Source organism: Paenibacillus sp. P13VS (assembly GCF_015143645.1).
Classification (GTDB): Bacteria; Bacillota; Bacilli; order Paenibacillales; family Paenibacillaceae; genus Paenibacillus; species Paenibacillus xylanilyticus_A.
In genome coordinates, this window is sequence record NZ_WYEV01000003.1 from 115,343 (window position 1) to 230,685 (window position 115,343).

Annotated in this window: 97 protein-coding genes and 1 riboswitch (2 of these 98 running past the window's edge); of the genes, 79 read left to right on the top strand and 18 right to left on the bottom strand. The window is 46.8% G+C overall.

Features of this window, described 5'->3' with window-relative positions:
• A protein-coding gene (locus GUA98_RS05620; protein ID WP_193722322.1) for a GerAB/ArcD/ProY family transporter crosses the window boundary here: on the top strand, positions 1 to 693 show its 3' portion. 402 nt of this gene lie to the left of the window's left edge; the window shows 693 of its 1,095 coding nt (coding positions 403-1,095); the start codon falls outside the window, past its left edge; it ends in the stop codon at positions 691 to 693.
• 131 nt (positions 694 to 824) lie between these two features.
• Here GUA98_RS05620 and GUA98_RS05625 read toward each other — a convergent pair whose 3' ends face one another.
• Positions 825 to 1,235, bottom strand: coding sequence for a collagen-like protein (locus GUA98_RS05625; protein ID WP_153978476.1), 411 nt, complete (start codon positions 1,233 to 1,235; stop codon positions 825 to 827).
• A gap of 171 nt (positions 1,236 to 1,406) precedes the next feature.
• On the opposite strand from GUA98_RS05625, the gene GUA98_RS05630 reads away from it, so the two are divergent.
• From GUA98_RS05630 to GUA98_RS05655, 6 genes are all read left to right on the top strand, one after another.
• Positions 1,407 to 1,985, top strand: coding sequence for a Crp/Fnr family transcriptional regulator (locus tag GUA98_RS05630; protein WP_193722323.1), 579 nt, complete (start codon positions 1,407 to 1,409; stop codon positions 1,983 to 1,985).
• A 78-nt stretch (positions 1,986 to 2,063) separates the two neighbouring features.
• On the top strand, positions 2,064 to 2,408 hold the full coding sequence (locus GUA98_RS05635; protein WP_193722324.1) for a darcynin family protein: 345 nt from the start codon (positions 2,064 to 2,066) through the stop codon (positions 2,406 to 2,408).
• Positions 2,409 to 2,713: 305 nt separating this feature from the next.
• A complete protein-coding gene (locus tag GUA98_RS05640; protein WP_193722325.1) occupies positions 2,714 to 3,043 on the top strand; it encodes an ArsR/SmtB family transcription factor in 330 nt (109 codons plus the stop codon).
• Positions 3,040 to 3,456 (top strand): SRPBCC family protein, encoded by a 417-nt coding sequence (locus GUA98_RS05645; protein ID WP_193722326.1) that lies wholly within the window; start codon positions 3,040 to 3,042, stop codon positions 3,454 to 3,456. The genes GUA98_RS05640 and GUA98_RS05645 overlap by 4 nt, the downstream gene beginning before the upstream one ends.
• Before the next feature lie 17 nt (positions 3,457 to 3,473).
• A complete protein-coding gene (locus GUA98_RS05650; RefSeq protein ID WP_193722327.1) occupies positions 3,474 to 4,070 on the top strand; it encodes a YdeI/OmpD-associated family protein in 597 nt (198 codons plus the stop codon).
• Between the two features lie 235 nt (positions 4,071 to 4,305).
• On the top strand, positions 4,306 to 5,178 hold the full coding sequence (locus GUA98_RS05655) for a YitT family protein (RefSeq protein WP_193722328.1): 873 nt from the start codon (positions 4,306 to 4,308) through the stop codon (positions 5,176 to 5,178).
• A 98-nt stretch (positions 5,179 to 5,276) separates the two neighbouring features.
• Here the strand turns inward: GUA98_RS05655 and GUA98_RS05660 are convergent, their stop codons facing one another.
• On the bottom strand, positions 5,277 to 6,176 hold the full coding sequence (locus tag GUA98_RS05660) for a LysR family transcriptional regulator (RefSeq protein ID WP_193722329.1): 900 nt from the start codon (positions 6,174 to 6,176) through the stop codon (positions 5,277 to 5,279).
• Positions 6,177 to 6,351: 175 nt separating this feature from the next.
• Here GUA98_RS05660 and GUA98_RS05665 point away from each other — a divergent pair, with 175 nt between their 5' ends.
• Complete coding sequence (locus GUA98_RS05665) at positions 6,352 to 7,272, top strand: DMT family transporter (protein WP_193722330.1); 921 nt, start codon at positions 6,352 to 6,354, stop codon at positions 7,270 to 7,272.
• A gap of 83 nt (positions 7,273 to 7,355) precedes the next feature.
• On the opposite strand, the gene GUA98_RS05670 is transcribed toward GUA98_RS05665, so the two are convergent.
• Positions 7,356 to 8,453 (bottom strand): glycoside hydrolase family 105 protein, encoded by a 1,098-nt coding sequence (locus tag GUA98_RS05670; RefSeq protein WP_193722331.1) that lies wholly within the window; start codon positions 8,451 to 8,453, stop codon positions 7,356 to 7,358.
• 139 nt (positions 8,454 to 8,592) lie between these two features.
• Here GUA98_RS05670 and GUA98_RS05675 point away from each other — a divergent pair, with 139 nt between their 5' ends.
• The 5 genes from GUA98_RS05675 (at position 8,593) to GUA98_RS05695 (ending at position 15,772) form a co-directional block, all read left to right on the top strand.
• Positions 8,593 to 9,429 carry an AraC family transcriptional regulator gene (locus GUA98_RS05675; protein WP_193722332.1) on the top strand — a complete coding sequence of 279 codons (837 nt, stop codon included), beginning with the start codon at positions 8,593 to 8,595 and terminating at the stop codon, positions 9,427 to 9,429.
• 87 nt (positions 9,430 to 9,516) lie between these two features.
• The gene (gene tlp, locus GUA98_RS05680) at positions 9,517 to 9,744 is read left to right on the top strand and encodes a small acid-soluble spore protein Tlp (protein WP_095358074.1); all 228 of its coding nucleotides are present in this window, start codon (positions 9,517 to 9,519) and stop codon (positions 9,742 to 9,744) included.
• A 37-nt stretch (positions 9,745 to 9,781) separates the two neighbouring features.
• Entirely contained in the window at positions 9,782 to 9,970 is a 189-nt protein-coding gene (locus GUA98_RS05685) for a hypothetical protein (RefSeq protein WP_193722333.1), read from the top strand.
• Between the two features lie 335 nt (positions 9,971 to 10,305).
• Positions 10,306 to 11,097: an NAD(P)-dependent alcohol dehydrogenase gene (locus GUA98_RS29370; protein ID WP_415753008.1), complete on the top strand. Its 792-nt coding sequence runs from the start codon at positions 10,306 to 10,308 to the stop codon at positions 11,095 to 11,097.
• Positions 11,098 to 11,320: 223 nt separating this feature from the next.
• A complete protein-coding gene (locus GUA98_RS05695) occupies positions 11,321 to 15,772 on the top strand; it encodes a glycoside hydrolase family 3 C-terminal domain-containing protein (RefSeq protein ID WP_193722334.1) in 4,452 nt (1,483 codons plus the stop codon).
• Between the two features lie 38 nt (positions 15,773 to 15,810).
• On the opposite strand, the gene GUA98_RS05700 is transcribed toward GUA98_RS05695, so the two are convergent.
• Both GUA98_RS05700 and GUA98_RS05705 read right to left on the bottom strand, forming a co-directional pair.
• Entirely contained in the window at positions 15,811 to 17,388 is a 1,578-nt protein-coding gene (locus GUA98_RS05700) for a response regulator (RefSeq protein ID WP_193722335.1), read from the bottom strand.
• A 7-nt stretch (positions 17,389 to 17,395) separates the two neighbouring features.
• The gene (locus tag GUA98_RS05705) at positions 17,396 to 19,204 is read right to left on the bottom strand and encodes a sensor histidine kinase (RefSeq protein WP_193722336.1); all 1,809 of its coding nucleotides are present in this window, start codon (positions 19,202 to 19,204) and stop codon (positions 17,396 to 17,398) included.
• A gap of 130 nt (positions 19,205 to 19,334) precedes the next feature.
• On the opposite strand from GUA98_RS05705, the gene GUA98_RS05710 reads away from it, so the two are divergent.
• From GUA98_RS05710 to GUA98_RS05725, 4 genes are all read left to right on the top strand, one after another.
• Positions 19,335 to 20,666 carry an ABC transporter substrate-binding protein gene (locus GUA98_RS05710; protein WP_193722337.1) on the top strand — a complete coding sequence of 444 codons (1,332 nt, stop codon included), beginning with the start codon at positions 19,335 to 19,337 and terminating at the stop codon, positions 20,664 to 20,666.
• 82 nt (positions 20,667 to 20,748) lie between these two features.
• A complete protein-coding gene (locus GUA98_RS05715; RefSeq protein WP_193722338.1) occupies positions 20,749 to 21,627 on the top strand; it encodes a carbohydrate ABC transporter permease in 879 nt (292 codons plus the stop codon).
• Positions 21,624 to 22,460 (top strand): carbohydrate ABC transporter permease, encoded by an 837-nt coding sequence (locus tag GUA98_RS05720; protein ID WP_193722339.1) that lies wholly within the window; start codon positions 21,624 to 21,626, stop codon positions 22,458 to 22,460. The genes GUA98_RS05715 and GUA98_RS05720 overlap by 4 nt, the downstream gene beginning before the upstream one ends.
• A 13-nt stretch (positions 22,461 to 22,473) precedes the next feature.
• A complete protein-coding gene (locus GUA98_RS05725) occupies positions 22,474 to 24,039 on the top strand; it encodes a sugar hydrolase (protein WP_193722340.1) in 1,566 nt (521 codons plus the stop codon).
• A gap of 112 nt (positions 24,040 to 24,151) precedes the next feature.
• On the opposite strand, the gene GUA98_RS05730 is transcribed toward GUA98_RS05725, so the two are convergent.
• Positions 24,152 to 25,465, bottom strand: a complete 1,314-nt coding sequence (locus GUA98_RS05730; RefSeq protein WP_193722341.1) for an erythromycin esterase family protein — start codon at positions 25,463 to 25,465, stop codon at positions 24,152 to 24,154.
• A 104-nt stretch (positions 25,466 to 25,569) separates the two neighbouring features.
• Between GUA98_RS05730 and GUA98_RS30240 the strand changes: the two genes are divergently transcribed.
• The 8 genes from GUA98_RS30240 to GUA98_RS29380 all read left to right on the top strand — a co-directional run bounded on the left by GUA98_RS30240 (position 25,570) and on the right by GUA98_RS29380 (position 36,198).
• Positions 25,570 to 25,722, top strand: a complete 153-nt coding sequence (locus GUA98_RS30240; protein ID WP_415752996.1) for a type II CAAX prenyl endopeptidase Rce1 family protein — start codon at positions 25,570 to 25,572, stop codon at positions 25,720 to 25,722.
• Positions 25,723 to 25,927: 205 nt separating this feature from the next.
• The gene (ppsA, locus tag GUA98_RS05735) at positions 25,928 to 28,552 is read left to right on the top strand and encodes a phosphoenolpyruvate synthase (protein ID WP_193722342.1); all 2,625 of its coding nucleotides are present in this window, start codon (positions 25,928 to 25,930) and stop codon (positions 28,550 to 28,552) included.
• 238 nt (positions 28,553 to 28,790) lie between these two features.
• A complete protein-coding gene (locus GUA98_RS05740; RefSeq protein ID WP_193722343.1) occupies positions 28,791 to 29,924 on the top strand; it encodes a serine hydrolase domain-containing protein in 1,134 nt (377 codons plus the stop codon).
• A gap of 368 nt (positions 29,925 to 30,292) precedes the next feature.
• Complete coding sequence (locus tag GUA98_RS05745; RefSeq protein ID WP_193722344.1) at positions 30,293 to 32,326, top strand: methyl-accepting chemotaxis protein; 2,034 nt, start codon at positions 30,293 to 30,295, stop codon at positions 32,324 to 32,326.
• A 156-nt stretch (positions 32,327 to 32,482) separates the two neighbouring features.
• Positions 32,483 to 33,976, top strand: a complete 1,494-nt coding sequence (locus GUA98_RS05750; RefSeq protein WP_193722345.1) for a spore germination protein — start codon at positions 32,483 to 32,485, stop codon at positions 33,974 to 33,976.
• Positions 33,977 to 33,979: 3 nt separating this feature from the next.
• Positions 33,980 to 35,074, top strand: a complete 1,095-nt coding sequence (locus GUA98_RS05755; protein ID WP_193722346.1) for a GerAB/ArcD/ProY family transporter — start codon at positions 33,980 to 33,982, stop codon at positions 35,072 to 35,074.
• Positions 35,071 to 35,589: a hypothetical protein gene (locus tag GUA98_RS29375; RefSeq protein ID WP_227779438.1), complete on the top strand. Its 519-nt coding sequence runs from the start codon at positions 35,071 to 35,073 to the stop codon at positions 35,587 to 35,589. Before GUA98_RS05755 ends, GUA98_RS29375 begins: the two co-directional genes overlap by 4 nt.
• A 30-nt stretch (positions 35,590 to 35,619) precedes the next feature.
• Positions 35,620 to 36,198: a Ger(x)C family spore germination C-terminal domain-containing protein gene (locus tag GUA98_RS29380; protein WP_227779439.1), complete on the top strand. Its 579-nt coding sequence runs from the start codon at positions 35,620 to 35,622 to the stop codon at positions 36,196 to 36,198.
• Between the two features lie 351 nt (positions 36,199 to 36,549).
• On the opposite strand, the gene GUA98_RS05765 is transcribed toward GUA98_RS29380, so the two are convergent.
• The 3 genes from GUA98_RS05765 to GUA98_RS05775 form a co-directional block, all read right to left on the bottom strand.
• Positions 36,550 to 38,046 (bottom strand): amidase, encoded by a 1,497-nt coding sequence (locus GUA98_RS05765; RefSeq protein ID WP_193722347.1) that lies wholly within the window; start codon positions 38,044 to 38,046, stop codon positions 36,550 to 36,552.
• 141 nt (positions 38,047 to 38,187) lie between these two features.
• Entirely contained in the window at positions 38,188 to 39,168 is a 981-nt protein-coding gene (locus GUA98_RS05770) for a DMT family transporter (RefSeq protein ID WP_193722348.1), read from the bottom strand.
• 144 nt (positions 39,169 to 39,312) lie between these two features.
• Positions 39,313 to 39,463: riboswitch (FMN riboswitch) on the bottom strand.
• Between the two features lie 82 nt (positions 39,464 to 39,545).
• Complete coding sequence (locus GUA98_RS05775; protein WP_193722349.1) at positions 39,546 to 40,049, bottom strand: DinB family protein; 504 nt, start codon at positions 40,047 to 40,049, stop codon at positions 39,546 to 39,548.
• A 161-nt stretch (positions 40,050 to 40,210) separates the two neighbouring features.
• On the opposite strand from GUA98_RS05775, the gene GUA98_RS05780 reads away from it, so the two are divergent.
• The 8 genes from GUA98_RS05780 (at position 40,211) to GUA98_RS05815 (ending at position 51,330) form a co-directional block, all read left to right on the top strand.
• Positions 40,211 to 40,783, top strand: a complete 573-nt coding sequence (locus GUA98_RS05780; protein WP_193722350.1) for a CGNR zinc finger domain-containing protein — start codon at positions 40,211 to 40,213, stop codon at positions 40,781 to 40,783.
• 174 nt (positions 40,784 to 40,957) lie between these two features.
• Entirely contained in the window at positions 40,958 to 42,331 is a 1,374-nt protein-coding gene (locus GUA98_RS05785; protein ID WP_193722351.1) for an amidohydrolase family protein, read from the top strand.
• 299 nt (positions 42,332 to 42,630) lie between these two features.
• The gene (gene licT / locus GUA98_RS05790) at positions 42,631 to 43,470 is read left to right on the top strand and encodes a BglG family transcription antiterminator LicT (protein ID WP_193722352.1); all 840 of its coding nucleotides are present in this window, start codon (positions 42,631 to 42,633) and stop codon (positions 43,468 to 43,470) included.
• Between the two features lie 147 nt (positions 43,471 to 43,617).
• Positions 43,618 to 45,483, top strand: coding sequence for a beta-glucoside-specific PTS transporter subunit IIABC (locus GUA98_RS05795; protein WP_193722353.1), 1,866 nt, complete (start codon positions 43,618 to 43,620; stop codon positions 45,481 to 45,483).
• Between the two features lie 15 nt (positions 45,484 to 45,498).
• Positions 45,499 to 46,959 carry a glycoside hydrolase family 1 protein gene (locus tag GUA98_RS05800; RefSeq protein ID WP_193722354.1) on the top strand — a complete coding sequence of 487 codons (1,461 nt, stop codon included), beginning with the start codon at positions 45,499 to 45,501 and terminating at the stop codon, positions 46,957 to 46,959.
• 550 nt (positions 46,960 to 47,509) lie between these two features.
• A complete protein-coding gene (locus GUA98_RS05805) occupies positions 47,510 to 48,961 on the top strand; it encodes an amino acid permease (RefSeq protein ID WP_193722355.1) in 1,452 nt (483 codons plus the stop codon).
• A gap of 274 nt (positions 48,962 to 49,235) precedes the next feature.
• Positions 49,236 to 50,309: a hypothetical protein gene (locus GUA98_RS05810; RefSeq protein WP_193722356.1), complete on the top strand. Its 1,074-nt coding sequence runs from the start codon at positions 49,236 to 49,238 to the stop codon at positions 50,307 to 50,309.
• A gap of 88 nt (positions 50,310 to 50,397) precedes the next feature.
• Positions 50,398 to 51,330, top strand: coding sequence for a tyrosine-type recombinase/integrase (locus GUA98_RS05815; RefSeq protein WP_153978499.1), 933 nt, complete (start codon positions 50,398 to 50,400; stop codon positions 51,328 to 51,330).
• A 266-nt stretch (positions 51,331 to 51,596) separates the two neighbouring features.
• On the opposite strand, the gene GUA98_RS05820 is transcribed toward GUA98_RS05815, so the two are convergent.
• On the bottom strand, positions 51,597 to 52,526 hold the full coding sequence (locus GUA98_RS05820; RefSeq protein WP_153978500.1) for an L-lactate dehydrogenase: 930 nt from the start codon (positions 52,524 to 52,526) through the stop codon (positions 51,597 to 51,599).
• 313 nt (positions 52,527 to 52,839) lie between these two features.
• Between GUA98_RS05820 and GUA98_RS05825 the strand changes: the two genes are divergently transcribed.
• The 15 genes from GUA98_RS05825 to GUA98_RS05890 all read left to right on the top strand — a co-directional run bounded on the left by GUA98_RS05825 (position 52,840) and on the right by GUA98_RS05890 (position 68,495).
• The gene (locus GUA98_RS05825) at positions 52,840 to 54,120 is read left to right on the top strand and encodes a WD40/YVTN/BNR-like repeat-containing protein (protein ID WP_193722357.1); all 1,281 of its coding nucleotides are present in this window, start codon (positions 52,840 to 52,842) and stop codon (positions 54,118 to 54,120) included.
• 136 nt (positions 54,121 to 54,256) lie between these two features.
• Positions 54,257 to 54,466 carry a hypothetical protein gene (locus GUA98_RS05830; protein ID WP_193722358.1) on the top strand — a complete coding sequence of 70 codons (210 nt, stop codon included), beginning with the start codon at positions 54,257 to 54,259 and terminating at the stop codon, positions 54,464 to 54,466.
• A 263-nt stretch (positions 54,467 to 54,729) separates the two neighbouring features.
• A complete protein-coding gene (locus GUA98_RS05835; protein WP_153978503.1) occupies positions 54,730 to 55,122 on the top strand; it encodes a DUF2500 domain-containing protein in 393 nt (130 codons plus the stop codon).
• Between the two features lie 181 nt (positions 55,123 to 55,303).
• Positions 55,304 to 56,053 (top strand): SDR family NAD(P)-dependent oxidoreductase, encoded by a 750-nt coding sequence (locus tag GUA98_RS05840; RefSeq protein ID WP_193722359.1) that lies wholly within the window; start codon positions 55,304 to 55,306, stop codon positions 56,051 to 56,053.
• Positions 56,054 to 56,257: 204 nt separating this feature from the next.
• Complete coding sequence (locus GUA98_RS05845) at positions 56,258 to 57,949, top strand: hypothetical protein (RefSeq protein ID WP_227779440.1); 1,692 nt, start codon at positions 56,258 to 56,260, stop codon at positions 57,947 to 57,949.
• A 159-nt stretch (positions 57,950 to 58,108) separates the two neighbouring features.
• Positions 58,109 to 58,531: a cell wall hydrolase gene (locus GUA98_RS05850; protein ID WP_153978505.1), complete on the top strand. Its 423-nt coding sequence runs from the start codon at positions 58,109 to 58,111 to the stop codon at positions 58,529 to 58,531.
• Positions 58,532 to 58,549: 18 nt separating this feature from the next.
• On the top strand, positions 58,550 to 59,074 hold the full coding sequence (gene gerQ / locus GUA98_RS05855) for a spore coat protein GerQ (RefSeq protein WP_153978506.1): 525 nt from the start codon (positions 58,550 to 58,552) through the stop codon (positions 59,072 to 59,074).
• A gap of 186 nt (positions 59,075 to 59,260) precedes the next feature.
• Complete coding sequence (locus GUA98_RS05860; RefSeq protein ID WP_193722361.1) at positions 59,261 to 60,838, top strand: sigma-70 family RNA polymerase sigma factor; 1,578 nt, start codon at positions 59,261 to 59,263, stop codon at positions 60,836 to 60,838.
• Positions 60,839 to 61,273: 435 nt separating this feature from the next.
• Positions 61,274 to 62,590: a hemolysin family protein gene (locus GUA98_RS05865; protein ID WP_153978508.1), complete on the top strand. Its 1,317-nt coding sequence runs from the start codon at positions 61,274 to 61,276 to the stop codon at positions 62,588 to 62,590.
• 338 nt (positions 62,591 to 62,928) lie between these two features.
• Positions 62,929 to 64,128: an MFS transporter gene (locus tag GUA98_RS05870; protein ID WP_193722362.1), complete on the top strand. Its 1,200-nt coding sequence runs from the start codon at positions 62,929 to 62,931 to the stop codon at positions 64,126 to 64,128.
• 315 nt (positions 64,129 to 64,443) lie between these two features.
• The gene (locus GUA98_RS05875) at positions 64,444 to 65,256 is read left to right on the top strand and encodes a Cof-type HAD-IIB family hydrolase (protein WP_193722363.1); all 813 of its coding nucleotides are present in this window, start codon (positions 64,444 to 64,446) and stop codon (positions 65,254 to 65,256) included.
• Positions 65,257 to 65,271: 15 nt separating this feature from the next.
• On the top strand, positions 65,272 to 65,910 hold the full coding sequence (locus tag GUA98_RS05880) for a sugar O-acetyltransferase (protein WP_193722364.1): 639 nt from the start codon (positions 65,272 to 65,274) through the stop codon (positions 65,908 to 65,910).
• A 178-nt stretch (positions 65,911 to 66,088) separates the two neighbouring features.
• Positions 66,089 to 66,217 (top strand): hypothetical protein, encoded by a 129-nt coding sequence (locus GUA98_RS29935; protein WP_255247820.1) that lies wholly within the window; start codon positions 66,089 to 66,091, stop codon positions 66,215 to 66,217.
• Between the two features lie 110 nt (positions 66,218 to 66,327).
• Positions 66,328 to 67,806 (top strand): Lsa family ABC-F type ribosomal protection protein, encoded by a 1,479-nt coding sequence (locus GUA98_RS05885; protein ID WP_193722365.1) that lies wholly within the window; start codon positions 66,328 to 66,330, stop codon positions 67,804 to 67,806.
• A gap of 197 nt (positions 67,807 to 68,003) precedes the next feature.
• Complete coding sequence (locus GUA98_RS05890) at positions 68,004 to 68,495, top strand: hypothetical protein (protein WP_153978513.1); 492 nt, start codon at positions 68,004 to 68,006, stop codon at positions 68,493 to 68,495.
• Position 68,496: 1 nt separating this feature from the next.
• On the opposite strand, the gene GUA98_RS05895 is transcribed toward GUA98_RS05890, so the two are convergent.
• The 4 genes from GUA98_RS05895 to GUA98_RS05910 all read right to left on the bottom strand — a co-directional run bounded on the left by GUA98_RS05895 (position 68,497) and on the right by GUA98_RS05910 (position 72,792).
• A complete protein-coding gene (locus GUA98_RS05895; protein ID WP_193722366.1) occupies positions 68,497 to 69,456 on the bottom strand; it encodes a hypothetical protein in 960 nt (319 codons plus the stop codon).
• Positions 69,434 to 70,024 carry an RNA polymerase sigma factor gene (locus GUA98_RS05900; protein WP_095287110.1) on the bottom strand — a complete coding sequence of 197 codons (591 nt, stop codon included), beginning with the start codon at positions 70,022 to 70,024 and terminating at the stop codon, positions 69,434 to 69,436. The genes GUA98_RS05895 and GUA98_RS05900 overlap by 23 nt, the downstream gene beginning before the upstream one ends.
• A 216-nt stretch (positions 70,025 to 70,240) precedes the next feature.
• A complete protein-coding gene (locus GUA98_RS05905; protein WP_095358025.1) occupies positions 70,241 to 71,473 on the bottom strand; it encodes an aminopeptidase in 1,233 nt (410 codons plus the stop codon).
• Positions 71,474 to 71,556: 83 nt separating this feature from the next.
• Positions 71,557 to 72,792 (bottom strand): aminopeptidase, encoded by a 1,236-nt coding sequence (locus tag GUA98_RS05910; protein ID WP_095358024.1) that lies wholly within the window; start codon positions 72,790 to 72,792, stop codon positions 71,557 to 71,559.
• 215 nt (positions 72,793 to 73,007) lie between these two features.
• Between GUA98_RS05910 and GUA98_RS05915 the strand changes: the two genes are divergently transcribed.
• From GUA98_RS05915 to GUA98_RS06025, 23 genes are all read left to right on the top strand, one after another.
• Entirely contained in the window at positions 73,008 to 73,280 is a 273-nt protein-coding gene (locus GUA98_RS05915; protein WP_227779441.1) for a hypothetical protein, read from the top strand.
• Between the two features lie 174 nt (positions 73,281 to 73,454).
• A complete protein-coding gene (locus tag GUA98_RS05920; RefSeq protein WP_193722368.1) occupies positions 73,455 to 74,264 on the top strand; it encodes an MBL fold metallo-hydrolase in 810 nt (269 codons plus the stop codon).
• 164 nt (positions 74,265 to 74,428) lie between these two features.
• Positions 74,429 to 75,430 carry an aldose 1-epimerase gene (locus GUA98_RS05925; protein ID WP_193722369.1) on the top strand — a complete coding sequence of 334 codons (1,002 nt, stop codon included), beginning with the start codon at positions 74,429 to 74,431 and terminating at the stop codon, positions 75,428 to 75,430.
• Positions 75,431 to 75,579: 149 nt separating this feature from the next.
• Positions 75,580 to 76,968, top strand: a complete 1,389-nt coding sequence (gene fumC, locus GUA98_RS05930; protein WP_095358020.1) for a class II fumarate hydratase — start codon at positions 75,580 to 75,582, stop codon at positions 76,966 to 76,968.
• Positions 76,969 to 77,281: 313 nt separating this feature from the next.
• Positions 77,282 to 80,020 (top strand): CHASE3 domain-containing protein, encoded by a 2,739-nt coding sequence (locus GUA98_RS05935; protein ID WP_227779443.1) that lies wholly within the window; start codon positions 77,282 to 77,284, stop codon positions 80,018 to 80,020.
• A 264-nt stretch (positions 80,021 to 80,284) separates the two neighbouring features.
• A complete protein-coding gene (locus GUA98_RS05940) occupies positions 80,285 to 81,895 on the top strand; it encodes a PucR family transcriptional regulator (protein ID WP_127540174.1) in 1,611 nt (536 codons plus the stop codon).
• Positions 81,896 to 82,198: 303 nt separating this feature from the next.
• On the top strand, positions 82,199 to 83,704 hold the full coding sequence (gene pucL / locus GUA98_RS05945; RefSeq protein WP_153978519.1) for a factor-independent urate hydroxylase: 1,506 nt from the start codon (positions 82,199 to 82,201) through the stop codon (positions 83,702 to 83,704).
• Entirely contained in the window at positions 83,704 to 84,081 is a 378-nt protein-coding gene (uraH, locus tag GUA98_RS05950) for a hydroxyisourate hydrolase (RefSeq protein WP_193722371.1), read from the top strand. The genes pucL and uraH overlap by 1 nt, the downstream gene beginning before the upstream one ends.
• Positions 84,082 to 84,122: 41 nt before the next feature.
• Positions 84,123 to 85,538 carry an allantoinase AllB gene (gene allB / locus GUA98_RS05955; RefSeq protein ID WP_153978521.1) on the top strand — a complete coding sequence of 472 codons (1,416 nt, stop codon included), beginning with the start codon at positions 84,123 to 84,125 and terminating at the stop codon, positions 85,536 to 85,538.
• A complete protein-coding gene (locus GUA98_RS05960; protein ID WP_227779444.1) occupies positions 85,525 to 86,826 on the top strand; it encodes a Zn-dependent hydrolase in 1,302 nt (433 codons plus the stop codon). The genes allB and GUA98_RS05960 overlap by 14 nt, the downstream gene beginning before the upstream one ends.
• A 6-nt stretch (positions 86,827 to 86,832) precedes the next feature.
• Positions 86,833 to 88,074, top strand: coding sequence for a pyridoxal-phosphate-dependent aminotransferase family protein (locus GUA98_RS05965; protein WP_193722372.1), 1,242 nt, complete (start codon positions 86,833 to 86,835; stop codon positions 88,072 to 88,074).
• Positions 88,068 to 89,663: a gamma-glutamyltransferase gene (gene ggt, locus GUA98_RS05970; RefSeq protein WP_193722373.1), complete on the top strand. Its 1,596-nt coding sequence runs from the start codon at positions 88,068 to 88,070 to the stop codon at positions 89,661 to 89,663. Before GUA98_RS05965 ends, ggt begins: the two co-directional genes overlap by 7 nt.
• Positions 89,664 to 89,748: 85 nt before the next feature.
• On the top strand, positions 89,749 to 91,071 hold the full coding sequence (locus tag GUA98_RS05975; protein ID WP_193722374.1) for a 5'-deoxyadenosine deaminase: 1,323 nt from the start codon (positions 89,749 to 89,751) through the stop codon (positions 91,069 to 91,071).
• A gap of 74 nt (positions 91,072 to 91,145) precedes the next feature.
• A complete protein-coding gene (locus tag GUA98_RS05980; protein ID WP_193722375.1) occupies positions 91,146 to 92,228 on the top strand; it encodes an XdhC family protein in 1,083 nt (360 codons plus the stop codon).
• Complete coding sequence (locus GUA98_RS05985; protein ID WP_193722376.1) at positions 92,194 to 92,847, top strand: NTP transferase domain-containing protein; 654 nt, start codon at positions 92,194 to 92,196, stop codon at positions 92,845 to 92,847. Before GUA98_RS05980 ends, GUA98_RS05985 begins: the two co-directional genes overlap by 35 nt.
• 366 nt (positions 92,848 to 93,213) lie before the next feature.
• Positions 93,214 to 94,119 carry an FAD binding domain-containing protein gene (locus GUA98_RS05990; protein WP_193722377.1) on the top strand — a complete coding sequence of 302 codons (906 nt, stop codon included), beginning with the start codon at positions 93,214 to 93,216 and terminating at the stop codon, positions 94,117 to 94,119.
• 40 nt (positions 94,120 to 94,159) lie between these two features.
• Complete coding sequence (locus tag GUA98_RS05995; protein WP_193722378.1) at positions 94,160 to 96,574, top strand: molybdopterin cofactor-binding domain-containing protein; 2,415 nt, start codon at positions 94,160 to 94,162, stop codon at positions 96,572 to 96,574.
• A complete protein-coding gene (locus GUA98_RS06000) occupies positions 96,571 to 97,071 on the top strand; it encodes a (2Fe-2S)-binding protein (RefSeq protein WP_193722379.1) in 501 nt (166 codons plus the stop codon). Before GUA98_RS05995 ends, GUA98_RS06000 begins: the two co-directional genes overlap by 4 nt.
• 867 nt (positions 97,072 to 97,938) lie before the next feature.
• Positions 97,939 to 99,015, top strand: a complete 1,077-nt coding sequence (gene glpX, locus GUA98_RS06005; protein WP_153978531.1) for a class II fructose-bisphosphatase — start codon at positions 97,939 to 97,941, stop codon at positions 99,013 to 99,015.
• A gap of 258 nt (positions 99,016 to 99,273) precedes the next feature.
• Positions 99,274 to 100,320 (top strand): LacI family DNA-binding transcriptional regulator, encoded by a 1,047-nt coding sequence (locus GUA98_RS06010; protein WP_153978532.1) that lies wholly within the window; start codon positions 99,274 to 99,276, stop codon positions 100,318 to 100,320.
• Positions 100,321 to 100,359: 39 nt separating this feature from the next.
• Entirely contained in the window at positions 100,360 to 101,532 is a 1,173-nt protein-coding gene (locus GUA98_RS06015) for a Gfo/Idh/MocA family protein (RefSeq protein WP_127540147.1), read from the top strand.
• A gap of 120 nt (positions 101,533 to 101,652) precedes the next feature.
• The gene (locus GUA98_RS06020) at positions 101,653 to 102,378 is read left to right on the top strand and encodes a ThuA domain-containing protein (RefSeq protein WP_153978534.1); all 726 of its coding nucleotides are present in this window, start codon (positions 101,653 to 101,655) and stop codon (positions 102,376 to 102,378) included.
• A gap of 99 nt (positions 102,379 to 102,477) precedes the next feature.
• The gene (locus GUA98_RS06025; RefSeq protein ID WP_193722380.1) at positions 102,478 to 103,584 is read left to right on the top strand and encodes a Gfo/Idh/MocA family protein; all 1,107 of its coding nucleotides are present in this window, start codon (positions 102,478 to 102,480) and stop codon (positions 103,582 to 103,584) included.
• A gap of 105 nt (positions 103,585 to 103,689) precedes the next feature.
• Here GUA98_RS06025 and GUA98_RS06030 read toward each other — a convergent pair whose 3' ends face one another.
• Positions 103,690 to 104,511 (bottom strand): SPL family radical SAM protein, encoded by an 822-nt coding sequence (locus GUA98_RS06030; protein WP_193722381.1) that lies wholly within the window; start codon positions 104,509 to 104,511, stop codon positions 103,690 to 103,692.
• Entirely contained in the window at positions 104,508 to 105,092 is a 585-nt protein-coding gene (locus GUA98_RS06035) for a bifunctional transcriptional activator/DNA repair enzyme AdaA (RefSeq protein ID WP_193722382.1), read from the bottom strand. The genes GUA98_RS06030 and GUA98_RS06035 overlap by 4 nt, the downstream gene beginning before the upstream one ends.
• A 180-nt stretch (positions 105,093 to 105,272) precedes the next feature.
• Between GUA98_RS06035 and GUA98_RS06040 the strand changes: the two genes are divergently transcribed.
• The 3 genes from GUA98_RS06040 to GUA98_RS06050 all read left to right on the top strand — a co-directional run bounded on the left by GUA98_RS06040 (position 105,273) and on the right by GUA98_RS06050 (position 108,030).
• Complete coding sequence (locus GUA98_RS06040; RefSeq protein ID WP_193722383.1) at positions 105,273 to 106,253, top strand: Gfo/Idh/MocA family protein; 981 nt, start codon at positions 105,273 to 105,275, stop codon at positions 106,251 to 106,253.
• Between the two features lie 30 nt (positions 106,254 to 106,283).
• Positions 106,284 to 107,006, top strand: a complete 723-nt coding sequence (locus GUA98_RS06045; protein WP_193722384.1) for an SAM-dependent methyltransferase — start codon at positions 106,284 to 106,286, stop codon at positions 107,004 to 107,006.
• A 130-nt stretch (positions 107,007 to 107,136) separates the two neighbouring features.
• Positions 107,137 to 108,030, top strand: coding sequence for an NAD-dependent epimerase/dehydratase family protein (locus GUA98_RS06050; RefSeq protein ID WP_153978540.1), 894 nt, complete (start codon positions 107,137 to 107,139; stop codon positions 108,028 to 108,030).
• Positions 108,031 to 108,150: 120 nt separating this feature from the next.
• Here GUA98_RS06050 and GUA98_RS06055 read toward each other — a convergent pair whose 3' ends face one another.
• Complete coding sequence (locus GUA98_RS06055; RefSeq protein WP_193722385.1) at positions 108,151 to 109,167, bottom strand: LacI family DNA-binding transcriptional regulator; 1,017 nt, start codon at positions 109,165 to 109,167, stop codon at positions 108,151 to 108,153.
• A gap of 405 nt (positions 109,168 to 109,572) precedes the next feature.
• Between GUA98_RS06055 and GUA98_RS06060 the strand changes: the two genes are divergently transcribed.
• The 4 genes from GUA98_RS06060 to GUA98_RS06075 all read left to right on the top strand — a co-directional run bounded on the left by GUA98_RS06060 (position 109,573) and on the right by GUA98_RS06075 (position 114,150).
• On the top strand, positions 109,573 to 111,363 hold the full coding sequence (locus GUA98_RS06060) for an L-fucose isomerase (protein WP_193722386.1): 1,791 nt from the start codon (positions 109,573 to 109,575) through the stop codon (positions 111,361 to 111,363).
• Positions 111,364 to 111,433: 70 nt separating this feature from the next.
• Positions 111,434 to 112,933 carry a rhamnulokinase gene (locus tag GUA98_RS06065; RefSeq protein WP_193722387.1) on the top strand — a complete coding sequence of 500 codons (1,500 nt, stop codon included), beginning with the start codon at positions 111,434 to 111,436 and terminating at the stop codon, positions 112,931 to 112,933.
• A gap of 27 nt (positions 112,934 to 112,960) precedes the next feature.
• A complete protein-coding gene (locus GUA98_RS06070; protein ID WP_193722388.1) occupies positions 112,961 to 113,623 on the top strand; it encodes a class II aldolase/adducin family protein in 663 nt (220 codons plus the stop codon).
• Positions 113,624 to 113,799: 176 nt separating this feature from the next.
• Positions 113,800 to 114,150: a hypothetical protein gene (locus GUA98_RS06075; RefSeq protein ID WP_193722389.1), complete on the top strand. Its 351-nt coding sequence runs from the start codon at positions 113,800 to 113,802 to the stop codon at positions 114,148 to 114,150.
• 91 nt (positions 114,151 to 114,241) lie between these two features.
• On the opposite strand, the gene GUA98_RS06080 is transcribed toward GUA98_RS06075, so the two are convergent.
• Complete coding sequence (locus GUA98_RS06080) at positions 114,242 to 114,868, bottom strand: FMN-dependent NADH-azoreductase (protein ID WP_110822113.1); 627 nt, start codon at positions 114,866 to 114,868, stop codon at positions 114,242 to 114,244.
• A 278-nt stretch (positions 114,869 to 115,146) separates the two neighbouring features.
• Here GUA98_RS06080 and GUA98_RS06085 point away from each other — a divergent pair, with 278 nt between their 5' ends.
• Positions 115,147 to 115,343 carry the 5' end (the start) of a sugar-binding transcriptional regulator gene (locus GUA98_RS06085; protein ID WP_193722849.1) on the top strand. It continues 742 nt past the right edge of the window, so 197 of the gene's 939 nt are visible here — the first part of the coding sequence; it begins with the start codon at positions 115,147 to 115,149; its stop codon lies beyond the right edge, outside the window.

The window sequence follows — 115,343 nt, forward strand, 5'->3', positions numbered from 1 at the left end:
GGTCCGGTTGTTATCGGGCGTTGTGCGGAGATTCTTATCTTTTTTCTTCTCGCCCTATACTTGTTGGTCAGGATTACTCTTTTTTCAGAAGCAGATATCAAAAACCTGCTGCCAATGCTGGAGAACGGCTTGAACCCTGTTATTCTTGCATCCATCAATCTCTTGGCTTTTCCGTATCTGGAGGCAGTTTTGTTTCTGTTCTTTGCACACCACTTCCCGGATCCGAAAAAGTGGAGAAAAACGGTGGTTGCAAGTGCTCTGATCAGCGGAGCCATGTACTTTTTCATGGTTATGCAGATCATAACTGTAATCAGCGCTGGTGTCGTGGCTGACTTGACGTTTCCTACCTTTTTTATTGATCGGACCATCAGTATTGGGGAGTTTCTTCAGCGGTTTGAAATTATCCTTGCCATTGTCTGGTTCGTCACGATTTTCTTTCGTCTTGCATTGCTTCTGTATGTTTCAGCACAAGGACTTGCAGAAACTTTTCGTCTTCGAAGCATGAATTCACTATTCGTTCCTTTGATACTGATTATGTTGGCTATGGCTGATTTTATCTGGCCCAACATTTCATATATCATTGAGATAAATCAGGTCTGGCCTTACTACGCCATGATCTTCGGCATTGGGTTTCCGATTGTGCTCTGGTCGATGAGTAAATTGAAGGGTTCATTAGATTCCGATCTCAAGTAGAAAGCTCTGGCATCAAGAAAATGTAATGAGAAGGATGGTTTTTATTGAAGTGACATTTTCAATCGCAATGGCCTGGATTCAATGTAAAACACCCTGATTGTGCAGATAACCACAATCAGGGTGTTTAAGTATTAGAAACAGCTGAAGGAGCTAATCCGCTGCAGGTCAATGCCGCTGTACACCCAGAAGAATCCAGTCCAGCGGAAGCCGGCTACCGAATTTCTGCCGACGAACACGGGGTACATCCAGAAGCCGGGACCTTGATTCGGCCAAATATATGTGTAGCGGAACAGACAACCGGAAATTGCTCTTGGATCTACAGCATACAATGAAGGCGACTGCTGTGGAACGAATGAAGGCGGCGGTCCGGGAGGGGGCTGCACGCCTTGCGGTGCACCGCCTCCACCTCCGGGGAACGAAGGTGGACCTGATGGTCCTCCAGGACCTCCAGGACCACCCGGTCCGAAAATTCCACCAGGACCGCCTGGTCCGCCTGGTCCACCAAACCCGCCACCAGGTCCAAAGGGAGGTAAAAATGTCATACATCATCACTCCTGTTCATTAGTCTAGGGTATTGTATGTAGGCATTTAAACAGGGGAATGGGTTGAAGCCCATGGATGCAGAAATTTTGTAGGCTGTTCGTTCTATGGATACAAAAGAATGTAAGAGTATAATACATGGGAGAGAACACCGTAAGAGAGAGGAATTCATCATGCACCAATATTATCAAACACTTCGGTTATTGGCTTCCCAAGCTTCCATATCAGCAACGGAGTGGGAATGGTTTGTGAATGCAACTACAGTTAAGCATATCCCAAGTGGAGTCACGATTGTCCAATCCGATCATGAAGTATATCATGCCTATTTCTGTACGAATGGGTTGTTTCGTCTGTATTACACATTGCCTGATGGAAGAGAATATAATGTTGCCTTTACGCTGGAAAATGACTTTGCAACTTCGTACGGAGCCATGATCAGCGGATCAACATCCATGTATACCATTCAAGCAATGGAAGATTCCACAGTGATCGAGATTCCCTATACGGCGCTCCAGGTGCTCATGGATCGAAGTCATAACTGGGAACGGTTTGTTAGAACAGCTGTAGAACGATTGTATATCCGTAAAGAAGAACGTGAGAGAGAATTATTATATCTGACTGCGCTGGAGCGCTATCATGCGTTTTTAGTCAAATATCCAGGGCTGGAGAAAAGAATTCCCCAATATCACATTGCGTCCTACCTAGGTATTTCACCTGTGTCACTAAGTCGAATATTGCATTCGTGTGATTAACCTATGTTAATGCCAACCTGGTTCAGGCGCGTTAAAATGGAATCACAACAACCATTACACATACGAGGTGACAGGATTATGCGGCAAATGATGATTGTACTATTGGAATTTTACCCTTCTTGGTTAGCACTACCACGTGAAGAACGAAGAAACTATGCGTCTTCATTACAGGAAATATTCAATAAGTATAGTTCAGAAGTTAGTGTTCGCTTTTTTGATGCGGAGGCTCTACCCGGTAAAGATTATACTGATTTTGTAGTATGCGAGACCGATGATATCAAGCAGTATCACTTTATGTGGGAGGAGATCCGTGATTCAGAGCCGTATACCAAGGGATATATGAAAATCAAGGATGTCATTATGGGTTTGGAAAATGCCTTTCAAGCCTATGAGACAGAGGCATTACGCATGCCCGCTGAATAAGACAATTTTAGGAGCTGTTCAAATCAGGTTGAGATTCTCCGGTTCATAAAAACTATTGGCTAACTGAGAAAATGTAAGAACACCTCGTACGAGGTGTTTTTTTATTTAAGATTTGCTGTTAATAGAGAAGGAAGTCTCTCCACAGCTAATTTTCAAATGTGTTGACATGACACCGTTTGGTGTCATATAATCAATTCGACACCAAATGGTGTCTGATTAAAGCAATCACATAAATATAAAGTGACATGATAAACAAATCCTCCGTATCATCCATGTTCCGATACAGCAGATTGGAGGGAAGTGGTGTGAGTGAGAACCAAAGATCACGTGATGTATTTGATGCCATTGCTGATCCAACCAGACGTCGGCTCATGCAGATGTTAACGGAAGCAGAAGAGGTACCGCTTCATGAATTAACCTCACAATTTGAAATGGGGCGGACAGCAGTATCCAAACATCTGACCATTCTTAAAGAGGCGAATCTGGTCGTTGACCGAAAAGTCGGCAGGGAAACGAGGTATAGGCTCAATGCTTCACCATTACAAGAGGTTCAAGATTGGGTGGCTTTCTACAGCAAGTTCTGGAGTATGAATATGATGCGCTTGGACCAACTATTAAAGGAGGAAGAAGAATGAGTTTAACATTGGAATTGGACTATCAGTACACGACGTCGGTCGAGAAGCTCTGGGCAGCCTTAACGGATTCAAGCAAGCTTGCCAAGTGGGTAGCCAACATTCATACCGGTCAAGGGATGGAGAATAATTTTAAACCAGTCGTTGGTCACCATTTTCATTTTCGAACGCAGGCAACGGAGTACTGGGACGGAATTATTAAGGGAGAAGTCCTGATCGTAGAAGAACCGCATCGCCTGTCCTATACCTGGGAAAGCGGAGAGAAACATACGGTTACGTGGACATTACAGGATTTGGGTAACGGTCAAGTAAACCTTCACCTGGAACAAACCGGAATTTCCAATCCTCAAGCACTGGCTGGTGCCAAGTATGGCTGGAGTAAATGGTGCGATGGGCTTGAGAAGCTTTTGGCATAATCTAAGGAGGGACCTCGATGTTAAAAGGTGAGAGAAATACAAAAATTGATCCCTATTTCAACAAGCTGAAGAATTGGAAAGAAGAATTCGAGCTGCTGCGGGAGATCGTTCTGGATTGCGGGCTGACAGAAGATTTTAAGTGGATGCATCCCTGTTATACTTTGGACGGTAAAAATATCGTTCTGATCCATGGATTTAAAGAGTATTGTGCTCTGCTGTTTCACAAAGGGGCGCTGCTAAAAGACCCTCATGGAATTCTGATCCAGCAAACGGAGAATGTACAGGCAGCACGTCAGCTTCGGTTCACCAATGCTCAGACGATTCAAGAAATGCAGCTGATTATCCAGGATTATATCGAGGAAGCCGTTCAGATTGAGAAAGCGGGTCTGCAAGTTGAACTTAAAAAGCATGACGAGTATACCCTGCCTGAGGAATTAGCCAACAAATTTGTTGAAATACCTGAGCTGAAAACAGCTTTCGAAGGACTGACTCCAGGACGCCAGAGAGCATATATCATGCATTTTTCTTCTCCCAAACAATCCAAGACCCGAGAGTCGAGAGTCGAAAAGTACATCCCGCATATCCTTGATGGGAAAGGACTTAATGACAAGTAATGAAGTGTCTGTGAGTATAAAATGCGTCACACCATAAGTCGCTGATATAGCGGCTTTTTTGTGCTTTTCTTAATCATTTCATGACTGTACTTTTAAGGTTTGTCAGGGGATACAACGGGTAACAAGAACGAAAAAAAGCAATACTAACAGTCATAATGAATGCGAAAAATTTGTCAAGCTGGTGTTTATTAATATAAACTATATTTTATGAGTTCTTATCCAAGGAGGAAATTGAATGCATCAAAGAAAGAAAACAAAATCGAATAAGGCAAGAATTTTTTCAAAAGTTTTATTGATTATCATCGGGGCTTTTATTACGGCATACGGCCTTGAAGCCATTTTGATCCCCAACAATGTCTCGGACGGTGGTGTGACGGGTCTGAGTATCGTTGGTTCACAATTGTTTGGATTGCCGCTGGGAATGCTGATCGGTATCATCAATATTCCTTTTGTGTGGCTGGGATATAAGCAAATAGGTAAAAGCTTCGCTCTCTATTCCATTATCGGTATTGCTTCACTCGCAGTAAGTACCAGTCTGATGCACCATGTACCTACAATTATTGAAGGGGACACCTTGCTGGTTACCGTTGTCGGCGGGATTATCATCGGTTTCGGTATGGGTCTGGCACTTCGCAATGGCGGGGCATTGGACGGAATAGATATGCTGGCAGTGCTGCTTTCGCGTAAAGTTCCTTTTGGTACCAGTGATCTAATCTTGTTCCTGAACATGTTTGTATTTATCGTCGTTTCATCTGTGTTTGGTCTGCAAGGGGCCATCTTGTCAGGGCTGGCTTATTTCATTGCTTCCAAAGTTATTCATATCGTTGAAGAAGGCTTGAGCGGTTCCAAAACGTTTAAAATTATTACCAATCAACCCGAAATCATGGTCGAAACCATTCGTGACCGATTAGGTCGTGGAGCAACCTATACGGATGCTTATGGCGGATACTCTAATGAACAATTTAAAGAAATCACTTGTGTAATCAACCGTATGGAAGAGAGCAAAATTAAAGAGATCATTCATGAAATTGACCCGAATGCTTTTGTAGTTGTGTATGATGTAGCAGAAGTGAAGGGCGGCAGCTTCAAAAAGAAAGATATTCACTAATACTTAAGCATGATGCAAAATCATAAACATAGAAACAACAAAAGGTCGCTACATATAGCGGCCTTTTTTTAATGCTCTTTATATTCTATTCAGTATTTTCAAACATCAATCAAAGGCTTCCGATTCGCTTCAAATGGAAACAAGGTTTGTGCAGCCTCAATAAAGGCATTTACCGCAAGGGTACGTTCATTCTCAGGACTCGCGGCAACATGAATATCCCGATAGGCTTCAGGTGAAAGGCGTTTCAGAGCAATTCCCTGCGGCAAATCCAGAAGGGACAATTCGGACATGACAGCCAATCCTTCACCGGCAAGAATCATCTGAAGTGACGTTCTGTAGTTGTAAAGAATGTATTCGACTTGTGGCGTGACTCCTGCACTTTCAAACCAATTCAGGACAGGCGGCTCATATCCGGCTTTCCAGAGAAGCATGGGCTCTTCCCGCAGATCCTCAGGATGAATGATGTCTTTCGCAGTTAAAGGATGATCCTCTCTCATGACCGCATATATGCCTTCTCGATACAGAGGGAACGAATCTGTTGTCTCTTCGGAAGGAATGAGCAGGCCGACATCAATCTGTCGATTATCCAACCAATCCTGCACCTCCGCAATCGTGCCTTCCACGATACTGAACTCCAGGTTGGGGTATTGCTGCTTCATGTAACGGATCAGCTTTGGGACAAAGTAGGACGAAGCTACCGGGAAGGCACCAATCCGGACAGAGCCAATCTCCAACCCTTTTTCACTCGAAATTTCCTGATCGATCTTCTCATAACCTTGCAGGATTTCCCGGAAAATCCGGACAATACGTTCACCGATCGGTGTAAGTGCAACGCCGCGACGACGGTCACGGATAAGAAGCGTAACGCCGAGATCGCGCTCCAGCGTTGTGACTGCTCGGCTGACTGCGGGCTGTGTCATGTTCATTTTTTCACTGGCGAGTGTAAAACTGCGGGTCTCCGATATCGTGACGATTAGCTGTAGTAGAGATTTGTTCATATCAAATTTGGTAACTCCCTCATAAGTTATATTCATTTTATTTATATTTGAGTGTATTGTATCATGTTTATAGCAAAGCAGAAAAGAGACGCAGTAACTAAACGTATCGGATTCCACTGACACATCACACTAAAGATTCGGAATCTGGAATACAAGCGGATAGGAGGAAGATGATATGAAAGTAAGAGCCTGGTTATTTTTGATCTTGGCTAATCTGTTTTGGGCAGGAAACCTCATGTTTGGAAAGGCCGTAACGTCCGATTTTCCGCCGATCTGGGCTTCTTTTCTAAGATGGGTGATTGCGGCTATTGTGTTGATTCCACTCGCGCAGCTGGTGGAGAAACCAAACTGGCTGAAAGTATGGAAGAATAACTGGGGCATTCTGCTATTCTTATCCCTGGTAGGTGTTGTGTCCTATACACTTCTCACATACACGGCATTGCAGCACACATCATCTACAAACGGCAGCTTGATTAATAGTCTAACTCCAGCCGTGATGATCGTGTTGTCCCTGGTTTTCTTGAAAGAAAAAATAACAGGATGGCAAGGTGCAGGGTTGGTATTATCGTTCTTCGGTGTCCTGACTGTGCTAACGAAAGGTCATGTACTCGGATTATTCAGTACGCATTATAACCAAGGAGACGGGATTATGCTGGTGGCCGTATTTTTATGGGCGATCTATTCGATAGTGGGCAAAAGAGGACAGCATCTCCCGCCAATTACGTTTGTTGCCTTTACAGCCTTTATCGGTGTTATATGTATGATTCCGTTGTTATTTTTCCAGCCGCTGCATATGGAGAACATCACGAGCTTCGGCATGACCGGTATTATATATCTGGGCTTATTTCCTTCCATCGGCTCATTTCTGTTCTGGAACCACGGCGTCAAGGAGCTCGGGCCGGGGAAAGCCAGTATTACAATGAATTTGATGCCCATCTTCACTGCGATTCTATCCGTTGTGGTTGGTCAGGAACTGCTGATTTCCCAAATGGTTGGCGGTATTATCGTCATTGCGGGAATGTTGTTATCAGCAAATTTGATGCGTCGGAAAGCAGCCGCCAGAGCATTTTGGAAACGTACAGGAAGGACCGCTTAATATCGTCATGGTTAACCTTCTTCAGACAAAAAGGAAAATAAAGAAGACAGAGGCTGTTGTCCCTGTCTTTTTTGCGTTTCAACCTATTTTGCTGCCAAATTCATCTCGACGCACATAAGTATGAAGGCACCTGCCCCGTGCAGATCGTTTTCACTGGTGGGCCGAGCAATGTAATGATCATAGTCTCCAATGCCTGTGCCAATACAGATATTACCGATGATAACCTTCCCGTTCTCGTCAAACTGTAGTGTGTCAATAACGCCTTGGTAACCTTTCCATGCATACTGCAAATATGTTGGGTCCAGATAGCCGAAACGAACTGCTTTGGCAATGGCATGTGCAAAGAGAGCTGTACAGGAATTCTCATGCCAGTTATCTGGATGCTCACCTTTGTCGATGACTTGATACCATAATCCGGTGGCAGGATCCTGGTAATTGGTCAGAGCAATCAGCAGATCCTGTACGATCGTTACGAGTTTATCTTTGTCCGGATGATCCTCAGGCATGTATTCGAACATTTCTAGTAGTGCTACCGGATACCAGCCAATGGCCCGGCCCCAGAATTCCGGAGCAAGACCCGTAACAGGGTCAGCCCATTTGGCTTCTTTTGTCTCGTCCCATCCGTGGTAGAGCAGGCCAGTGACAGGGTCTTTCGTATGCTTTTCCATAAGCAGTGCCTGATAGGTCATAATATCGATGTAATCACTCTCACCGAAGGTTTTGGCGAATTGCACTGCGATCGGCCCAGCCATATATAAACCGTCCAACCACATTTGGTTCGGATAATGTCCCTTATGCCAGAATCCGCCTGATGCATTTGTGGGCCAGGATTTTAGCAGGGGAACTAAGGTGTGAAGCGCATTTTTGTACCGTTCATCTCCCGTCTGCTCGTAGAGGGTGAAGAGAAGAACACCGGGCTGGATGTCGTCGAGTTCGTCAGACTTATACTTTTTGATGCTGCCATCCTCCAGAATTTGACTATCGACCCAGCCTTTCATGTAATCATAGAGCTTTTGTTCTCCGGTTTGTCGCCAACATTTCTCCATCCCGGATAAAAAGACACCCTGATGATAATGGAATCGGTCTGGCGGAAGATGTTCCGGCTCGAATGTATCCATAATTGCTTCACAGGCTTTTAACGCCCATTGAATTGGCGTCGTGGTAGATGAGGTGGTTTGCATGTATTCTTCCTCCTTGGTTGGTTGTAATCCCATTTTACCAACAGATAATGTACATGATTTGCGGAAAATGCCTATTTCTTCTTATTTCTTGCGATATAATATATACATCAAGGACGGAACGGAAGGGAGCATGACTTTGATGGGGAATCTCTATTTTGAAAATGCGGAGAGTACATTTCTGGTATCCCACCGAAAAGCATTAAGTCATCATATGCCGGTAAGCCATTTTCACAGCACATACGAAATCTATGTGTTGATGTCGGGGCAGCGGGAGTTTTTCATTCAGGACCGGACCATTACCATTGCGGAAGGCGATGTTGTTATTATTTCTCCGAACGTTCTGCATCGCACGACTAATGCGGAACGGCCAAAGCATGAGCGGCTTATTATTAATATGCATGCACAGTATTTTTCGGTGGACGGCTCCCATGAAGAAGTTCTTCAACCTCTGCTACAGCGGGATTATTTGATTTTGAAAGGTTCCCTGCGCAGTAGAGCGATGATCGATATGCACACAAGAGCCATTATGCAGGAGATGAAGGAGCGAGGAAGTGGCTTCGAATTGTATGCCCAGACCCTTGCCGTGCAGCTGCTTATCATGTGCTGTAGACATTTCAAGCCGCATGATGCGGAACCGCTTGCAGCGCCAAGTCCTATGCATGAGCGTATTTCAGAAATTGTCCGTTATATTAATGAGCATTACATGGAGGAACTGTCGCTTCATTTTCTGGCAGATCAGTTCTACATCAGTCCTTATTATTTGAGTCGATCGTTCAAAGAAGCGACAGGATTCGCTTTTGTAGAATACGTCAATAGTGTGCGAATCAAGGAGGCAAAAAAGCTGCTTGAGAGCTCAAGCCTCAAGGTCAATTTGATTGCGATGAAGGTTGGATTCGGGAGTGTAACCCATTTCGGTCGGGTATTTAGAGCGGTCACAGGACATTCGCCATTGCATTATCGAAGGAAAGGAGACTGAATTTCATGCATAAGCTTCGCTCTCTTATGGAACACTTCTGTAGTGCGAATAAACAGCACTGATTCCATTTTTGGGGAGGTGAGATGTATGAGCAAACCGGATAACCGTGAAGACAACGTGCAGCATTTGCAAAATGCGGTTCAAAACACCATCGAAAATTACCGGGAAGCGGAGGATTATCTCGAAGAATTCGGAGATGAAATTCCGGCTCGGGAAAAAGGTCAGATTGAGGAAAAAAATGAGCGCCGTAAACATAGCATTTCCGGATTCCGTGAAGAAATTCAAGATGAATCTAAGCATCAGCAAAACTCATAATGTGGAGACTATTTCGGTGTTGTAGGAGGGTTAGCAGATGACGAATCTGGATCCGCAAGAACTTCTTAAACAAAAACACGAGCTGGACGAGCATAAAAGGCAGTTCACCAATTTTGCCCGAAGCGTATCAGGGCAGGGTGAAGTAGAAGCCGGACAAGAATTCAGTCATGACCGGCAGGATGACGATCAAAACCGCATGAAATCTGTTGAGAACAAGCGTGCTTAACGGATAAAACCCGCAAATAAGCTGATCCATTATTGGATCGGCTTATTTGTTTATGCACCTTAATTTTATTCGGTTGTGACCCTCACCTGGATTTCGGTCAAGAATTGATCGGAAACGATGGTATCCCGATTATCAATTTCATAGATTTCAAAAGGATCTCCGGATATGTTCAGCCCTTCTTCGCTTGCATACGTAATAACGTGGATTAGCCAGCAATCTCTTCTGCTGCGCGTATTCCCGGTATTCTGATTCAGGAAATGACTGCTACATCATTTTAAACACTTGATCAAATGGATCGATAACGGATAGGTGCCTTTCGTCACCCGCGTTACCGGATTCTCGGTGCAGACATCGCAGGGATAGTGATCTCGGTGGGATCGGGTGCCAAACGATTCAAACCGGGTGACGAAGTGTTCGGAGATCTGTCCGGCTGCGGCTGGGGCGGATTCGCGGAGTATGTGTGCGCGAGCGAAGAGGCGCTGACTCCCAAGCCAGCGGGGATCACGCATGTGCAAGCTGCAGCCATTCCACAGGCAGCCGTTCTGGCTCTGCAAGGACTGAGAAATCAGGGGAATCTGCAAAAGGGAGAACATGTTCTGATTAATGGCGCAGGGGGCGGAGTTGGGACGTTTGCCATTCAATATGCCAAATTGCAGGGAGCAGAAGTGACCGCGGTGGATCGTGGTGAGAAACTGGATATGCTGCTTGAAATAGGTGCCGATCATGCGCTGGATTATACCAAAGAAGACTTCGCGGCAAGCGGACCAAGCTATAATCTGATTCTTGATGTCGTCGGCAACCGTTCTGCGTTCGCGCTAAAGCGGGCGTTAGTGAAGGGAGGCACCTATGTCATGATCGGGGGACTGATGCCGCACATTTTGCTGACCTTAGTAGGGAGTCCATTCGTTTCTTGGCTGGAAAAGAAGAAATTAAGCCTTCTTATCCATAAACCGAACCATGGAGACCAGATGATCTGGAAGGAGCTTGTTGAATCAGGCCAGGTTACTCCACGTATTGATCGGGAATATACTTTAAGTGAAACATCTCAGGCCATTCGTGACTTGGGAGAAGGCCGGGTAAACGGAAAAGCTGTTGTCTGTTTGAAGAAAACTAAAAATGATGATTAATGAAGGCAGTATAATATATAAAATTGATGTGAGATGATCTATGATCATTTTGGAATTAAACGTAAAGATTGCAGCCGCATACTTGCGGCTTTTTTTGTGTTGGCTTCTCCGTATGACGTTAACCTAAAAATACTGTACTTCAACACACAAACAAAATGCACTGCGAGCCCCCTTATAATCGATAACTGAAAGCGATTACAAAATATGGGGAGGGTTACAGCGCATGCCAAGGATTTTAAGACAAAAAGTGGGTAAGAGGATGCTCTCATTGGTAACGATTGCGAGTCTGATGATGGGTTCATGGGCCACTATACCGTCATCTGTATCCGCTGCGAATGAAGTTGAGTTCAAAACTCAGCAAGGAGGCGTCTTTGATGGTATGCCTTTATTTGACGGTAATCCAGAGCATTTAAACTCTTTCGTGGATACCTATTTTGATTACACCGGGCTAGAAGGACCAGCAGTATATGTTACAGGTTCTCGTAACCACTATACCCTTACGAAAGGACCGAATGCGGGCAAGGTGATTCCAGGTGCATTATCTGCTGCAGATAACGTACAGGGGGTATCGACGGATTTTCCTGCGCTCATTGGCATGGGACAGAGTTGGAATAAGGAACTTTTGTCCGATATCGGAGAAGTGATGGGCAGTGAGAAAATCAGCAAACTGAAGGTTAAACAGGGCGAGTCCAATATACATGGGGGTAACGATGCTTCTCTAAGCGTTGCGTTCACGGTTGTCAGTGACATGCGGATCAATCCGCTCAGCGGTCGCTTCGACGAAGGCTTCTCTGAGGATGCGAATATGGCGGGAGTGCTGATTGACAAGATGGCCAGCGGTCTAAGCGGAGTGGACCAACCTGCCAGTGAGGATGGATTCTGGATGAGAGCTGCCGTAGGAACCAAGCATTATTCCGTCTATAACGCGCAATGGTTCAGGCAAACCGCAAACAACAGCGCAGGAGCACGCTCATTATTCGAGTATCAAACGAAAGCAGCACTGCCGGGCTTCGAGTCGGGTGCGTTAGCCGGTACAATGACGTCCTATGGACGGACGAACGGCATTCCAAATATCCTTTCTCCACTGCAGTTATTGGCCAACATGAACGCCAAATATGGCGTATACAGCTCACCTGATTTTAATGGAGATGCGATTGTATCTAACGCAAACCAACTTGGAAACGGGTACGATGATCGGTATGCTGTGGATCGTGGTCATGCAACCATCCTTATGGCTCTTGCCAAAGCAAATGCGGGACGGCCTTCAGGTACGACTCCTGCCGATGTGACTGACCTTGTGACCCTTGTGGAACAAGGAGAGTACGGCATAACCAAGGAAGAGCTTATCGAAGCAGCCAGACCCCATGTAAACCAGCTGGTGCGTCTGGGGATTTTTAATGAAACCGATGAGCTAGGCATTCCGAAAGGTTATCCGTTCGCGAGTGAAGCCAAGGACGTACGAACGTCTCCACCTTCTGACTACAACCAGTTGGATCATCAGGAAGTAGCCCTTCGTGCGGCTCAGGAAAGTATCGTGTTACTCAAAAATGACAGTATTCTTCCATTGGAAAAAGGAAATCGTGCTGCTGTTTCCGGCGTGTATGCTGACGCCCGTTTCAAAACGACCTACTCAGTCGGCGCGACGCCTGAACTGGAAAACTCCGGTGAATCCCCGCTGCGTTCCATCATCAAAATGAATGGAAGCAGCAACGTAAACTATGCTCCGGGAGGTGAAGTCATTAGTCTGAGCTCCAAAGCCAACCAACAAACGGTTACGGCAGATGTGTACAGTCCAAACGCCGGAACGGAGGGAGCACAGCTCATCACGACTTCGGATACGCCAGCAGAGGATAGCTCTTCCCATTTGTTCCGTGTATATGATTGGGGTCAGGCGGGTTCCAGTTTGTTGTCACTTCATAATCAACGTTGGATTACTTCGCCTGCGACCAATAATGCAGCTGTAGGTAACACGGATGGCACGAGCCTGAATCTGACGAATAACGATTGGAGCCTTCCGGATATGATGGGAGACACGAGTGCCATTCCGCCAACGCTGCGAATGGAAAACAATGAGGACGGATCCATATCTATTGTTGCCAACGGCTACCGGACTGGATTCTCTGGTGACTTCACCAACTGGTACTATGCCAACGGGCGCTTCATCCAAGTAGATGGGGATGGAAAGCTCGTGACCGCATCAACCCCACTTGGAAATAAAGATAATGCTGCGAATCGCCCCGACGTGGCTAAATTTGAGAAGAGCATTGTGAAGAACGCGGGCGAAGATGCCGCAGCAAGAGCTGCTGAAGACGATTATGCGATTGTTTTCGTAGGCGCACCACCACGTCATAGTGCTGGGGAAGGCAACGATCGCTCAAGTCTGGATATGGGTGAGGCTGATTATGCACTGGTTGATAACGTATCTGCTGCTTTTGCAGCCGAAGGTAAGAAAACGATCGTCGTCGTTAAATCGAGCTTTCCTGTAAGCATGGAACGCATTCAAGACAATCCAAACGTATCTGCCATTGTATATCAGCCGTATGGCGGTCAATATGATTCATATGCACTGGCCCAGGTGCTGTATGGAGAATACGCACCAACAGGTCGCTTGTCGTCCACATGGTATGCGGGCATGGATGCATTCCCCGCGATTAATTCTTACGTTGTGCCGGAAGGAAACGCATCTGGCCTCGATACGATCGATCCTCGTTTCACAGTAGATATGACAAATGCAGATCCCATTGAATCTGGGTTGACATACATGTACACAGACGCCAAGGTGACCTACCCGTTCGGTTATGGCCTGTCTTATTCTGACTTTACCTACGATTCGCTGAACCTGCCTTCTTCGGTTACAGGGGAAGAGCCATTCACGGTTTCAGTCCGTGTTACGAATGAGGGTGAAGTCGCGACGTCCGAAGTAGTGCAGCTGTACGCCCGTAACAGCAGTTCCGCTTACGGCTCTCATGCGCCCAAAAAGAAATTAACCGCATTTGAGAAGGTCCATCTCGACCCAGGTCAAACGAAAGAGGTACAGCTGCAGGTGGATCCAAACACGCTCGCATTATGGGATGTTAATCGAAACGATTGGATCGTCGAGCATGGCAGCTATGATTTTATGATTGGAACCTCGGCTGCAGATGAGGACGTGCAAGCTTCCAAGTCCATAGGCATTACTGGAAGGTCGGTGGCGACTTTATCTCTTACCCAACCGATTAATGTATTTGATCACGCATTTGCTTCCAACGAAGTTGTCTATCACGAAGTGTCCAAAGAACGTACTGCAGCCCAGTTAAAAGCGAAATCGATCGTAGGAGGCTACTATGCCGTTCGTTCGAAGCAAGATGGATCGTGGGTTGCCTTACCGAAGGTCGATCTGACTGGTGCTCAGAAGGTGAAGGCATCGGTCGCATCCAATGCAAAAGGGGGGACGATCTCATTACATGCAGATAAGCCTGACTCTGCCCCACTTGCTGTATGGAATGTACCGGTGACAGAGCCTGTCTCATACAAGATCAGCAATGCTAACGTCTCAGTCAAGGAATTAGGATACACTGAGGTAGAAGCTGATATTTCTTCTGTCGTGACTGGTGTGCATGACTTGTACCTGGTGTTTCATGAACCAGATCTTCGAATCGACGGATTATCGTTCACTTTAAAAGATACGGGGGTTAATCCTGGAAACCCGGGCACGAATCCGGGAACGAATCCAGGTTCGCCAAGTACGCCAGGTTCGGGTAGTGTTGGTACACCTGGCGAGACACCCGCATCAGGATCCGAGAATGAAGGCGAAGTCGATTCCGGAGATAATCCCACTATTGCTGTCACCGTAGAAAAGGGAAGTGAGAAGGACCAAGAGAAGGTAAAAAGCATTCAAAAATGGGGCGTAAAGGTGATTGGAGAGCCTTGGAATGTGACAATTAAGAATAAACAAGGTATGTTCGTCATCTCAACCCTTCCAGTTGACAATAGCGCTGCTGCAGACGCCACAACAATTGCGCACATTGGAGAAGGAGGCGCACTTACTCCAGTCCCCGGCATGCTGACTCAGGACACGAATGGTAACGAGGTATGGAACGTACTGCTTCATCAAGGAGGAACCTACGCAGCTATTCAGGCATCACGCAGCTTTGTTGACGTTGAATCATCGGCTTGGTATGCCAGAGATATAGCTAAAGCAAGCAGCTTGCTTCTGATTAACGGTGTTTCTGATCGGCGCATGCAACCGCAGGGAACGACAACATCCGCCCAAACGTTAATGGTCGCTCTGAATGTGTTAGGCATCGAGCCGGAAGCATCAGCATCCAATGAAAAATGGTTTGATCCGGTATTACGAGCTGCCGTGAAGCATGACCTGATGGAAGGAGGGCAATACGAGCCTAACGCCCCAATGTCCAGGGAGAACATGGCAGTGGTACTCGTTCGGGCATTGAAATTGGCTGGAGTGAATACAGAGATGTCGGAAGCCGAGATGGATTCCTGGCTGGAAGACTTTAAGGACCAGATTGAGCTAACGCCCGTGAACCGGCCAGCCATGGCAACAGCCATCAAGCTCGGTGTCTTCCAGGGTTCACCGAATGGGCTACTGCAACCCCAGAGCACGCTGACACGCGCGCAACTTGCTGCGGTCATTGTCCGAGTCCACGATCAGGTTGCAGCATTGCTTGACCAATAAACCATTAAGCAGCACTACAAAAACAAGGAACTGGGCCATCAAACATGGCCTGGTTCCTTGTTGTTTGCGGAGAAGGATTTATGCTGTTTTCGGAATTCCTCTGGAGTCCAACCCGTCAATTTTTTGAATACCCGAAAAAAGTACTTTGGGTTATCGTAACCCAGTTGTTTGGCGATTCGATAGATTTTGTCGTCCGTAATCGCTAACAGGTGTTTGGCTCGCCCGATGCGCAGACGGTTCACGTAATCAGTAAAGTTTTCAGAGGTCTTTTCTTTGAATAGATAGCTGAGGTAACTCGGGTTCAGATAGAACAGGGAAGATACCCATTCCAGCGTCAAATCCTTGGCAAAGTGATTATCTATATACTTCTTGACGTTATCGATTACCTGATCCGATGCATAGGGGTTATCATCTTTCAGGAGAAGTGCTGCTCCTGTCAGTACCTTTCTCATGTATTGCCGGATGCATTCCATATCGAACGATACGTTTAGAACGGCCTCAAGACTTGAGGAAGCATTATTGCTGCTCCCGTTCTGGAGATAGTCATTTAACAGCCGCTTCGTTTCTGTAATAATCTCCCTGCATTGTTCCTTCAGATGAGTAAGCAAGGCGTCAGGCTGCCGGATGTAGAAGGCAAAAAAATCGGTAATGAGTTCATCAACCTTCTGTGAATTTCCGCTCTCGATGAAGAACAGCAGTTCAAACATTCGAGTCCACTTCAGAGGACTGAACGGAATGTTTCTCTCGGAATACACGTAACATTTGCCGAAATCGGTAATGGATCGTTCATCTAAGGCAAGGATGGTTTGGTGGTGAGCTTCTCTGACCCCGTCAATGCCTGTGAGCGGTGAGCTGATCCCAATGCAGATGTCTGCAGATTGCGATTTCGTCAAAATCAGGTTTGCTGTTTGAATAGCCTTTTTCTGCATCTCCAGCATTGTGCATTCCGAATCATGAATCAGGAAAAACAGCAGCTGATCCGATTGTGGATGAGGAATGTACAGACCATTTGAAAATGTAGGCAGCTGCTGTGCTGAGAGCGGTTGAGGGCTATAGACCGTCATTAGAACAAACTGCTCAGATGCAAAAATGGCAGCAAATTCAGCAGAACGGAACACAGGTGTTTTACTAGAAGCATTGGGAGCCAGTACAACATTCAGGAAGGCCTGCATGTCGGCATCGATTTTCATCTGTTCCGTTTCGACGGTTCGCATAATGACCTCACGCTCCAAGGAGCGTTCCTGTTCGATGGCATTGATGGCCTGGTGGAGCGTGCTATGAATCTCTTCTCTGCTAAAAGGCTTCAGCAGATAATTTACGACCTTGGCTGAGATAGCCTCCTGCATGTAATCAAAATCGGCATGACCGCTAATAACAATGAGCTTTATCCGCGGATATTGTTGACCTACCGTTCTGATTAGCAGTTTGCCATCGACCTCAGGCATGCGCATGTCCGTAAAGATAATATCCGGCTTGGATGAATCAATCAGAGCTAATGCATCTGCACCGTTATCCGCCTCGCCAAGCAGCTCAAGCGAATGATCGAAAGTCTCTAATTTTTTTAACAGACCCTTGCGTATCAACGGTTCGTCATCCACAACGATAAACGTGTACATCTTTTGGTCACCTCTTTTCCCAATCGGCTGGAATCTCAATCGTAATTTGTGTTCCCTTATTCATCTTGGTATCGAAGGAAAGTCCATAGCTCTCTCCGTAATACAGTGCAATTCTTGAATGTACATTTTTGATGCCGATACTTTGCTTCTGTCGCTGGCCGACAGCGACAAATTCGGGTGGTTGCAGGAGCAGTTGTCGAAGCTCTTCCGCCTGTGACTCTGACATGCCAATACCATCGTCCCGGATTTGAAATACAATTCGGTCATCCTGAAAGAAGCCTGTGATGGAGATGGAGCCTTTTCCGCGTTTGTTCTCAAGCCCGTGATAAATGGCATTTTCCACGAGGGGTTGAAGCAGCAGTTTCAGCATGCGACGGCCATGAATCTCTGGATCCACACGAAGATCGAACCTGATTTTGTCACCGTACCGGATTTGCTGTATGGCCATATAGTTTTCGACATGTTTGAGTTCCTCGCTGACCATAACCAATTCGCTATCCGTTTTGATGCTGTAGCGGAACATGTCTCCGAGCGACTTGGTCATCACCACAATGCTCTCGACTTCTTCAATCTCTGCGATACTATTGATCGACTCCAAGGTGTTATAGAGAAAATGGGAGTTAATCTGGGCTTCGAGCGCTTTCATCTGCGAATCCAGCATGAGAATTTTATTCTGGTAGCTCTCCCGTATATGGGTATCAATGTCCTTCATCATTTTGTTGAACTCGTGATACAAAATGCCAATCTCATCGACTTGCCTGGTCACTTGAGGTTTGATATTTACGAATTGGTGAGATTTGGTTTTACGCATCATTTTGGTCAATTCAATGATGGGTTTGGTAATCAGGTTCGACAAGAAAAAGGAAAGCAGGAGGAAGATGACTGCACAGCTAACGGCTACATAGAATAGCAGCTTCTGCGAAATGTTGTACTCTTCATACAGCCGATCCATGGAGATGTTGGCAATCACGTTCCAATTACGTCCTGGTACCTTCTGAATCACTGTCATGATGTTATCCTGAATTGATTTGTATTGTGAACTGCTGCCGACTTGCTGAGTTGCCGTAGCGAGAGAAGCGGAGAGAGGAGTGCCTACCTTGCTTCCGTCAGTTGAATATAGGATCTCGCCAGCATCGTTCGCCAGGTATAGATTGGACAAGCTTGGTGCCGGGTTGCGTTTTAGCCCGTCGAAGATGTTCATACTGCAATCCAGCATGAACACGCCAAGAAACTCGTTGTTGTTTGGATCATAGAGAGCTCTGGAGAAACCGATTGATTCTTTGGCGTTAATAATGTACGGTTTGACGCCGACTTCACCGATGTATAAATCGCCTTTGCGCTGGATCGTATCCAGGTACCATTCATCACGAAGAGCGATATAATCGAGGCGCAGGTCGGTGCCGCTGCTGCCATAGCTGATCCATTTGCCATCTGGTGTGAACAGGTATAACCCATTGATGTAATTGTAGCCAAGCAGGATGTTTTCGAAGATTAATTTCAATTTGCTGCGGATCATGAAGATTTCATACTGGTCGTTCGTCCCGTTTAACTTAATGAGTTCATCACTCACTGTACTGTAAGCGGTTGCATTAGAGGATTGCTGAAGTAACGTGACCGAGATTCGGTCAATATTCTGCAAGATCTCTTCCATGCTTTTGACCGAATTACCGATGGTTGTCGACGTCACGAGTGAGGTTTGCTCATTCACCAGCTTCGTGTAACTGCGATAAGAACTGACAGAAACGACGATAATCGGCACAATCGACACGAGGACGAGGACCAGAAAAAGTTTAGTTTTGATGTTGAACAGAATCATACGTGCTCCTCCCGCCATTGTCAAATCTAAAAATAGTGCACCAAACGAGCCAAAGCAAATGCACTTAAGCCCACCGTATGATGAGAATGTGCACAAAGCAAGAATAAACATGAATTGGGGGAATGACAAGATGAAAAAAAGAAAACGACTATGGTCCTTAACGTTGGTGGTTCTCATGATCTTCCTGAGCGCCTGCAGCTCTGGCGGCCAGGAAGAGGGCGGAACGGAAAATAGCAGTGGGGGAACAGATGAGTCCGGGAAGGCCATTACGTTAACGATGATGCTATCGGGAAACAAGGCCTCTGAAGGAGAGGATTTTGAGCTGGAAACCTTACCGCGCCTCGTCAAGGAAAAGTTCCCGAATATTACGCTGGAAGTGCAAAAGCTGCCTGACGACCAGTACAACACTTCTGTGCGAACCAAGCTTGCAGCCGGACAGGGTCCGGACATTTTCTGGATCTTTCCGAAGAATGCGGCTGGCGGCGTCAATGATTTTGCGAAGGCAGGATTCGCTGCAGATCTATCCGACCTGACGTTCTGGGACAATATCAGCCAGGGAGCGAAGGAAGACATGTCCTACGAGGGCAAACCGTATGGAGTGGCTGAAGGACTTGATTTTCTGGGTGTTTACTACAACAAGGAATTGTTAGAGCAGGTGGGGTATACCGAGTTTCCGAGAGATTGGTCCTCTTTCCTGGAACTGTGCCAAAAGCTGCAAGCTGCAGGCGTGACACCAATAGCAATGGGCGATAAAGACCCGTGGATGATTCAATTCGGCATGTATCCGATTGCAGCCAATGTCGTGTATCCGGATGAGATGGATTTTGATGTTAAGCTGCAAAACGGTGAGAAATCGTTGACTGATCCAAAGTGGGTTGAAACGATCTCCAAATATAAAGAACTCTATGATAAGAACTATGTGGTTAAAAACTCGCTTGGCATTGGAAGTGCCCAATCTGCACAGTTGTTCATCGATGGGAAAGCAGCCATGACCTTAACCGGAACATGGGATTACGCTTCCATGACCTCCAAGGGCGCAGCTGAATTTACACGCGGATTTGCTTCACTGCCGGGTAACGAGCCTGGACAGCCGGTGTTTGTATCCGCGGCAACGTCAGCAGGGTATGCTCTGAACGCGAAGTCGGCGAACCTGGATGCTGCCAAAGAAGTGCTGAACTACCTGTTCGACGGTGAATCAGACCTTTTCAAAGCATTTGTGGAAGCCAACAGTTCCATCAGTGTGTATAAAGATGTGCAGCTTGAGAACGAATTGTTCAAGGAAGTCAACGACAACTATCAACAAACCGGAAACTCCGTATACTTCAGCAATCAGATGTGGCCGGCGGGCGTGTCGGATGTTATGCAAGCGAAGTTTGCTGAAATTATCGCAGGCCAGAAAACAACGCCTGAGGATGTGGCAAACGCCATGGAAACCAAGTTCAGAGAGCTGTGGAAAAACTAGAATGATGCTGTCTGCCGCAAAGGGGGAGGAAAGTTAGCCTTCCTTCCCTGGCTGCAGACCTTCTTGGAAAGGATGGAGCAGGATGAGCTCTACTGTAATGAAAAAGTCCATGTACTGGTTTGCCTTACCGGCATTACTATTCTACCTGACCTTTTGGATCTTCCCGATCCTGCGGTTGTTCCAGTACAGCATAACGGACTATAACGGGTATGCCCAAGCCTACAACTATATTGGATTCGACAACTATAAGGAATTGTTCAGCAGCGATATCCTTGGCATTTCATTAAAGAATACGCTGATCTATACATTTGTCACCGTGATCGCCGGCAATATTATCGGTTTGGCACTGGCTCTGCTGTTAAACATGAAAATAAGAGGAACCGGGATCTATCGTTCCCTGGCGTATATTCCCACATTGTTTAGTGCAATTGTCGTCGGATTCTTGTGGAGCTACGTCTATATGCCGGATTACGGACTGATTTCTTCCTTTCTCAATACATTGGGCATCCAGAATGAATTGAATTTCCTGGGGGATTATTCGACTGCCCTCTATTCAATTATCTTCGTCGAAATCTGGAAGACCATCGGAACTACGATGATTATCTTTCTCGCTGGGCTCCAGACCGTTCCGACCGACCTGTTGGAAGCCGGCCGAATGGACGGCTGTGGTTCCTGGAGATTGCTGCGGCATGTCAAGATTCCATTGCTGGCAACAGCGATTACGATCAACGTAACGCTAAGTTTGATCAATGGCCTCAAAGCCTTCGATTTCCCGTTTATCATGACGAATGGCGGCCCCGGAACGGCTACCAATACGCTGATCTACACAATTTACAAAATGGCATTTACGGAACAGCTCTTCGGTAAAGCTTCGGCACTTGGTGTTATATCCTTTGCTGTAATTATCGTAATTACCGCCGTCTTCGTGCTGAAAATGAACAAACGGGAGGTGTCGGCATGACGCTTCGTAAATGGCTCAGCAAAGGGTCTGTTCAGATTGTTGTACTCGTCGTTATGGCCCTGAATCTCATTCCGTTAATTATCGCTTTTTCGACTTCGCTTCGTGATCCTAGCAATAATACGAACCCGCTGGCGTTGTTTCAGGAATTGTCTCTCGCAAGTTATAAATCAGCATTCGAGCGTATGCATTTCCCTGAAGCGCTCTGGAACAGCATTGTATTGACGGGTGTATCGGTTATTTTCGTGGTTCTGTTCGCAGCCATGGCTTCGTATCCAATGGCTCGTTTGAAGACGAAGTTAAGCAAGTTCATGTATCTATTTTTCTTGTCCGGACTCGTTGTACCTGCGCAGATGGTACTGATCCCGATCGTGCAAATGATCAATGCGCTGCATATTCCAACCAACCAATATACGCCTATCTTCATGTTTATTACGTGCAGTCTTCCGTTCTCGACTTTCCTGTATACTGGCTTCATTCGAAGTGGTGTTCCTGAAGAAGTGGAGGAAGCTGCACACATCGATGGGGCAGGACTGTTCCAACGTTTCTGGACGGTGGTGTTTCCCTTGCTTATTCCCGTGACCGTATCTGTCATTATTACGCAGGGTGTGTGGATCTGGAATGATTACTTCTTCAATATGATCTTCATCTCGGGAGCAGATGACTCCCCATTGCCACTTGCCATGCTTGGATTTCTTGGGGATCAGCAAAATCCCACGCAGTGGAACGTGTTGTTTGCCGCATGTTTTCTGTGTGCTCTACCGCTGCTGCTCGCGTTTTTGTTCCTGCAAAAATATTTCATTGGTGGCATGACCGTTGGAGCGGTCAAAGGATAGGGAGGCCAAGTGTATGAATGAACACGTGATAAAAACGACCTGGTTAGACCAAGCAAAGCAGCTTACCCCTGAACTGCATCAACAGAAAGTTTACCCGGAACGCATGGTGAATGTAGTTCAAGATGAGGGTGCTTTCCAAGGATGGAGCATCGAACCGGTGGGCTCGGCTGCCCAAGTATACGATCAGATTTTGAAAAAAGGCGATTGCATCACGCTGGATTTTGGAACTCACCATGTCGGTTATGTAACGCTATCGCTTCGGAACGTGCGGAGTAATGCTGATGCGCCACTCCGGATTCGATTGACATTCGGCGAGATGCCATGTGAAGTTGGAGAGGATTTCAGTGAATACAAAGGATGGCTTAGCCGGTCTTGGCTGCAGGATGAGATCATCAATGTGGATGTGCTGCCGGGAACGATCACGCTGGATCGCCGTTATGCATTCCGTTATCTGAAGATTGACGTCCTTGAAACGTCGATTCGTTATGACGTCCAACTTACCGATCTGTACTGTACGACAGTAACCTCTGCTGATTTGGCAGCAGTTCCCTCATTGCGAGCAGGCATCGAACCGGAAATGGCGAACATCGATCGGGTTGCTGTGCAAACGTTGCGGGACTGCATGCAAACCGTCTTCGAGGACGGTCCCAAGCGGGATCGACGTTTATGGATCGGGGACCTTCGCCTGCAGGCACTTGTGAACTATGAAACCTTCGGCTGTAATGACCTTGTCAAACGATGCCTGTATCTCTTTGCCGGATCAAGGCTTGAGGGCGGTCGAGTGGGTGCATGTTTATATGAGTATCCAGAGCCTTATGTGGACGAAACTTATCTGTACGATTACGCGCTGCTGTTCGTAGCCACTCTTTACGATTATTATGAAGCGACAAGAGATCGGGACACGCTGGAAGAATTGTGGCCGGTGGCATACGAGCAAATTCACATTGCACTCGCAAGGCTGAACGAGCAGGGGATCGTACAAGACGATGACACCTGGTATTGCTTCCTGGATTGGCATGATGAACTCAACAAGCAGGCTGGGGCGCAAGCGGTGCTCATCTATGGCATGAGAAGAGGGTTGAAGATTGCCCATGAACTGAACTTGGTAGACCAGGCGGCTTGGATTAACGTTCAAATCGAAAGAGCCGTGAATGCAGCACTCGCAACTCTATGGGACGAGGAACAGAAGTACTTCATTAGCGGAGAAGAGAGACAGGTATCTTGGGCTTCCCAGATATGGATGATCCTCGCAGAGGTCATTGATACGTCAATTGCCACAGCATTGCTCGAACGACTGGAACATCATGCGGATGCCATTGGCATGACAACCCCATATATGGTTCATCACTACGTGGATGCATTGCTCTTATGCGGAGAAAAGGAAAAGGCGATTGAGCAAATTCGAACATACTGGGGAGGTATGTTAAAGGATGGAGCGGATACCTTTTGGGAGTTATACGACCCGAACGACAAAACATATTCTCCTTACGGCAGCAACCTGGTCAACAGCTATTGTCATGCATGGAGCTGTACGCCAAGTTATTTTATAAGACGATATTTGTATAAAGATACGGAGTAGTAAGATGGTCCACATAATCAAAAAAGCAGCCTCAATTTAACCTAGTCGAGGCTGCTTTTTTAATTTCGGTTTCATTTAGCAATGTACACGCGGTGTTTTTACGCAAATACCATTACGACGAAAACAATGCTTCCGTTGCAACTGGCTTATGGATCGGAAGGGGCTGAAGGGCGGTTGACTGATCAATATGGACAAATGCATCATAACGATCCGCCATGGTGGAAGGTACATAATTGCCAAACCGTTCAAGCTTCGGATCATATACCACACCGATGGCGCGGTGACCAATGACTTTATGCAGTAACGAGGACGCTTCGGAGAGCATGACCATGCCATTACGGCCTCCTCCTGCCTGGTGCATGTAATCCTCCCAGCTTCCTGGCTGCCCGGGTGGCACGACCATCTTCTCAACAGGATCTCCCCAGGCTTTTCCCGCAAGGACTTCTCCTTTATAGGTTCCGAAACCAATGGCAAACACCTGATGTTGTTCATCCTCACGCAGCAGCTGACCAACATTCACCATGCCATCTTCCAGCATGTCTGTTGCTCGTGCATCTCCAATATGCGTATTATGCTCCCAGACAATGGCTTTGGCAGAGGCCCCATAATAGGACATGATACGCTTCAGTGATTCCACCATATGCCTGTCACGTACATTCCAGGAATCCGGGCCACCGCGAACCATCGTTCGATAATAGGCTTCGGAGCTTGAAGTTACCAGCATGTTAACCTCTGCATTCAATTCTTCTTCACTACCCGGGTGGACCATACGCTGTTGCTGCATCTGCTTTAATAGTTCGACCACTTCATTCTCACAGCTCTCGGAGAGTAATCCTGCTGCAATACCATAACTCTGATGATCCTTGTTGTATGGGTCGAAGCAGGCATAGGTGCGGCGGGCCTGTTCCAATTGAGGAGACTTGGTTTTCTCCAAATACCCAATAATGGCCTCCATCGATTCCCACAAGGAGTACATATCGATCCCATAAAATCCGACCTTAGAACGTCCACTGCTACCACTGATTTCAGCTGCATTATATTCTTTTAGCCACTCGGCAAAATCACGAATTTCTGTATTCGCCCACATCCAAGTCGGCCAGCGAGTAAAATCACCCAGTGCGTCTGCTGCCGAAGAATCGGCACCCGGTGAACCTTTTATATACCGATTCAACCGATAAGCAGCGGGCCAATCCCCTTCAACACCGATGATGTTGAATCCCTTCCTTGAAATCAGCTTTTTCGAAAGCTCAGCCCTGTATCGATAGAAGTCAGCTGTCCCATGACTTGATTCCCCCAGGAGCACAATATCTGCATCCCCGATCACATCAACCATTCGGTCCAGATTCTCCATTTCGTCCAAAGGGATAAATAAGGCACCCAGTTCTTTTAAATAAGCGTTATTCTCTGATTGAGAGTTGGAATTCATGAAGTTCTTCCTTCCTATAGGCGGTATGAGAGAATTATTTCCGAATTGTTCACTGAATAACCGAATCAATCCGCTCAGGCGGGAAGCAAAAGGAAGTAAAATGATTGAAAATCGTATTTGATGAGAAATGGGTCGCAATTCTTGCTTCCTCGGCATTGTTTGTAGCTTTTCACTTTTCCTATTTCAAAACTCCCATCATGCTGCTCAATATAGTGATTCCAAGCCTTTTATTTGGCTCATTATATGGGGCAACCTAATATACTCGGGAAAATTGAAGGAAACAGCAAACACCAAAAAAGGACCAGACATTTAGTCAGGTCCTTTTTTATTTATTTATTGCATATAAAGTAACACGATGGTATGATCAGTTCGCGAGTGTTTTCATATATTTTTATTGTAGCATGCCGGTAAAATCTTGTCAAAGGATTTTTTTCTCAATTTGATGATTAGGAGAGATGTTGAATGAGTTCTATGGTTCTCAGTTTCCAGGAGATCGATAAGACACAGCTTTCGCTTGTGGGTGGGAAGGGTTTGAATCTGGGGGAATTATCCAAGAGGGAAGGGCTTCTAGTCCCTGAGGGATTTTGTGTGACAACGTTGGGATACCAGAAGGCCATCGAACAGAACATGACATATCACTCTTTACTCAGTCGCTTAACGATGCTTCATGTAGAAGAACGAGATCAAATTGGTGAAATCAGCAGAGAGATTCGGCAGATCATTATAAATTCAGAAATTCCTTACGATGTTGTAGAGGCAGTAAGCCGCTACCTCAGCCAGTATGGAGATGAACATGCATATGCGGTGCGTTCCAGTGCAACTGCCGAGGATTTGCCACATGCTTCTTTTGCAGGTCAGCAGGATACCTATTTGAACATCATCGGCAAGGAAGCCATACTGGAGCATATTCGCAAATGTTGGGCGTCCCTTTTCACGGATCGTGCTGTAATCTACCGTATGCAGAACGGCTTCGATCATAGTCAAGTATACTTGGCTGTTATTATTCAGAAGATGATTTTCCCGCAGGCATCAGGAATTTTATTTACTGCCGATCCTATGACGTCCAGCCGAAAACTCTTATCGATCGATGCCAGCTATGGTTTGGGAGAAGCGCTGGTTTCCGGCTTGGTATCTGCTGATGGTTATAAGGTACGGGAAGAAGAAATTGTCGATAAAAGAATTGCAACCAAAAAACTCGCAATCTATGCTCGAAAAGAAGGCGGGACTGAGACGCGAACAATTCAATCTGTTCAGCAAGAAGCTCAAACACTCACGGATTATCACATTTTGGAGTTAGCACGGATAGGGAGACAGATTGAAGCTTTCTTTGGTTGTCCGCAGGATATTGAGTGGTGCTTGTCCGATGGCGCGTTCTACATTGTCCAGAGCCGACCAATTACAACGTTATTTCCGATCCCTGAAGTGAATGATCAAGAAAATCATGTGTATGTATCTGTGGCCCATCAGCAAATGATGACTGATCCCATCAAACCACTCGGACTGTCATTTTATCTCATGACAACTCCTGCGCCTATGCGTGTAGCTGGCGGGAGGTTGTTCGTGGATGTAACGCCTATGCTAGCCTCACCTGTCACCAGAGAAAACATAGTAAATGCCCTTGGGAAATCTGATCCGCTTATCAAAGACGCTTTAATGACTGTAATTGAGCGGGGAGATTTTGTGCAATCATTACCGAACGACAACCAAGTAGAGAATTCCGGTAGAGGCAATAGAGGTTTGCCCCCAGCAGGCTCTCAAACACCAATCAATGAACAGGATCCGTCCATCGTTACTGATTTGATCAAGAACAATGAAGCATCTATAGAAGAATTGAAACAAAAGATTCAAACAAAATCAGGATCTGACTTGATTGATTTTATCCAGAAAGATATCCAGGAACTTAGAAAGATATTATTTGACCCTCGAAGTTCAGCTGTAATAACAACGGGTATGAACGCTTCATTCTGGCTCAATGAGAAGATGAACGAATGGTTAGGTGAAAAAAACGCAGCAGATGCGATCTCCCAGTCTGTTCCCAACAATATCACTGCCGAAATGGGGCTCGCCTTATTAGATGTCGCAGATGTGATTCGTCCTTATCCTGAGGTCGTTCAATACTTACAACATGTACAAAAGGATCAATTCCTTGATGACCTTGTTCAATTCACTGGTGGCCAGGAAGTAAAAGAAGCCATTCATGCCTATCTTGAGCGATATGGAATGCGTTGTGCCGGAGAGATTGATCTAACCCGAACTCGCTGGATTGAAAAACCATTGACACTTGTTCCCCTGATTCTGGGTAATATCAAAAACTTTGAGCCTAATGAAGGGAGCCGGAAGTTTGAGCAAGGGCGACAGGAGGCTAAGAGAAAAGAAAAGGAGCTATTAGGGCGATTGAAGCAGCTGCCTGATGGAGAGCAAAAAGCAAAAGAAACAAAAGAAAAGATCGACATCATTCGAAATTTGAGCGGGTACAGAGAATACCCCAAATACGGCATGGTACATCGTTATTTCATTTATAAGAAGGCTTTGCTCAAGGAAGCCGAGCGACTAGTTCAGGCTGGTGTTTTGAGGAAAAAAGAAGATATATATGATCTTACCTTTGAAGAACTTCGCGAAGTGGTTAGTACCCGTAAAGTGGATGACCAGATGATCAGCAAACGAAAAGACGAATACAAGCTATATGAAAAATTGACCCCACCACGTGTGATCACGTCAGATGGAGAAATTATTACAGGTAAGTATAAAAGAGATAACCTCCCACCCGAAGCTTTAGTAGGTCTCGCTGTCTCTTCCGGTGTTATCGAAGGGCGTGCACGTGTGATTCTGAACATGGAGGAAGCTGAACTGGAAGATGGAGATATCCTCGTTACCGTTTTTACAGACCCTAGCTGGACACCACTATTTGTATCCATCAAGGGGCTAGTCACCGAAGTAGGTGGACTGATGACCCATGGAGCCGTTATTGCACGTGAGTACGGCTTGCCAGCAGTGGTTGGCGTGGAGAATGCAACGAAACGTATTAAAGACGGTCAGCGAATTCGTGTGAATGGAACAGAAGGGTATATCGAAATCTTGTCGTTGTAGTTACACCATCTAAAAGTCAACAAAAGATAGCGTGTAAGACTGCGTTAGTTGCTGCTCAAGAAATGTATTTTACTTCAAGTCGCTAGTTTAGCGGCTTTTTTTGTTTTTGCGGAACAAGTTATTTCGTATAGTAGTCAACGCTTACAAATGGTCGTATAGTAGTAATATGTGATTCGTGGCGTGACCATGGTTCACAGTGTGCAATGATAAACGATTCTACATAGAAGGACGGATAAACATGGACTTTAAACCGCTTGCTTCATTTATTGATCGCGTCACATCCTGGAGAATCCCGTGGGCAGAAGTGATGGTTATTCATCAAAATGACACCGTTTTCCACTATCGTAACGGTTACGCTAATCTGGAGGAGAAAACACCAATCACCGATGGGGCCATCTTCAATCTCTATTCCATGACCAAAATCATGACCTGCGTCGCAGCACTTCAACTTGTAGAAAGAGGGCATATGCTGCTCAGTGATCCAGTGTCCGACTATCTGCCGGAGTTTGCAGAGATGAATGTGAAGAAAGTCATGCCGAATGGTGAGGTCAGACTGGAGAAAGCCACAAGAGCCATAACGGTACGTGATTTATTTACAATGACGGCGGGCTTCTCGTATGACGTAGGTGCGCCATCCATCAAAGAGGCCGTGCAGAGCACCGATGGAAAACTGCCAACAAGAGAGTTTGCGAAAGCACTCGCGAAGGAACCGCTTCTGTTTGAGCCGGGCACGCATTGGAACTATAGCATGTGTCACGATGTGCTGGGAGCATTGATCGAGGTCGTAAGCGGCAGACGATTTGGAACATATCTGCAGGAAGAGATCACTGGTCCACTCGGCATGAACGATACAGCTTTTGATCTGAACGACGAGCAGCAGTCACGTCTGATTCCACAGTACGCATACAATGATGAACTCGAAAAAGCCATCCGCATGGACGGTAACGGGTTCCGTGTTGGTACGGAATTGGAGAGCGGAGGCGCGGGACTGCTATCTACCGTACGCGATTATGCGTTGTTCCTGAACGCACTCACGGGTCATGGTACCAGTCCTGAAGGTGTTCGGATTTTGTCGCAGGCATCCGTGGAATTAATGCGAACAGATCATCTGAATGAGATGACGCGCCCTGATTACTCTTGGGATCATATGGGCGGATATGGGTTTGGACTCGGGGTCCGTACGCATATCTCCAAGTCGGAGAGCGGTTCTCTAAGCCCACATGGCGAATTTGGCTGGAGCGGTGCTGCTGGTTGCATGGCGATTATGGATCCCGACTCCGGGCTGACTGTCATGTATGCACAGCATCTGCTTAATAGCCAAGAGCCTTACATTCAGAGACGTTTGCGCAATGTTGTATACTCCTGCCTATAATTTTGAAGACGAAGGCAGAGCATCAGCAATCAAACCAAGTTTGCTGGGAAAACTTAATTTTACAAGAACATCATCTTTAAGATATATCCTTAAAATGAAAGAAGCAGGGACACGTTTATGACGTGTCCCTGCTTCTTATTTTTTTGTCTAGTTGTATCTGTAGTAAGTATCTACATTGGAATTAAGACCACCATGAAAAGTCTGAAGCGACTATTACATGAACTGATTCAGTTTCATTTAAGATACCTGTTTTATAGTTGATTTGTGCTCAAGAAGAGCTTGGTCAAGTTCACGGAGTCAATCGTTTTAACTTGCTTAATAGAGCAAATACATCATACAGCGTACATCGTACATAAGGAGAAATGCACATGAAATTCGGAAAATTGAGATCTGTCAGAACAAGGCTTGCAGCTTCACTGCTCGCTATGCTATTGCTTCCTAGCCTGGTCATCGGCGGATTTTCATACTTCTCGGCCAAGAATCAGGTGGATACACAGCTTGCCAATATGGCGGATACAGACATTTCATTAGTAAGCAGCATGGTTGATCAATACATACAAAGTAAAATAGCAGATGTGGGACAGATATTCGAGTCCATTTCATCCGTGGGAAATCCGGATATGCTGTTAAATGCCTATACCAAAAACCATCCGGAAGCAGAAGCTGCGGTGTATGTTACGGATGATGGTCAATTTTCTTATAGTTCAAGTACCCAGAACGAACCAAGCAATTACAATCCACAGGATCAAGAGTTTTATGCCAAAGCAGTCGCTACCCCTGAAGAAGTCGTATTGTCCGAGCCTTATATCTCAGAACAGTCGGGCAGAACTATTGTAGACGTGGCTCAAGCGTCAAGTGACGGAAAATTCATCGTTGCCATTGCACTGGACTTAAGCACACTTCAGGAAACTGTTGGGGATATTCAAATTGGGGATAATGGTTTTGTCGTAATTTTTAGTGCAAATGGTTCCATGATTGTGTCACCGTCTTGGGGATTGGAGGGTTCCGGCACGGTAGGAGAAGCACCAGAATCGGGGGATACGCCGCAGGACGTTTCCTCGAATCTCGAACAGGGAGTTCCTCAAGAGGGCGAAGGGTCCCCAGCATCCATGTTGGACGAAGACTCCGGGCAGATCGAACAGACATCACCGGAAGGAGAAACGCGCCAACTAGTGTACATCACCAACACGTTGACAGGATGGAAGATTGCTGGCGATCGCTCTCCGATCGAGGTTGTACAAGCAGCTGAACCCATCTGGAACAATACACTTTTGGTCATCCTTGTCTTTGTTCTGCTTGGCTTTGGACTTACTGTAGTCATTGTACGTTCCATTACCAAGCCATTACAAACGTTGAATGAGTATTCCATTGAAGTAGGCCAAGGGGACTTGAGCCGTAATACATCGATTGCTTCGCGAGATGAATTTGGTGATTTGGGAGAAGCCTATAATCAAATGGTGGGATCCCTGAATGGGATTGTATCTGAAGTTGCAGATTCCTCCAGTCAGCTTGCCGCGGCTTCTGAGCAGTTATCTGCGAATGCTGAACAAGGTGCAACGTCAACAGAGCATATCACACAAATCATTGAACAGATGGCAGAAGGTGCTGATCGCCAGGTGCTGCTTGTTGAACAAAGCATGCGAACCATTCAGGATGTTGCCGGAAGCATGGGTCATATTGCAGACAACGCCTCTACTACAGCTGTAGCCACAGCTCACGTAGCCCAAAAATCGAAAGAAGGCGGGGAGGTTATTCAAGGAGCTGTGTCGCAAATGAGCACTATTCATCAGTCCGTCAACCACGTGTCCGAGGGTATCAATCATCTGGTTCTGATTTCGCAGGAGATTGGACAGATCATTAAGGTAATCTCAGATATCTCCAGGCAAACTAATTTGCTTGCATTAAATGCTTCCATTGAAGCAGCCCGAGCTGGCGAGCACGGTAGAGGATTTGCGGTCGTAGCCAGAGAAGTGGGTACGCTGGCTGAGCAAGCAGCTCAATCTGCCGAACAGGTAAACGGACTGATTGGAGCTATTCATGAAGGAATCAAGCAGGCTGAAGGTTCCATGGGTGCAGCCATGGGTGAGGTTTCAACAGGAAGGATCATCATGGATCATGCGGGACGTCTGTTCGAAGAAATTAACCTCTCCGTGGACACTGTTAATGGCAAAGCAGGCGAAGTGTCTACGATGGCGGAACATATGGTGAAGGAGACTTCCAATGTTGTGGCTGCAATTGAGGACATCTCTCATCTGTCCCACGAAACAGCAGCAGGAGCCCAAACTGTATCCGCAGCAACCGAGGAGCAGTTGGCCTCCATGCAAGAAATCAGTTCATCTTCCACTTACCTGGCGCGTATGGCGGCAAGACTTCAGGAGTTGACGGAGAAATTCAAAGTCTAATATGAAAAATAATTTTAATACTATTACAAGTCGCTATTTTTAGCGGCTTTTTTTGTTTCAAGTTTGGAGTCTGTCTTTCCAATGCACAATGCATATACACGTGAATAATCGTCATAATAAGGAAAAGCTGCTTGAAGAAGGGAGTGGAGTGGGAAAATGAACGAACCATCTGGCACAATCTCGAAAGTTGATAGCATCACGCCAAGTTTGAACGAGTCTACCGCCAGAATTCAAGAAATCTTTACGAATACTCCCGACTTAATCATTCGGAAGCTATACATAAAACAAACCGGTGAACAAGCTGCCATCATATACATGGACGAAATGACTGACAAAACGATATTGAATCATGATGTACTTGCTCCGCTTCAGCTAGAGTCCGGTAACCCGTCGGAAGACTTCATCACAACAGTAGGGTATGTAAAGCCTTATTCCAAGTGGGAGGACCTCAAACGTTCCATCATGATCGGCTATAGTGTGCTTTTTATTGAAGGGCGAAGTGAAGCCTACGTATTGGATACCAAAGGTATTCCTCAGCGTGCAATTGAAGAACCTCAGCAGGAGCCATCATTAAAAGGGGCACATCAGGGGTTTATAGAAAACGGTTCTCAAAATATAGCCATGATTCGGCGTTATGTCGCGGACAAAGAACTAAAGTTGAAACGGTATATCGTTGGGACACGAGGACAGACTGCCGTATCCCTGCTTTATCTGGAGGATGTGGTTGATCCTGAGGTCGTACAAGTTCTTGAAGAACGCATTCAATCCATTGATGTAGACGCCATTATTAACACGGGCGAATTAGTTGAGTTTATTGAAGACCAACCGCTTGCCTTGCTTCCCCAGATCATCACAACAGAAAGACCGGATACTGCTGCTTCACAAATATTGCAAGGTCGGTGTGTTGTTGTTGTTGATGGTTCGCCGAGTGTAGTGGTAGCTCCTGTTACGTTTATGTCCTTTTTTCAAACGGTTGATGATTACAGTTCCAGATGGTCCATCTCATCATTTATTAGAACATTACGAATTTTTGCTTTTTTTGTCGCCATCTTTCTGCCGGGTTTTTTCATATCCGTTATTTCATTTCATTATGAAATTATACCCATGAAGCTGTTGTTAACGCTTGGTGAATCAAGGGGCCAGGTTCCATTTCCTCCTTTCGTGGAAGCGATCATCATGGAACTCACGCTTGAGATGCTCAGGGAAGCAGGGGTTCGACTTCCGTCCCCGATAGGTCAGACGGTTGGTATTGTAGGCGGTATTGTTATTGGTCAGGCAGTTGTGCAGGCGGGTTTGATCAGCAATATTATGGTTATTGTTGTCGCGTTTACGGCGATATCTTCCTTTATTATTCCGAATCAGGATATGGTGGCTGCAGTACGATTAATGCGTTTTATGATAATGATCCTCGCCACCTGGTTTGGATTCGTTGGGCTGGTTGTTGGCATGATGAGTATTGTCGGAAGATTAATAACATTAAACTCACTAAACGCTTCTTATAGTACACCTATTGCTCCGTTCAGACCCATGGATTGGAAGGATACGTTACTCCGAGTGCCGTTATGGATGATGAACACGCGCCCGATCAGCACGCGATCTAGTCAGACAAGACGACAAGGTAAAAGTAGGGGATGGAAGGAGAAAAATTAGTACATGAAGATATATCGCCCGATAACGACGATTCAATTCATCCTCATGATTTCGACTTTCCAGATCAGTGTTGCCTTTTTGGCTCTACCAAGAGAACTTGCAAGGCATGCTGGAACAGATGGTTGGATGACGATCTTTCTAGGATGGGGGCTGGCTATGTTAGCCTCCATGGCCATGGTGAAATTAATGAAACATAATCCGGACAGTACAATACTTGAATTAGTTCAGCGTTATATGGGCCGGTGGGGAGCCAAACTGGTTACTTTTCTATTTATGGTCTATTTTTTGCTGCTCGCCTATGATGGTTACGCGGTTGCTACGCTGGTCATTAAACTCTGGTTGCTCCCGACGACGTTAATTTATATTCTGGCCTTGCTGCTTCTGATTCCTACCTATCAGATTGCGCAGCATGGATTTCAGGTGATCGGGCGGTACACCGAAATTGTTTCGATGCTCTCCATGTGGATTCCCCTGGTTTATGTATCAACGCTGGATCGTGCTCACTGGCTTTATTTGCTTCCACTATTTAAAGAGGGCTGGCTACCTGTACTTTCTTCCATAAAAGTCATGATCTATCCCTTGCTGGGCATTGGACTGGTTTTGTTTCTGTACCCTCATCTAGTGAAAAAGGAAAAGGCTATGACTGCTATGGTAATCTCCAATTCCCTTACTTGCCTGGCATATTTGGGGATCACCATTATTTGCTTTGTTTATTTTAGTCCTGATGAGATCGGAGAATACAATGATCCGGTGATCAGTATTTTGAAGTCGATTGAATTTCAATTTATCGAACGGGTCGAAGTGCTGTTTATTGCATTTTATTTGTTTATCTTCTCATGTATTTGGATCCCCTCCATGCACATTGTTTCCAGATGCTCTGCCTCGTTGCTGGGAAAAGGTAAAGACAATATCCACCTTGCTGCATGGTGTATTCTTATGGAGATCAGCTTTTTTGTCTATCGGCCCAGTTTTATGGTAGCAACACAAATCAATAATTCACTCAATCTCATCGGATTTGTAATGGAATTCGTATTGCCTGCAGCCATTCTTTTGTATGTCGTTATCTTCAACAAATGGAAGGGAGGGAAACGAACATGAAATGGATAAAAAAAACCGGTATTTCTATTGTAGTTTGCATAGGGTTGTGTACAATCACAGGATGCGGAAGTGGCAAAACTAATTTGGAAGATGCTACCATACCATTGGCATTGGGCTTGGATGTCGAAGACCAAAAGCTCCATTATTATGTCTCCGCTCCTGTATTCAGCAAAGACATTCAAAAGAAAAGCCGCGAAGCGCAAGGGATAGCTGAGGGATTAAGATCGTCCAGGAATCAGCAGGGTGCTCAATTTCCAGGTTCGGTAGGAGGACGGAATTTTCAGGTCATTGTTGTAGGGAAAGAATTACTTAAATATAAAGATTGGTTTAAAGTATTGGATGTGACCTTTCGTGATCCACGAAATACGATTACCGACAGAATTATCGCAGTTGATGGTCGAGTTTCGGATATTTTTAACTTTCAATCGAAGGATCAGCCGCCAATACTCATGTTTTTAAAATCGATTGTCGAATCAGGAAGCAAAATTTCGACTACGGTCTCAACAACTGCGTAAGAGCTGCATCGACAATTGTATGACCGGGCGATGACCCCTGCCATCTCGGAAATCAAGATTGAGAATAACAAGATCATGCTTAAAGGAACGACTCTCCTTTCTCAGCAAGCCCTGTACCGAACTTCACTTACCTATCAGGAAACTTCCCTTCTTCAAATTTTGAAAAAGGAGGCGGGACCCGGAATCAGTCTCACTTTTCCTGTGGATAAACTACAGCAAACGGTTCCGTATAACATAGATAAAGTAAGTTTTACGCTAGGAGGCACCTCAGTAAAGATTAAATCTTCTCATGAGAACGGGAAATTCCGATACAAGGTCAAAGTAAAATCAATTATTGCCATCACGGAAAAGTTTCTTGAATTTGAACTTCAGGATAATTTCGGTGACATGGAGAAAAAGTTGAGCGAGGGAATGAAAGTAGCGATTGAGAAGCTCATCCAAAAATTCCAGCAGCATAAAATAGACCCTGTCGGTTTCGGATTCTATGCACGGGCTTTTCAGTACCCGTTGTACAAGGAAGTGCAGGACCAGTGGGGAAAAGAGCTATCCCGTGCCCTGTTTGATGTCGAAGTTGATCTTCGAATCGCTGCCATCGGAGCAGTAGAGTAATCTAACAGATCAAGACGTTTCCTATGTTTATGAAATACCGCAATATTTGTTCGTTCTTCTGGTGGTTAGGTGATTGGGATGGAGATGAAAGCCGACTTACAGAAGAACAACGAAACGCAATCGATCATGCTGTTAAGCTCATTGAACGAGAGTTACCTTTTGACGGATGTGACATTAAAATTTTAAGGACTCTCCTTGATTTAAACATAATAAATATTATGTAAACTAATTGTGTGCGAAAATGGATAATCGCAAAGTTATTGTTACCAAAAATCGAACACATAACTAACTCCGTGACACTTGGTATACTCAATTGATCACGAAGTTAGTTCGTTGTCCTTTTTCTTTAACTTAGACAGGGAAAAGTGGGTTTCCCTTCATTCCAATCCACAGTCCGGATGCTTCCAGCTGGCCAGCCAGATGGAGCAGCCAGTCTTCACGACCTTTGGTTGCCATAACTTGAACGCCCATCGGCAAGCTATCAGCTGTAAGGTGCAGCGGAACACTCATCGCAGGCTGGCCTGTCAGGTTGGCGAGTTGGGTGAAGGGAGTGTAGGTGAGACTTGGTTCAAACATTTCATAGATCAATTGCTGCTGATGCACCTTGTCCAATTCGGTAATCTGCATCAGATGCTGAATTTGCTCCTCATGAGGAGTTAGCTCTCCAACCTTTGGTGCAGGAAAGGCATTAACGGGTGTGATATAGAAGTCGTATCGCTCGAATAGTGTAGACATCTGCGCTGCAGCCACGTCCCATTCGGCAAGACTGTGAACGAATTCCGCTGCAGATACCTTTTTGCCTGCCTCAGCCAGCACCCAGGATTCAATCTCCATATCGCTCGAAGTTAAAGATCGGCCCATCGCATGCTCCATGGAAGCGATCATCGCCGCCATTTCACCGCTGTTCATCATATAATAGTTCTCCATCAACCGAACACCATTGACCGGACTCAATTTTTCCTCCACGTGATGACCTTGTTCCTCCAGCCACCGAACCAGCTTGTACACTGCTTCCTTCGCATCCTCGCTAACAGGGGTGCCTACCGGTGAATCCGTGGTATAAGCGATCTTCAGTTTGCGTTGGTGCGGATAGTTCATATCGGCCAAGTAACTGCCCGGAAAGAGCGGGGCATGAAACGCGGCTTCAGGTTGAATGACCTGCAGGGTATCCAGTAAGGCTGCACTGTCTCGCACAGTCCGGGATAGCGCGAAGTCGATGGATGCACCTTGCCATTGACGGCCTACACCTGGTCCAACAGGAGTCCGTCCCCGAGTAGGTTTTAGTCCGAATAGTCCGCTGAAGGAGGCTGGAATCCGGATCGAACCCCCGCCATCACTGGCTCCGGCCATGGGTACAATACCCGAAGCAACAGCTGCAGCTGCACCGCCGCTTGAACCCCCTGGTGAATGATTCGTATTCCATGGATTGCGACTCGGACCATGAAGACGTGGCTCAGTAATATTTTTGAGTCCAAATTCCGGTGTGTTCGTATGTCCGATAATAACGAAGCCTGCATCCCGGAGTCTGGATACAAAGTTAGAATTGCGCAAAGCTCGATGATCCTTGAGAAGGCGGGAACCGGAAGTCAGAATTTCCCCCTCCAGCGATTGCGAGATGTCTTTCAGGAGCAATGGAACGCCTGCAAAAGGCTGCTCACCAGGACGAACATAGCCGGCTTCCTCGCGTGCGCGTGTTTCATATGTACGAATGACCGCATTAAGCTGCGGATTAACTTCTTCTAGGCGAGCATAAGCCGCTTCCAGCAATTCAACGGGGGAAACTTCCCGTGAGCGAACCAGTTCAGCCAGACCTATGGCATCATAGGACGTATATGAAAATGAAGACATGACGATCGTTCCTCTCCCAAAATATGAAATAGTATTTATATCTGTCCATATGTCATCGTACCACTGGAATTATAAAAAGACAAAAGGCACTGCCAATCCAGAAGGATGTGCAGTGCCTTTAAGATATAGATAAGATCTTTATTACTCTGTCCGAAGCTTAGGCGCTGCGTCTGCAGCTGTGCCAGATCGTTCCTGCTGTTTGGATATAGCGAACAAAGCAATCCAGATGAGAATGAATCCAAGCAGCTGCTCCCATGTGATGAGCGTCCGGAATGCAATCCAGTTCACAAGCACACCCGCCATGGGGAAGCTCAGCTCAGCCAGTGTGGCCACGGAAGCTTTGGTGGACGAGAGACCTTTATAGTATAACAATAGACTCAGTAAACCTGGCAATAGCGCCTGCCCCAGAATGTTGAGCGCAACCGCTGCCTGTTCTCCTGCACCTGAAGGCAAGGTCCACGCTGCACCCTCGTTCCAGGTCATGAAGATCAGCAAGGGCAGAGCTACGACGAAGCGGAGGGAGGTGACCGTCTCATAACGGGTTTGCCCCAGCATCAGTCGGCCCATCACCGTAGAACCGCCCCATAAGGCAGCAGCGCCAAGTGACAACAGGCTGCCCGCATGAATCCAGTTGTTCCAGTTTCCAAGCGGAAGTGTAAACCCAAATGTAAGCAGATAAGTTCCGATAAGAGCAACAACGAATAACCAGCCGAAGCGGCGCGGCAGTGTTTCCTTCAATAAGAACTTCGCTAAAACAATCGCGAAGATGGGCTGCATTTTTTGCAGCAACAATACGGTATTCGGATCATTGTGTGTCAGTGCGAGCGTGAATAAAACCGTTGCCAGTGCAGAGCCGCCCCATGAGATAAAGATAACGGCGATCCAGTGGCGGGCTCGCAGCTGTTTCAGGTCGGCGCGGAATTTCCATAAGACGGGTATAGCGACTAAGCTCACGATAATATGCTCCACCAGTACAATTTGAGTAGAGGTCATGGTTTGCAGCAAAATGATGCGGAACAATGGATCTACGCCCCATAGGGCTGCACCGAGAACAACGAGCCAAAATCCGGTATTGCTTCGTTCCTTGCGATAAACGGTTGATGCATGCTGTGTCTTTTCCATATTCAGGACTCCTTCGTCAGAACACGGAATCTTCAGTTGGCAAAATCGACAAAAGCCCCCGTTTTGGCATACACCAAATAAACGGGGGCTCATCCATGAACATATCGTCAGGAAAGAAACCTTCCCATAGGCGGTATGTCATGTGTTGATCTTCTCTCATCCGGACTGTACCGTCGGCCTTGGAGTCACACCAAGTCAGTCGCTGTTGTCCTAAGCAGTCAACAGCGAGTCGCGGGCTGGTTCCGATTGGAACATCACCGCCGGTTGGGAATTGCACCCTACCCCGAAGATCCTATTCAATTTATAGGTTATAGTACAAGTTGTAACATTAATAAGTTCATCTTATTCCTGTAAGCGCTAGCAGTTCAAGCATTTTTTTAGAAAATGATGTTCCAGCTTCCTTGCTGCCTGCGCAGAAGCACAATCTGACCCGCGTGATAAGCGTCGTGAAGAACCCAGCGGGCAAGCGTTTGAGCCCAGTTTTGTTCGGAATCCAAATAGGCTTCTTCAAGTCTGGAATCCTGTAACGTAACCAGGTTATTGTGCAACTGTTCTGCCAGCTCAGTGGTTCGCTCCACAAGTTGGCTCCAGCCAACGTGGTCCAAGGGGTCACCGGGACTGCCAAACGTAGCTTCATTCGATTCGGCAGCGGGTACAGATGGCGACTGACCTTGAAGACGCTTTAAGATCCGCTCGTTGTAATAATACATATGATTGACCAGCTGCCATATGCTCAGTCCTCCTGAAGGAGGGATCCAAGCTGCTTGCTCTGCGGTCAGCCCTTCAAGCGCCTTTGACAATGGGACGATCCAGTTACATTGATCCCAGGTATCTTCTTTTTGAATAACCAATACATCTAATGCAGTTGTAACAGACGTCATCTTTAAAGTTCATTCCTCTCTAGTGGAACTCATCTCATGACTTGCTTCTTCATGCTTGTAACTAGCTAATATGGTTTGAAATGGTTACAATTAATATAACACAATTCAAAAGAAAGTAACCACCTTTTTCGAATTAGATAGTTACAACAGCGGAGGTATAGATGGATAGATTATGGACAGATTTTGTGAATAGCGATTATCATGACTGGCGCGGCGGGGATCGATCTGAAGACAGACTGGGAAAAGCAGGCTGGCAGCAGGATTTCTTGAATCGTTGGCAATTAAAAGCACAAGTGCCGGCCTCGACTGAAGAGGAATCCACCATAAGAAGCTTTAGAGATGAGTTACAGTCTCTGGCTATCCGTTTGTCAGTGGGAACGCCCCTAACGGAGAAGGATCAAGCATGGTTAAATGACTTTATGCGGAGTGGTGAGGTGATCAGACGACTAATCTCACAGGAGCAAGGACTGGATGTTATGCTGGTTCCCGTCCATGCACATTGGTCTCAGGTGATTGCGGAGGTCGCTGCTGACTTTGCCATGACACTGGTGGGGGGCGAAGGAAAGAGAATTCGATGCTGTGACAACCCGGACTGCCGCTGGGTTTTCTATGACGATACTCGCAGTAGGACACAGAAGTATTGTGATGATAAAATGTGTGGCAATCTAATGAAGGTGAGACGTTTTCGAGCGAAACGCAAGCTGGAATCGAGTGGAAAAAAGAATGAAATTTAACAATGGTAGAACAGTTATCACCATAGATAATAGTTTGGTGTTCAGAATTGATAAATATTAACAAACGGTATATAATGGTTATATACTAGCGAAAATATAGTAACGAATCATATGTAAGGACAAGCAATGCGGATCAGATCATTTTACAAACCATTACGATTGGAGAGGTGTCTCATGGGGACAGGTTATCTATTGAAAAACGGTTGTGTATTATCGATGGATGCTCGTATTGGACAGTTTAACAGGGCAGATGTACTTATTCAGGATTCTTTAATTGCAGCCGTTCAACCGAATATCGAGGTGTCCGATGCAGATGTTGTGGTGATCGACGCATCAGACATGATTGTCATGCCTGGGTTGGTGGATACACACCGGCATATGTGGGAATCTCTTGTGAAAACAGCTGGAACGAACTGGTCGCTGCCCGTGTATTTGCAAAATCTGTACTATGGTGCCATGGGAAGCAAGCTTCGACCACAGGACAGCTACATTGGCAATCTTCTGGGTTCTTTGGAAGCGCTTAACGCGGGGGTGACGACGGTACTTGATTGGAGCATGCCATATTCACCTGATCATACCGATGGACTTATTCGTGGGCTGCAGGATGCAGGGATCCGGGCTGTCTTTGCTCACGGTGTTCCAGGGGAAACCGCCTATTGGAATCGGGAAAGTATCCTTTCATACCTGGAGAATATCAGAGGGGTGAAGGAGCGTTATTTCTCCTCTGGTGACCAATTGGTCACGTATGGACTAGCGATTCGCGGCCCAGAGTTTAGCCACTGGGATACAACGGTGCAGGACATTCAGCTCGCAGAAGAACTGGACGCAATTTGTTCAATGCATGTCGGGTTTGGCAGCTGGGGATCTGTAGACCGTTCCATTAGCCGAATGTACGAGGCAGGGCTGCTTACCCCGCGAATTAATGTCGTTCACGGCAATACGATGGGCATGGATGAATTCAAAATGCTGGCAGACACGGGAGCCTCTTTGTCAGTTACGCCTGAAGTAGAGATGATGATGGGACATGGCTATCCGGCTACAGGATATTTTCTGGAACATGGTGGCACGCCAACGCTTGGAGTGGACGTGGTGACTTCGACAGGCGGAGATATGTTTTCACAGATGAAATTTGCGCTGCAAGCTGAGCGTTCCAGAACGAACGAGTTATTGCTGGCACAGGGTGAAATGCCGGGAGAGCTGAGTTTACAAGCGAGTCAGGTGCTGCGATTTGCAACTTCGGCCGGTGCACAGGCTTTAGGGCTCGAGCGAAAAACAGGCTCAGTCACACCGGGAAAAGAAGCGGATTTAATTATGATTCGTACAACCGATCTGAATTTGTTCCCCGTTCACGATCCAATCGGTGCTGTTGTGCAATTCGCCAATCCATCCAATGTGGACACGGTCTTTGTTGCAGGAAAACTTGTGAAGCAAAATGGTAAGCTGCTGCATGTGAACCTGGACGACATTCGAAGCAAAGCGATGGAAAGTAAGGAATATTTATTAACCCAGTATCGGATGTCTGATGCGGATCGGATTGTATTTTCCTAAAGGATTGGGCAGAAGTACAGTAAAAGAGCCGTTACTTAAGCACGGCTCTTTTTTGTTGAATCCATTTCGTCGTATTCACAAAACCAATCGGTGTTAAAGCAAGGGTTGTTGACAAATATAACGCTTTCCACTAAGATAGCCATATAAGTTAATAATGAATTTAATCAGGATTGTTACTGATCAGCAGGCAAGACCGATTGATGATGCAAACATGCAGAATGGTTCTTCATGTATGCATAATTAATGGTCTTTTTTTGTTGTCAAATTTTGTTAACGTTTCATGTTAAAAGGAGATTCTTATGAAGATCACACGAATTATTAACAATAATGTCGTCTGTGCAGTGAATGAAAGACGCCAGGAGATGATGCTATTAGGCAGTGGCATTGGTTTTCAGAAGAAAAAGGGAGACGATGTGGACACAGTCAAGATTGAAAAAGAATTTTTTCTGAAATCCAAAAACGTATCAGGCAAACTATATGCCCTGCTGGCACAAATCCCGATGGAATATATTCGTGTGTCCGACAGTATTATTCAATACGCCAAGCAGTCCTTAGACAAGGAGCTTAATGAAAATATATATCTGACATTAACGGATCATATTAATTTTGCTGTGGCGCGTTATAATCAGGGAATGAACTTTAATAATGCTTTGTTATCCGAAATTAAAGCGTTTTACTCCAATGAATTTCGTGTAGCCATGAAAGCTCGGGATATGATTAATGAAGAATTTAATATCTCGCTGCCTGAAGATGAGGCTGGATTCATTGCGCTTCATATTGTTAATGCTGAACTGGGTTCCGATATGGAAGAAACCATGAAGATAACGCAGTTTATTCATAAAGTCTTGAATATTATTCGATATCAGTTTAATATTCATTTCAATGAAAGCTCGCTCCATTATTCCAGACTTGTTACTCATTTGAAGTTTTTCGCGTATCGCTTGTTTAATAATACCGTTGTAAAAAGTGGCGATAGTGATTTTCTCCATATTATTAAAGAAAAATACGTGCAAGAATATCAATGCAGTCTCCGTATTGCGCAGCTGATTCGAGTTGACTACGGAAAAGAACTGACGGAAGATGAATTGGTGTATTTAACGGTTCATATCAAAAGGGTTATTGATGAAGAGAAGGATTGATTCATCAGCCCACTATAATGACTATACTAGGATTGTTACTGGTGAGGCAGGCAAGACCTAGAGTTCCATCGTGTATAGAGCTTATCTATATTCGATAGAATTCTAGGTCTTTTTTTATACCAAAAATTGATTAAGGGGGAGCAGTACATGAAACATGAAAGCACAGCCGCCGAGATTTTAAAGCTGGTCGGTGGAGAGAAAAATGTAGACAGTGTAACGCACTGTGCTACCAGGTTGCGATTTAATCTGAAGGACGAGAAGGTCGCGAATGATGAAGCTTTAAAAAATGTACAAGGTGTTGTGGGTGTTGCCAGCAGCGGTGGGCAGTATCAGGTCATTATTGGTAACGAGGTAAACAATGTGTATAAAGCGTTGACCCAGCTGGGGAACTTCGGAAGCAAAAATGATGCTCCATCAGTGAAAAAAGGAAAACTGACTACGCTTCTGGACACCATCTCCGGCATCTTTACGCCCATCCTGCCAGCCATGATTGGTTGCGCCATGATCAAAGCCGTTCTTCTTATTTTAAAAACGTTTGATCTCGTTGATCTGGATGGACAGTTTAATACCATCATGACCTTTATCGGTGATGCAGCTTATTACTTCTTGCCGATGCTGCTTGCCTGGAGTGCGGCAGTTAAGCTTAAGGCTAACGTAGGATTTGCGTTAACGATCGCAGGTGTGCTGCTGCATCCCACCTTTGCAGCGTTGATGACTGCAGGTGAGCCAATCACGTTCTTGGGGCTGCCAGTCACTTCTGCGACGTACACTTCGTCGGTCATACCCATTATTCTAGCGGTTTGGATTTTGTCCTATGTCGAACGTTTTGCCGAAAAGTATTCTCCTTCGGTCATTAAATCCATTCTTAAACCATTGATCGTGATTCTGGTTATGGCGCCACTAACGCTAATCGTGCTCGGTCCGATCGGTGCAATCGCGGGTAACTATCTTGCGTCAGCTGTTTCATTTGTTAATACACATGCAGGATGGTTAGTTTCTGGTATTATCGGCGGAGCCTTCCCTTTCCTGATTATGACAGGTATGCATTATAGCTTGGGACCTGTGGTGCTCACTGCGTATGCACAGACGAAGACCGATAGTATCGTTGGCCCAGGTATGCTTGTACACAATATTTCTCAAGGTGCAGCTGCCCTCGCAGTAGCTTTGAGAACGAAAAATAAAGCGTTCAAACAGGTAGCATATTCTACCAGCATAACTTCATTACTCGGAATTACCGAGCCCGCCTTGTTTGGTGTAAATCTACGCTTGAAAAAGCCATTGATCGCTGTAATCGTTGGTGGCGCTGTAGCCGGTATATATGTTGGATTGTTCGGTGTAGCTCGTTCGGCTCTCGGAATTGCAGGTATAGCTACGCTGCCGGCATTTATCACGGATCATCCATGGAATCTGGTTCATGCGGCCATTGGTTGTGTGATTGCATTTGTAGTTACATTCTTAATGACTCTTATCTTGGGATTTGAAGATGTACCTGAGGATGGAAAGACTCAAGAAACACAAGAAAAATCTCCTACAACTAATCGTGTGACTATTGCTGACGTTTCGGAACGTGTTCTTACTGCACCACTAACAGGGAAAGTTTTAGAGTTATCAACGATAAAAGATGAAGCATTTGCATCAGGGGCGATGGGAAAAGGTGTTGCCATTGAGCCTACGGTTGGAAAACTTGTGGCACCTGCTGATGGCGTCGTATCTGCAGTTTTTCCTACTTCTCATGCGATCGGAATTAGTACCAATAATGGTGCTGAACTTCTGATTCATATCGGTATGAATACCGTGAAGCTGAAAGGGGAGCATTTCAAGGTTTATGTTCAAGAAGGTGATGAAGTAAAAGCTGGAGATTTACTCATTGAATTTGATACAAATGCAATTGCATCTAAAGGATACGATCTGACTACACCGATTATTGTTACGAATTCAGATGATTTCGTAGATGTGATCAGCACGGACAAAGCATCCATTACGATTGGTGAGAAACTCATCAAGATTATTTAAGGAGGAATTGGTTTCATGAATAATAAAAATGGTTTCCCGAACTCATTTATGTGGGGCGGTGCAACAGCGGCGAATCAATATGAAGGTGCCTGGAATCTTGATGGTAAAAAGGCGAGTACCGCCGATATGATGACCGGAGGAACCCATACGGTTCCGCGTCGCATTACCATAACGACTGAAGAGGGAGTTCATTATCCTTCTCATGAAGCAGTAGATTTTTACCATCATTACAAGGAAGATATCCGTTTGTTCGCAGAGATGGGGTTCCGCTGCTACAGAATGTCCATTGCATGGTCCAGAATCTTCCCTAACGGAGACGATGCGACCCCAAATGAAGCTGGTCTCCAATTTTACGACAATGTGTTTAATGAACTGAAAAAGTATAATATTGAACCGATCGTTACGATTTCCCATTATGAAGCTCCATTTGCTTTAACTAAGAAATTCAACGCTTGGGCTTCCAGGGAAATGATCGATTGTTACGTGAAGTATTGCGACGCCATCTTTAATCGTTACCAAGATGTGGTGAAGTATTGGATCACATTCAACGAGATCAATAGTCTTATTGTTCCGGCAGGTGCCTACTTGGCAGGAGGACTTCTGGTTGATAAAGATGGCGGTGTATTTAACAATACATCAGTAGACAGCACGCAGATGAGATTTCAAGCACTGCACCATCAATTTGTAGCCAGTGCCAGAGCTGTAAAGCTTGCGCACGATATCAATCCAGACTTCAAACTAGGCTGCATGATCAATTACAGTCATGGCTACGGAAGTACATGCAGACCGGAAGATATGTTACAAGCGCTAAGAATGGATCAAATCAACAATATGATGAGCAGCGATGTGCAAGTTAGAGGGGAATACCCTGACTTTGCGAAGCGATATTTTGAAGAGAAAAACATTCATATACAAATGGCCGAAGGCGATGAGGAAATTCTGAAACAAGGCTGTGTGGATTTCTACAGCTTCAGCTACTACAAATCTCATGTAGTAGGTACACGACCAGAGGGGGATGAAACCCAAGGTAACGTTTTTGGTGGATACAAAAATCCATATCTGAAAGCCACAGACTGGGGCTGGCAGATCGATCCGGTTGGACTCCGGTACGTGCTGAACCATGTATACGATCGGTATCGCATCCCGATGATGGTTGTAGAGAATGGCCTGGGTGCAGTTGATGTCGTTGAAGAGGATGGCACCATTAACGATACGTACCGAATTGAGTTTTTACGGGCTCACATTGAACAAATGAGAGAAGCAGTCCGTGACGGCGTTAACCTGATCGGTTACACAGCCTGGGGCTGCATTGATATTGTTAGTGCTTCCACGGGTGAAATGGCCAAGCGCTATGGCTTCATACACGTGGACAAGAATAACGAAGGTAAAGGCACGTTGAAGAGAAGCAAAAAGAACAGCTTCTACTGGTATAAAAAGGTGATTGAAACCAATGGACAGGATTTGAGCTGGGAGTAAAGCTCGTATACATCTTTGGCCGAAATCATTGGTCGAGAGACACCTGTATGACACATAAATATATTGCATTGAAAGGAGCCGCTAAATGTAGCGGCTTTTTTCTATATCTAAACAATAGGAAGTCGACTATCGACGAGAGTAGGGGTGGAGACGTAGCCTTCAGACGAATTTTGGCGCGAAGTGACAGCGGAAAAAGACGAAAAAGTTCTTTATTTACGTAAATGCTTATAACAACGATTTAAGGTGGTTTATGCCTTTATAAAAGCACTCAAAAAAATGCGCATAATATAAATTATACGCAGTTTTGTTTTATATCGATTTTCATTTGGCGACCTATCCAACAGTTCATGATATTATTCGCCTCAAAAGCACAAAATAGTACTGTGATTAAAAATAAATTTAGCATAGCAACGCGACAACGTGTAGAATACAATAGATTTTTGTAGGTGATCGGTAATATAGAACAAACGACTTTTTTATAGAACAGATCGAGATGAAGCAGCTAGGAAGATATACTTCAATCTACGTTTGTAATGAGAGGAACATGTCTATGTCAGAGAATCAGAAACGATCTTCGCTGCTTCGGAAAAAGCCACTCACCTTCGGAGAAGAAAATAGTGCGTTAAAAAGGGCACTAGGTCCTTTGGACTTAACAACGCTTGGAGTAGGAGCAATTATCGGTACAGGGATTTTTGTATTAACAGGAGTTGCGGCGGCAAATTATGCTGGTCCTGGATTAGTGCTCTCCTTTTTGCTTGCAGGCATCATCTGTGCATTCGCTGCACTATGCTATTCCGAATTTGCATCGAGCGTACCTGCTTCAGGGAGCGCATACACGTATAGTTACACTGCCTTTGGTGAAGTCATTGCCTGGATTCTTGGCTGGGATCTGATTCTGGAGTATGGATTCGCCAGCGCGGCCGTGGCCAGCGGATGGTCCGGTTATTTTCAGTCGCTGCTGTCAGGCTTCGGATTACAGCTGCCGCATGCACTCAGCAGTGCATACAATCCTGAAAAGGGGACCTATTTCGATGTTACCGCAGCAGCCATCACGTTACTGATCACCTTCCTGCTTACCCGCGGCGTCAAGGAGGCTGCCCGTGCCAATGGCATAATGGTGGCGATCAAAATTATTGTCGTGCTGATTTTTATCGGAGTGGGTGTGTTTTATGTACAGCCTTCCAATTGGCAGCCGTTCCTGCCGTTTGGCATCTCAGGAGTAACCGCTGGTGCGGCGACGGTCTTTTTTGCTTATATTGGATTTGATGCGGTTTCCACGGCAGCGGAGGAAGTCAAACGACCTCAGCGCGACTTGCCGATCGGCATTATTGCTTCCTTGGCAATCTGCACTGTGCTGTATATCGTTGTATCCTTGATTTTGACAGGCATCGTGCCTTTCCATATGCTGAATGTTAGTGATCCGGTTGCTTTTGCGTTTGAATTCGTGAATTTGCATGGGCTGTCCTGGATTGTGGCTCTTGGTGCAATCACCGGGATAACAACCGTTCTGCTCGTTATGATGTATGGGCAGACCCGCCTATTGTATTCCATGTCACGTGACGGATTGCTCTCCCCGGTATTCTCCAAAATCAGTGGTAAAAGTCAAACACCGGCGACGGGTACATGGGTGGCAGGTATCATCATTGCGCTATTCTCGGGGTTCATCTCACTCGGTCATCTGGCTGAGCTTACCAACATCGGTACATTGTTTGCATTCGCAGTCGTCAGTCTGGGCATTATCGTTCTGCGAAAAAACAACCCTGATCTCAAACGCGGCTTCAAGGTGCCTTTTGTTCCATGGATTCCGATACTGAGTGCGATTGGTTGTGTATATCTGATGACCCGTCTAGCTGCTCTGACATGGATTACGTTTTTCGCTTGGCTGGTTATCGGTCTGATCATTTATTTCATGTACGGACGTCACTACAGTCACCTGAATCCTCTGCGGAGAGGATCCATAGCTGTTGATCAACAGCCGGTGAAGTCAAAGGGAAATAGATAATCAAATATATTGGCTATGTATCACTAGATTTTTCTACTGCACACTTACTATCTCACTACCCCATACTGCCTAGCATACACTAGAGCAATATGGGGTTTTCTGTTCTAAAGCGAAGGGGGAAAGAAAAAGAAAGTTGGCTTTAGACCTATATTCGGGTATCTATTAAAGTACATGTCCATACTTCACCATACCCAGCTCAGGGTTGCGGCCAGTTCAAATATGACATATATTGAGGGATGTGACATGCCATCAGACATAGGAGAGGGGATGTATCATGAACACATCAATACATAGGAATCAGCTTCATCTGAATCCGAATTTCGGGTTTGCACTAGCAGACTCTGTCGTACTTGCAGAGGCAAAAGTGAATATCTCACATCCTGAGGGGGAAAATGCCTCGAAGCTGGAAATGGACCCGGATCGCAAGCTGAAGGATGGACGCAAGGTATCCGTTATTGCACAGCAGCTTGATGCGCCGATTCACCGGGATGACGCTGCGATCATATATGGTCAGGAACTGGGTTTCGTTCAATATCGGGTTTCTTTGAAACCTGAAAGCACGATTTTCTTAGACTCCATAGAAGGGATTGAGCAGCCTATACCGTGGGGATGGACCGATTTTGCAGAGGGTGATTACGAGCTTCGGATTTCATTGCACCTGAAAACGCCCCGGATTGCCGAAGGTCCTCTGGAACCTGAACAAGAGGCTATGGTAAAATACGCTCAGGTCATTACGGTATTATTGAATTTGTTTCCAGCAGAAGCAATTCCGCATTCAACTGCCGTTTCATCTACATGGAGCAGAGATCATCATGTATTTGACGGGTATGGCAGTGGTGGATTTATATTGGCGGATTTGCCGCGCATGTCAGAACGAGTGGAAGAGCTGATTGATTCCGGTGATCATAACTTGATTGAACAATTCGGTGAGGGCGATCTCTCGGACACTTTATTGGAAGAAGGACTCATGGCTATGGCGTGGGGCGTATCTCCGTGGTGTTACTCAATCTACTCCGCACCGGGCAAGCAAGCGGCTTCCATTCTTGCAGTGGACAAGCTTGGTGAGGAGCCTGAGTTCAGAGGTGTTTACCGGATTGCACCAGCTGTACAGCAGTTAAGCATCGTACCTGCGCATGAACTGGCCAACTGGCCGGCATGTACCACGAAGGATTGGCCCGTGATCGATGTATCAGGGGAAGGGGAGACTTTGCATATGGACCTGTATGTACAGATCTGCGAATCGGTTAACGGTTTGTATGAAAATCCACTGCCATCCTTTGTGCTATCGCGCAGCGAAGGTTGTCCGAAGGAGATCAGACCACTCATTGATGTCGTCATTGTTGATTAAATGAAACAAAGTTTATTTCAGGAACATAAAGTGAGTGAAATGGCTCACCTTACGTATACACTAGAATGAATCGTGGTGACGAATACCGATGATAAGCGAGGAAATTCAGGAGCAATACGCTGATGAGCTTGAAGCTTTTCACATATGGATGAAAGACGCCGGTTACACGGGACACACTGTAAAATCATACACGGGTGACGTCGCCGAATTTCTCTCTTCTATTCAAGGAAAGTCACTGGAGCAGGTGAAGAAGCTGCATGTCCTGTCATTTCTGTCACGTGCCCGCGAACGGGGAGTTAGTGATGCGACAAGAAATCGCAAACATGCAGCGGTAAATTGCTTCTTCAAGTCGCTGATTGAATTGGAAGTGTTAACGAATAATCCCGCGTCAGGAATCAAAAAATCCAAAACCGAGAAAAATCGGGCGCCCGTCTTTCTGGATGAAAGCGGCCTGGAACGATTCCTGCAATCGGTAGAAGGGAAATATCGTACACGCAATCTTGCGATCTTTCTGTTAATGGGTTATATGGGATTGCGGGTTGGTGAAGTCCATGCGCTCAACTGTAAAGACTATAATGCGGAGCGGCGCACGTTGGATGTCTTCGGTAAAGGCCGTAAATGGCGTACACTCCCTGTTCCGGAGATGGTTGCGGAGCTGTTAACCTTGGCTGTAGAAGAGCGTTTGTCTCCATGGCGGGCGAAGGAAGAAGCTTTGTTTGTTTCGCAAAAAGGGAAGCGGCTATCCATTCGCAGTATTCAGCTCATATCAACGGAAACCTTCGAACGTTTTCAACAGGAGTCTCCGACACATCAGCGTCTGCACTATTCCAGTCATAAGCTGCGGCACTCATTCGCAACCATGATGCTGCGGCGTGGCGCCGATCTGCGTACGGTTCAGGAATTGCTCGGTCACGCATCGATTCAAACCACAACCGTTTATACACACGTCACCAGCCGGGAGAAGGAAGAGGCAATGGCTCTGCTCGACGTCAAACTTCCGGAGTTTGCAAGTGAAAAGTAATATGTAACAATCCAGACCTGTCCATGAGGGCAGGTTTTTTCATTTTGAGCAGTGTAACATCAACGAAATTCGATGAATCGCAGTATTTGTTCGAGGAGACATAAAGTGAAATACATCAACATAATTAACGGAATTAATATTATGTAAACCAAATTGATAATGAGTTATATTATATGTTCTTCAATTAGAGATTCATACGAAAGAACCATCCGAATCCGCAAGAAATGCGATCCAGATGGTCCTTTGGTTATATTAAAATAATGACATTATTCCAATCCTTCAATCTGTTCCTTTAATTTATTTGCAGAAGCCTGGAATGCGACCTTCTCTGCCTCATTCAGTGGAAGCGGCAATATTTCACGTACTCCGTTACGATCCACCACGCATGGAACTCCGAGATAAACATCGGAAACCCCATTGTAGTCCTCCAGCAGTGTAGATACGTTCAGGACCGATCCTTCGTTGCCCAAAATGGCTGCTACAATACGATCCAAAGCAAGTGCGATTGCATAGGAAGTGGCTCCTTTGGCATTAATAATCTCATATGCCGCATTTTTGGTGCGATCAAAGATATCCTGCTGCGTTTCCTCGTCGAGTTCCAGATCTGTTCCGGCTACGTTGGCCAGACTCCATACAGGTACTTCAGAATCACCATGTTCCCCAATGATGTGTGCATGAATGCTGCGGGGATCAATGCCTTTGTTTTTACCAATCAGGTAGCGGAAGCGAGCGCTGTCGAGTAAGGTACCGGAGCCAATTACCCGTGAAGCAGGCCAGCCGCTCTGTTTCCAGGATGTATAAGATAAAATGTCTACAGGATTGGTGGCTATGAGCAAAATGCCATGAGAGTTCACTTCGGTAATACGTTCAATGATATCTTTAAATATGCTGGCATTTTTCTTGAGCAGATCAATGCGGGTTTCACCCGGCTTCTGGGAGGCCCCGGCTGTAATGATAATGATGTCTGCGTCTTTGCAGTCCGAGTAGTCACCCGCCCATACTTTGACACCTCCGGTAAATGGAAGCCCGTGGTTCATATCCAGCATTTCGCCTGTGGCCTTATCATGATTCACATCCACAAATACCAACTCGGATGAACGCTGCCTTAACATCAGCGTATATCCCGTTGTTGTTCCCACCGCGCCCATGCCAATAATGACTACGCGACTTGGTTTAAGCATTGCACTGTTTACCATGTTCTTAACCTCTCCTTTTTTGGGTAGACTTCCATTCATATTAAGGTATAAATGTTTGAAAAGAAAGCGATGTCTATAAAATATTTCACTTTCGTTGTCTGTTTAAGGAAGATTGAGTCGAAAGTACGGCATGGGCATCCAACGATGGAACGAGGACTTGATACGGGTTCGCTCCTGATCCCTATTACCCAAGATGAGCCTTTTCGACATGGTTTGTGGTAGAATGGGAGAAGTGGATTCTAATGAATCGTAAAATGTATACCGATCGGACAGGCATGCGCGCCTGCTGTTGGATGAGAGAGGTGAACTCCACTTGCGTTTGCAATGGACCAAAATCGCGCAGACAGCATTGCTGTCTATAGGAATAGCTGCCCTACTGGCTGCCTGCACCGACACAGGTCAGACCCCGGTGGCAGAACCGCCCCAAGAGCAGGATGAGATCGGAAATACCGGACAGACATTAACGGTTGTTCCTCCTGATAACAGTACACAAACGACTACAGATACGGCGGAATACCAGATCCAGACACGTCTGACCGACTTCCAGCTGCTAAATGACAACGGAGGGTTAGCGTGGGGTGTTACGAGAAACGCACTGCGTTTATATTACACTCAGGATCAGGGCGTAACCTGGACGAATATTTCTCCTTCGGAGAATGTGCAATTTCCGGCCAACCCGCAGTATGGGCAAAGCATTTATTTTGTGGATCGTACCCATGGATGGATCGTTCGTGAAGGGTTGGGCGGAACCGATACGATGGTCTTGCGCACCAATAATGGGGGAGTAAGCTGGAGCTTGTCTTCCTTGTCCAAGACGGACAAGGTTACTGCCATATCCTTTGTATCCCCGGAGAAAGGCTGGATTCTGACTACGATGGATACCTCCATTGGGAAGCAGGATAAAAAGCTGTATGTTACCGAGGATGGAGGCATCACCTGGAAGGAGATGTCTTCCAGTGATGAGGACGATCAGCCCGCTTCGGCCGAGATTCCAACACGTGGATATACAACAGGCCTGACTTTTTCAGATCCGAAACACGGCTTCTTGACAGCCCTTGAATTTGGAACCCCGAAGCTGTATATCACGACAGATGGCGGAGAGAATTGGAAGACTGGACCGACATTTTTTGACCGGAATGACTTTAATGGGTGTGGCAATTTCAACATTGGTTCACCTCAGTTTTTTGGTCGGGAAGCGAAGGGGGCTTGGATGCCTTTAACCTGTTCCAGCGGAGATTATACCAAGTTCAACGGATACTTCACAGATGACGGAGGTAAGAGCTGGACGTTATCGACTTTCGGCCTGAACAAGCAGAAGGGAATCAATCGTAACCTGACTCCCGCTTTCCTGAATGCTTCAGAAGGTTGGGTAGTTCAGTCGGGCACGACATACCAAACGAAGGATTCGGGTAAAAGCTGGAAGGCACTTCCGGGCAGTAAAGTCCTGGACAGTATTCTGGAGGATTATCCGGAGATTGTGAAGCTGCAGATGGTTTCCTCGAAGCTCGGCTGGATATTGGTAGAGAATACGGATACCAAGAGATCCTTGCTCCTGCAGACTGTGGATGGTGGTTTGCAGTGGAAAGTACTGTAGGTGTGCTGAAAATAGGCATTGTTTAGAAGAGAAACCGCCGGGTTTCTTTTCTTTTTACATATATTGTGAAATAAATCACAATAACTTCATTTAAATGATGTTATATTGAATTCAAGAAGAGATGGGAGTGATGAAGATGAGAACCAATGAACAAACTCAATTCACGCAGGCGGATGAATTAACGAGATACATGCTTCACTTATGTTACAATTGCGATGATGCCAACCGCTGTACAACCGAAGAAGAAGTGAAGGTCTGCATGGCACAATACGCTCAGCCAGAAGAACCCGAACAAGCGGAGGGAGCAGAAGCAACCCGTGATTTCATGAATCTGATGTATGCATAACAAGCAATGCAAGATAGAGCATGGTAACAGATAGAGAATGCTGGTGTACTTAATGAATAGCCCCTAATCAGGGGCCTTTTTATTTGAGACTAATCAAGAATCTCAAGGTGCAACATGAAGGAGGCATTCATGCAGAACATTTTCTGTCCGTTTCTTACAATTTGAGCCCCTGATAACAAGTTCCATATTACTCGCGCATATACATGTACAGGAGACGGGTCAAGACTCTGGCTGTCCTAGGTGTACGAACGGAGGGGAGAGACATGGGCATTGAATCATCCTGGATGTTTGATTTTTTCGGAACCGTCTTTCCAGTCGTATTTGTTCTGATTATAGGTATTGTTCTTCTGTCTGTAGGGAAAGAAGTATGGAGATGGGGGCGCAACAACACACAGCCTCTGCTTACCGTGCCTTCACGAATAACGGGCAGAAGGATGCAGATCAGTCAGTCGCAAGCTGAACCAGGCAGTTCAGCCCGTACGCTATATTACATTACCTTTGAAGTAGAGAGCGGAGACCGGCTCGAGTTCAAGGTGAACGGAGAAGAGTACGGATTGTGTTCCGAAGGAGATGAAGGCCGTCTTTCCTTCAAGGGAACACGGTATATAGGCTTCGAGCGCTACAACCGCCTGTATTCAGAACGTGTACGCGGATAATCCGGCTGGCTTGCGCCATAGTGGCGTAAGCTTTTTTTAATGTTAATTTTCTTGGACAAGCGTTTCTTAAAGGTGGTATCGTGTTTTTATATAAGGAGAGGGTCTTAATAACAATAAGGTTTCTTGATTCGACATATTCGTATGTGATGACAGAAGCGTCTTAATAGAGGAGGAGTACATGATGTCATTTACAGATCAAGTTGTCGTTGTCACGGGAGCAGCTCAGGGGATCGGACGCAGCGTTGCCGAAGCTTACGCAGTTGCTGGTGCCAAGGTTGTACTTGCCGATTATCAGGAGGCGGAAGGCGCCGCAGCTGCTGCTTCGATTCGCAATGAAGGCGGTGAAGCCATCTTCGTTCAGTGCGATGTTCGCAAGGAGCAGGATATCACGAATTTGATCAACACAACCATCGAAGAATTCAAACAGATCAACATCCTGGTGAACAATGCCGGTGTAGCCAGATGGGAGTCTCCCTACGAGCTGACCTTGGAGGAATGGGACGATGTGCTTAATACGAATGTAAGAAGCTGCTTTCTTGCGAGCCGTGAAGCGGCCAAACATATGAAACAAAATGAACATGGAGGCGCTATCGTCAATATGGCATCGACACGTGCGTTTATGTCTGAACCGGAGACAGAGGCCTATGCAGCGTCCAAAGGAGCCATTGTGGCCCTGACACATGCGATGGCGGTCTCACTTGGCAAGGACGGTATTCGGGTCAATTGTATCAGTCCGGGATGGATTGAGACAGGAAATGTGGACGAATTGAAGCCGGAAGATCACGAACAGCATCCTGCAGGACGAGTAGGCGTGCCTTCGGATATCTCCCGCGCATGTTTATATTTGTCGGATCCAAGCAATACCTTTGTCACTGGGACCAACCTGATGATTGATGGGGGCATGACTCGAAAAATGATATATGAGGACTAGAACCGGGATTCCCTCGGTCTGTTGTACACATTGAATGCTCCAGCATCCGTAAGCCCAAGTTAAGCACTTGGGCTTATTTGAAATTCAATAATCGGTTGCTATAATGAATGTGATTTTACAACAGAACAGGAATGGAGGGAGTATATGTTCGGGAATTCATCCCGGAAGATCATTGGCCTATTACTGCTGATTGGAGGGATTATAATGACAGGAATGGCTTCGCCTGTGGAGGCAGACACGGGCGACATACGGGCAGCCTGGGTATGGCAGGCCAAGTCTGTCCAAGATGATGGAGGAGATGAGCTGCTGGCTAACGCAGCTAAACATAAGATTAACAGACTCTATGTGAACGTGGATATGAATTTATCTGATGAAGTATATCGCACGTTTATATCCAAAGCCAGTGATGCTGGTATTGCTGTTGAAGCACTGGGAGGGGACCCGTCCTGGGCCGTTCGTGACCGTGAGGCGCCAATGCTCCGTTTGGCTGCATGGGTTTCTGACTATAATCAGGGAGCAGCTGCAGAAGAACGATTTGATGCCATCCATCTGGATATCAAACCCTATGTTCTGCCTGCATGGAAAGACGATTCAGAGCCTTTGGTTCAGTCATGGGTAGCCAATATGAAATTGTTGCTTGAACAGGTTGAGGCAAATGGTGCCATTGACATTAATGTGGATCTGCCATTTTGGCTGGATTCGTATACGATCGCTGGTACAAAAACAACAGACGATACAGATAACCTGCCGTTATCACGCTGGTTCATGGAACAGTTCAATCATGTCACTTTACTGGCTTACCGCGATAACGCACAAGGGAATAACGGCATTATTCAACTCATTGAACAGGAGATGAATTGGGCCGATGCCAGCGGTGCGTCAGTCACTGTTGGCGTAAATACGAAGCCGATGCCTGGGGAAGAGTTTACAACTTTTGCCGGAATGGGAGCAGCACAGCTGGAGAGTGTCTTGGCAGAGGTTGCAGAATCCCTACGTAATCACGCTTCATATGCCGGTTCTGCCGTACATGATATCGTATACTGGGGACAGCTTGAACCTGAAGAACAGCCTGTGCCGGAGAAGCCCACCTTACAGCCTGAGATTCGTGGAACTTACATCTGGGAGGCATCGCAGGTAACGGATGATGGCGGTCAGCATATTCTTGAGTTCGCCGCAGCACAGCATATTAACTTTCTGTATGTTCGGCTTGATCTGGACCAGCCCTACTCAAGTTACCGCAGTTTTGTTAAACGAGCCCAGGCACAAGGGATCGAAATTCACGCCATGGGCGGCCATCCCATTTGGGGCAGATCCGAGAACAGACCACGGATTGAGCGACTGATCAATTATGTGAAAAATTATAATGCAGAAGTTGAACCCGAAGAACGATTCAAAGGCATTCACCTGGATATCGAGCCCTACACACTGCCGGAATGGAATTCCGATCGGGATGCACTTTTGACAGAATGGGCTGCCAATATCGCCTTTTTCCAGGAAGAAACGAAGAAGGACAGCAATTTGGAGACCAGTGCCGATCTGGCTGTATGGCTGGATAGCTCTCCTTTGCCAGGACAGGACATGTCTGTTAGTGAATTTATGATCCGCACATTGGATCATGTCTCTCTCATGGCTTTCCGTAACTCGGCTGAAGGGTCCAATGGCATTGCGGCAGTAGTCAGGCAGGAGATGGAAATCGCCGACCGTTTGGGCAAACCGCTGCTGATTTCGGTAGAGATGAAAGAGAATCACGAAGGCGCCCATATCTCATTCTACGAAAAAGGTGCTGCCGAGATGGAACAGCAGCTTGCGAAGCTGCCTGAACTATTGAAGGATTATGAGGCCTACCAAGGTAACATGGTACATGCTTACGATTACTGGATTAATGCCAAGCCTTAATTAGGCTGGTTATATAGGAAATGTTTGATCTCGGGACTTCACATGAGGTGAGGTTCCGGGATTTTTTTGTGGAAAAAAGTTGGATTGGTGTCACCGAATAGGCTCCTGCACAATACGATGTACGGTGATGAAGAGCTGAAGCAAGGGAGGAAACAGAATATGGCTGTTATTAAAGCCAACTCAGAAGACGTCAAGCTGCTGGCAAGACTGATGAGGGCAGAGGCTGAAGGTGACGGCGAACAGGGCATGCTGCTCGTAGGTAATGTGGGTGTGAACCGGGTGCTTGTAGACTGTTTGGATTTTGGGGACATTCGTGATATTAACCGCATGGTATTCCAGAATCCCGGTGGGTTCGAATCAACCCAAAAAGGCTATTTCTATCAGCGGGCAAGACAATCCGAGATTCGCTTGGCACAACGTGTAATTAATGGGGAACGCATCTGGCCGGCCAGCAATGCCCTGTGGTTTTTCAGACCTGTGGGGGACTGTCCTCCAACCTGGTATAACCAGCAAAATACGGGCCGTTTCAAAGCGCACTGTTTCTTCAGTCCGACTGGTGAAGATTGTCCGGAAGTTTATTAAATTTTAGGAGGAATTACAATGATTAATCAACCTTATCAACCAACAACACAGGCACTGGGTCAACAAGCCAACTCGCAAGTTCAAGGAACATCCTATAAAATCGGTAATGGCGCGCCTTCGATGTCCCCAACACCAGGCATGGTTTCTCCAAGTATGGTTTCACCAAGCATGGTATCTCCAAGCTCCACAAGCGTACCACCGCTTGTATCCAGCGGCAGTCCAATGACGCCAACAGGTGGAGTTGTAACGACAACTGCGCCGCAGTTTGAACAATCATACATCGAAAATATTCTGCGCCTGAACCTCGGCAAATTTGGTACATTCTACATGACATATGAAGGTAACAAAGAATGGAATGCTCGCATTTTCCAAGGAATTATTGAAGCTGCGGGCCGTGATCACATCATTATCAGCGATCCTAAGACAGGAAGACGTATTATGCTGTTAATGGTTAACTTCGATTATGCTACGTTTGATGAGCCATTGTTGTACCAATATCCGGGCGTTGTCGGAAACTATCCTCAAGCTCCAAGCAGATTCTAATTCGTTGTTAAACGGGGGTTTCTATAGAAAGACGGTTTAACCAGGCTGTCCCGCAACTGGAATCAAATCCACAAGTGGGACAGTTTTTTTCGTTATAATGGGACAATATAGTAACCTTTACTCGCAATCATGGCACTTATACATATATAGGCTGAGCAAGACGCTCACAGAGAGGAGTTTACATCATTGAACGAGTGGATTGAGAGAGCCATCCGTGGCGAGTCTGAGGCTTATGAGCAGTTAATGAAACAGTTCCGCGGAATGGCGCTTGCTGTAGCTTATAACAAGCTGGAGGATGCTTTCTGGGCTGAAGATATGGTACAGGAGGCGTTCACAGAAGCATTTGCTAATCTGTCGAAGCTGGAGACGGCCGAAGCCTTCCCAGGATGGTTTAAAGTCATTGTTGAACGACAGTGCTACCGTTGGTTAAGACGCAAGCAGCACAGCACTTCCCCTGAACAGGAGTTAGAGTACAGCATCAATTCGAGCGAAGAGGGAGATAACCCTGAACAGCTTGTTTTGCAAAAGGAACGGTATCGGATTCTTCGCAATTCCATATCCAGTCTGCCGCTATCCATGCAGCATGTAGTGGACATGTTCTACTTTCAGGGATATTCGCTTAAGGAAATTTCCGATTTCCTTAGTGTATCTGTTCCGGCCTTGAAGAAAAGGCTGTTCGATGCCAGGGCGAAGCTGAGGCGTACATTACCTGTGGCGGACGTAATAACCGTATTTAATGAACTTTATGAAGGGGGCAAAGGTATGCTGCATATTACCAATGGAGATCATGCTGCAGATCGTTTGCGGCAAAGCGGGATCGAAGGAGAGGTTATGGTCTGGCGGGAACTTTACACCTCTGGTCCTGTCGTCCAAGATATGTGGAACGAGGTGGAGAGGAGCAAGCGTGCTGCCTATCTGGAACAGCAATTAGGGATTCCCCAGAAGGAATATCTGCAAATTGCGGAGCTGGAGCGAAAGCTGCATGCGTTTCATCAGTATAAGGAGATTGTACTCTGGTTTGAATATGATCTCTATGATCAGGCGATGTTATCTTATTTGCTGTACATTTTTAATGGTCAATCGCTTGGGGATACCAAGCTGAATCTGTTATGTATTGATGCTTATCCGGAAATAGAGAACTTTCGGGGACTGGGCCAGCTTACACCCGGACAGATCGGACGTTTGTCTGGTACGTGGCATGTCATGGGGACGGAGGAGCTTCATGCAGGAAGTCAGTTCTGGCAAGCGTACACCTCTTCCGATATTCAGGATCACATGGATTATTTAAAACAAAACAGTACGGTTCTCCCATTTGCGCATGCTGCATTTGAGGCTCACTTGACCCGCCTGCCTTCACAGTCCAATGGTCTGGGTGCAATTGAACAAGCGACCCTGGAAGCTGTGAGTCAAGGTGTGGATCAGCCATATCCACTATTTAAGCATGTGAGTGAGCGGCTGCATGTGTTGGGAATGGGAGACTTGGAATATTGGGCACATCTGAGAAGAATGACCAAGGAGGCCCATGCTCTACTACAGATTAGCGGAGCGGAGAAGTTCCCTGATTTCACCCAGCACGATGAACATTTCCGTAATGCAGTCTTGTCTATGACTGAGCTCGGTATCCAGGTACTGGCTGAAGAAGCAGACTATGCAGAATTAAGAAAAGACGAAATGTGGATTGGCGGTTTGTGGAACGCACAAGGTGAAGAACCACAGTGGCGCTGGGATACGGCATCCCGTTTCCCTGTCAAAATAAGCACATAACATTACATCCTTAACACCCATTACCATCAAAGAGTATTCCCCGAATGTGGATATCAACGGGAATACTCTTTTTTGGGTTTTACATTTTAGTTGAATTCGATTTAGACACCATACCTGGTACAAGATTTAAACAATAAACCCGTTTGGCATTTTCTCAATATACTTAGTTAGCAAATGTAAATAAGACGGCGTATTCGCTACCTTTGTAAAGTAATTTGCTGGTTAGCATCATTTCGTTGTCATAGGACACGGATTGACTGTGTAGTTTAGAGTTATATAATAAAAGAAGCATATCCTTTTATTCGACACAATCAAGAAGGAGGTGGAAGCATTGGGAAGTTGAACCTGCATATGAGCGGCAGAATGGCTAATATCCTACATTTTCGAAGGAGGTGGACCTATTTGCCGAAGAATGACGGCGAATAGGATGACAATTTGAGTGACCCCTTACCGAGTATATTAAATTTATTTTTAATTGCTTTGCTTGTTTTGATGAACGGTTTTTTTGTCTCGGCAGAATTCGCGATGGTAAAAGTTCGCGGCAGCCGAATTGAGGCTTTGGTGGAAGCAGGCAACAAAAGAGCCATCTATGCTTCCAATATTGTACGTAACCTGGATGCCTATCTGTCTGCGTGCCAATTGGGCATAACGCTGGCTTCACTTGGACTCGGCTGGCTCGGAGAGCCTGCCATTGCACACTTGCTTGAGCCCATGTTTACCGCGTTTGGACTCGGCCCGGTATATGTACACGGAATTTCGATTGTGATTGCATTTGTTATTATTACGATTTTGCATATTGTACTCGGGGAACTTGCTCCCAAGACGATGGCAATCCGCAAATCGGAGACGGTCACGTTATGGTCTGCGGTACTGCTTACGTTCTTTTACAAATTGATGTATCCCTTTATCTGGGCTTTGAATGGTATGGCGAACAGCCTGCTGAGATTGTTTCGAATGGCACCTGCTTCGGAGCATGACTCGGCACATAGTGAAGATGAAATACGCATTCTGATGAAAGAAAGCAATAAGAGCGGTTTAATTGACAATACTGAATTGGCGCTTGTTGATAATATATTTGATTTTACGGCAACCACTGCCCGTGAAATTATGATTCCGCGGACGGAAATGATCTGTCTGAACGCCAATCAGTCCATGCTGGAAAATCTGGAAATCGCCAGTGAGAGCATGCGAACTCGCTATCCCGTCTATAACGGTGACAAGGACCATATTATCGGCTTTATTCACATTAAAGACCTGATGCGGTCCCAGCTCACAGATACCATTTCTGTAATCCGTCCCATTCTTGCCGTTCCCGAATCGACGCCAATCAGTGATCTGCTGAAGCGTATGCAGCGCAGCAAGACACAGATTGCCATTCTGATTGATGAGTACGGTGGAACTTCCGGAATGGTAACGCTCGAAGATATTATGGAAGAGATAGTAGGCGAGATTCAGGATGAGTTCGATCAGGAGCGTCCTGCCATTGAGAAAGTGGATGAGATGGAATACTCCATTGATGGCATGATGCTGATTGAAGAAGTCAGTGAGCGTTTCGAACTGGATATGGATCGGAGCGACTATGATACAATTGGTGGCTGGCTGTACTCCAGAGTGGAGACAATTCCGCCTGAAGTCGGTCAATCGGTTGAATATGGAGGATATGTATTCGTCATTCAGGAGACGGAGCATAAGCGGATTTCACGGGTAAATGTAATTAAGCTTGAAATGTTAGTTGAGGAAGAAGGGGCTTAAGTTTAGCTGTTTTACTCCAGTGTGGTTTTTTTTGAAGCAGTCTAGTGATGATATTTCATCCTAGGCTGCTTTTTTATGCTTATAAGATTTCAAAGCTTGGGCTGAGGTACATGGATAAAATACTCGGCTTGTCCGGTTTACCTATGGAACATTGCGTATAGTTTCGATTAAATGTTACTGTTTTCTGGATTTGGATAAAAGTAATAATTATATCTGATATTGCTCATAGGATGAGTATTGACAAAGGAACAACTTATCCCGCATATTTAACTTAAACACTTTATAAAGTATATTTATTAATTCAGAGGATCAACTGCATCAAGAGAGGAGTTACAAAGATGACAACCTGGTTTCTCATCGTAATCTATCTGGCTTTTATAAGCCTGGGACTTCCGGATTCCCTGCTTGGATCTGCGTGGCCGGTCATATGGCCGGAAATAGGTTCCTCCGTAGGCTCAGCAGGTCTCATTTCCATGATCATTGCCGCAGGCACCATTGTCTCCAGTCTGGCAAGTGGGAAAATGATACAGAAAATGGGCACAGGTAACATTACGTTGTTCAGCTGTTTGCTAACCGCAATTTCGTTGATTGGATTTTCCATGGCACCGTCCATGATATGGTTTATGATCTTGGCCGTTCCGCTTGGCCTGGGCGCAGGAGCCGTGGATGCAGCGTTGAATCATTACGTCGCTGCAAATTACCAAGCGCATCATATGAACTGGCTGCATTGCTTCTGGGGCGTTGGCGCTACCATGGGCCCAATCATTATGGCTGGTTATATAGCGGATCAGAACTTTTGGAGAGGCGGTTATGCTGCAGTTGGTGCCATCCAGCTTGTACTGGTTATCGTACTTCTTATCACGCTGCCGTTATGGAAAAGAGTGGCTGCACTGCGTGAGACGGCACCAACAACTGTGACAGATAACGAGACAAAATCGGAAATACGTATTCCGGGTAACGTCTTAGGATTAAGAGGTGTTAAGCCCTCATTGCTCGCTTTTCTATTATATTGCGGGGTTGAAACCACAGTCGGATTATGGGGAGCAAGCTACTTGGTTGGAACCAAAAGCATCTCAGCAGAGATGGCAGCGGGCTGGATTTCCCTTTATTACGGAGGTATTACGTTTGGCAGGTTCATTACAGGTTTTATCTCGTTAAGAGTCCATAACCGATTATTGATTCGCTATGGGCAATGGACAACGATCCTCGGAGGACTCCTTTTACTGCTTCCGCTTCCTTCATCGTTTTCGGTAGCAGGCTTTATTTTCATCGGGCTTGGTCTAGCGCCAATCTATCCTGGGCTTTTGCATGAAACGCCGGCTCGCTTCGGGAGAGAAAACTCCGTCAAGTTAATGGGATACCAGATGGCTGTCGCCTATAGCGGTACGACGCTTCTTCCTCCGCTCTTTGGATTTCTTGCAGCGAAGACCAATACAGATTCATTTCCGGTTGTCGTGCTTGTGCTGCTCGTATTGATGTTATTTAGCGCGGAAACCGTGAATCGCATACTCCTAAAACCTCAGAAAGTGGGGAGGTGAGAAGATGGCATATGTTATTTTAGCTGTGATCATCTGGGCGGCAGCCTATGCGTGTTTAGCATTGTCGAAACAGTCTATGGAAGTAAAACCGATGCGCTCCGTCGATGATTGGTTTGAGTAAAGGATTACGATCCTAAATAAGAGCGTTGACATGAAACCAGTTACATGGATTACGCTTGTTATGTAGTTTAATATGCATACCGATTGCCAAGAGAACATGAATATCGTATTTTTCTATCCTCTTTATAAGTATACATTATAAAGTAGGCGTGAAAAGTGTAATGAATTATTTTTAAACAAAGAGGGGATTGCTACATGATTAAACTTGTTGTAACTGACTTAGATGGAACGTTTCTGAACAACAAGGGATTATTCGATACTGAACTATTCAACCAAGTGCATGCAGAAATGCGGAAGCAGGGAATGACCTTTGTGGCATGCACAGGAAAACAGTGTGAACGGGTAGAGAAATTGTTTGGAGAGCATGGCAAGGGAATATGGGTCCTTGGAGATAGTGCAGCCAGAATTAAGAAAGATGGGGAAGTCGTAAAAGAATTCAGCATTCAACGAGAACTTGCTTTACAAAGCATTGAATCCATACAACGTTTTGCTCCAGACATGACCCTCATAGTATGTGCAAGCGATACAGCTTATGTACATTCTTCCATCCCTGAGGAGATGTTCAACGTGGTTAAAAGCTCTTACGAACAGGTCAAGAAGGTTGACTCTTTCCAAGAGATCGACAGCAGTTTCAACAAAATAACAGTATACGATGCAGAGGAACGGAGTAGTGACCTAAGGAAACATGTAGAAAAGACACTTGGCGGCCAAATCTATATTGTGGATTCAGAACCCAAGTGGCTTGATATTACAGCACTTCATACGCATAAAGGAGAGACGGTTAAAAAATTGCAGGAGCTGCTCGGCGTAACTTATGAAGAAACGATGTCCTTTGGGGACGGAGAAAATGATGTAGAGCTGATGGGTATTGCCAAATACAGCTTTGCGGTCAGCAATGCTTGTGAGAATACCAAAAAAGCAGCGCGTTTTATTACAAAATCCAACGAAGAAAACGGTGTTCTCCTGACTATACAAGATTGTATGGACCTTCAAAAAAACATGAATTGAATGGGAGTTGAAAACATGACTGAGGAAGAACGGATATTAGACGGGATTTTGTTCAGTCCCAGTCATCCGGAACTAAAGGCTATCAAACTTCGTTCGCACAACTTAAGCCATCAATACAGCCAGATGTTTGAGGATCAGACAGAAGAACGTGAAGCGATTCTGACACAGCTCCTTGGTCGCATAGGCGAATCCTGCTTCATTCAAGGGCCTGTATTCTTTCATTATGGTGTTCACACAGAGATCGGTCATCATTTCTTTGCCAACTACAATCTGACGGTTCAGGACGATGCCAAGGTTACCATTGGAGACCATACCAGTTTTGGACCTAATGTAACCATTGTTACGCCCATTCACCCGTTTATCGCTTCTGAACGCCGGCAAATGCTGGATCAGAACGGTGATCCGAAGTCTTTGTGTTACGCCAAACCCGTAACGATCGGAAACGATGTATGGCTATCTGCCAATGTAACGGTATGCGGAGGAGTTACCATCGGAGACCGTTGTGTTATTGGTGCCGGAAGTGTGGTGACGCAGGACATTCCAGCAGACTCCTTCGCAGCAGGTGTCCCCTGTAAAGTCATTCGCAAAATTACAGAGGCAGACAGCATGCGTTATAAACCGGAAGTTATGGCGGATTGCCGTGTTATCGAATAGAAATTCATCCTAAAGGGAGCAAGTGCTTGTCCAGACCCGGATAAGAACTGGCTCCCTTTGCTGCGCACGGGTCCTTCCCGGAGGGCCGAACCATCATCCTTGACCCATGAATCCTATCCATGTTAAGTTTTCTGTATCCGAAAGTTAAAACCATATGATTATAAAGGGGGATAGAGTTATGACTGAATTAGAGGTTGTAGATGTTTATGTGAACCTGTCACTGGATATGAACATTGGCATGGTTCACCAAATCATGAATCGGAATTCGGAGCTTTATCTATCCACGCAACGATTTACCTGGCTTTGAGTTTCTTTTTTGCTTGGATTCATCCGAGAGTGGATACAATAAGGGAATCATGTCATGATCATAACCTCATTTATTTAGCATCTGAATATAAATGAAAAGGATGATCCCTTATGTCAATGATAAACGTATCAAACCTGACCTTTGCCTATGACGGCAGTTACGATAATATTTTCGAAAATGTGAGTTTTCAATTGGACTCTGACTGGAAATTGGGCTTTACCGGAAGAAACGGGAGAGGGAAAACGACCTTCCTTAACCTTTTGCTTGGTAAATATGAATATAGTGGCACCATCTCAGCCCATGTAGATTTTGAGTACTTTCCTTTTGCTGTTGAGCATAAAGACGCGATGACGCTTGATGTGATCAGTGACGTTTATCCAGACTATCAGCATTGGGAACTGGTACGGGAGCTAAACCTTCTGAAGGTTTCCGAAGATGTGCTGTATCGACCATTTGATTCCCTATCCAATGGAGAACAAACGAAAGTCATGCTGGCTGCCTTATTCATGAAGGAAAATCAATTCTTGCTTATTGATGAGCCCACCAATCATCTCGACATGCATGCTAGAAAGCTCGTCAGCAGCTATTTAAGCAGAAAAAGTGGTTTTATTCTTGTATCACATGATAGAGCCTTCCTGGATCACAGCGTAGACCATATTCTTTCGATCAATAAAACGAACATCGAGATTCAAAAAGGCAATTTTTCCGCCTGGTGGGAGAATAAGAAGAGACAGGATCAGTATGAGCTTGCAAGCAACGAAAAGTTACAGAAAGACATTAAACGCTTATCCGACTCCGCCAAACGGACTGGTAGTTGGTCACATGAAGTCGAAAAGTCCAAAAACGGGACTAGAAACTCCGGTTCGAAAGTGGATAAGGGCTACATTGGCCATAAGGCCGCCAAAATGATGAAGCGGTCCAAAAACATCGAACAACGGCAGCAATCTGCCATTCAAGAAAAGTCCAAACTTCTCAAAAATATCGAAAGTGCAGAGCGGCTGCAGATTCATCAATTGGAGTTTCACAAAAATGAAATTGTCCAATTGGACAATGTCTCAATTGCATATGGCTCCAATATCGTTTGTAAGGATATTAATTTAACGGTTGAAAAAGGAGACCGAATCGCTCTCTACGGTAAGAATGGTTCCGGTAAATCCAGCATTCTTAAATTGATTTGCGGCGAGGATATTGCCTACACAGGTCAACTTCGCAAGGATCCTCAGGTCAAAATATCGTATGTATCACAGGATACCTCGGGTCTAGCGGGAAGCTTATCCGAGTATGCAATGACACAGGGCATTGATGAAAGTCTCTTCAAATCAATATTACGCAAGCTGGATTTCTCCAGGCTTCAGCTGGATAAGGATATTTCAACGTTTAGTGCTGGACAAAAAAAGAAAGTACTGATTGCTAAAAGCCTTAGCGAGGAAGCACATTTGCACGTTTGGGATGAACCACTTAATTTTGTTGATGTCATTTCCCGCATGCAAATTGAAGACTTGCTGCTTGAGCACTCGCCAACACTTCTTTTTGTGGAACATGACAGCGAATTTTGCTCGAATATTGCCACGAGTATCATTGAGTTATGAATAGCGTGGATGTGACTCTTTAAAGCCTATACGAAATGGAAAATATTTAGGTTTCACTCACACTGCAGAATTCACAGTAAGAAAAGACGCTGCCGATACGAAGATCGGAGCGTCTTTTTTATTTTTGAAACCTATAACCTCCTCCGTCCGTTTATACCTTACACAAAATCAAATATGACATTGGAGGAGGAATACATATGTTGAAAATGAGTCTGTCATCCATTTTGAAAATTACCCTCGTTGCGGCATTATCGGTGCCTGCCATTCTATCCATTCCTGTTGGCAGCACTGCGGCAGCTAGTCCTGACATTGTATCTGGTGCACTCACCGCACCACCACCGCCGGAGGAGCATACTGTTCACTCCCTGGCAGCTCTCAAGTATATATATCAGGCAGCAGGGAACGTTTCTCCGGGAGGAGGACTGACAGCGAACGTCACTACAACAACAACAACTTACAAGGAAATGAAATCAATTCAGGTGAATTACCGGCTGGAACGCTGGACGGGCTCAAATTGGGTGACGTATCGGTCTGGTACCAAAAGTAAAACACAAACACAATCCCTGTCGGCACAGTCGAGCTGGACGGTGATCACAGGTTATTACTACCGGGTCGTTAGCACACATACGGCGAATGACGGAACGAATTCTGAAAATACAACGGATATTTCGAATAGTGTATTATTATGATTCATTGCCTCGTGCTGCCAGGGAATTTTTGTTCCTGCAGGTCATTGGCGATGGCAATCATTTCTTCCTTCGTGACCGTTCCAAACAAGCTCATATTAACCGAACCCATCATCCACTGAAAAGTATTATATGGCGGGCCGATGGATACAAATGCATCACTACCGTCAGCTAATTTGACTACACTGGTTTCACGAAGCATAGTCCCTTGAATGACCTGCCCAGGCTTAACATGGTAATAATCAAATTGAATAATTTGTTCTTCACCATTCACGCTATCACCCGTGTAGCGAACTCTCATACGATCGGATTTATAATACTCATCTGAATCGACCGGAATTTCAGGATTCACGGTAAGTTCAAATTTTATCTCTTTAAAACGCTCGGGTATAGCTCTTGACAATAAAAAGTCACCATTGAATCCCGAGCGGGCTATTTCTTCCGTTACGACGATATCATCAAACAAAATGTCTTTCTCCACGGGTTGTTTTGGCAACTCCTCAGCCTCCTCGCCAATAGCAATTGTAGGAGCATCGTTAAGTCCCGGTTCAGGGGGGGGGAGTGTTTTGGCAGTAGAAGGATCTGCGCCAAGCTGTGCGGTGCGATCTTCAATAATGATGGATTTCATACCATTGCCCCAATCCTTGATTGACTGAACAAAAGGGGACACGGCCTGCGTTCCGGATGGCAGACTGAAAATGACGCCACCGATCGTTAGGGAGGCAGCTACCACAACAGACAATTTCAAGGTACGCATTCTTTTCTTTCTTACAGCAATCCGGGTAATTTCCTTTTGAACACGGAGCCAGGATTGATGCATCTGCTGGGAGTCAGGGGCAGGGGGAGCAGAGAGAGCCTGATCGAAAGCTTCATCAAAGGCCAGATCAAAGGCGGCATCAAAATATTCTTCTTCCTGCTCTGTATGATAGTGCTCAATATGTTTATCTGACTTGCCTTTGCTCAATGGTCCCACCCCATTCCTTATGTAATTGCTTCTTGATACTACCTCGGGCCCTGAACAAACGTTGTTTCACGATTTCTTCCGAAGTGTCCAGCAGCTCTGCCATTTCCCGATAGGACAGACCTTCTTTCCAGCGCAGCTCTATTAATACCCGGTATTCGGGTTTAAGTTGCTCCAGATAGAACTCAATAGATTCCTGCATCATTTGCGTCTCCACGGTACTCTCTACGGAAGCTGCCGTCTGATTGATCGTCTCCATATCTATAAAAACACTATCCGTATCCAGTTGGTTACGGTTATTTTTATTTTTTCTAAGATAATTAATGGCGGTATTCCGGGTGACGACCTTAAGCCAGGCTTTCAGTTTGACTTCGTTCTCGAAAGAGGGTTTGTTTTTAATAATTTTAATGAATGCTTCCTGAATGATGTCTTCTGCTGCAGCACGTTCCTTGATGATATAAACGATGAGTCCATGAACCATATTATAGTATTCGTAATACACTTCTTCCTGAAGTGAAGGGCTCAAATTATGGAAATCTGAGGCCAAGAGTAATTGGAGCCGATTGGCCATGATGTTCTCCTTTCTGGTGAACAGTCCACAAACATTGGTATCATTTCATTTTACAACATTATATGGAAACGATACAATGGGAGGTTGCTAGGACAACCTTAGAAGGTTCACGCCGAAAACCCTAAGAGGCTGCCCGACAAACCATTCATTCAGGTTTGTCAGGCAGCCTTAAGATATTGATACAGATACAGCGTGATTATTCATTGGAAAAGAAGCTTAAAATGCCCAATCTCCATTCAGGAAGACCGCTTCACGTTCTCCGCTTGCAGTAATGCCATAAATGTTGGTTTCCGGAGATCCCATCATGAAGTCTACATGCGTGATGCTGGAATTCATGCCACGAGAAGCAAGTTCTTCGGAGGACATGGTTTTTCCGCCTTCCATATTGAAGGCATAGGAACTGCCGATCGCGAGGTGACATGAGGCGTTCTCATCATACAGCGTCGTGTAATATAGAATGCCGCTCTCGGAAATCGGAGAATGGAAGGGTACAAGTGCAACCTCGCCAAGATAGTGAGATCCTTCATCCATGTTGATTAATCGTTCCAGCGTATCTTGACCTTCTTCCGCATGAAAATCAACGATTCGTCCATTCTCAAAGGTGAGAGAGAAGCGATCGATAATACTTCCGCCATAACTCAGCGGTTTGGTGCTGGACACTGTACCGTTGACGCCATGTTTGCTGGGAGCAGTAAATACTTCCTCTGTCGGAATATTAGCTACGAAGCGAGTCCCTTGTTCGTTTACACTGCCCGCTTGTGCCCAGATATGACCTTCAGGTAGTTCAACCGTCAGATCCGTTCCAGGGGAGACAAAATGAAGTGCTTTATACTTTTTGCTGTTTAGGGCAACTGCTTTATGTTCCAATCGATCAATATGCTGTTCCCAAGCTTCTACTGGATGATCCAAATCTGCTCTGACAGCGGCAAAAATGGCTTCCCAAAGCTGCTTCATCTGCTCAGCGGCAGGCAGGTCGGGGAACACTTTTGCTGCCCAGTCCGGAGAAGGGCAGGCAACACCTGTCCAGCTCATCTTGTCAGCCTGCTGATACTGTCGGTATTTGGCCATGGCTTGTCCATATGTACGCTGATGGGTCGAAATTCGTTCAGGATCAATCCCTTTGAGCAGATCTGGACTTGAAGAGAGTACGGTCAGAAAGGCAGCATTGTTCGCTGCAAGCTCTTCAAGTTCCGCAGCATGCCACTTGGGCGGCTCCTGAAATGATTCCAGCGGAGCCATCTCGAATCTTAGGCGATTGACGGTTTCATCTCCATATTTTACGATGACTTGTTTGGCCCCGGCTTCGTAGGCTTTACGAACGAGCAGGCGTACAAATTCAGCGGTATCGATCATGGCGCTGATGACCAGAATTTGACCGGGTTGTACGTTGGCCCCCACCTTGACTGCCAGCTCGGCATAACGATCCAATTTTTGTTCAAAACTTAACATGGTAGTGACCTCCGTATCTATAATTTTACCTGCTTACGCAGGAAAAGAGAGGAGTACTCTCCTCTCTTCATGTAGCGTAAAAATTAGAATGCCCAGTTACCTTGCAGGAAGATCGGTTCTTCTTTTCCTTCGGAAGTAACACCGTGAATGTTCATGTCAGCTGACCCAACCATGAAATCCACATGGGTAAGGCTGGAGTTCAGACCATTATCGATGAGTTCTTGCTTCGACATCGTTTTGCCGCCTTCCAGACAGAATGCATAGGCATTACCGATGGCCAAGTGGTTGGATGCATTTTCATCGAACAGGGTGTTATAGAACAGAATGTTCGTATCGGAAATCGGTGATTTATGGGGAACAAGAGCGACCTCACCCAGATAGTGTGCACCTTCATCCATTTCGATGAGGTTTTGCAGGGCATCATGTCCTTGCTCGGCAGTAAAATCAACAATACGTCCATTCTCGAATGTCAGAGAGAAACCATCAATCAGATTGCCACCATAGCTGAGTGGCTTGGTGCTGCGTACGGTGCCATTGACACCCGTTTTCAGCGGAGCCGTAAATACTTCCTCTGTTGGCATGTTGGCGATGAAGACATGACCCTGTTCATTCACACTGCCACCGGACACCCAGATGTGTCCTTCTGGAAGCTCAATGGTCAGATCTGTTCCAGGGGCAGTATAGTGAAGTTTCTTATATTTTTTCGTATTGAGCAGATCGGCACGGGAATCGAGGTTTTGCAAATGTGTTTTCCATTCGGAAACAGCATCCTGCTCGCCGATACGAACAGTTTTGAAAATAACATCCCATAGTCTATCCACTTGCTGCTCCGCTGGCAGATCCGGGAATACTTTGGCAGCCCATTCCGGGGAAGGTACCGCAACGATAGACCAGCTGAATTTATCAGCCATCTGATAGGCACGATATTTCTCCAGTGCTTTTCCGCGCACTTTTTGACTGGTGACGATACGTTCTTGAGCCACACCATTTAAGAGATCAGGGTTTTCCGCGATGACGTGCAGGATGGCAGCTCCTTCTTCTACGAGTTCTGTCATTTCACCCGCAAACCATTTTGGTTCGATAGAGAATGCCTCATCCGGTGCGAGATCATAATGAAGACGTGTTACGGTTTCATCACTCCAGTTTACTTTGACCAGCTTGGCACCTGTTTCATAGGCAGCCTTCACGATCTTGCGTACAAAATGTGCGGCAGTGATTGGTGCATTTACAACGAGTGTTTGTCCAGGATGGACATTTACTCCCACTTTGACAGCTAGTTCCGCGTACTGCTGTAAATGAAGTTCAAAATTATTATTCATGCTATATTCTCCTCCTGTAATATAAGGTTTCCGTAGCTCGTTCACTGGAACATGAAGCCCTCAAATCATGTATGTAAGGATACCCCCGAGGACCTTCAATTGAATAAGGTATACGTTGCTACGATATATATTGTACAATTAACCAATAATAATTACCAAACTAGGTTTACCATAATTGTTGTAGACCTGTTACTGATGAGAGATTAAAGGAGTGTATGTTGGTGAATATTGAAATTATTCGTGCTGAGATGCGTCGGGAAGACGAGAAATCCTATATTGGAACAACCGTTTTTCGTGCAGAAGGGGAAAAGTCCATTTATGAGGTAACGTTCATGAGCAAGAACGGCAAAGATTGGGATTATAGCCTCCATTTCACGGAGCAATCCGGTGATGAAGAAGAACTTCTGCGCATGGACGAGCTGCTCGAAAACGACGACGATGTATACGACAAGCTGCTCGACGCGGCTTTGGATGCTTATCCTGCATAATCAGAACATAGGAAGTTGTTCTATTATGTGAATGAACAGACTATACTAGACGGTGTGTGCCCAAACGGGTATGCATCGTCTATTTTATTAGATGAGGGGAATAGATATCCCAAAAAGGGGCAGTCTATGGATGGCAAACAGAGGGACAATCGCCTGAATGGGAGGTAACCGTGGATGACATCTGACAATCTGATCACAGCAGGAATGACGGGGCTTGAAGAAGTCGCGCATGATATCCTCAGTCTGCGTACATTATTTGTTAATGTAGTATTCATCGGTGAACCGGGAAGCAGGAACTGGATTCTAGTGGATACCGGGATGGCGGGATTTACGGATCATATTGTGCGGATCGCAGCAGAACGGTTTCAGGGACCACCGTCCGCCATCATATTGACACATGGTCATTTCGACCATGTAGGTACTGTAATAGAGCTTGAACAGTTCTGGGGTGTTCCCGTCTATGCCCATTCACTAGAATTACCTTATTTAACGGGCCTTAAGGATTATCCACCAGCCGATCCTTCCGTAGGTGGGGGACTGATGGCAAGACTGTCATTTGCCTATCCGAACGAAGCAATTAACCTGGATGATCGTATCTTCAGCCTGCCGGAGGATCATTCGGTACCTGGTTTGCCTGGATGGCGTTGGATCCATACTCCAGGACATACACCTGGTCATGTGTCGCTCTTTCGCGAGGAGGGCCGTTTCCTGATTGCGGGGGACGCCATTATTTCGGTTAAACAGGAATCGCTATGGAGTGTACTGCTGCAGGATGAACAGATGCATGGTCCACCTGCATATTTTACGACGGACTGGGACGAGGCTCATCGATCCGTTCATGTAATCAGGAAGTTGGAGCCACGTGTCGTGGTCACGGGGCATGGACATTCGCTGACAGGTGATTTCTTGCATGATTCGCTTGAGCACCTTGATCTGGATTTTGAACAGGATGCTGTGCCGGAGCACGGCAAATATGTCGATTAAACGATATGAAATGATCAGTTGGAGGACAGCCGCGGACAGTGCAGCTGTCTTTTTTGTCGCCTGATGATGAAAATGTTCTATATCACAGATTGGTATTTTGTGCCCAGTCATGATATATTCGAGCCGTATAATATAACCCTAGTATGCAGGAGGTACATATAACAATGACACAGAATTCAGCGTATGAGGAGCAATTTGGCGGAATTCCGGCGGTGTGGCTTCGATTCAATCAATTTGAGGCGGCCGTAATTCCAAGCGTGGGTGCAAATCTGGTTGCGTTTCGTGATACAGAGCGCGGTCATCGCTATCTTCGTGAACCTGATTTGAATGATATGGAAGCATTCAAGGCTGCACCAGCCGTGTACGGCATTCCCGTTCTGTCTCCACCGAATCGCTATGAAGATGGCCGCTTTCCTTGGAATGGCGAAATCTATCAATTACCTGTAAATGAACCTGCTACGGGCAACCATTTGCACGGATTTTTACACGAGGCAGATTGGAAGGTAGAAGGATATGGAACGACTGAACTGGAGAGTTATATCCTGCTGAGCCAAGAGATAAAAGAAGGACACCTTTTCCATCAATATTTGCCGTTCACGTTCACGGTAACGCTTCGTTACTCTCTTGACAGCACAGGCCTCCAGCAGCAGCTGAAGGTTCGTAATAACGGCAAAGAGCGCATGCCGAATTTGTTTGCGTTCCATACAGCCATTAATGTTGCCTTTGTACCTGACAGTGATGTGTCGGACTATACCGCCAAAATCACCATCGGTCAGCGCCGTGAGCTGAATGAACGTTCTTTGCCTACCGGCCAATTTCAACCGCTTTCACCGAATGAGGAGAAGTTAAAGGCAGAAGGGGTTAGTCCATTCTTCGAATCCATGGATAATCACTATACAGCTGAACCACAGAATGGTCGAAATTATATGGAGCTCACGAACAATCGTACAGGGGACAAATTTGTTTATGATGTTGGAGCATCGTACAAACACTGGATGATCTGGAACAACAACACGGAAGGTGGCTTCTTCTGTCCTGAACCTCAGATGAACCTGGTTAATGCACCGAATGTGCAAGGCCTACCAGCCGAAGAGATCGGATTAGTCGGACTTGAGCCTGGAGAGATCTTCGAGCAAGCCAGTCGTTTGTATCCGATCTATTCATAATTTCATGAGACGATAAACGATTGCGTGTTTTGACGCACGCTTACAATTTTGTCGAAAAGGTGAAAATCTGAACGACAATCATGTATAATATGACGAGATGATTAAATTTTCTAGAAACAGAATTCATCTTTTTGGAGGAGGAAAATCAAGTGGAATACCGCATTGAAAGAGATACGCTCGGAGAGATGAAGGTACCAGCGGACAGACTATGGGGGGCGCAGACACAGCGCAGTAAGGAAAACTTCCCGATTGGTCGTGAGCATATGCCGATGGAAGTTATTCGTGCACTTGCCATTTTGAAAAAGAGTGCTGCAGCGAGCAACCACAAGCTCGGCAAGCTGTCTGCCGCCAAATCGGATGCGATTGCCTATGCAGCGGACGAGATCATTGCCGGTCGGATTGACGATCATTTCCCGCTTGTCGTATGGCAGACAGGAAGCGGCACGCAGTCCAATATGAATGTGAACGAAGTCATCGCCAATCTGGGTAACCAGCTTCTTGAACAGAAGGGCAAGGAAGAGCGTTTGCATCCGAATGACGATGTGAACATGTCCCAGAGCTCCAACGATACGTTCCCGACAGCTCTACATGTTGCAGGTGTACTAGCTGTTGAAGACCAGCTCTTGCCAGCCATTGCTGTACTCAAATCTACCTTTGCAGACAAATCCGAAGCTTTCAAGGATATTATCAAGATCGGACGTACCCACCTGCAGGATGCTACTCCTATCACACTCGGACAGGAGATCAGCGGCTGGGAAGCGATGCTGGACAAGAGTGAGCGCATGATTCGTGATAGTGTTCAATATATGAAAGAACTGGCCATTGGTGGTACCGCCGTAGGTACAGGCATCAATGCTCATCCTGACTTTGGCGATTATACCGCCAAGGAGATCGGCAAACATACAGGTAAGGATTTTGTATCGGCACCAAACAAATTCCACGCACTTACAAGTCATGATGAAGTCGTTTACGCCCACGGCGCTGTTAAAGCGCTTGCAGCTGATCTGATGAAAATTGCCAATGACGTGCGCTGGCTTGCAAGTGGTCCGCGCAGTGGACTCGGAGAGATCCGCATTCCGGAGAATGAACCGGGCAGCTCCATCATGCCGGGCAAAGTGAATCCAACCCAGAGCGAAGCACTGACAATGGTTGTAACGCAAGTAATGGGGAACGATGCTGCGATCGGATTCGCGGCAAGTCAGGGTAACTTTGAGTTGAATGTATTCAAACCGGTCATTATTTATAACTTCCTGCAATCCGTACAACTGCTTGCGGACTCAATCATTGCTTTTAACGATAAATGCGCAGTGGGTATTGAACCTAATCTGGGTCAAATCGAACATAATCTGAACAACTCGCTTATGTTGGTGACTGCTCTTAATCCGCATATTGGATACGAGAATGCAGCCAAGATTGCGAAGCTGGCACACAAAGAAGGATTATCTCTGAAGGAGGCTGCTCTGCAGACCGGGTTGCTTACCGAAGAGCAGTTCGATCAGTATGTGGATCCTGCGAAAATGATTGCTCCAAAAGCTTAAGTTTTTTTATAGTAAAAAAAAACGTGAGGAAGAAACGACCCGCATAAAGCTGGTCGTTTTTTCTTGTTAGGAATACATCTAAACCTTCTTGACTATGTCTGAATTTGTCAGACTTTACAACCTCAGAATATTTAGACAGAACCAAATGATAAAATGCGTTTAACCCCATAATGACAAGCTTGAGTTATGTCAATGTCGAAATATGACTTGATTGGATATAATGCTTGTCAGACTTCCTGTATCCATATAAACTACATAAGCAGATCAAAATTGTTGTGCGGTGAATTGATTGATTCCATTGGAGGTTTCCGCGTTGTCGAAGAAGAGAAGGTTTACGATACGCTCCAAAATTTTGTTGGGCTATCTCGTGGTTGTATTGTTATTTGGAGCTGCCTTGCTGGTTCTATCAGCTCAGATTAATGAATTGCAAAAAGAGAACGATTTTATAAGCCATCATGACCTTGAAGTACACAACCTGACCAATGCCATTGAGAAGGATGTACTTGATATGGAGACCGGACAGCGAGGATTCATGCTAACAGGAAAAGACAGCTACCTGGAGCCCTACAATCAAGCACTCTCGGAGTGGAATTCGAATTATGACCAGTTATACGGACTGATCAGTGATAACCCATCCCAGCAACAGAGATTGCAAACGATCAAAACGCATATTCTACGCTGGATTGAGGTTGCAGCAGAACCTTCCATTGCATTGAAAAATCAGGGTGATCAGGAGCAAGTAGTTACGTTTTTCCAATCCGATCCGGGTAAAAACGAAATCGATTTGCTCCGTTCACAACTTACAGGCTTTCGTAATACAGAAATTGCTTTGACGGAAGCACGCGTAACCAGTCTTGCCGAACGCAGTTCCACCCTGCTTACGATTATGTATACCCTATGGGCTGCTATTGCAGCATTTTCAATCGGAGCAGCGATCATGGTCTCTGGTAATATTGTCAAAACGCTGCGTGACGTTAGACAAACGATTCGAGATATATCCCAGGGCGGCAACTTGGCAGAACGGATTCATGTGCGAACGGAGGATGAAGTGGGTGACCTCGGACGGGAGACTAACAACCTGCTCGATAAAGTGCAGGAGCAGAATCGCGTGAAGGATCAGCTTACAAGTATCGCTACACTCCTGCAGAACCCGACTAATCTGGAGGGCTTGTCACGTCTGTTCCTGAATGAGCTTGCCATTCTGCTGGAGGTTCCCTACAGTGTACTGTACTATTGGAAGGATAATCGGCTCTTGCGCGTAGCTGCTTATGCAGCAGATGGGGACAAAGAGCACTCCATCGGCAAAGTATCCCTTGCACCGGGCGAAGGACTCGTGGGTCAAAGCGCGGTGGAGAAACGGATACTGCGTATGAATGACTTGCCACAGAACTATATTCGAATCTCATCGGGACTAGGCCATGCTTCTGCAACATCTCTTACAGTCGTGCCTGTGATCTTCGAAGGCCGAACAATTGCGGTCATCGAGCTGGCTTCATTAAAGCCGTTGCTGGAGAACGAACTCGAACAGCTTCATGAATTAGTTGAAATATTCAGTGTCTCTCTACACTCCACGGCGACACGCATGGAGCTGCAGCAGTTATATGATGAATCCCAGGTACTGAACGAGGAGCTCCAAGCTCAATCGGAGAAGCTTCAGCTGCAAACCGAGGAAATGCTGTCACAAACCGAAGAACTGCAGATGCAAACCGAAGAGCTGCATATGCTGAACGAGCGTCTTGAATTGCAAAAACATGCAGCAGAAACGTCAGCGAGCGAGCTTGCGAGTGTAGCAGACCAGCTGCGAACAAGTTCGGGATACAAATCTGAATTTTTGGCTAATATGTCACATGAATTACGCACTCCACTGAATAGTATGCTCATCCTTTCCGAGATTTTGGCTGAAAACAAACATGAGAACTTGAGCAGCGAAGAACAAAAATACGCATCGGTAATTCATACTTCAGGCAAAGATTTGCTTAATCTGATCAATGACATTTTGGATCTGTCCAAAGTGGAGGCAGGGGAGATGGACATTGATCTTGGTGAAGTTTATCTCGGCGTTCTGCCGGAGACGATGAATCAGTATTTCTTAAAAACTGCGGAGCAGAAAGGAATCGACTTCCGGATTCAGCTGCAAAGCCATTTACCGGAAACGATCGTCACGGATGAGATGCGCTTGCATCAGATTCTAAGAAACCTGCTCTCTAACGCATTTAAGTTTACGGACGAAGGTGAAGTTGCTCTGACGATCTCCCGAATGAATCTGGCAAGCCCGGAAGCTGGTGGCCCAGAGACGGATGTTATTGCCTTTTCGGTCAGTGATACGGGGATCGGCATTGCGGAAGATAAGCTGCTGCAGATCTTTGATGCATTTAAACAAGCGGATGGTGCGACTGCAAGGAAATACGGTGGAACCGGACTCGGCTTGTCCATTTCCCAATCTCTTGCGACTTTGCTCGGGGGTTCCATCTCGGCGACCAGTCGCGAGGGACAGGGCAGTGTATTTACTCTTTTCTTGCCATTGAGACCAGAGGAGCCTGAGACAAAGAATAACTCACGACTATTCTTGAACGAAGTAGCTACAACGATTCCCATCGTGGAATCTCTATCTAATCCATCAAAGGATAAGATTCTGCTGACACCTCTGGAAGAATCGTTATTAAGAGGGCGCCAAGTTTTTGTCGTAGATGATGATATTCGTAACGTATATGCCCTTGCTAATGCCCTTGAACAGTATGGCATGCATATCATTACCGCGCAGAACGGGTATGAATGTCTGGAGATGCTGGAACGCGGGGAAGCCAATCCCGATATCATTTTGATGGATATCATGATGCCAGAACTGGATGGTTACGATACGACACGTCAGATTCGGGAGCGATTGAAGCTTACCCAGCTGCCGATCATTGCATTAACGGCTAAAGCCATGAAAGAAGATCGAGATAAATGTATTGCAGCAGGTGCCTCGGACTATATTAGCAAGCCGCTGAATATCAAAGAGGTCTTGTCCCGAATGAAATTGTGGCTTAGTCCGGAAAAACTAGAGATTTAAGTTTAAGAACTTATTTACCACATATCAATCATTTCATACACCCCTTATACAACCAATGATACATTAACAAGCGTATGCTTAAATGTTGTCATTGGTTTTATTTTTGTCATGTAAGCTCTGAAATCAAATTTGATGTTATAATACTTAACAAATAGTTTGAATCCGTTAAAGTGGATGGGTCGCGGACCATGGGTAGGAGCTTTTCATTTCCATTATAAGAGAAAAATATAACTTCATGAGTTATATATATGGGAGGTCGTGTCTATGCAGCTTACGGTTAAAGAGGCGTTGCAAGTATATCCATTGTCTGAGGCCAGACTCGTTGCTGGCGGCGAGGGGACTTCACGGATGATGAAATCCGTTAACGTCATGGACGCCCCGGATATCGCGGATTGGATTAAATCCGGAGAGTTGTTATTCACAACCGCATTTATCATGAAAGACAATGAAACAGATGCCCTTCGATTAATGCGCAGACTAAATGACCGCGGATGTGCAGGACTCGGCATTAAACTCGGACGTTTCTGGCAGTCCATTCCCCAAGGGATTATAGAAGAGGCAGACCGTTTGCGTTTGCCACTGCTGGAATTGCCATTCCAGTTCACGTTTTCGGACCAAATGAATGCTCTGTTCAAGGCCGAACATGAGCGAAGTCACCGGCTGCTGCATGAAGTTGTACAGAAACAAAAGAAGCTGATGCATTTTGCATTACAACAACAACAGCAGCATCGAAATGTATTTGCCGAGCTTGCGACCGTATTAAACTACCCGCTTGCAGTTATAGGCTCCAGGGGACATGTACTCTATGGTAGTGAGACGATTGCCGGAGATGCACTGGTACAGGGGTGGCCATGGAAATCCGTTATGCATCGCGTGAAATGGAATCAGGGCAGTTGTCATCGGGTTCCCATCAAACAAAATGATGAAGAGTATGGTTTCCTGCTCGTGTTCACAGATTCAGCACTCTCCCTGCGGGCAGAGGAAGAATTATTTCAGCAGGCTGCGGACGTACTGGCATTTTATATGGATATGACCTATCGTGAACACATTAATCCGACCGTGCAGGATGAGATGCGTACTTTGTTAACCCAATACCTCGATAACAAAATGACGGTGGAGGAGTTGACCAGACTCAGTGAGAACAAAGGCGTTCATCTGTTCCAGGGTACTTATCAATGCGTGCTCATTACACTGGAGCCTTCAGTTTTCGCCGAAGGGAAGCTGCTGAAGCAAATTCATCGTGAACTGCAATATAATCCATTGATGCAATTTACGGCGTCGCAGCATTTTCAGATGGAAGATGGCATTCTGTCGATATATACATGCCCGACAGGGCGCGATTATGGGGAGGAACTATCGAGTTTTCTACTCAGTCGCTTCGCGGATGTATTATCTGCTCAGGAGGCAAAAGGAGCATCTGTGCCGAGATTCTGGATTAGCAAAATGAAACATGAGCCCAAATCATTACGTGAAGCTTATCAGGAATGCCTGGATACCCGGCAGCTGGCACGCCGCTTCGGAATGAAGGATCGTGCACTCCAGTTCGAGATGTTGGAGTTTGCCTACGTGTTCCAACATGTACCGGATAACATCATGGAGAATTACTGTAATAAAGTATTGGAACCTCTGCTGGCTAGAGATGGGGACCCTAATCACATCTTGATGAACACACTCGAATCTTTCATTGAGAATGATGGACTGATCAATGAAGCTGCGAAGCAGCTGTTTGTTCACCGCAACACCATTACGTACCGCATGGAGAAAATTGGAAGTCTGCTGCAGATGGACTTTAAAAAAACGAATGACTTGTTAAAGTTAAAACTGGTATTTACGTTCCGTAAATTTGGCCGGGATAAAAGAACCGAAAGACCATAAGGATGCATTAGACAGAGAGTGAACAGATCGCATATAGAAATGCACCACTCGAACAAATCCAGAGCTGCCGACTTTTGTGCTTCATAACTATCATCATAATTTAGATCGCAAACCGTACGCCCCTTATCTGGCGTACGGTTTTTTAGATTATGTGACATGGAGACCCTTAATTCCTGTGCACAGATAACAGTTCATGAATATGATGTTATGTTATATTACAAAATTGCGTAAATATTATTGCTGCATCCAGCCCTGAACCTTAGAATGAAGAACAACAATTCACAGAAGACCGGAGGTTCTGACATGAGCGATTTTATGAAACTCGTTAACAGCTGGTCTGTCACACAGTTCGTGCATACCTTTGGTGGCTTATTTGAGGAATCACCATGGGTGGCTGAACGTACCTGGACTTTGCGACCCTTTAATTCATTAGAACACATGATGAATATCATGAAACATGTTGTTGAAACGTCTGACGACGACGTCATCCTGCAGCTGCTGCGCAACCATCCCGATCTCGGCGCAAGAATCAGCATGAGCAGCAATTCCGTGAAGGAACAAGCTGGTGCTGGACTGGATTCTCTCTCCCCTGAAATGTATGACGAATTGAATCAATTAAACAAGGAATATACAAGCCGATTCGGCTTTCCATTCATATTGGCGGTAAAAGGTCATACCGCTCAGTCCATTCTCGAATCGATGCGTCAGCGTCGCTCGCGAAATAGGGATGAAGAATTTCAAACGGCTTTAAATGAAGTATTCAAAATTGCAGCTATCCGTCTGGAGAAGTGGCTGGTCCAAATTGGGCATGAACATGAAATTGAACCGAAGCCTGCTGTGGTGCCGAAACGAACGATGTATTACGGCAAAGGTGACGTGTGGTTGTATCGCTCCTATGCCAAACCTCTAACCGGGATCGGATCAATACCGGAATCGCCGTTTACCGGCAGAAGCAATGTTCTCTTCGGCATGAATATTAAGATAGCTGTACAAGGGGATGCATTCTTGCCTTCGTTTACGGAAGGGGATAATTCCAGCATCGTGGCCACGGATTCCATGAAGAATTTTATTCTCAAGCACGCTGCGAGTTATACCGGTGCTACCGTTGAGGGATTTCTTGCGTATGTGAGTCAGCTCTTTCTTGAGACATATCCTCAAATGATGAAAGTTCAGATGACAGCGGATCAGATCCCTTTTGAAGATGTACCCATTGGTGCCGATGGAAGTTATCGATCAAGCACGATGGTATTCCGGTATTCGCAAAATGATCGGGGTACGGCTGCAATAGAGGCAGAACGCAACGGTGATCAAATTGAATGGAGTAACCATTTCAGTGGTCTGGCTGATCTGCGACTGATCAAGGTCAAGGGGAGTGAATTTGCAGGTTTTATTAAGGATGAATATACTTCACTGCCTGAGACAAGAGATCGTCCCCTGTTCATTTTTCTGGATATCAATTGGCGGTACCACGACCCAAGAGATGGAATGGACGATACGCGCGGACGTTATGTGGCCGCTGAACAAGTGAGTGATATTGCTGCTGCCGTGTTCCACGAATGCCGTTCTGCATCCATTCAACATTTGTTGTATCAGATCGGACTCCGTGTATTGAAGCGTTTCGGGCAATTGAGTGAAGTATCGTTTGAATCCAACAATCGGACATGGGATACCGTGCTGGAAGAAGTGGCTGAAGGAGAAGGCAAAGTGTATACCGAGCCAAGGCCACCATACGGGTTTCAAGGTTTTTCAATGACCAGGGAAGATCTTGAAGCAGAGGACAATGATTCGAAGAGAGAAGGTAGATCGTAATGGCAGAGGCTGGAGGACGCATAACAACACACGTACTGGATACATCCCAAGGAGTACCAGCCGAGGGAGTTCGGATCGCATTGCATCTTGTCCAAACGGATGGAGAATCGGAGTCCAGGATAAAAGTTACCGAATCGGTGACCAACGGCGATGGGCGTTTGGATGCACCCTTACTGGCCGGGGGCCGTCTGGAGCAAGGCATTTATGAGCTTCATTTTGACGTCGAAAAGTACTATGCAGCTCGTTCACCTGAACAATCGGTGCAAGCATTGTGGACGGTTGTACCCATTCGTTTTGCCGTATCCGATACGGAAAGTCATTATCACATTCCTTTACTAATCGCTCCAGGAGGTTACAGTACATACCGCGGAAGCTGAAGAATTTAGAACACAGGTTCTGACACAGGGAGGGCATCCAAATGGCAAATTTTGATTCGATCATCCGGGGAGCCCGGGTCGTTTTAAAAGATCGTGTACAGCAGCTGGACATTGGTATCCAAGATGGGAAAATCACAGCTTTATCCTCTAGCCTGAAGGTTGAGGAAGGAACTGAGGTAGTCGAAGCAGCCGGTTTCACCGTTATGCCTGGTGTAGTGGATATCCATGTTCATTTTAATGAACCGGGGCTGGCCAGTTGGGAAGGATTCCGTTCGGGATCGGCTGCGCTTGCTGCAGGAGGAATTACCACTTATGTTGATATGCCGCTTAACGGAGTCCCGCCGACGACGAGTCCGGAAGCTTGGGATATGAAAAAGCAAGCTGCCCAGGATCGCTCCTATGTCGATTATGCATTCTGGGGAGGGTTAGTTCCGGGTAATCGGCAGCAGCTAATGAACTTAGCTGAGTCCGGTGCAGCCGGATTCAAGGCATTTATGTCGGAGCCGGGCGGAGAAGGAGAAGACATCTTTGCGAGAGCCGATGAGCAAACGCTTATGGACGGAATGCACGAGATAGCTAGACTCAATCGTGTACTTGCCCTTCATGCCGAAGATGAAGAAATGGTTGCGCAGCTTGGCGCGAGAAGCATTGCCGAAGGAAAGACAGGGCCAATGGATTATGTGAAATCCCGTCCTGCAGAAGCAGAAGTCTTGGCCGTCACCAGGGCGCTTCAATATGGAGAACAAACCGGCTGTCCGCTGCATTTCGTGCACATCAGTACAAGAGAAGCGTTAGAACGAATTGCGGAAGCCAAGGGGCGCGGTCAGGACGTCACCTCTGAAACTTGCCCGCATTACCTGACGCTCACAGAACAGGATGTAGTTCGGTTGGGCGCTGTCGCGAAGTGTGCTCCACCTCTCCGCAGCAGCGCCGAACAAGAGCAATTATGGGATGCGCTGGCGTCCGGGCTTATTGACGTCATCGCATCAGATCATTCACCGTGCCCGCCATCCATGAAACAGTCGGACAATTTTTTTGAAATATGGGGCGGCATTTCCGGTGCGCAGAGCACGCTGCTGATCATGCTGGATGAAGGTCATCTTCGCCGCAGTCTAAGCTTGCCTTTACTCGGAAGGGTTCTCGCTTTGCAGCCGGCCAGAAGGCTTGGGCTTGAGAATAAAGGAGAAATTGCGATCGGTAAAGACGCGGACCTCGTGCTTATTGATTGGAATACCAGTACCACATTAAACGTGGACGATTTGCTATATACGCATAAACAGAGTCCGTATATCGGACGTACATTTGCATGTGCCGTAGCCGAAGTGTACTGCCGAGGGATCAAAGTATATGGCGCAAAGGAAGGCCTATCCGCTAATCCAGCAGGTCAGTTTATTGCTGCTGGCTCGTATGGGAAAAATGGCACGCGCGGAACGGAGGAGTATCATGACAGAGTTTGAAACGTTCATGGGTTCCGAGACGGAAGAGCCGATTCTTCCCTTGCCGCAGCTGGAAGAAGTGAAGCTTCAAGACATGCTGGATTGGCTGTCCACATTCGGAGCTGATGCCAAAGGCGGCGTAACTCGCCTGCTGTATGACAAAGCCTGGTGCGAGGCACAGCATGCCCTGGCTGCACGGATGGAGCAAATGGGACTGCTTCCCGAATTCGATCAGTCCGGCAATCTATATGGCACGTTACGAGCTGCAGATTCTGCAGCAGGAGCTGAGCAGCTTCCCATTGTGACCGGATCACACATTGATTCTGTCGTTTACGGTGGAAGGTACGACGGTGCCTACGGTGTAGCAGCAGGAGTTCTTGCTCTGGAGTACTTACGAAGGCATTTCGGTACGCCGAAACGTACGCTGCAGGTGGTTTCGCTATGCGAAGAAGAGGGAAGCCGATTTCCATTTGCCTATTGGGGATCACGAAGCATTACGGGGATCACCTCTCTTGAAGACATTCAACATTTGACGGATAAGGATGGAATACCTTTTTCACAAGCGATTCGGGAAGCCGGATTCGGGTCAGACAGCGGCTACAGACCAGCTGCTCAAAAGTATGGTGCCTTTATTGAACTTCATATCGAACAGGGTCAGGTGCTTGAGCGACTTGGTCATTCGATTGGAATTGTATCCGATATCGTTGGTCAGAAGCGATTGAGCATTTCGATTAGTGGCGAAGCGAATCATGCGGGTACAACGCCTATGTCATGGCGGAAGGATGCACTGGCAGGTGCTGCCGAGATGATTACGGCGGTTAGAACGATTGCTATGGCTGCAGGTGAACCCCTTGTGGCAACGGTTGGCCGGATCACTGCTGAACCTGGTGTTGGTAACGTGGTCGCGGCACATGCCGAATTCTCGCTTGATATAAGGCATATCCGGCAGGAGAGTATAGATCAGTGCTGGCATGACATGCTTCAGGCATTTCTTAAGATTGCATCCAAACTGCAGCTTGAATTGAACTGGGAAGAACACTTGTCGGTTGCCCCCATTCCAATGAACGAACAGATCACAGCGGATATTCAAAATATTTGCAAACAGGAGCAGCTGTCCTATATGCATATGCCCAGCGGAGCTGGCCATGATTCACAGATTTTTCAGCCAGCCTGCCCGACAGCGATGATTTTTGTACCAAGTCAGGGCGGGATCAGTCACAGTCCCCTTGAATTCACAGCTGAGGAGGACCTGATGCGAGGATTTCGGGTTCTCGTTCAGCTACTTTATAAATACGGTTACGGGAGTTGATTGACCATGTCCAGCTATAGAGAATTATCTCCGTCCTTGCGAACCATCATGACACCGGGACCAGTTGAAGTCGACCCCCGAGTTCTAAGGGCTTTGTCCTTCCCGATCCTCGGACAGTTTGATCCGGAGTTTACGTCCCTGATGAATGAAACGATGGTCATGCTGCGTGAATTATACATGACGAACAATGAGTGGTGTTATCCGGTAGATGGCACCTCACGTTCCGGCATTGAAGCCGTGTTAGTAAGTTTAATCCAGCCGGGGGATAAGGTATTGGTCCCTATATACGGACGGTTTGGACATTTGCTTGTAGAAATATCAGAGCGCTGCGGTGCGGAAGTTGTATTTATTGAAACGACTTGGGGATCGGTCTTTGATCCGGAAGAAGTAATCAAGGCCATTCACACTCATAAGCCGGATATTGTGGCCATGGTTCATGGAGAGACTTCCACCGGCCAGATGCAGCCCCTCGCCGAGATCGGCAAAGTATGCCGTGAATTAGATCTTCTTCTCGTTGTTGATGCGGTTGCTACCATAGGTGGTACGCCCGTTAAGACGGATGCCTGGTATCTGGATGCGGTAATGGGCGGAACGCAGAAGTGTTTATCCGTTCCTTCCGGCATGGCCCCATTGACATATAACAGCCGTGTGGAGAAAAAATTGATGAGTCGGAAAACAGTCGAACGCGGACTCCGTGACGCGACAAGCGCGAGAGCAGAGGGACGAACCATTGCAAGCAACTATTTTGACTTGAGTCAGCTGCAGGATTATTGGAGTTCTGCCCGGCTGAATCATCATACAGAAGCTACATCGATGCTCTACGGTTTACATGAAGGTTTGCGAATTCTGCTTCAGGAAGGACTGGAAGCCCGTTTCGAGCGGCATCGGATTAACGAAAGTGCGCTCGTCGCCGGAATTCAGGGTATGGGGCTTCAAATTTATGGAGACATGTCCAGCAAACTTCCGGTAGTTACGTGTATCCATATTCCGGAAGGGATCGATGGTGAATCGGTACGAAGCATGCTTCTACATGATTTCGGCATCGAAATTGCGAGTTCATTTGGTCCTCTTAAAGGGAAAATCTGGCGGATTGGAACGATGGGCTTCAGCTGTCAGCGCAAAAACGTACTGCATGTGCTTGGTGCACTGGAGGCGGTTCTTCTCCGTCATCGCCATGGTTTACCTGCGGGTGAGGCAGTGCAGGCAGCACTCGACGTGTACGCTGGAAAGGAGGAAGCCTTATGTTAAATCAGATGCCCGTGTCCAGAGAGGTGATGGTCACCTCGCCACATTATTTGGCGAGCGCGGTTGGGAGCTCGATTCTCCAGAAGGGTGGTAACGCTTATGATGGTGCTGTTGCGGTGAGCGCAGCCCTTGGCGTAGTTTATCCGCACATGACTGGACTTGGGGGAGATGCCTTTTTCCTCATTCACGATGGAGCAAGCGGAGAGATTACCGCCTATAACGGAAGCGGCCGCTCGGCAGCAGGTATTCATGCCGATACGTTCAAAGCAATGGGCATGAATGCCATTCCCCAGCGCGGCGTGCTCAGCGCGATAACGGTTCCGGGAATGGTGGATGCATGGTGGGAAGTGTGGTCCCGCTACGGGCGATTACCATGGGAGCAGCTGCTTGAACCAGCCGTGCAGTACGCAGAGAAGGGGTGTCCGGTATCGCGCAACCTGCGCCTGTGGCTGGAACGGGATGAAGATTTCATTATGGGGCATTCGCCGCTGCGAGCGGTATTTGCCCCTTACGGCACATTGCTTCAGGAAGGTGAACTGCTCGTCCAGACCGAACTGGCTGCTTCCATTCGCCTGATTCAGGCGGAAGGACGGGATTCTTTTTATACAGGAGAGCTTGCAGATCGTCTGACTTCAGCGATTCGAGAAGATGGCGGCATGCTGGCACCTCAGGACTTTGCAGCACACAAGGGAGAATGGGTAAAGCCTGTCAGTACGGAATACCGGGGTTATCAGGTTCATCAAATGCCGCCCAACTCGCAGGGCTTCTCCATATTGATGATGTTAAATATGCTCGAACACATAGATCTCTCTTCCGTAGGTCGTACTTCGCCGGAGTTCTACCATCTAATGGCCGAGGTGGTGAAAAAGGCGTTTCGTGATCGTGACCGGTATCTTACCGATCCTGACTTTCGCGAGATCCCCTTGAATCAATTGTTATCCAAGACTTACGGGGAGGAGTTATGGAATGAGATACAGTCTGCACCACCAGTAGCACAGCCTTTCTTATCCAAAACGATCGGGCAGGATACAGCCTACGCTGCGGTAGTCGATCAGGAAGGCAACGCCGTCTCGTTTATTCAAAGTCTGTACTTTGATTTTGGCGCAGCCTACGTTCCAGGAGATACTGGGGTAATTATGCAAAATAGAGGGTCCTTTTTCTCACTCGATTCAACAGATGCGAATGTGCTTGAACCCAACAAACGCTCTTTTCATACGCTCATGCCTGGTCTTGTCACCCGCAATGGGAAGCCTTATATGCTTCTGGGTACACAAGGTGGAGAAGGGCAGCCTCAGACGCAGTTATCTGTACTTACGGGTGTTCTCGATTATGGTCTGACCATTCAGGAAGCAATCGGTCTGCCACGTTGGGTCTACGGACGGACGTGGGGTGAAGAAGGCGACACGATGCGGGTGGAGAATCGCTATCATGATGACGTATGCGAGACGCTGGCTCGCTGGGGACATAATGTGGAGATCAGAGCGCCATGGGATGACATTATGGGTCAGTCGCAAGGGATTGTCATCCGTGAGGATGGCATGATTAGCGGAGCTGCAGATCCAAGAGGAGATGGCATGGCCATCGGATGGTAACCAGGCTTGGTTGCTGTTTGGATTGGTTTTGGTTTCTCATGAAAACAGCGTAAAAAAAGATATAGATACGATAGGGGAGATTATCATGGGAACGATCCTGGTGAAGGGTGCTCAGCTTGTCACGATGAATGCGGAAGAAGATATATTTACAGGGGATCTGCTGATCGAGGATAACAAAATCAAAGAGATTGCCGAGCATATCGACGTTCAGGCTGATCAGGTTATTGATGCCCGTGGCAAAGTTCTGCTGCCAGGCTTTATTCAGACACATATTCATCTGTGCCAGACACTCTTCCGCGGGCGTGCGGACGACCTGGAGCTCATGGATTGGCTTCGTCAGCGAATCTGGCCACTGGAGGCAGCGCATGATGAGGAATCCGTCTATTATTCGGCGATGCTTGGGCTCGGCGAACTGATATCGAGTGGAACCACGACCATTTTGGATATGGAGACTGTGCATCACACGGATTCGGCTTTTCAGGCGATGGCACAGAGCGGCATTCGGGTGATATCTGGCAAGGTCATGATGGACCATGGCGACGAAGTGCCTGAACCGCTGCGTGAAAATACGGCAACCTCGCTGCAGCAAAGTGTTGATTTGCTGGAGAAATGGAATGGTTTCGGTGGCGGACGCATTCAATATGCGTTTTGTCCGCGATTCGTTGTTTCCTGTACAGAGGAGCTGCTCGTTGAAGTACGTGATCTATCCAACAAATATCATGTGAAGGTGCATACGCATGCATCGGAGAATCGTGGCGAGATTGAACTGGTCGAACATGAAAGAGGAATGCGTAACATTGTCTATCTGGATCATATCGGTCTGGCAACCCCACGTCTCGTCCTTGCACATTGTGTCTGGCTTAGTGAAGAGGAGAAGGAAATCATTCGCAAGCGAGGGGTAAAAGTGACCCACTGCCCCGGCTCGAATATGAAATTGTCATCGGGTATAGCAGAAATTCCTGACCTGCTTAACCGCCAGATCGCGGTGGGAATCGGTGCGGACGGCGCACCATGCAACAATAACCTGGATATGTTTCAGGAAATGCGCCTGACAGCATTAATTCAAAAGGTTCCTCATGGGCCTACGATCATGGATGCACGTACGGTTCTGCGCATGGCAACGATGGGTGGTGCCGAAGTGCTTGGTCTCTCGAAGGAAATTGGAAGTCTGGAAGTGGGCAAAAAGGCAGACATGGTGTTGTTGGATCTGGATGATTTCCATACGTATCCTTCGTATGAGACCGATATTTATTCCCGTGTGGTGTACTCCGCGACTCGGAGCTGTGTGGACACGGTTATTATTGATGGAAGCATTGTGCTCAAAAACCGCAAGATCCAGACCATTGATCGTGGCATCGTGCTCCGCGAATCGGATAAGAGCATTGCGCGTTTGATGAAGAGAATCTGAGTTAGGTTATTATCAGAAGGAAACGTTGTAATACAGCTGCTCGCTGAAGACAATTCGGAAAGGTGGAGACGAATATGGAAATGCATGATCTGTGTGCAATTGCAGCAGGTGAAGCACGCTGTGTACTTGCAACGGCGGTCAAGGTGGAAGGTCATGCTTACCGTAAGCAGGGAGTCTCTATGCTCTTGACCGAAGAAGGCAGAATGTATGGCAGCATAAGCCCGGGATGTCTCGAAAGTGATCTGCAAGCGCGTGTAAAACAAGTGCTGGACACGGGACACATGACATTTGCCGAATACGACATGCGCCCTGAAGATGATCTCTCTTGGGGAGAAACGATTGGCTGCGGAGGATTGGTTGTCGTCCTGCTGGAACCTGTCTGCGGCGAACTGAGAAGTGTATTAACTGAGATGCATGATTGTTTCAAGTCTGGTTCAGCAGCCGAGTTTACCCGTTACTTTCAACATAACTATTCCCTTATTCAATATGAATGGCGTCGAGTTGATTCTATCGATAGGAAACCTGTTCCTTCCGAAGACGTTCCGCGCATGTCTTCCGATTCATACAGGACAGAAATCGAAAAGGACGTAATATCAACTGAAGCAGAGTTCTGGAATCTGCCTTTACGAATAACGACCCTATATACTCCTAAACCGCGACTTATTATAATTGGGGCGGGAAATGATGCCATACCTGTTGCCAGGCTTGCGAGGGTATCTGGATTTCATGTCATCATTGCTGATTGGAGAGGGGGTCTGTGTACGTCCGAACGATTTCCGGATGCAGATCTTGTTCTTGGTTTTCCCACTGAGATCATGCCTGTGCTGAATATACGACGTGGGGATTATCTCTTGCTGATGAGTCATCAATTTCCGCGTGAACGTGAACTCTTGGAGCTGCTATCGGGAAGTGAATATGCCTATCTCGGTATTATGGGTTCCAGAACACGGACAGCAAGACTATTGAATGATTTATCACCGCTACAGAATCTCCATTCTCCCGTAGGTCTCAGTATCGGGGCAGAGGGTCCAGAAGAAATCGCCATTAGCATTGCTGCCGAACTGATTGCGTGCAAGCGCGCTGCTGGGACTGAAGACTACTCTGCTCAAAGGGGGAGTACACATGCGATTGACGGGCATTCTGCTCGCCGCAGGTAAGAGTACCCGTCTTGGCCGAGATAAATTAGCAGTGGCTATGCCGGATGGGAGAGCAGTCGCGGCCTGGTCGCTTCAAGCGGCTCTCGATTCTGAACTAGAACAGGTCATCTGTGTGGTGAAACCGGAGGATTCCTTGGAATGGCTCCCCGAGAATGTACTCCAGGCAACAGTGAATTCATCTAACTATAGGGACGAGACTAAGCTCCAAATTGCTGTCAGTACAGAATATTCTTCTGGGATGGCCGCATCGCTTCAATGTGGTCTCAAGGAAGCCAAGGCATACGGGGCAGAAGGTGTAATGATTCTTTTGGCGGACCAGCCCTTAATAAGGGCGCAGGATATTAATCAGGTTTCGGCAGCACTTGCATTGAACACACAGTCTGATTATGCAGCTGCTGCGGACGGCGAGGGACGGAAGCCTCCTGTTGCCTTTCGCTCTCATATGTTTGATCACCTCCTTGCTCTTGTCGGAGATGAGGGTGCGCGGAAGATAATGCGTAATGCCACCTTCTCTGGAACTCAGGTAAACTTGCCTGACTTTTGTTTCTGGGACGCTGATACGGAGGCTGAACTGGAACGCATCATAGATTATGTAAATGAATCAGCTCAAATGAAGTAATTTTAACTCAATAACATGCCCCTCAATTAAATACAACGTAGTCGTAGGGTATCTACTTATCTCTGCTCTCTTAACATAAACAGGTCATCCAGTTCGTTTGGTTGGCCTTTTTGTGTTGTGTATATGATTTCACGTGAGAAATAGTGTTAGGTATCGTAACTCCTATCATGCATGAAGCACAAAACGTGGTTCGTATTTATACATTTATCCAAATCGATGTGAAGCTAATTGACGCTAACTCTATAGTCTCATATGATTTGAAGAATTATCTGGATCCTGTAGGATGAATTTTCTTCAACAGTCAGCGCCTAAACGGACCTGATCCAGCGTCCTATATCGTGCTTATAAGAGAGAGGGGATGGAACGATGGTAATACCAGCATATGGGTCAGGAGCGATGCCATCGGTATGGCAGCCGGAAGATCTGGAAGAACTCCGGATGTTGAGGAACAGGCTGAACGGAAACTTCTGCTACGCTGCAGGCGCAACATTGCTGCGTACCCAGTGGGAAGGCGGTCTTGTACCTTCACCGGAGCATATGATCAGTCTGGCCCGTATTCCAGGAACAAGTGACGTATATATGGATGGAGATCGAATGGTGATCGGGGCCCTGACCCGATTGAATAGATGTATTACGGAAGGGTTATTTCATCATCTACCCTTATTGCAAGAGGCTGTGAAAACGATAGCTGCGCCGTCCATTCGCAATGTAGCGACCATTGGCGGCAACATTGTATCTGGAGTTGGCGATACGTTACCCGCATTGCTCGCATACAACGCAGAACTGCAGTGGATGACGGACGCAGGGTTGGAAATCCGTACACTAGACTCCTGGTTAAAAGGGGGGCGTGACGGCAGTCGCAATCCAAGTGACGTGTTAATCTCGATCCAGATCCCGCTGGATAAGTTGCCTGTCTCTGATCTGAAGAACCAAGAGCCTGATGCGAGAGAAATTGCATTTTACCGCAAGCTGGGCAGGCGAGAGACGTTTAGCGCATCTCTGGTAACCATTGCTTTTCGAGGAGAGATTGATACAGATGGTCGTTGGAAAAAGGTTGCGATCGCTGCTGGCGGAGGGTCAGGTGTGGCCATGCGGTTACCTGCGTCGGAACAGCTGCTGCTTCGCGAAGAAGCTTCCCGTATGCAAGCAGAGCCGCTAGGAAGGAGTGCGTCTGCGGAATTTGTGACCTATGGCGATGTCTTTGCAACAGAACAATACCGTAAAGAGACTGCTGGAAATTTGCTGGGGGCTGGACTGTGGGAAGCGCTATAGCGTTGATTCAAATCTTGATCAAGAAAAGGGGAGAGAGACCATGCTGCTGAATCGGAAACATAGCGGAAAACGGTGGCACTTGAGACCGGACGGAATTCCAAAGGTAACAGGACAACTCCAGTATCTGACGGATATGACGCTACCCGGAATGCTTCATGGAAGAGTTCTGCGCAGCACCTATCCTTATGCTCGCATTCTATCTATAGATACCACGGAAGCAGAGGCCATGGAGGGAGTGTATGCTGTCCTTACCTCCAAAGACGTACCCGGCCTGAATCGTTTTGGAATTGCAACGCCTGACCAGCCTGTATTTTGCGAAGATGTTGTACGTTATGTCGGTGATGCCCTTGCTGCAGTAGCTGCGGATTCCCCGGAACGGGCAGCGCTGGCACTCGGTGCAATCCAAGTGGAGTATGAGGAGCTTACCCCGCTGGACAGCACGGATGCAGCTCTCGCTCCTGACGCACCGGAGCTGCATCCACATGGACCGGGCAATGTACTGCATCGCACCGAGATTAAACGCGGGAATGTGGAGCAGGCTTTTGCGGCCTGTGAACATATTGTCACGGAAACGTATTACACTCCTCGTCAAATGCACGCTTATATGGAGACAGAAGGCGGCCTGTTTGTCCCGGATGAAGAAGGAAGGCTTAATGTCTACGCAGCCACGCAGCACGGGTACAAGGACCGGATGCAGCTGGCTCGGATTATCGGTTGTCCTGAGGAAGATATTCGTGTCGTATCGTCTCCCATTGGCGGTTCTTTCGGGGGGAAAGACGAATTAAACGTGCAGCCATATGGCGCACTTCTAGCATTGACCAGCGGACGTCCCGTGAAAATGCACAATTCCCGCAAAGAATCCGTTCGTGCAGGTCTGAAGCGGCATCCGATGAAAATTGAAATGCAGACGGGAATCAGTCGCGAAGGCATCATTCAAGCTCACCGGGTTCGCATTACGGCAGATACAGGAGCGTACGCCACACTTGGAGCACCTGTGCTGAACTTCTGCACGGAGCATTGTCTAGGCCCTTACTCCATCCCCAATGTGGATGTGGAAGGCTTGTCTGTGTACACCAACAATGGGCTATCAGGTGAATTTCGCGGATTTGGTGGGAATCAGGCTATCTTCGCAGTGGAAGGCCAAATGGATCGACTCGCTGAGATCATGAAGATGGACCCTTGGGAGTTTCGCAGACGGAACATGAGGGAAAAGGGTGACCCTGGTCCGTTAAACCAGAGAATTCTGACTACAGATGGACTGTCACAGGTATGGGAAGCCATGGATCGTTCTGAATTATGGCAAAAGCATCAGCATCCCCAGGCAGATCCTTCTCAGCCCCCATGGATCAAGCGCGGCGTAGGAGCTGCAATTGCCATGCATGGTGCCGGATTGGGTTACGGGATCCCGGATCCGGCAGGAGGCCGCCTATCCCTTAATTCCGAAGGGAAAATAGAAGTGGCTTTCAGTTACGAAGAATTTGGCCAGGGGTTGATCGCTACATTGGAGATCATGCTCTGTGATCTGTTCCAATGCAGTACTTCGGATCTGAATATCATCATTGGCGATACGGATCGGGTTCCTCACAGTGGCTCGAGCACCGCTTCACGTTCGACAACGATGGCCTGGATGGCTCTGCAGCGATTGCAAACCCCGTTCCGTTCCAGAGTCCTATCAGCCGCTTCGGCCTTGTCGGGCATTCCGGCTGATGAACTGGTGACAGGACCTGGCGGTGTATGGCGTAAAGGCCAACTGCCTAGTACTGATGTAGAGACGGAATCATTGGAACAGCTGTCACCAGCGCAAGCGGCGGGAGCATCGCATATTCAAGGTAAAGGGACGTCTTCTCCATCTACTGACACGGACATGACTTCCGGCTTTGTTACGGCCTACTCAGATTTGGCGGGTCAGGGCACAGCGGAAGAATGGGTATTTGATACTCATTTCGATTATCCAACCACGCCAGACCATGTCGTGGGCGGACACTATCTATATACGTATGCCGCGGTTGCCGCAGAGGTAGAAGTGAACACGTTAACCGGAGAAGCCAAATTGCTCGATACACGTCATGTGGTAGCAGCGGGCCCCGTCATTAATCCGATGGGCTTCATTGGACAGATCGAAGGTGGAAGTGTGATGGCACTCGGATTTACGCTAACGGAGGATGCTGTCATGCAGGATAGTCGATATCTTACGACCAATCTGGATACGTATTTGATTCCAACAATCCGGGATATTCATACCAATCTGGAGGTTGAGGCCATTGAAGACCTCCCCGAAGGAGATCCTTTTGGACCGAGAGGGATTGGCGAGATTGGTTCTGTGGCACTCGCGCCGGCAATCACTGCAGCAATTCATCAGGCAACCGGGGTGTGGGTGAATCGATTGCCGGTTCCGCGCGAACAACTGGTTCAATCACTACATGTACCTTTACAGGAAGGGGTGAGTCCCTCATGAGCAAGCCGCTTGGTAACATCTGGTCAGCAGTACTGAATGGGGAAGAGAAGCATCTTGACATTGCTCAAACAACCCGGCTGGTGGATGTGCTTCGAACTCATCTGAATCTGACCGGAACCAAGGTGTCCTGTGAAGTTGGTCGCTGCGGTGCATGCATGGTGCTTATGGATGGAGAGCCGGTCAACTCCTGCCTGATTATGGCTTATCAATGTGAAGGAAGTGAAATTACGACCATTGAAGGGCTACATGGTGAGCAGGAAGGGAGTCTGCATCCGATACAGCAGGCCTTTGTAGAAGAGGGCGGATTTCAATGCGGTTATTGTACACCAGGAATGGTCATTGCCACCAAAGCACTGCTTGATCATCATCCCCAACCTACACAGGAACAGATCGAAACGGGATTATGCGGCAATCTGTGCCGCTGCACCGGATATGGAGGAATTATAAGAGCAGTATGTAAGGCAAGTGAGAGTAGTGAGGAAACGAAGGCAATTTAGCCACGAGGTACAGGTGAGTGATCAACTCATGATATTTTAATAAAAAACGAATAAAACCGGGCGTGAAGGGGTTCTCGACTCCATCTCGTCCGGTCTTTATTTTACCTTGGATGACTTTGAAAGGTATGCGTATGAAGATGAGGGATCAGGACTGTATATCCGAAAATATAATGTTGAAGGGGGACATCATTTAATAGTTAGTGGTAAGAGTTTGGATAAACAACCGGATCACATCTATGTAGTTCGTAGGGATGGTCAACAAATAGATTTCGTAAAGGAGAATATTGAGGGTTTAGAGAATTAGGAAAACATAATAAATATTATGTAAACTTATTATTTTCGATAACTACTATAAGCCTCATCTATATTGAGGTATAGAATATATGAACCAGCATCTACCGACAGATTTAAAATTCAACTCAGAATTATGAAATTAATATAGCCTACTCCTCATGGATTTTTCCACTTCTTTATTCACTGGAGAGGGTAGGATTATAATCGTTTTCGAAGCTTGATAAACAATTAAGACTATTATAAACAAACATCGAAAATATGTTTAATATATGTTGTTTGAAGAAGTTTGGAATGCGTAAATAAATGTTCCTTTTTATATTCATCATTCTCGTGTTCTTAATAGCAAAAAGGCATGCTGCACGAAATCAAAGTTGGAATCCCCTGCAGGTTATCTTTCATAAAACCAACTCAATAACGATAGAAAATGATAAGAATTAGCTCCTTTATAGTGAAGCAGGTTAATTCCAAAAAAATGATTTTCCGCCGATTATAGATCATTTTCATATGGATTTGCGATGGATTTGGGAGTGCTTTCCATGTATGCTGTTGAAAACTGGAAAGGAAGTGGGAAAAATGGAACGCGAACTGGCGTTGGAAATTGTCCGAGTAACAGAATTGGCTGCGTTAGCTTCAGCCCCCTGGATGGGACGAGGTGACAAGAACAGTGCAGATGAAGCGGCTACTTTGGCCATGCGCGCCATGTTCGATTCCGTGTCCATTCGCGGCACGGTGGTAATCGGTGAAGGAGAAATGGACGAAGCACCCATGTTGTACATCGGCGAGGAAGTGGGTAACGCTGAAGGACCTGAAGTTGACGTTGCTGTAGATCCTCTTGAAGGTACAGAAATTGTGGCCAAGGGACTGAACAACGCTTTATCGGTTATTGCAGTGGCGGGAAAAGGAAACCTGCTCCATGCACCGGATATGTATATGGAGAAACTGGCTGTAGGTCCAGCACTGGTCGGCAAGGTCAGCATCGAAGACCCGGTTGAGGTTACGCTAGAGAAAGCAGCTGCCGCACTGAACAAAAACATTTCGGATCTGACTGTCATGATCCTGGACCGTACACGGCATGAGAGCACGATTAAAACGCTGCGCAAGGTTGGCGTACGAATCAAGTTCCTCAGTGACGGCGACGTAGCGGGTGCCATGGCGCCTGCATTCCCCGAGGCAGGCATTGACTTATACGTCGGTTCTGGCGGAGCTCCTGAAGGCGTGCTGGCTGCAGCTGCACTCTCTTGCCTGGGAGGCGAAATACAAGGCCGCTTAATGCCGGCCAATGCAGACGAGTTCCAGCGATGCCTGCAGATGGGCATTGATAATCCTTACAAAGTCTTAACGATGCAGGACATGATCGGTACCGAAGATGTTATTTTCGCTGCAACGGGTGTAACGCCAGGAGAGATATTGGGCGGTGTGCGTTATCTTGCAGATGACCGTGCTGAGACAGATTCCATTGTTATGCGTGCCAAAACCAAAACGATCCGTTACATTCGCTCCGTACATTTCCTGCCCAACAAGGAAGTGCTGCACAAGGTACGGAAACTGCAAGCCACGCCGGAACCCTCAGATCGCATCCAAAGCCCGGCTAAAATAGTAGAACAGGCAGAGTTCAGCCAATCTTCAGTTAATCATAGTGTGTTGACGTAGACAAAACTGCGCTTTTCAAGGTCTAAAAGTCGCTGCCAAACCATAGGTTATCTATTAGAATTATCCATCATTCTTAGGACAAGATTTAGACTCATAGATCAATCAAACAGGAAGGGAATCTGCTTATGAAGATCCTCTTCCTGTTTTATGTTAAAAGCATTGACAACGGTTACAACACATGAGAAAATGTACGCGCGTACATAAAAATCATCTTCTACAAATAGTATCGTATTTAAAGGACGTAAGGGGGTGAATTTCATGGCATCCCGCAAAGAGGTCGCTGACTTGGCAGGAGTCTCCGAAGCTACGGTCTCTCGGGTTCTTAACGGGGTTGGTCCGATCAAAGAGGAGACAAGGCGCAAAGTATTGGAAGCTTCCCAGAAGCTGGGGTATGTGCCAAGTGCCCTTGCACGCAGCTTCGCCAGAAGCAAAAGCGGCCACCTCGGGGTTGTTTTGCCTTATGTTCCGAAGGCGCATTTGTTTTCTGCTTATTTCTTCTCCGAAATGCTGAGTGGTATTGGTAATAAGGCCAGAGAGAGCGGAATGGATCTGCTGGTCATGTTCAGATCACCAGGTGAAGTAATGAATTATGCCGACCTGTTCCGACGTCAAAAAGTGGACGCCTGCATTATTCTTGGGGCCAGAGACGACCTTGGGGAACTGGCAGCGATGCAGCAGCTGCAAGAGGAAGGTCACCCTTTTTGCGTAATGAATCAACACTTTGCAGGGGAAGCCTTTCTGGAAGTGGATGCGGATCATGTGGAAGGCAGTCGGCTCGCCATTCGTCACCTTACCGATCAGGGTTACCGAAATATTGCATTTCTCAACGGTCCGGACAGTTATTCCAACAGTCAGGAGCGGCTGCAGGGTGTTCGCGTTGGTTTGCAGGAAGCCGGCATGGAGCTGGATCCCAGCCTGCTGCTTGAAGGGAATTACAGCAGAAGAAGCGGTGTGGAGGCTGCAGCCACGATTGCGGCAAGGCTTGACGAGATCGACGCCGTATTTGCTGCCAATGACCGTATGGCTATTGGTGTGATGCACGGTTTGCGTGAGCGCGGGATCAGGGTGGAGGATTTCCCGGCTTTTGTCGGATATGACGACTCCGATGCTGCCGAGATGGCCGTGCCTCCGCTAACCAGCGTCAGGGTACCTTTTTATGAAATGGGTGAACTGGCCGCATCAAAACTCATACATGGTTCTATGGTTGGAAGCGCTTCAACTAAAGATTCGGATTTTTCATCTGAGTGGCCCAGAGAGTTATTGCCTGCAGAGTTAATCATCAGGGCTTCATCGATTCGTAAGTAGTATAGAACATGATTTTAGATTCCAGAGGAGGAAAAGAACATGTCACAACGTCTACGTGTCGGAATGGTAGGATACAAGTTTATGGGGAAGGCGCATAGCAATGCTTATCGCAGTTTGCCCATGTTTTTCCCGTCAGCACCGCTGCAGCCTGAAATGGCGGTCATCTGCGGCCGGAATGAAAAAGGTGTCCAGGAAGCAGCGAACCAGTTCGGCTGGTCCGAAAGTGTAACTGACTGGCGTGAACTGGTACAGCGCGATGATATTGATCTGATTGATATTAACGCCCCGAGTGATGCACATAAGGAGATTGCACTGGAAGCGGCCCGTCAGGGTAAACATTTGTTCTGTGAGAAACCGCTGGCCTTGTCACTTGCCGATTCAAGAGAGATGCTTCAAGCTGCAGAAGATGCTGGTGTTGCCCACATGGTTGGATTCAACTATCGCTTCTCTCCGGCAGTACAGCTTGCCAAGGAATTGGTTCAGAGCGGTCGCCTGGGTAAGATCTATCACTTCCGCGCGTTTTTCCTGCAGGACTGGATCATGGATCCATCCTTCCCGCTTGTCTGGCGCTTGCAAAAGGAAGTGGCTGGCTCGGGATCTCACGGCGATCTGGGTGCACACTTAATTGATCTCGCACGCTTCCTTGTTGGTGAGTTCCAAGAAGTGATCGGAATGAGTGAGACGTTCATTAAGGAACGGCCGCTTGCTTCCGAAATGACTGGACTAAGTGCCAAAGGCAGCTCGAATGCGGACGCACCGAAAGGCGAAGTGACAGTAGATGATGCGACATTGTTCCTGGCCAGATTTGCAGGCGGCGCGCTCGGCAGCTTCGAGGCTACACGCTTTGCAGCAGGTCACCGCAGTACAAATTCATTCGAGATTAACGGCAGCCTGGGCAGTGTCCGGTTTGACTTTGAACGAATGAATGAACTGGAAGTGTATTTTACGAAGGATGAAGAGGACGTTCAGGGATTCCGGCGTGTTCTGGCTACAGATCCGGCACATAAGTATGCCGAGGCATGGTGGCCAGCAGGACATACCATCGGATTCGAGCATACGTTTACACACGAGATGCTGGAGCTGGTTACAGCCATCTCTGAAGGTCGTCAGCCTTCACCAAGTTTCCATGATGGTGTTGCCTGCCAGGCTGTGCTCGAAGCCGTAGAACGTTCTGTAACAGAACGGCGCTGGGTTTCCCTTGATGAGATGTAAGCAGCGTTTAGCTGTTTATACATGCTGGAGAATTTGAAATGAAGAGAAGTCAATCGATCAGCGCGATAGCGATACACAGGTTGGCTCTACGAAAATTATCCGAAAGCGAGTGATAAAGCGATGAGTAAGGCACTTATTGTATGGGGCGGCTGGGATGGACATGAACCGGAGCAGGTAGCAGCGATTTTTGAGCGCATTTTGAAGGAAGAACAGTTTGAGGTCGAGGTTTCGAACACATTGGAAGCCTACGCAGATGCGGACAAACTGCTGGGACTCGATCTGATCGTCCCTCTGTGGACGATGGGACAGATTGAGCAGGAACTGGTCAACAATGTATCGGCTGCCGTTCAGAGCGGCGTTGGGCTCGCAGGTATTCACGGCGGGATGTGCGATGCGTTCCGTAACAATGTCGATTGGCAGTTTATGACTGGCGGTCAATGGGTTGCACACCCGGGCAATGATGGCGTGGAGTATACGGTTAACATCAAACGTGGGTCAAGTCCGCTGCTGGACCACATTGAAGATTTTCAGGTGAAAAGCGAGCAATACTACCTGCACGTTGACCCTGCGGTGGAAGTACTGGCAACAACTCGTTTCCCGGTCGTGGAAGGTCCCCATTCAGCGAATGGGCCAGTGGATATGCCGGTTGTATGGACGAAGCGTTGGGGTGCTGGCCGTGTGTACTACAACTCGCTTGGTCATCATGCGGATATTGTAGAGATGCAGCAAGTCACCGAAATGATGCGCAGCGGCTTCAAATGGGCTGCAGCAGGCAAAGCGGCTGCCAATAATACAACAGGCAAAAAAGCTGAAGTGTACACAGGCATGGCCGATAACCAAACTTAATTTCTGTTACTTTTTGTGATAAACCAAGGAACATACGTAAGTGAGCAAATTTTGACCAGTATTCCACAATTCCGATCCGCTTGAAGGGAGCCCACCTGCATGAAAACAATGAAAGTAGGCATTATTGGCTGTGGTAAAATCAGCAGTATTTATATGGAAAACTGTCACCGCTTCGAAATTCTAGATCTGGTTGCCGTAGCGGATATTGACCGCAAGAGGGCTGAAGAGCAGGCAGCAGCCTATAACGTTCCGAATGTATACACGGTTGATGAGATGTTGGCCAATCCGGAGATTGAACTGATCATCAATTTAACGATTCCTGCTGTACACGCAGATGTATGTTTACGCTCTCTTGAAGCGGGAAAACATGTCTACGTCGAAAAACCACTCGCCGTTACACGCGAGGAAGGGCAGGCTGTTCTGGAAACAGCCAAGCGCAAAGGATTGCTGGTCGGCTGCGCGCCTGAAACTTTCTTCGGATCAGGCATTCAGACCTCACTCAAGCTGGTTGAAGATGGCGTTATCGGCAAACCTGTAGCTGCTACGGCGTTCATGATGAGCCGTGGACATGAACACTGGCATCCCGATCCGGAATTCTACTACGCTTCAGGCGGCGGACCGATGTTCGATATGGGTCCTTACTATCTGACAGCATTAGTGCAGCTGCTGGGTCCGATCAGCTCCATTGCTGGCATGACAGGAAAAGCGATGGAAGAGCGGACAATCACAAGTGAGAAAAAGAGAGGGCAAACCATCCCCGTTGATATTCCAACGCATGTGGCAGGACTATTGCAGTTCGAGCAGGGTGCCATTGCCACGCTGATTACAAGCTTTGATGTTTTTGGGGGAAGCGCACTGCCACCGATTGAGATCTATGGCACGCACGGCACGCTGCAGGTGCCCGATCCTAACACATTTGGCGGACCTGTACGTTACCGTTTGCTGGGTGAACACGAGTGGACGGAGGTTCCTCTTCTTCCGGGCTATCAGGAAAACACACGCGGGATTGGTGTAGCTGATATGGCGTATGCTGCTAACAGCGGCCGCGCTCACCGAGCGAGCGGAGAGCTTGCCTACCATGTGCTTGAAGCAATGTGGGCATTCCATGACTCTTCCGATGAGCAGACTTTCTATAAAATGAGAAGCACTTGTCAGCGTCCTGCTGCTCTGCCAGAAGGTTTGGCTCTGTATAGTCTTGATCAATAATTTTGGATACGCAGCATGAATACAAATCAAACAGCCCTGTCTTCCGCTCAAGGAAGCAGGGCTTTTCGTTCGTTTAATCTTACAAATTGATCGTACAAACCACATTTAAGGCTCAAATCCCGCCTGACTGATCCAGATCTCATGTTCTGCAAAATGCTTTCTCATCCGTTCCTCAACGATCTGATAGGCCTCAGGTTGATACCAGTCTTCCACGCCTAACTCCTGATAGAGCGACTCCATGCCCAATCTGCGCGTGCGTTTCCCCTGACTGCCATCGCCCATGAAGTAATCATCGATACATACACGTTGAACCAGAGGCCGAAGGAGGGAAGGAAAGTTATCGCTGCTCGGAAGCACAGGGGCAATCGCAACCTGGGTAGCTATACCTGCATCCCTTAGTTTTTCCAATGCATGTAATCTACCGGGAATGGGTGGTGCAGCCGGACTAAAATGCTTGCGAATATCATCCCGATCCGTCTCTATCGTCATGCTGACACGCACCCGGTCACCCAATTGCTGGAGCAGGTCCATATCCCGTGTGACGAGAGGACTGCGGGTTTGAACCAGAAGGAAATCCGGAGGATGCTGTATCATCACTTCGAGCAGTGAACGTGTAATTTGCTCCTTATATTCGACAGGCTGATATGGATCGGTACTGGATGACATAAAGATTGTGACTTTACCATTGGAGCGAGCACGTTTCAACTCTTTGGCAAGTACGCTGGCAGCTTCCTGCTTCACATCAACCCAGCTTCCCCAATCCTGCTTGCGGAACAAAGAAACGGGCATTTGCCTGACGTAACAGTAAGAGCATGCAAAAGAACAGCCTGTATAGGGATTTAGCGTGTGGGTATATCCGTTAAGGAAACCGGTCCCTTTGTTCATCAGGGTCTTTGATGTTTTATATAAAAATTGGGTCTTATTCATTGCTGCTGCTCCTGTTCCCGGTAATGAGCTGGTGTTTGCCCTGTAAGTTTGCGAAACACGGCACTGAAATAGGCCGGATTAGTTATGCCTACTTGGCGACCGATATCTGAAATTGAGAGTGTAGTGCTGACAAGCAGTTTCTTCGCTTCGGTCATCCGTGCGTCCTGTATATATTGTACCGGAGTTATGCCCGTAATCCGCTTGAACACACGATGCAGATGATACGGGCTACCATGGCTAATCTGTGCAAGAATATCCAGCGTAAGAGATTCTGAATAATGATGGTTAATATAATTTGTTACGACGGAAACCCATTCCTGATCAGGAACACGCTGTCCTGTAGGTTTGCAGCGTTTGCATGGTCTGAAGCCTTGTGCCAGTGCATCTTCAGGGTGATGGAAACCGAGTACATTTTCGTATTTCGGATCTTTGGATTTGCATGAAGGTCGGCAAAAAATACCTGTCGTCCTGACACCGTAATAAAATTTCCCGTCATAGGAGGCATCATTGCTGATAATGGCTGTCCATTGCGTTTCGTCTATTGAAAAAGAAGGGAGCTCTTGTTTATCCCGAAGCTTCATAGGGATCACCTCACGACACATTATACCCTTCTACGAGAGATGTTCAACAGATTCTCGCATGAAAAAGCAAGATCTCATTGGCAAGCAGACGACGATCCTTTCCGTTCAAGGGAATGAAATATGCTACAATGAGCAGGATGATGTACATGCGAAATTCATTCACGAAAGAGGTAGGTAATAATGGTTCGTTTCGGAGTTGTAGGTACCAACTGGATTACAGAACGGCTTCTTGAAGCTGCAGCACATGTGAAGGGATTTGAATTGACAGCTGTCTACTCACGGACAGAGGACAAGGCGAATGCCTTTGCAGATCAACATAACGCCAAGCATCGATTCACTGACCTGGAGGAGATGGCAGCGAGTGACACGATTGATGCGGTCTACATTGCTACACCCAATACATATCATGCTGATCAGACGGCGCTGTTCCTGAGAAACGGCAAGCATGTATTATGCGAGAAGCCACTTGCAGCCAATGCTGCAGAGGTTTCTCATGTGATTAACACAGCTCGCGATAATAACGTTTTGCTAATGGAAGCGATGAAGTCAACGCTGGCTCCCACATTCAAAATGGTCCAGGCTCATCTGCACAAAATTGGACCTGTACGCAAATATATCGCGGGGTACTGTCAGTATTCTTCCCGTTACGACAAGTACAAAGAGGGGGTTGTGCTTAATGCATTCAAGCCTGAACTTGCAAACGGTGCTTTAATGGATCTTGGGGTGTACTGTCTGTACCCGCTGATCACTTTGTTTGGAGCACCAAATCAGGTTCAAGCGCAAGCCATCATGCTGGATTCAGGCGTTGATGGACAGGGCAGTGTACTCCTAGGCTATAAAGGGATGGAAGCCGTGGTGACGTACTCCAAGATCTCCAACTCTCATGTGCCAAGTGAAATTATGGGAGAGCGCGGCAGCATTATCATTGATAAAATCGGTTCCCCCGAACATGCGGAAATACGATACAATGACGGTACGGTTGAACCGTTGACAGCTGAGCAGACCTATCCAGCCATGTATTACGAGGTGGAGGAATTCGTTAACCTGGTTCAGCAGGGGAAACAGGAATCCGAGCTGAACAGCTATGAACGTTCCTATCAAACCATGCAGGTAATGGATCAGATCCGCAAGCAAATTGGTCTGGTTTTCCCGAACGATTAATTGAGCAACAGGAAAGTGAGCTGAGACGAGATGAGTAGAGAAGAGCAGCAAGAGAACAAGAGTTTAGGTCTTGAACTGGAGAAGATTATTTTTATTGGACGAACGTATGAGGAATATATGTCAATGTTCAACCTTACAGCAGAAGATCTCCATGGCAGATCCATTCTGGACTGTCCGGGTGGGGCTTGTTCATTCAGCAGCCATGCCCGTAGGCATGGGGCGGACTCCATGGCAGCAGATATTGCATACGAACACGAAATCGACCAATTGGAACTGAAAGGGCAGCTGGACGTTGAACACACCATTGAGCAATTGGAACAGGTGCGTGACAGATACAAATGGGACTATTTTGGTTCGATAGATGGCCTGAAGCAAGCAAGAATGTGTGCACTTCGTGATTGTACGGCAGATATGAGGAGCTATCCCATGCAGTATTTCTATGCAGAGCTTCCCGTGCTGCCTTTCACTGACGACCAATTTGATATGACGTTATCTGCGCATTTTCTGTTTACGTATGCAGATCGATTGGACTTCACCTTCCATGAGCGAACCCTTCTTGAATTGCTGCGCGTAACAAGACAAGAGCTGCGAATTTTTCCTACAGTCGACTTGTCCGGGAATCGATATGAACATATGGACAAGATCATGTCCTTTCTGAAGAACCTTGGATTCAGTGTTACAGAAGTCAGCACGACGTATGAATTTCAGCAAGGAGCCCATACGATGCTCAAAATTACAAAACCCGAATCCTGAGTCAAGTGATAAGAGGTCTTTCCGTCCTTGAAACACAGGTTAACTGTTGTGTTACGGGGTATATTTGTTGTAATACTGCAAACCTCGCTATAATATATGAAACACCAGAAGAGGGTAGGAGGTCTATCGGATGAAAAAGGTACTCATTCTTGGCGGGACGCGCTTTTTCGGCAAACGCCTGGTCGATCATTTGCTGTGGGAAGGAAAATCGCAAATTACCGTTGCGACGCGCGGCAAAACGAACGTGGACTTCGGGCCAGAGGTGAACCGGATCAAGATGGATCGGGAGGATCCGCAATCTCTAGCTGAAGTGGCACAGATTGACCAGTGGGATGTGGTGTATGATAACATCTGTTACTCACCGGATGCGGCGAAGTCGGCGTGTGACGCTTTTGCGGGACGTACCCAAAGATATGTGCTTACATCAACACTCTCCGTGTATGGTGATCCCCAACCGGGATTTAAGGAAGAGGACTTCGATCCATACACGTATCCATTGAAATACGGGAATCACGAGGACTTTTCGTATGGAGAGGGCAAGCGGCTGGCGGAGGCTGTGTTTTTTCAGGAAGCAAGTTTTCCTGTCGTGGCAATGAGAATTCCAATTGTTCTCGGAATAGATGATTATACGAGAAGACTGCATTTTCATATTGAACATGTGCAAAAAGGAAAGCCAATTGGCATGCCGAATCCGGACGCGGAAATTGGTTTTATCAATTCTACGGAAGCAGCCAGATTTCTTGCCTGGTTGGGGCATTCGTCGATTACAGGACCTGTAAACGCCGCTTCGAAAGGATCCATTTCGCTGTCTGCCATGATGGACCTGATTGAGACGGTGACAGGCATGCAGTCCCAAGTATTACGCGAAACCGTTCAGGAGGATATGTCCCCCTTCGGTATCTCGGAATCGTGGACGATGGACACAACCAAGGCAGAGCAGGCCGGATATACCTTTGAAGCACTGATGGACTGGTTTCCGGGTCTCGTACGTGAAGTGGCACTGGCGCTGCAGTCCGAAGGTTAAATTTTTGGTATATAAGCATGAATGGTAAAACAGGACGCAAGGGAGCGAGAAACTCCTTGGCGTCCTGTTTTTTATATTAATTTAAGTCCAGTCATACGGATTCTATCATGATTCCAATGGTTACGATTGCCCTAGTGGCAGGGAAGCTGAAGCACGGATACGCAGTTCGGATGGAAGAATGACCGTTTGCGGATCAGTTGGTGCGGTGCCTTCAATTCTATCGATTAGCATACGCATACCTTTGGCTCCAAAATCATAGGCAGGCTGTGCGGCTACCGTGAGGAAAGGATCAAAAGCGGAAGCCAGATCCAGATCATCAAAACAGACCACCGAGATGTCCTCCGGTACACGCAGCCCTCTTTTACGCAGCAGACGAATGACCCCAATCGCGAGCATATTATTGGCTGCAAAAATAGCCGTTGGCTGATCCTGCTGTGTAAGTAACTGTTCCATTCCAGCCTCATCACTGAAATCACGATAACCTGTCCGAAGGACAAGCTTCGGATCAACCTTAACTCCTGCTTCACGTAACCCCTCAGCATAACCCTCTTCACGTAATCTGGCCGTAGAAACCTCGGAAGAGCCGTTAACGAGCGCAATGCGGCGGTGACCCAGTTCCGTCAGATATCGGATCAGTAGAAGTGCACCTTGCCGGCTGTCCCCCGCGATGACATCGGATGTGATCCCTGGTACCGTGCGATCCAAGATCACAAATGGGATGTTCCTCTCATGTAACTGCTGCAGATGATCAAGGGAACGGTCGCCCGCAGGGGCAAACAGGACTCCGTCTACACGCGTGGAGAGAATCGTCTCCACGTAGTTCTTCTCCTTGTTGTAATCTTCATCACTATTCCCGAACAACAGACGATATCCACGAGCGTTAGCTGCATCCTCCGCGCCGCGTGCGAGTGTCGTATAAAATGGATTGGTGATATCGGTAATCAGCAGAGATAACATCTGTGTTCGCTGAAGTACAAGGCTGCGTGCATTCGAATTGGGGATATACCCGAGTTCATCAATAACCTGCTGTACGCGTTCCCTGGTGGCCGTGCTGATTCGACCTGTTTGATTAATCACTTTGGAGACCGTCATGGCAGAAACATTGGCTTTCTTGGCAATATCATAAATAGTGATCAATAGAATCTAACCTCTCATAACATAGTCTTACCATTCTATAGGATAATGCCGATTGACAGCAATATGGGCGCGTGCTATGTTAGGGTTACCGATAACCCAAAATACAAAACAAACCACTTTTTTCAGTAAACCATTCACAGTAGGCATTCTATTTTTTGCTCTATACATCCGTTCCTGCAGAGAAAGAGGACTGCATCATAGAGATCCATACATAAAATGGACTTTTGTTCAATTTGAATTTGTAAACGCATTCATTTAATGAATTGCTCTCTTGTCCAGGACTGACGCACCAATAGGGTATCGGGATTACATCGTCAAGGTCTGACCGCTTTAACTGCATCCTGAAAGACAACGTGAAATCAATTCGTACCTATCCAGAAACCACTTGAAGGAGGACGTATTAGTATGACACATCAGGATTACCGTTATAAACAGGCTTTTCCCAAGATTGGTATTCGTCCCACCATTGACGGCAGACGCAAGGGAGTACGTGAATCCCTGGAGGAACAAACGATGCGAATGGCAACATCGGTAGCTGAGCTGCTTACCGCAGAACTTCGTTATCCGGACGGCTCCCCGGTCGAATGCCTCGTTGCCGAATCCTGTATTGGCGGTGTGGCCGAAGCAGCTGCGGCGGCAGAGCTGTTCAATCGTTCAAATGTTGGAGTCACCATTACGGTTACTCCATGCTGGTGTTATGGTACGGAAACGATGGATATGTCTCCATCCATACCTACCGCCATCTGGGGGTTTAACGGTACGGAACGGCCTGGCGCAGTCTATCTGGCAGCCGTACTGTCTGCACATGCCCAGAAGGGGATTCCGGCCTTCGGGATCTATGGCGAGGATGTTCAGGATGGCGGGGATACGACCATTCCTGATGACGTCCGGGAGAAATTGCTTCGCTTCAGCCGGGCGGGTCTTGCAGCTGCTACGATGAAAGGGCGGGCATACCTGTCCATTGGCTCGGTATCCATGGGAATTGCCGGATCTATTGTGAACGATTCCTTTTTCCAGGAATATCTCGGCATGAGGAACGAATATGTGGACATGAGCGAGCTGACCCGGAGGATCGAGGAAGAAATCTATGATCCGGAAGAATATAAGTTGGCACTGGCTTGGGTGAAAGAAAATTGCATTGAAGGGCCGGATAACAACCCGACCCATCTGCAAACAGACCGCAAGCGGAAAGAGTATGAATGGGAAACTGTCGTGAAAATGACTCAGATCGTACGTGATCTGATGGCCGGCAATCCCAGATTGGCAGAACTCGGTTTTACAGAAGAATCGATGGGTCATCACGCGATTGTATCCGGCTTCCAGGGTCAGCGGCAGTGGACGGATCATTCGCCTAATGGCGACTTCCTGGAGTCGATCCTGAATTCATCCTTTGACTGGAATGGCAAACGCTCCCCTTACCTGGTCGCCACAGAAAATGACAGCCTGAACGGTGTATCCATGCTGTTCGGCTCACTGCTCACTCATACAGCCCAGATATTTGCAGATGTACGTACGTATTGGAGTCCGGACTCGGTAGCACGGGTAACAGGGCATCAATTGGAGGGAAAAGCGAAAGACGGAATTCTCCACTTGATCAATTCGGGCTCCGCGGCACTCGATGGTACTGGGCAGCAATCCAGAGACGGTAACCCTGCTCTTAAGCCTTTCTGGGAAATTACAGATGAAGAGGTCCAGAACTGCCTGCAATCGACATCGTGGAGACCTGCATCAGTCGAATATTTCAGAGGCGGCGGCTACTCCGCAGACTTCCTGACCAAAGGCGGTATGCCTGTCACGATGACACGTCTCAATCTGGTTAAGGGGCTTGGTCCTGTATTGCAGCTCGCTCAGGGTCACACCGTGGATCTGCCTGATGAAGTGCATAATACGCTGGACCAGCGGACGGATCCGACTTGGCCATCAACATGGTTCGCTCCGATTTTAACAGGAACAGGCGCATTTACCTCCGTTTATGAAGTCATGAACCAATGGGGAGCCAACCACGGCTCGATTTCATACGGTCACATCGGGGCAGATCTCCTAACCCTGGCTTCAATCTTGCGGATTCCAGTGAGTATGCACAATGTTCCGGATTCCGAGATATTCCGTCCACGGGCATGGGGGTTATTCGGAACAAGTGAACCGGAGAGTGCAGATTACCGTGCCTGCAGCGTGTTTGGACCTTTATACCGTTAGACTATCCTGTCAGACGCCATATTCTGCCTAATCCGAATGTGGCGTTCTTCCAAAGGAGGAGGCAAGAGAGATGGGAAATACCCTAAACCATGTGCTTGCTGCTGACTATGGTGCCGGAAGCGGCCGGGTGGTCAGGGGAAGTTTTGACGGTGAGACGCTTGCGTTACAGGAAGTACATCGATTCAGTAATGATCCCGTTCAGCTTGCGGACGGATTGTACTGGGATTTCCTAAGACTGTTCCATGAATTGAAACAGGGCATTGTAAAGGGGACGCAGGGATTAACTCAACCAGTCCGTTCCATTGCCGTGGACACATGGGGTGTTGATTATGGCTTGGTGGATGGGGCAGGAAGATTGTGCGGTAATCCACGTCATTACCGGGAATCGCGTAATGCCGATTGGATGAAAGAGACGCTGCGTATGGTTAATGAAGAAGAGCTGTATAGCATGTCCGGCGTCCTGCCTCAGCAGATTAATACGGTGTTCCAATTGGTTGGAAGCCTACGGGAAAACGCTGAATTACGTCCGGATATACGCATGTTATTCATGCCGGATCTGTTTCACTTTTATCTCTCAGGACAGAAGGCCTGTGAATATACCATTGCCAGCACAAGCGGACTTTTGCATGCCGGAGAGGACCGGTGGAATGAATCCTTGTTTGGCCGCCTCGGTTTACCTGAAACACTTTTCCCACCCATTGTTCGGCCGGGCACTGTGCTGGGACGATTAACAGATGATCTGTGCGCAGAGTTACAGATTGAACCCATGCAAGTCATATCTGTAGGCTCGCATGATACGGCATCAGCACTTGCAGCCATTCCTGCGTCAGATCCGAATTTTGCCTTTATCAGCTGTGGAACCTGGTCATTAATGGGCATGGAACGCGACTCCCCAGTTCTCGATGAACGCAGCCGAGGACTGGGATTCACCAATGAAGGGACGGTCAGTGGCAAGACCAGAATTTTGAAGAATCGGTCAGGTCTCTGGCTTCTGCAGGAGTGCAAGAGGCAGTGGGAACGGGAAAATCATATTTTCAGTCATCAGGAGCTGGTTCACCTCGCAGCATCGGCTCCAGCGCTACAAAGCTTCATCCTGCCGGGGGATACGATCTATTTAACACCGGGTGATATGCCTGAACGAATACGCCAGCAATGCAGTGCCACCAACCAAGTGACTCCGGAAACCATCGGAGCGATTGTACGCTGCATCTTGGAAAGCCTGGCTCTGGAATTCAGGCAGACACTGGATGAACTTGAACTTGTCACGGGGAGCCGGCCGAGCGTCATTCACATGGTAGGCGGAGGTGTTCAGAATCGTTTATTGTGTCAGTTTACAGCGAATGCCACCGGTATTCCTGTGGTAGCAGGGCCAGTGGAGGCAACTGCCGCCGGGAATTGCATGCTGCAATTCATGGCCCATGGCGAAGTAGGCAGTTTATCTGAGGTCCGGGAGATTGCCGCTGCTTCCTTCACTCTGGAAACCTATGAGCCAGAGGATAGCCTGCCATGGCAGGAAGCCTATGAAATCTATCAAAAACTGAATGGACGTTTAGCGAAGGGACTGAAATAAAAAGAAGTTAAGGGAGTGGAGGAACACATGACTGAAGAGCTGGTAAGAGAAGAACTGACCAAATATGCCCGCAGATCGGTAGCGCAGGGTCTCGTGGTTGGACCTGGAGGCAATCTAAGTGCCCGTTCGGAAGGCACGATGCTGCTCTCTCCGAGTGGTTATGCACTTGAGGATATTGAACCGGAGGAGTGGATTGCGGTTGATATTGGGACAGGTGAGACCCGGGCCGGATCAACACGCCCTTCCTCAGAAGTGTTAATGCATCTGTACAGCTATCGCGTAAATCCCGATATTAAAGCGATTGTTCATACGCATCCTGCATATACGATCGCTCTGAGCCTCGTGTACGATGAATTGCCACACCTTTTTCCGGATCAATCAGCACTTGTAGGGGACGTCGGTTTCATTCCATACGTTCTACCTACGACCAAACTGCTGGCCGATGCAGTCGCAGCTAAGGTGGACTCCCATTCGGCCCTCATTCTTGTTAATCATGGACTGGTCACAACGGGGAAAAATTTGCGTGAAGCCTATTATCGAACCCAAGTGGTCGAGGAAAGTGCAAAAGTGTTTATGATTGCCAAGGCAGCTGGAGAACCAAGGGTGCTTACGGCGGAACAATATAAGGAGATCCAATCTCTAGAGAGTGAAGCGTACCGTGTCCAGCTGCTGCAACAGCTCAAGTCATAATACCAAGAGTATCCATATACAGTTTATTGAGTGCCAATATAGAGTGTATTCAAAAGCGTTTCGTCATAATTCGACATAAACCCCAAAAAGCTGAACCTTATTCCGACACCTATTGCAAAACCTGAAAAACCGAGTATAATACTCGGTAAATAGACGAAAAGGGGATGCAATAAACGATGAAAACACATGCTGAATTGAACTCACTTCTTGTTGACGATTATCTGGATCTCCTGAACATAGCGACACAGTTAGGTGACGATGAATGGAAGAACTCCATTCTGCAAGCACTAAAGGAAGAGGTGGACGCTAATCGTCACTTGGATTCTCAAGAAGTACGCCAGGATCTCTGGACCCAGTTTGAAGGGATTAATGAACAGATGCATGATCTCTTAATGCAGCTGAAACATGCCGATTCCGCTGAAGAGAAAGAGCAAATCGTTGAGATGCTCTGGGGATTGAAAGTGGACCGTAATGCCATAACCCGCAAACTTGAAACCATAAGCCGTGCCAGTGCCGGTCAAAAGTAAACTTATATCGTTCTGGTATTATATAAAAGCCCGCTGTGCCCCTTCGTACGAATAAGGGAGCATAGCGGGCTTTACTTTTTTCATTTCATGATTAAAACTGCTTCGCTGCAGTTCGAGCCTGTTCAATTGCATCCTGTTTAATCTGATCCGCCCGTTCTCTGTATTGGTTGTGACCTTCAATGAAGATCCCATCCAGCTTGGGTACACCCAGGAATGACATGATGATGCTCAGGTATCGATGCCCGGATTCCGTTTGAGCCGCAGGACCTTCGGAATAAATACCGCCGCGCGCCTGAATATGCAGTGCTTTTTTATTCGTCAAAAGTCCGATCGGGCCTTGCTCTGTATAGCGGAACGTTTTGCCAGCCACACATATGGAGTCAATGTACGCCTTCATGATCGGAGGAAATGAGAAGTTCCACATCGGAGTAACAAAAACATACTTGTCAGCTGATGCAAACTGATCCGATAGCTCATTCAGACGGCTTACCTTCGATTGCTCTTCCGAAGTGAGTTCACTGCCGGATTGGAGCTTGCCCCAACCACTGAACACATCAGCATCAATATGCGGGATGTTGGAACGATACAGATCGAGATGGACAACCTCATCCGAGGGATTGCTCTCCCGGTATGCATCTATAAAAGCTTGACCAGTGGCCATACTGAAGGAGGTCTCATGATCATGGGGATGGGCAGTAATATACAGTAGGGTTGGCATACAATACTTCCTCTCAGTCATGTATTTGGGTGAATTCATCATTCCTCAAACAATAAAGTGACCGCTGTAGTATGCACCCTAAAATACTTTTTATGCTTGGGTTCTTTTTATGCCTGGATTACACGATTCTTCTCCTATGTCATTAGCTACAGAAGGAATAGTGACCTGGTACTTCATGATGTATAATAAACTGGACTAGCAATGAATTAAAATACGAATCAGTATGGAACAAGAATTGCAAACGATACCATGGATGAGTGAGATGATTGTAAATGGGAATGGATCTGGAGAAACAACGATTAAGCATTGAAGCAGCCAAATTGTATTATCAGTCGGATTACAGCCAGCAGGATATCGCCGTTAGGCTGGGCGTGTCTCGTCCAACCGTATCCCGGTTGCTCCAGTATGCCAAGGACCGAGGATATGTCCGTATTGAAATTATGGACCCGCTGGAGGACATTGATATCATTGCCGG

Bases quoted from the DNA above. Each gene is read 5' to 3' on its own strand.
- GUA98_RS05625 (WP_153978476.1), bottom strand. From the start codon at position 1,235: ATGACATTTTTACCTCCCTTTGGACCTGGTGGCGGGTTTGGTGGACCA.
- GUA98_RS05630 (WP_193722323.1), top strand. From the start codon at position 1,407: ATGCACCAATATTATCAAACACTTCGGTTATTGGCTTCCCAAGCTTCC.
- GUA98_RS05635 (WP_193722324.1), top strand. From the start codon at position 2,064: ATGCGGCAAATGATGATTGTACTATTGGAATTTTACCCTTCTTGGTTA.
- GUA98_RS05645 (WP_193722326.1), top strand. From the start codon at position 3,040: ATGAGTTTAACATTGGAATTGGACTATCAGTACACGACGTCGGTCGAG.
- GUA98_RS05650 (WP_193722327.1), top strand. From the start codon at position 3,474: ATGTTAAAAGGTGAGAGAAATACAAAAATTGATCCCTATTTCAACAAG.
- GUA98_RS05655 (WP_193722328.1), top strand. From the start codon at position 4,306: ATGCATCAAAGAAAGAAAACAAAATCGAATAAGGCAAGAATTTTTTCA.
- GUA98_RS05660 (WP_193722329.1), bottom strand. From the start codon at position 6,176: ATGAACAAATCTCTACTACAGCTAATCGTCACGATATCGGAGACCCGC.
- GUA98_RS05665 (WP_193722330.1), top strand. From the start codon at position 6,352: ATGAAAGTAAGAGCCTGGTTATTTTTGATCTTGGCTAATCTGTTTTGG.
- GUA98_RS05670 (WP_193722331.1), bottom strand. From the start codon at position 8,453: ATGCAAACCACCTCATCTACCACGACGCCAATTCAATGGGCGTTAAAA.
- GUA98_RS05675 (WP_193722332.1), top strand. From the start codon at position 8,593: ATGGGGAATCTCTATTTTGAAAATGCGGAGAGTACATTTCTGGTATCC.
- tlp (WP_095358074.1), top strand. From the start codon at position 9,517: ATGAGCAAACCGGATAACCGTGAAGACAACGTGCAGCATTTGCAAAAT.
- GUA98_RS05685 (WP_193722333.1), top strand. From the start codon at position 9,782: ATGACGAATCTGGATCCGCAAGAACTTCTTAAACAAAAACACGAGCTG.
- GUA98_RS05695 (WP_193722334.1), top strand. From the start codon at position 11,321: ATGCCAAGGATTTTAAGACAAAAAGTGGGTAAGAGGATGCTCTCATTG.
- GUA98_RS05700 (WP_193722335.1), bottom strand. From the start codon at position 17,388: ATGTACACGTTTATCGTTGTGGATGACGAACCGTTGATACGCAAGGGT.
- GUA98_RS05705 (WP_193722336.1), bottom strand. From the start codon at position 19,204: ATGATTCTGTTCAACATCAAAACTAAACTTTTTCTGGTCCTCGTCCTC.
- GUA98_RS05710 (WP_193722337.1), top strand. From the start codon at position 19,335: ATGAAAAAAAGAAAACGACTATGGTCCTTAACGTTGGTGGTTCTCATG.
- GUA98_RS05715 (WP_193722338.1), top strand. From the start codon at position 20,749: ATGAGCTCTACTGTAATGAAAAAGTCCATGTACTGGTTTGCCTTACCG.
- GUA98_RS05720 (WP_193722339.1), top strand. From the start codon at position 21,624: ATGACGCTTCGTAAATGGCTCAGCAAAGGGTCTGTTCAGATTGTTGTA.
- GUA98_RS05725 (WP_193722340.1), top strand. From the start codon at position 22,474: ATGAATGAACACGTGATAAAAACGACCTGGTTAGACCAAGCAAAGCAG.
- GUA98_RS05730 (WP_193722341.1), bottom strand. From the start codon at position 25,465: ATGAATTCCAACTCTCAATCAGAGAATAACGCTTATTTAAAAGAACTG.
- ppsA (WP_193722342.1), top strand. From the start codon at position 25,928: ATGAGTTCTATGGTTCTCAGTTTCCAGGAGATCGATAAGACACAGCTT.
- GUA98_RS05740 (WP_193722343.1), top strand. From the start codon at position 28,791: ATGGACTTTAAACCGCTTGCTTCATTTATTGATCGCGTCACATCCTGG.
- GUA98_RS05745 (WP_193722344.1), top strand. From the start codon at position 30,293: ATGAAATTCGGAAAATTGAGATCTGTCAGAACAAGGCTTGCAGCTTCA.
- GUA98_RS05750 (WP_193722345.1), top strand. From the start codon at position 32,483: ATGAACGAACCATCTGGCACAATCTCGAAAGTTGATAGCATCACGCCA.
- GUA98_RS05755 (WP_193722346.1), top strand. From the start codon at position 33,980: ATGAAGATATATCGCCCGATAACGACGATTCAATTCATCCTCATGATT.
- GUA98_RS29375 (WP_227779438.1), top strand. From the start codon at position 35,071: ATGAAATGGATAAAAAAAACCGGTATTTCTATTGTAGTTTGCATAGGG.
- GUA98_RS29380 (WP_227779439.1), top strand. From the start codon at position 35,620: ATGACCCCTGCCATCTCGGAAATCAAGATTGAGAATAACAAGATCATG.
- GUA98_RS05765 (WP_193722347.1), bottom strand. From the start codon at position 38,046: ATGTCTTCATTTTCATATACGTCCTATGATGCCATAGGTCTGGCTGAA.
- GUA98_RS05770 (WP_193722348.1), bottom strand. From the start codon at position 39,168: ATGGAAAAGACACAGCATGCATCAACCGTTTATCGCAAGGAACGAAGC.
- GUA98_RS05775 (WP_193722349.1), bottom strand. From the start codon at position 40,049: ATGACGTCTGTTACAACTGCATTAGATGTATTGGTTATTCAAAAAGAA.
- GUA98_RS05780 (WP_193722350.1), top strand. From the start codon at position 40,211: ATGGATAGATTATGGACAGATTTTGTGAATAGCGATTATCATGACTGG.
- GUA98_RS05785 (WP_193722351.1), top strand. From the start codon at position 40,958: ATGGGGACAGGTTATCTATTGAAAAACGGTTGTGTATTATCGATGGAT.
- licT (WP_193722352.1), top strand. From the start codon at position 42,631: ATGAAGATCACACGAATTATTAACAATAATGTCGTCTGTGCAGTGAAT.
- GUA98_RS05795 (WP_193722353.1), top strand. From the start codon at position 43,618: ATGAAACATGAAAGCACAGCCGCCGAGATTTTAAAGCTGGTCGGTGGA.
- GUA98_RS05800 (WP_193722354.1), top strand. From the start codon at position 45,499: ATGAATAATAAAAATGGTTTCCCGAACTCATTTATGTGGGGCGGTGCA.
- GUA98_RS05805 (WP_193722355.1), top strand. From the start codon at position 47,510: ATGTCAGAGAATCAGAAACGATCTTCGCTGCTTCGGAAAAAGCCACTC.
- GUA98_RS05810 (WP_193722356.1), top strand. From the start codon at position 49,236: ATGAACACATCAATACATAGGAATCAGCTTCATCTGAATCCGAATTTC.
- GUA98_RS05815 (WP_153978499.1), top strand. From the start codon at position 50,398: ATGATAAGCGAGGAAATTCAGGAGCAATACGCTGATGAGCTTGAAGCT.
- GUA98_RS05820 (WP_153978500.1), bottom strand. From the start codon at position 52,526: ATGGTAAACAGTGCAATGCTTAAACCAAGTCGCGTAGTCATTATTGGC.
- GUA98_RS05830 (WP_193722358.1), top strand. From the start codon at position 54,257: ATGAGAACCAATGAACAAACTCAATTCACGCAGGCGGATGAATTAACG.
- GUA98_RS05835 (WP_153978503.1), top strand. From the start codon at position 54,730: ATGGGCATTGAATCATCCTGGATGTTTGATTTTTTCGGAACCGTCTTT.
- GUA98_RS05840 (WP_193722359.1), top strand. From the start codon at position 55,304: ATGTCATTTACAGATCAAGTTGTCGTTGTCACGGGAGCAGCTCAGGGG.
- GUA98_RS05845 (WP_227779440.1), top strand. From the start codon at position 56,258: ATGACAGGAATGGCTTCGCCTGTGGAGGCAGACACGGGCGACATACGG.
- GUA98_RS05850 (WP_153978505.1), top strand. From the start codon at position 58,109: ATGGCTGTTATTAAAGCCAACTCAGAAGACGTCAAGCTGCTGGCAAGA.
- gerQ (WP_153978506.1), top strand. From the start codon at position 58,550: ATGATTAATCAACCTTATCAACCAACAACACAGGCACTGGGTCAACAA.
- GUA98_RS05870 (WP_193722362.1), top strand. From the start codon at position 62,929: ATGACAACCTGGTTTCTCATCGTAATCTATCTGGCTTTTATAAGCCTG.
- GUA98_RS05875 (WP_193722363.1), top strand. From the start codon at position 64,444: ATGATTAAACTTGTTGTAACTGACTTAGATGGAACGTTTCTGAACAAC.
- GUA98_RS05880 (WP_193722364.1), top strand. From the start codon at position 65,272: ATGACTGAGGAAGAACGGATATTAGACGGGATTTTGTTCAGTCCCAGT.
- GUA98_RS29935 (WP_255247820.1), top strand. From the start codon at position 66,089: ATGACTGAATTAGAGGTTGTAGATGTTTATGTGAACCTGTCACTGGAT.
- GUA98_RS05885 (WP_193722365.1), top strand. From the start codon at position 66,328: ATGTCAATGATAAACGTATCAAACCTGACCTTTGCCTATGACGGCAGT.
- GUA98_RS05890 (WP_153978513.1), top strand. From the start codon at position 68,004: ATGTTGAAAATGAGTCTGTCATCCATTTTGAAAATTACCCTCGTTGCG.
- GUA98_RS05900 (WP_095287110.1), bottom strand. From the start codon at position 70,024: ATGGCCAATCGGCTCCAATTACTCTTGGCCTCAGATTTCCATAATTTG.
- GUA98_RS05905 (WP_095358025.1), bottom strand. From the start codon at position 71,473: ATGTTAAGTTTTGAACAAAAATTGGATCGTTATGCCGAGCTGGCAGTC.
- GUA98_RS05910 (WP_095358024.1), bottom strand. From the start codon at position 72,792: ATGAATAATAATTTTGAACTTCATTTACAGCAGTACGCGGAACTAGCT.
- GUA98_RS05915 (WP_227779441.1), top strand. From the start codon at position 73,008: ATGTTGGTGAATATTGAAATTATTCGTGCTGAGATGCGTCGGGAAGAC.
- GUA98_RS05920 (WP_193722368.1), top strand. From the start codon at position 73,455: ATGACATCTGACAATCTGATCACAGCAGGAATGACGGGGCTTGAAGAA.
- GUA98_RS05925 (WP_193722369.1), top strand. From the start codon at position 74,429: ATGACACAGAATTCAGCGTATGAGGAGCAATTTGGCGGAATTCCGGCG.
- GUA98_RS05940 (WP_127540174.1), top strand. From the start codon at position 80,285: ATGCAGCTTACGGTTAAAGAGGCGTTGCAAGTATATCCATTGTCTGAG.
- pucL (WP_153978519.1), top strand. From the start codon at position 82,199: ATGAGCGATTTTATGAAACTCGTTAACAGCTGGTCTGTCACACAGTTC.
- uraH (WP_193722371.1), top strand. From the start codon at position 83,704: ATGGCAGAGGCTGGAGGACGCATAACAACACACGTACTGGATACATCC.
- allB (WP_153978521.1), top strand. From the start codon at position 84,123: ATGGCAAATTTTGATTCGATCATCCGGGGAGCCCGGGTCGTTTTAAAA.
- GUA98_RS05960 (WP_227779444.1), top strand. From the start codon at position 85,525: ATGACAGAGTTTGAAACGTTCATGGGTTCCGAGACGGAAGAGCCGATT.
- GUA98_RS05965 (WP_193722372.1), top strand. From the start codon at position 86,833: ATGTCCAGCTATAGAGAATTATCTCCGTCCTTGCGAACCATCATGACA.
- ggt (WP_193722373.1), top strand. From the start codon at position 88,068: ATGTTAAATCAGATGCCCGTGTCCAGAGAGGTGATGGTCACCTCGCCA.
- GUA98_RS05975 (WP_193722374.1), top strand. From the start codon at position 89,749: ATGGGAACGATCCTGGTGAAGGGTGCTCAGCTTGTCACGATGAATGCG.
- GUA98_RS05980 (WP_193722375.1), top strand. From the start codon at position 91,146: ATGGAAATGCATGATCTGTGTGCAATTGCAGCAGGTGAAGCACGCTGT.
- GUA98_RS05985 (WP_193722376.1), top strand. From the start codon at position 92,194: ATGCGATTGACGGGCATTCTGCTCGCCGCAGGTAAGAGTACCCGTCTT.
- GUA98_RS05990 (WP_193722377.1), top strand. From the start codon at position 93,214: ATGGTAATACCAGCATATGGGTCAGGAGCGATGCCATCGGTATGGCAG.
- GUA98_RS05995 (WP_193722378.1), top strand. From the start codon at position 94,160: ATGCTGCTGAATCGGAAACATAGCGGAAAACGGTGGCACTTGAGACCG.
- GUA98_RS06000 (WP_193722379.1), top strand. From the start codon at position 96,571: ATGAGCAAGCCGCTTGGTAACATCTGGTCAGCAGTACTGAATGGGGAA.
- glpX (WP_153978531.1), top strand. From the start codon at position 97,939: ATGGAACGCGAACTGGCGTTGGAAATTGTCCGAGTAACAGAATTGGCT.
- GUA98_RS06010 (WP_153978532.1), top strand. From the start codon at position 99,274: ATGGCATCCCGCAAAGAGGTCGCTGACTTGGCAGGAGTCTCCGAAGCT.
- GUA98_RS06015 (WP_127540147.1), top strand. From the start codon at position 100,360: ATGTCACAACGTCTACGTGTCGGAATGGTAGGATACAAGTTTATGGGG.
- GUA98_RS06020 (WP_153978534.1), top strand. From the start codon at position 101,653: ATGAGTAAGGCACTTATTGTATGGGGCGGCTGGGATGGACATGAACCG.
- GUA98_RS06025 (WP_193722380.1), top strand. From the start codon at position 102,478: ATGAAAACAATGAAAGTAGGCATTATTGGCTGTGGTAAAATCAGCAGT.
- GUA98_RS06030 (WP_193722381.1), bottom strand. From the start codon at position 104,511: ATGAATAAGACCCAATTTTTATATAAAACATCAAAGACCCTGATGAAC.
- GUA98_RS06035 (WP_193722382.1), bottom strand. From the start codon at position 105,092: ATGAAGCTTCGGGATAAACAAGAGCTCCCTTCTTTTTCAATAGACGAA.
- GUA98_RS06040 (WP_193722383.1), top strand. From the start codon at position 105,273: ATGGTTCGTTTCGGAGTTGTAGGTACCAACTGGATTACAGAACGGCTT.
- GUA98_RS06045 (WP_193722384.1), top strand. From the start codon at position 106,284: ATGAGTAGAGAAGAGCAGCAAGAGAACAAGAGTTTAGGTCTTGAACTG.
- GUA98_RS06050 (WP_153978540.1), top strand. From the start codon at position 107,137: ATGAAAAAGGTACTCATTCTTGGCGGGACGCGCTTTTTCGGCAAACGC.
- GUA98_RS06060 (WP_193722386.1), top strand. From the start codon at position 109,573: ATGACACATCAGGATTACCGTTATAAACAGGCTTTTCCCAAGATTGGT.
- GUA98_RS06065 (WP_193722387.1), top strand. From the start codon at position 111,434: ATGGGAAATACCCTAAACCATGTGCTTGCTGCTGACTATGGTGCCGGA.
- GUA98_RS06070 (WP_193722388.1), top strand. From the start codon at position 112,961: ATGACTGAAGAGCTGGTAAGAGAAGAACTGACCAAATATGCCCGCAGA.
- GUA98_RS06075 (WP_193722389.1), top strand. From the start codon at position 113,800: ATGAAAACACATGCTGAATTGAACTCACTTCTTGTTGACGATTATCTG.
- GUA98_RS06080 (WP_110822113.1), bottom strand. From the start codon at position 114,868: ATGCCAACCCTACTGTATATTACTGCCCATCCCCATGATCATGAGACC.